This window comes from Streptomyces sp. NPDC038280 (assembly GCF_055600045.1).
Genome location: NZ_JBVJYZ010000004.1, coordinates 1 through 111,521 on the forward strand (window position 1 = coordinate 1; position 111,521 = coordinate 111,521).

General features: G+C 71.6%; 107 protein-coding genes and 3 pseudogenes (1 of these 110 running past the window's edge). 52 read left to right on the forward strand and 58 right to left on the reverse strand.

Annotated elements, in window-relative coordinates; all coding sequences use genetic code 11:
* Window positions 1-200: pseudogene (locus ACZ7J0_RS10780) on the reverse strand (hypothetical protein); the annotation flags it as partial.
* 198 nt (window positions 201-398) lie between these two features.
* On the opposite strand from ACZ7J0_RS10780, the gene ACZ7J0_RS10785 reads away from it, so the two are divergent.
* Window positions 399-812: a tyrosinase family oxidase copper chaperone gene (locus ACZ7J0_RS10785; protein ID WP_470886067.1), complete on the forward strand. Its 414-nt coding sequence runs from the start codon at window positions 399-401 to the stop codon at window positions 810-812.
* A complete protein-coding gene (locus ACZ7J0_RS10790; protein ID WP_470886068.1) occupies window positions 796-1,665 on the forward strand; it encodes a tyrosinase family protein in 870 nt (289 codons plus the stop codon). The genes ACZ7J0_RS10785 and ACZ7J0_RS10790 overlap by 17 nt, the downstream gene beginning before the upstream one ends.
* 57 nt (window positions 1,666-1,722) lie before the next feature.
* Here the strand turns inward: ACZ7J0_RS10790 and ACZ7J0_RS10795 are convergent, their stop codons facing one another.
* The 5 genes from ACZ7J0_RS10795 to ACZ7J0_RS10815 form a co-directional block, all read right to left on the reverse strand.
* Window positions 1,723-1,992, reverse strand: coding sequence for a chaplin (locus ACZ7J0_RS10795; protein ID WP_470886070.1), 270 nt, complete (start codon window positions 1,990-1,992; stop codon window positions 1,723-1,725).
* Between the two features lie 287 nt (window positions 1,993-2,279).
* Window positions 2,280-2,735, reverse strand: coding sequence for a hypothetical protein (locus ACZ7J0_RS10800; protein WP_470886072.1), 456 nt, complete (start codon window positions 2,733-2,735; stop codon window positions 2,280-2,282).
* Window positions 2,736-3,016: 281 nt separating this feature from the next.
* Window positions 3,017-3,277 (reverse strand): hypothetical protein, encoded by a 261-nt coding sequence (locus ACZ7J0_RS10805; RefSeq protein WP_470886074.1) that lies wholly within the window; start codon window positions 3,275-3,277, stop codon window positions 3,017-3,019.
* Window positions 3,278-3,523: 246 nt separating this feature from the next.
* Window positions 3,524-4,120 carry a hypothetical protein gene (locus ACZ7J0_RS10810; protein ID WP_470886076.1) on the reverse strand — a complete coding sequence of 199 codons (597 nt, stop codon included), beginning with the start codon at window positions 4,118-4,120 and terminating at the stop codon, window positions 3,524-3,526.
* A gap of 262 nt (window positions 4,121-4,382) precedes the next feature.
* Entirely contained in the window at window positions 4,383-4,625 is a 243-nt protein-coding gene (locus ACZ7J0_RS10815; RefSeq protein ID WP_470886078.1) for a chaplin, read from the reverse strand.
* 337 nt (window positions 4,626-4,962) lie between these two features.
* Here ACZ7J0_RS10815 and ACZ7J0_RS10820 point away from each other — a divergent pair, with 337 nt between their 5' ends.
* The 9 genes from ACZ7J0_RS10820 to ACZ7J0_RS10860 are packed head-to-tail and all read left to right on the forward strand — an operon-like array spanning window position 4,963 to window position 15,349.
* A complete protein-coding gene (locus tag ACZ7J0_RS10820) occupies window positions 4,963-6,063 on the forward strand; it encodes a DUF3344 domain-containing protein (RefSeq protein WP_470886080.1) in 1,101 nt (366 codons plus the stop codon).
* On the forward strand, window positions 5,972-7,228 hold the full coding sequence (locus tag ACZ7J0_RS10825; RefSeq protein ID WP_470886082.1) for a glycosyltransferase: 1,257 nt from the start codon (window positions 5,972-5,974) through the stop codon (window positions 7,226-7,228). The genes ACZ7J0_RS10820 and ACZ7J0_RS10825 overlap by 92 nt, the downstream gene beginning before the upstream one ends.
* Window positions 7,225-8,676 (forward strand): sugar transferase, encoded by a 1,452-nt coding sequence (locus tag ACZ7J0_RS10830; protein ID WP_470886084.1) that lies wholly within the window; start codon window positions 7,225-7,227, stop codon window positions 8,674-8,676. Before ACZ7J0_RS10825 ends, ACZ7J0_RS10830 begins: the two co-directional genes overlap by 4 nt.
* A gap of 2 nt (window positions 8,677-8,678) precedes the next feature.
* A complete protein-coding gene (locus ACZ7J0_RS10835) occupies window positions 8,679-10,016 on the forward strand; it encodes an O-antigen ligase family protein (RefSeq protein WP_470886086.1) in 1,338 nt (445 codons plus the stop codon).
* Entirely contained in the window at window positions 10,009-11,742 is a 1,734-nt protein-coding gene (murJ, locus tag ACZ7J0_RS10840) for a murein biosynthesis integral membrane protein MurJ (protein ID WP_470886088.1), read from the forward strand. The genes ACZ7J0_RS10835 and murJ overlap by 8 nt, the downstream gene beginning before the upstream one ends.
* Window positions 11,711-12,430: a polysaccharide deacetylase family protein gene (locus tag ACZ7J0_RS10845; RefSeq protein ID WP_470886090.1), complete on the forward strand. Its 720-nt coding sequence runs from the start codon at window positions 11,711-11,713 to the stop codon at window positions 12,428-12,430. The genes murJ and ACZ7J0_RS10845 overlap by 32 nt, the downstream gene beginning before the upstream one ends.
* On the forward strand, window positions 12,427-13,578 hold the full coding sequence (locus ACZ7J0_RS10850) for a glycosyltransferase (RefSeq protein WP_470886092.1): 1,152 nt from the start codon (window positions 12,427-12,429) through the stop codon (window positions 13,576-13,578). The genes ACZ7J0_RS10845 and ACZ7J0_RS10850 overlap by 4 nt, the downstream gene beginning before the upstream one ends.
* Window positions 13,575-14,231, forward strand: a complete 657-nt coding sequence (locus ACZ7J0_RS10855; protein WP_470886093.1) for a YveK family protein — start codon at window positions 13,575-13,577, stop codon at window positions 14,229-14,231. The genes ACZ7J0_RS10850 and ACZ7J0_RS10855 overlap by 4 nt, the downstream gene beginning before the upstream one ends.
* Before the next feature lie 2 nt (window positions 14,232-14,233).
* Window positions 14,234-15,349: a GNAT family N-acetyltransferase gene (locus tag ACZ7J0_RS10860; RefSeq protein WP_470886095.1), complete on the forward strand. Its 1,116-nt coding sequence runs from the start codon at window positions 14,234-14,236 to the stop codon at window positions 15,347-15,349.
* Between the two features lie 33 nt (window positions 15,350-15,382).
* Here the strand turns inward: ACZ7J0_RS10860 and ACZ7J0_RS10865 are convergent, their stop codons facing one another.
* The 3 genes from ACZ7J0_RS10865 to ACZ7J0_RS10875 form a co-directional block, all read right to left on the reverse strand.
* A complete protein-coding gene (locus ACZ7J0_RS10865; RefSeq protein WP_470886097.1) occupies window positions 15,383-16,648 on the reverse strand; it encodes a glycoside hydrolase family 26 protein in 1,266 nt (421 codons plus the stop codon).
* A gap of 206 nt (window positions 16,649-16,854) precedes the next feature.
* Window positions 16,855-17,091, reverse strand: coding sequence for a chaplin (locus ACZ7J0_RS10870; protein ID WP_470886099.1), 237 nt, complete (start codon window positions 17,089-17,091; stop codon window positions 16,855-16,857).
* Window positions 17,092-17,276: 185 nt separating this feature from the next.
* On the reverse strand, window positions 17,277-19,313 hold the full coding sequence (locus ACZ7J0_RS10875) for a thioredoxin domain-containing protein (RefSeq protein ID WP_470886101.1): 2,037 nt from the start codon (window positions 19,311-19,313) through the stop codon (window positions 17,277-17,279).
* A 124-nt stretch (window positions 19,314-19,437) separates the two neighbouring features.
* Between ACZ7J0_RS10875 and ACZ7J0_RS10880 the strand changes: the two genes are divergently transcribed.
* The gene (locus ACZ7J0_RS10880; RefSeq protein ID WP_470886103.1) at window positions 19,438-22,653 is read left to right on the forward strand and encodes a tetratricopeptide repeat protein; all 3,216 of its coding nucleotides are present in this window, start codon (window positions 19,438-19,440) and stop codon (window positions 22,651-22,653) included.
* Between the two features lie 24 nt (window positions 22,654-22,677).
* Here the strand turns inward: ACZ7J0_RS10880 and ACZ7J0_RS10885 are convergent, their stop codons facing one another.
* The 3 genes from ACZ7J0_RS10885 to mca form a co-directional block, all read right to left on the reverse strand.
* Window positions 22,678-23,259, reverse strand: coding sequence for a TetR/AcrR family transcriptional regulator (locus ACZ7J0_RS10885; protein ID WP_470886105.1), 582 nt, complete (start codon window positions 23,257-23,259; stop codon window positions 22,678-22,680).
* Window positions 23,260-23,390: 131 nt separating this feature from the next.
* A complete protein-coding gene (locus ACZ7J0_RS10890; RefSeq protein WP_470886107.1) occupies window positions 23,391-23,627 on the reverse strand; it encodes a hypothetical protein in 237 nt (78 codons plus the stop codon).
* Entirely contained in the window at window positions 23,620-24,501 is an 882-nt protein-coding gene (gene mca / locus ACZ7J0_RS10895) for a mycothiol conjugate amidase Mca (protein ID WP_470886108.1), read from the reverse strand. Before mca ends, ACZ7J0_RS10890 begins: the two co-directional genes overlap by 8 nt.
* A 96-nt stretch (window positions 24,502-24,597) precedes the next feature.
* On the opposite strand from mca, the gene ACZ7J0_RS10900 reads away from it, so the two are divergent.
* The 4 genes from ACZ7J0_RS10900 to ACZ7J0_RS10915 all read left to right on the forward strand — a co-directional run bounded on the left by ACZ7J0_RS10900 (window position 24,598) and on the right by ACZ7J0_RS10915 (window position 30,467).
* Window positions 24,598-24,999 (forward strand): DUF4307 domain-containing protein, encoded by a 402-nt coding sequence (locus ACZ7J0_RS10900; protein ID WP_470886110.1) that lies wholly within the window; start codon window positions 24,598-24,600, stop codon window positions 24,997-24,999.
* A gap of 166 nt (window positions 25,000-25,165) precedes the next feature.
* Window positions 25,166-25,663: a transcription elongation factor GreA gene (gene greA / locus ACZ7J0_RS10905; RefSeq protein WP_470886112.1), complete on the forward strand. Its 498-nt coding sequence runs from the start codon at window positions 25,166-25,168 to the stop codon at window positions 25,661-25,663.
* A 116-nt stretch (window positions 25,664-25,779) separates the two neighbouring features.
* Window positions 25,780-28,155 (forward strand): protein kinase domain-containing protein, encoded by a 2,376-nt coding sequence (locus ACZ7J0_RS10910; RefSeq protein WP_470886114.1) that lies wholly within the window; start codon window positions 25,780-25,782, stop codon window positions 28,153-28,155.
* Window positions 28,156-28,175: 20 nt separating this feature from the next.
* A complete protein-coding gene (locus ACZ7J0_RS10915) occupies window positions 28,176-30,467 on the forward strand; it encodes a protein kinase domain-containing protein (RefSeq protein WP_470886115.1) in 2,292 nt (763 codons plus the stop codon).
* Window positions 30,468-30,548: 81 nt separating this feature from the next.
* Here the strand turns inward: ACZ7J0_RS10915 and ACZ7J0_RS10920 are convergent, their stop codons facing one another.
* The 3 genes from ACZ7J0_RS10920 to ilvA all read right to left on the reverse strand — a co-directional run bounded on the left by ACZ7J0_RS10920 (window position 30,549) and on the right by ilvA (window position 33,911).
* On the reverse strand, window positions 30,549-31,400 hold the full coding sequence (locus ACZ7J0_RS10920) for an ABC transporter permease (protein ID WP_468708008.1): 852 nt from the start codon (window positions 31,398-31,400) through the stop codon (window positions 30,549-30,551).
* Window positions 31,397-32,434: an ATP-binding cassette domain-containing protein gene (locus ACZ7J0_RS10925; RefSeq protein WP_470886117.1), complete on the reverse strand. Its 1,038-nt coding sequence runs from the start codon at window positions 32,432-32,434 to the stop codon at window positions 31,397-31,399. The genes ACZ7J0_RS10920 and ACZ7J0_RS10925 overlap by 4 nt, the downstream gene beginning before the upstream one ends.
* A 247-nt stretch (window positions 32,435-32,681) precedes the next feature.
* Window positions 32,682-33,911 carry a threonine ammonia-lyase gene (gene ilvA / locus ACZ7J0_RS10930; protein WP_470886119.1) on the reverse strand — a complete coding sequence of 410 codons (1,230 nt, stop codon included), beginning with the start codon at window positions 33,909-33,911 and terminating at the stop codon, window positions 32,682-32,684.
* A gap of 146 nt (window positions 33,912-34,057) precedes the next feature.
* On the opposite strand from ilvA, the gene ACZ7J0_RS10935 reads away from it, so the two are divergent.
* The 4 genes from ACZ7J0_RS10935 to ACZ7J0_RS10950 all read left to right on the forward strand — a co-directional run bounded on the left by ACZ7J0_RS10935 (window position 34,058) and on the right by ACZ7J0_RS10950 (window position 35,627).
* Window positions 34,058-34,570 (forward strand): MarR family winged helix-turn-helix transcriptional regulator, encoded by a 513-nt coding sequence (locus tag ACZ7J0_RS10935; protein WP_468708011.1) that lies wholly within the window; start codon window positions 34,058-34,060, stop codon window positions 34,568-34,570.
* Window positions 34,571-34,638: 68 nt separating this feature from the next.
* Window positions 34,639-35,115 carry a sigma factor-like helix-turn-helix DNA-binding protein gene (locus tag ACZ7J0_RS10940; protein ID WP_470886121.1) on the forward strand — a complete coding sequence of 159 codons (477 nt, stop codon included), beginning with the start codon at window positions 34,639-34,641 and terminating at the stop codon, window positions 35,113-35,115.
* The gene (locus ACZ7J0_RS10945) at window positions 35,112-35,360 is read left to right on the forward strand and encodes a hypothetical protein (protein ID WP_470886123.1); all 249 of its coding nucleotides are present in this window, start codon (window positions 35,112-35,114) and stop codon (window positions 35,358-35,360) included. The genes ACZ7J0_RS10940 and ACZ7J0_RS10945 overlap by 4 nt, the downstream gene beginning before the upstream one ends.
* Window positions 35,361-35,435: 75 nt before the next feature.
* Entirely contained in the window at window positions 35,436-35,627 is a 192-nt protein-coding gene (locus tag ACZ7J0_RS10950) for a DUF1059 domain-containing protein (protein ID WP_470886124.1), read from the forward strand.
* A 62-nt stretch (window positions 35,628-35,689) separates the two neighbouring features.
* On the opposite strand, the gene ACZ7J0_RS10955 is transcribed toward ACZ7J0_RS10950, so the two are convergent.
* Entirely contained in the window at window positions 35,690-36,844 is a 1,155-nt protein-coding gene (locus ACZ7J0_RS10955; RefSeq protein WP_470886126.1) for a cystathionine gamma-synthase, read from the reverse strand.
* Between the two features lie 59 nt (window positions 36,845-36,903).
* Here ACZ7J0_RS10955 and ACZ7J0_RS10960 point away from each other — a divergent pair, with 59 nt between their 5' ends.
* The 4 genes from ACZ7J0_RS10960 (at window position 36,904) to ACZ7J0_RS10975 (ending at window position 41,418) form a co-directional block, all read left to right on the forward strand.
* Window positions 36,904-38,004 (forward strand): hypothetical protein, encoded by a 1,101-nt coding sequence (locus ACZ7J0_RS10960; protein WP_470886128.1) that lies wholly within the window; start codon window positions 36,904-36,906, stop codon window positions 38,002-38,004.
* A 38-nt stretch (window positions 38,005-38,042) separates the two neighbouring features.
* Window positions 38,043-38,204, forward strand: a complete 162-nt coding sequence (locus ACZ7J0_RS10965; RefSeq protein ID WP_470886130.1) for a hypothetical protein — start codon at window positions 38,043-38,045, stop codon at window positions 38,202-38,204.
* Between the two features lie 79 nt (window positions 38,205-38,283).
* Window positions 38,284-38,946, forward strand: a complete 663-nt coding sequence (msrA, locus tag ACZ7J0_RS10970; protein ID WP_470886132.1) for a peptide-methionine (S)-S-oxide reductase MsrA — start codon at window positions 38,284-38,286, stop codon at window positions 38,944-38,946.
* A gap of 201 nt (window positions 38,947-39,147) precedes the next feature.
* Window positions 39,148-41,418, forward strand: a complete 2,271-nt coding sequence (locus ACZ7J0_RS10975; RefSeq protein WP_470886134.1) for an FhaA domain-containing protein — start codon at window positions 39,148-39,150, stop codon at window positions 41,416-41,418.
* A gap of 34 nt (window positions 41,419-41,452) precedes the next feature.
* Here the strand turns inward: ACZ7J0_RS10975 and ACZ7J0_RS10980 are convergent, their stop codons facing one another.
* The 5 genes from ACZ7J0_RS10980 to ACZ7J0_RS11000 form a co-directional block, all read right to left on the reverse strand.
* On the reverse strand, window positions 41,453-42,181 hold the full coding sequence (locus tag ACZ7J0_RS10980) for an Imm52 family immunity protein (protein WP_470886135.1): 729 nt from the start codon (window positions 42,179-42,181) through the stop codon (window positions 41,453-41,455).
* A gap of 79 nt (window positions 42,182-42,260) precedes the next feature.
* Window positions 42,261-44,633: a Tox-REase-5 domain-containing protein gene (locus tag ACZ7J0_RS10985; RefSeq protein ID WP_470886137.1), complete on the reverse strand. Its 2,373-nt coding sequence runs from the start codon at window positions 44,631-44,633 to the stop codon at window positions 42,261-42,263.
* Window positions 44,634-44,799: 166 nt separating this feature from the next.
* Complete coding sequence (locus ACZ7J0_RS10990; RefSeq protein WP_470886139.1) at window positions 44,800-45,159, reverse strand: DUF1330 domain-containing protein; 360 nt, start codon at window positions 45,157-45,159, stop codon at window positions 44,800-44,802.
* Between the two features lie 304 nt (window positions 45,160-45,463).
* Window positions 45,464-46,729: a L,D-transpeptidase gene (locus ACZ7J0_RS10995; protein WP_470886140.1), complete on the reverse strand. Its 1,266-nt coding sequence runs from the start codon at window positions 46,727-46,729 to the stop codon at window positions 45,464-45,466.
* 280 nt (window positions 46,730-47,009) lie between these two features.
* On the reverse strand, window positions 47,010-47,369 hold the full coding sequence (locus tag ACZ7J0_RS11000; RefSeq protein WP_470886142.1) for a hypothetical protein: 360 nt from the start codon (window positions 47,367-47,369) through the stop codon (window positions 47,010-47,012).
* A 109-nt stretch (window positions 47,370-47,478) separates the two neighbouring features.
* On the opposite strand from ACZ7J0_RS11000, the gene ACZ7J0_RS11005 reads away from it, so the two are divergent.
* Window positions 47,479-47,745 (forward strand): LAETG motif-containing sortase-dependent surface protein, encoded by a 267-nt coding sequence (locus ACZ7J0_RS11005; protein WP_470886144.1) that lies wholly within the window; start codon window positions 47,479-47,481, stop codon window positions 47,743-47,745.
* A gap of 140 nt (window positions 47,746-47,885) precedes the next feature.
* Here ACZ7J0_RS11005 and hutH read toward each other — a convergent pair whose 3' ends face one another.
* From hutH to ACZ7J0_RS11030, 5 genes are all read right to left on the reverse strand, one after another.
* On the reverse strand, window positions 47,886-49,427 hold the full coding sequence (hutH, locus tag ACZ7J0_RS11010; RefSeq protein WP_470886743.1) for a histidine ammonia-lyase: 1,542 nt from the start codon (window positions 49,425-49,427) through the stop codon (window positions 47,886-47,888).
* Between the two features lie 81 nt (window positions 49,428-49,508).
* Window positions 49,509-50,654, reverse strand: coding sequence for a GGDEF domain-containing protein (locus ACZ7J0_RS11015; protein ID WP_470886146.1), 1,146 nt, complete (start codon window positions 50,652-50,654; stop codon window positions 49,509-49,511).
* Between the two features lie 48 nt (window positions 50,655-50,702).
* Entirely contained in the window at window positions 50,703-51,497 is a 795-nt protein-coding gene (locus tag ACZ7J0_RS11020; RefSeq protein WP_470886148.1) for an enoyl-CoA hydratase/isomerase family protein, read from the reverse strand.
* A gap of 40 nt (window positions 51,498-51,537) precedes the next feature.
* Window positions 51,538-52,677, reverse strand: coding sequence for an adenylate/guanylate cyclase domain-containing protein (locus ACZ7J0_RS11025; RefSeq protein WP_470886150.1), 1,140 nt, complete (start codon window positions 52,675-52,677; stop codon window positions 51,538-51,540).
* 85 nt (window positions 52,678-52,762) lie between these two features.
* The gene (locus tag ACZ7J0_RS11030) at window positions 52,763-53,626 is read right to left on the reverse strand and encodes a biotin--[acetyl-CoA-carboxylase] ligase (protein WP_470886152.1); all 864 of its coding nucleotides are present in this window, start codon (window positions 53,624-53,626) and stop codon (window positions 52,763-52,765) included.
* Between the two features lie 110 nt (window positions 53,627-53,736).
* Here ACZ7J0_RS11030 and ACZ7J0_RS11035 point away from each other — a divergent pair, with 110 nt between their 5' ends.
* Entirely contained in the window at window positions 53,737-55,338 is a 1,602-nt protein-coding gene (locus tag ACZ7J0_RS11035; protein ID WP_470886154.1) for an acyl-CoA carboxylase subunit beta, read from the forward strand.
* A 9-nt stretch (window positions 55,339-55,347) separates the two neighbouring features.
* Window positions 55,348-55,554 carry an acyl-CoA carboxylase epsilon subunit gene (locus ACZ7J0_RS11040; RefSeq protein ID WP_468708052.1) on the forward strand — a complete coding sequence of 69 codons (207 nt, stop codon included), beginning with the start codon at window positions 55,348-55,350 and terminating at the stop codon, window positions 55,552-55,554.
* A gap of 69 nt (window positions 55,555-55,623) precedes the next feature.
* Here ACZ7J0_RS11040 and ACZ7J0_RS11045 read toward each other — a convergent pair whose 3' ends face one another.
* Entirely contained in the window at window positions 55,624-56,973 is a 1,350-nt protein-coding gene (locus ACZ7J0_RS11045; protein WP_470886745.1) for an MFS transporter, read from the reverse strand.
* Window positions 56,974-57,141: 168 nt separating this feature from the next.
* Here ACZ7J0_RS11045 and ACZ7J0_RS11050 point away from each other — a divergent pair, with 168 nt between their 5' ends.
* From ACZ7J0_RS11050 to ACZ7J0_RS11060, 3 genes are all read left to right on the forward strand, one after another.
* Window positions 57,142-57,768, forward strand: a complete 627-nt coding sequence (locus tag ACZ7J0_RS11050) for a TetR/AcrR family transcriptional regulator (protein ID WP_470886156.1) — start codon at window positions 57,142-57,144, stop codon at window positions 57,766-57,768.
* A 75-nt stretch (window positions 57,769-57,843) separates the two neighbouring features.
* A complete protein-coding gene (gene mmpB / locus ACZ7J0_RS11055; RefSeq protein ID WP_468708055.1) occupies window positions 57,844-57,972 on the forward strand; it encodes a morphogenic membrane protein MmpB in 129 nt (42 codons plus the stop codon).
* Window positions 57,973-58,146: 174 nt separating this feature from the next.
* Window positions 58,147-58,752, forward strand: coding sequence for a nucleoside triphosphate pyrophosphatase (locus ACZ7J0_RS11060; protein WP_470886158.1), 606 nt, complete (start codon window positions 58,147-58,149; stop codon window positions 58,750-58,752).
* Window positions 58,753-58,763: 11 nt separating this feature from the next.
* Here the strand turns inward: ACZ7J0_RS11060 and ACZ7J0_RS11065 are convergent, their stop codons facing one another.
* Window positions 58,764-59,222, reverse strand: a complete 459-nt coding sequence (locus tag ACZ7J0_RS11065) for a hypothetical protein (protein ID WP_470886160.1) — start codon at window positions 59,220-59,222, stop codon at window positions 58,764-58,766.
* 443 nt (window positions 59,223-59,665) lie between these two features.
* Between ACZ7J0_RS11065 and ACZ7J0_RS11070 the strand changes: the two genes are divergently transcribed.
* The gene (locus ACZ7J0_RS11070; protein WP_470886162.1) at window positions 59,666-61,420 is read left to right on the forward strand and encodes an acetyl/propionyl/methylcrotonyl-CoA carboxylase subunit alpha; all 1,755 of its coding nucleotides are present in this window, start codon (window positions 59,666-59,668) and stop codon (window positions 61,418-61,420) included.
* A gap of 118 nt (window positions 61,421-61,538) precedes the next feature.
* Window positions 61,539-62,114: a TetR/AcrR family transcriptional regulator gene (locus ACZ7J0_RS11075; RefSeq protein ID WP_470886164.1), complete on the forward strand. Its 576-nt coding sequence runs from the start codon at window positions 61,539-61,541 to the stop codon at window positions 62,112-62,114.
* Between the two features lie 172 nt (window positions 62,115-62,286).
* Here the strand turns inward: ACZ7J0_RS11075 and ACZ7J0_RS11080 are convergent, their stop codons facing one another.
* The gene (locus ACZ7J0_RS11080) at window positions 62,287-63,198 is read right to left on the reverse strand and encodes a DeoR/GlpR family DNA-binding transcription regulator (protein WP_469122446.1); all 912 of its coding nucleotides are present in this window, start codon (window positions 63,196-63,198) and stop codon (window positions 62,287-62,289) included.
* 182 nt (window positions 63,199-63,380) lie between these two features.
* Complete coding sequence (locus ACZ7J0_RS11085; protein WP_468708664.1) at window positions 63,381-64,820, reverse strand: NAD(P)H-quinone dehydrogenase; 1,440 nt, start codon at window positions 64,818-64,820, stop codon at window positions 63,381-63,383.
* Between the two features lie 160 nt (window positions 64,821-64,980).
* Here ACZ7J0_RS11085 and ACZ7J0_RS11090 point away from each other — a divergent pair, with 160 nt between their 5' ends.
* The 4 genes from ACZ7J0_RS11090 (at window position 64,981) to ACZ7J0_RS11105 (ending at window position 69,964) form a co-directional block, all read left to right on the forward strand.
* Window positions 64,981-65,418 (forward strand): gamma-glutamylcyclotransferase family protein, encoded by a 438-nt coding sequence (locus ACZ7J0_RS11090; RefSeq protein ID WP_468708064.1) that lies wholly within the window; start codon window positions 64,981-64,983, stop codon window positions 65,416-65,418.
* Window positions 65,419-65,756: 338 nt separating this feature from the next.
* On the forward strand, window positions 65,757-66,581 hold the full coding sequence (locus ACZ7J0_RS11095) for a purine-nucleoside phosphorylase (RefSeq protein ID WP_468708066.1): 825 nt from the start codon (window positions 65,757-65,759) through the stop codon (window positions 66,579-66,581).
* 335 nt (window positions 66,582-66,916) lie between these two features.
* Complete coding sequence (locus ACZ7J0_RS11100) at window positions 66,917-68,566, forward strand: phospho-sugar mutase (protein WP_470886167.1); 1,650 nt, start codon at window positions 66,917-66,919, stop codon at window positions 68,564-68,566.
* A gap of 213 nt (window positions 68,567-68,779) precedes the next feature.
* Window positions 68,780-69,964, forward strand: a complete 1,185-nt coding sequence (locus ACZ7J0_RS11105) for a glycosyltransferase 87 family protein (RefSeq protein ID WP_470886169.1) — start codon at window positions 68,780-68,782, stop codon at window positions 69,962-69,964.
* 46 nt (window positions 69,965-70,010) lie between these two features.
* On the opposite strand, the gene ACZ7J0_RS11110 is transcribed toward ACZ7J0_RS11105, so the two are convergent.
* The 3 genes from ACZ7J0_RS11110 to ACZ7J0_RS11120 all read right to left on the reverse strand — a co-directional run bounded on the left by ACZ7J0_RS11110 (window position 70,011) and on the right by ACZ7J0_RS11120 (window position 72,725).
* Window positions 70,011-70,661 (reverse strand): PH domain-containing protein, encoded by a 651-nt coding sequence (locus ACZ7J0_RS11110; RefSeq protein WP_470886171.1) that lies wholly within the window; start codon window positions 70,659-70,661, stop codon window positions 70,011-70,013.
* A 15-nt stretch (window positions 70,662-70,676) separates the two neighbouring features.
* A complete protein-coding gene (locus ACZ7J0_RS11115; protein ID WP_470886173.1) occupies window positions 70,677-71,291 on the reverse strand; it encodes a class F sortase in 615 nt (204 codons plus the stop codon).
* Between the two features lie 165 nt (window positions 71,292-71,456).
* Entirely contained in the window at window positions 71,457-72,725 is a 1,269-nt protein-coding gene (locus ACZ7J0_RS11120) for a hypothetical protein (RefSeq protein ID WP_470886174.1), read from the reverse strand.
* Window positions 72,726-72,975: 250 nt separating this feature from the next.
* Here ACZ7J0_RS11120 and deoC point away from each other — a divergent pair, with 250 nt between their 5' ends.
* The 3 genes from deoC to ACZ7J0_RS11135 are packed head-to-tail and all read left to right on the forward strand — an operon-like array spanning window position 72,976 to window position 76,285.
* Entirely contained in the window at window positions 72,976-73,950 is a 975-nt protein-coding gene (deoC, locus tag ACZ7J0_RS11125; RefSeq protein WP_470886176.1) for a deoxyribose-phosphate aldolase, read from the forward strand.
* 12 nt (window positions 73,951-73,962) lie between these two features.
* Window positions 73,963-75,408 carry an aldehyde dehydrogenase family protein gene (locus tag ACZ7J0_RS11130; RefSeq protein WP_470886177.1) on the forward strand — a complete coding sequence of 482 codons (1,446 nt, stop codon included), beginning with the start codon at window positions 73,963-73,965 and terminating at the stop codon, window positions 75,406-75,408.
* Window positions 75,401-76,285 carry an aldehyde dehydrogenase family protein gene (locus tag ACZ7J0_RS11135; protein ID WP_470886179.1) on the forward strand — a complete coding sequence of 295 codons (885 nt, stop codon included), beginning with the start codon at window positions 75,401-75,403 and terminating at the stop codon, window positions 76,283-76,285. The genes ACZ7J0_RS11130 and ACZ7J0_RS11135 overlap by 8 nt, the downstream gene beginning before the upstream one ends.
* Before the next feature lie 76 nt (window positions 76,286-76,361).
* Here ACZ7J0_RS11135 and ACZ7J0_RS11140 read toward each other — a convergent pair whose 3' ends face one another.
* Window positions 76,362-76,733 carry a hypothetical protein gene (locus ACZ7J0_RS11140; RefSeq protein ID WP_470886181.1) on the reverse strand — a complete coding sequence of 124 codons (372 nt, stop codon included), beginning with the start codon at window positions 76,731-76,733 and terminating at the stop codon, window positions 76,362-76,364.
* A 52-nt stretch (window positions 76,734-76,785) separates the two neighbouring features.
* On the opposite strand from ACZ7J0_RS11140, the gene ACZ7J0_RS11145 reads away from it, so the two are divergent.
* Complete coding sequence (locus ACZ7J0_RS11145; RefSeq protein WP_470886183.1) at window positions 76,786-77,490, forward strand: uridine kinase; 705 nt, start codon at window positions 76,786-76,788, stop codon at window positions 77,488-77,490.
* Window positions 77,491-77,662: 172 nt separating this feature from the next.
* Here ACZ7J0_RS11145 and ACZ7J0_RS11150 read toward each other — a convergent pair whose 3' ends face one another.
* Together ACZ7J0_RS11150 and ACZ7J0_RS11155 are read right to left on the reverse strand one after the other, a co-directional pair.
* Complete coding sequence (locus ACZ7J0_RS11150; RefSeq protein WP_470886184.1) at window positions 77,663-78,136, reverse strand: cupin domain-containing protein; 474 nt, start codon at window positions 78,134-78,136, stop codon at window positions 77,663-77,665.
* A 290-nt stretch (window positions 78,137-78,426) separates the two neighbouring features.
* Window positions 78,427-79,173, reverse strand: a complete 747-nt coding sequence (locus ACZ7J0_RS11155) for a SigE family RNA polymerase sigma factor (RefSeq protein ID WP_470886185.1) — start codon at window positions 79,171-79,173, stop codon at window positions 78,427-78,429.
* A gap of 171 nt (window positions 79,174-79,344) precedes the next feature.
* Here ACZ7J0_RS11155 and afsQ1 point away from each other — a divergent pair, with 171 nt between their 5' ends.
* The 5 genes from afsQ1 (at window position 79,345) to ACZ7J0_RS11180 (ending at window position 83,262) form a co-directional block, all read left to right on the forward strand.
* On the forward strand, window positions 79,345-80,022 hold the full coding sequence (gene afsQ1, locus ACZ7J0_RS11160) for a two-component system response regulator AfsQ1 (protein ID WP_468708088.1): 678 nt from the start codon (window positions 79,345-79,347) through the stop codon (window positions 80,020-80,022).
* A 46-nt stretch (window positions 80,023-80,068) separates the two neighbouring features.
* Window positions 80,069-81,601 carry an ATP-binding protein gene (locus ACZ7J0_RS11165; protein ID WP_470886186.1) on the forward strand — a complete coding sequence of 511 codons (1,533 nt, stop codon included), beginning with the start codon at window positions 80,069-80,071 and terminating at the stop codon, window positions 81,599-81,601.
* Window positions 81,598-82,227, forward strand: a complete 630-nt coding sequence (locus tag ACZ7J0_RS11170) for a hypothetical protein (protein ID WP_470886187.1) — start codon at window positions 81,598-81,600, stop codon at window positions 82,225-82,227. Before ACZ7J0_RS11165 ends, ACZ7J0_RS11170 begins: the two co-directional genes overlap by 4 nt.
* A gap of 173 nt (window positions 82,228-82,400) precedes the next feature.
* Window positions 82,401-82,970, forward strand: a complete 570-nt coding sequence (locus ACZ7J0_RS11175; RefSeq protein ID WP_470886188.1) for a VanZ family protein — start codon at window positions 82,401-82,403, stop codon at window positions 82,968-82,970.
* Between the two features lie 91 nt (window positions 82,971-83,061).
* Window positions 83,062-83,262 (forward strand): PspC domain-containing protein, encoded by a 201-nt coding sequence (locus ACZ7J0_RS11180; RefSeq protein WP_468708095.1) that lies wholly within the window; start codon window positions 83,062-83,064, stop codon window positions 83,260-83,262.
* 30 nt (window positions 83,263-83,292) lie between these two features.
* On the opposite strand, the gene ACZ7J0_RS11185 is transcribed toward ACZ7J0_RS11180, so the two are convergent.
* The 3 genes from ACZ7J0_RS11185 to ACZ7J0_RS11195 all read right to left on the reverse strand — a co-directional run bounded on the left by ACZ7J0_RS11185 (window position 83,293) and on the right by ACZ7J0_RS11195 (window position 85,756).
* On the reverse strand, window positions 83,293-84,006 hold the full coding sequence (locus ACZ7J0_RS11185) for a hypothetical protein (RefSeq protein WP_470886189.1): 714 nt from the start codon (window positions 84,004-84,006) through the stop codon (window positions 83,293-83,295).
* An 82-nt stretch (window positions 84,007-84,088) separates the two neighbouring features.
* Window positions 84,089-84,472, reverse strand: a complete 384-nt coding sequence (locus ACZ7J0_RS11190) for a hypothetical protein (RefSeq protein ID WP_470886190.1) — start codon at window positions 84,470-84,472, stop codon at window positions 84,089-84,091.
* Window positions 84,473-84,601: 129 nt separating this feature from the next.
* On the reverse strand, window positions 84,602-85,756 hold the full coding sequence (locus ACZ7J0_RS11195; protein WP_470886192.1) for an adenosine deaminase: 1,155 nt from the start codon (window positions 85,754-85,756) through the stop codon (window positions 84,602-84,604).
* A 115-nt stretch (window positions 85,757-85,871) separates the two neighbouring features.
* Here ACZ7J0_RS11195 and ACZ7J0_RS11200 point away from each other — a divergent pair, with 115 nt between their 5' ends.
* Complete coding sequence (locus ACZ7J0_RS11200; RefSeq protein WP_470886193.1) at window positions 85,872-86,651, forward strand: alpha/beta hydrolase; 780 nt, start codon at window positions 85,872-85,874, stop codon at window positions 86,649-86,651.
* Window positions 86,652-86,687: 36 nt separating this feature from the next.
* Here ACZ7J0_RS11200 and ACZ7J0_RS11205 read toward each other — a convergent pair whose 3' ends face one another.
* Window positions 86,688-87,641 (reverse strand): LysR family transcriptional regulator, encoded by a 954-nt coding sequence (locus ACZ7J0_RS11205; RefSeq protein WP_470886194.1) that lies wholly within the window; start codon window positions 87,639-87,641, stop codon window positions 86,688-86,690.
* A gap of 62 nt (window positions 87,642-87,703) precedes the next feature.
* Here ACZ7J0_RS11205 and ACZ7J0_RS11210 point away from each other — a divergent pair, with 62 nt between their 5' ends.
* Together ACZ7J0_RS11210 and ACZ7J0_RS11215 are read left to right on the forward strand one after the other, a co-directional pair.
* Complete coding sequence (locus ACZ7J0_RS11210) at window positions 87,704-88,981, forward strand: MFS transporter (RefSeq protein ID WP_470886195.1); 1,278 nt, start codon at window positions 87,704-87,706, stop codon at window positions 88,979-88,981.
* A 129-nt stretch (window positions 88,982-89,110) separates the two neighbouring features.
* Window positions 89,111-90,088, forward strand: a complete 978-nt coding sequence (locus tag ACZ7J0_RS11215; RefSeq protein ID WP_470886196.1) for a sigma-70 family RNA polymerase sigma factor — start codon at window positions 89,111-89,113, stop codon at window positions 90,086-90,088.
* A gap of 2 nt (window positions 90,089-90,090) precedes the next feature.
* Here the strand turns inward: ACZ7J0_RS11215 and ACZ7J0_RS11220 are convergent, their stop codons facing one another.
* The 10 genes and pseudogenes from ACZ7J0_RS11220 to ACZ7J0_RS11265 form a co-directional block, all read right to left on the reverse strand.
* The gene (locus ACZ7J0_RS11220) at window positions 90,091-90,372 is read right to left on the reverse strand and encodes an STAS domain-containing protein (RefSeq protein WP_470886197.1); all 282 of its coding nucleotides are present in this window, start codon (window positions 90,370-90,372) and stop codon (window positions 90,091-90,093) included.
* Window positions 90,373-90,615: 243 nt separating this feature from the next.
* Window positions 90,616-91,893 (reverse strand): thymidine phosphorylase, encoded by a 1,278-nt coding sequence (locus ACZ7J0_RS11225; protein ID WP_468708111.1) that lies wholly within the window; start codon window positions 91,891-91,893, stop codon window positions 90,616-90,618.
* Window positions 91,894-91,983: 90 nt separating this feature from the next.
* On the reverse strand, window positions 91,984-92,376 hold the full coding sequence (locus tag ACZ7J0_RS11230; protein ID WP_470886198.1) for a cytidine deaminase: 393 nt from the start codon (window positions 92,374-92,376) through the stop codon (window positions 91,984-91,986).
* Entirely contained in the window at window positions 92,373-93,662 is a 1,290-nt protein-coding gene (locus ACZ7J0_RS11235; RefSeq protein ID WP_470886199.1) for an ABC transporter permease, read from the reverse strand. Before ACZ7J0_RS11235 ends, ACZ7J0_RS11230 begins: the two co-directional genes overlap by 4 nt.
* Window positions 93,659-94,771, reverse strand: coding sequence for an ABC transporter permease (locus tag ACZ7J0_RS11240; protein ID WP_468708116.1), 1,113 nt, complete (start codon window positions 94,769-94,771; stop codon window positions 93,659-93,661). The genes ACZ7J0_RS11235 and ACZ7J0_RS11240 overlap by 4 nt, the downstream gene beginning before the upstream one ends.
* On the reverse strand, window positions 94,768-96,339 hold the full coding sequence (locus ACZ7J0_RS11245) for an ABC transporter ATP-binding protein (RefSeq protein ID WP_470886748.1): 1,572 nt from the start codon (window positions 96,337-96,339) through the stop codon (window positions 94,768-94,770). Before ACZ7J0_RS11245 ends, ACZ7J0_RS11240 begins: the two co-directional genes overlap by 4 nt.
* A 179-nt stretch (window positions 96,340-96,518) precedes the next feature.
* Window positions 96,519-97,559: a BMP family lipoprotein gene (locus ACZ7J0_RS11250; RefSeq protein ID WP_470886200.1), complete on the reverse strand. Its 1,041-nt coding sequence runs from the start codon at window positions 97,557-97,559 to the stop codon at window positions 96,519-96,521.
* A 280-nt stretch (window positions 97,560-97,839) separates the two neighbouring features.
* Complete coding sequence (locus ACZ7J0_RS11255) at window positions 97,840-99,072, reverse strand: amidohydrolase (protein ID WP_470886201.1); 1,233 nt, start codon at window positions 99,070-99,072, stop codon at window positions 97,840-97,842.
* Window positions 99,073-99,211: 139 nt separating this feature from the next.
* On the reverse strand, window positions 99,212-100,312 hold the full coding sequence (locus tag ACZ7J0_RS11260) for a hypothetical protein (RefSeq protein ID WP_470886202.1): 1,101 nt from the start codon (window positions 100,310-100,312) through the stop codon (window positions 99,212-99,214).
* Window positions 100,309-100,470, reverse strand: a pseudogene (locus ACZ7J0_RS11265) (N-acetylneuraminate synthase family protein); the annotation flags it as partial. The gene ACZ7J0_RS11260 and the pseudogene ACZ7J0_RS11265, both read right to left, overlap by 4 nt.
* On the opposite strand from ACZ7J0_RS11265, the pseudogene ACZ7J0_RS11270 reads away from it, so the two are divergent.
* Window positions 100,462-101,343: pseudogene (locus ACZ7J0_RS11270) on the forward strand (polysialyltransferase family glycosyltransferase); the annotation flags it as partial. The pseudogenes ACZ7J0_RS11265 and ACZ7J0_RS11270 sit on opposite strands and share 9 nt — an antisense overlap.
* 183 nt (window positions 101,344-101,526) lie before the next feature.
* A complete protein-coding gene (locus ACZ7J0_RS11275; protein WP_470886203.1) occupies window positions 101,527-101,961 on the forward strand; it encodes a VOC family protein in 435 nt (144 codons plus the stop codon).
* Window positions 101,962-102,024: 63 nt separating this feature from the next.
* Here the strand turns inward: ACZ7J0_RS11275 and ACZ7J0_RS11280 are convergent, their stop codons facing one another.
* Window positions 102,025-102,699 carry a TetR/AcrR family transcriptional regulator C-terminal domain-containing protein gene (locus ACZ7J0_RS11280; protein ID WP_470886204.1) on the reverse strand — a complete coding sequence of 225 codons (675 nt, stop codon included), beginning with the start codon at window positions 102,697-102,699 and terminating at the stop codon, window positions 102,025-102,027.
* A 76-nt stretch (window positions 102,700-102,775) separates the two neighbouring features.
* Between ACZ7J0_RS11280 and ACZ7J0_RS11285 the strand changes: the two genes are divergently transcribed.
* Complete coding sequence (locus tag ACZ7J0_RS11285; RefSeq protein ID WP_470886750.1) at window positions 102,776-104,176, forward strand: FAD-dependent monooxygenase; 1,401 nt, start codon at window positions 102,776-102,778, stop codon at window positions 104,174-104,176.
* On the opposite strand, the gene ACZ7J0_RS11290 is transcribed toward ACZ7J0_RS11285, so the two are convergent.
* From ACZ7J0_RS11290 to ACZ7J0_RS11300, 3 genes are all read right to left on the reverse strand, one after another.
* Window positions 104,166-104,978, reverse strand: a complete 813-nt coding sequence (locus ACZ7J0_RS11290) for a MerR family transcriptional regulator (protein ID WP_470886205.1) — start codon at window positions 104,976-104,978, stop codon at window positions 104,166-104,168. The two genes, ACZ7J0_RS11285 and ACZ7J0_RS11290, sit on opposite strands and share 11 nt — an antisense overlap.
* Window positions 104,979-105,014: 36 nt before the next feature.
* Window positions 105,015-105,668 carry a leucine efflux protein LeuE gene (gene leuE, locus ACZ7J0_RS11295; protein ID WP_470886206.1) on the reverse strand — a complete coding sequence of 218 codons (654 nt, stop codon included), beginning with the start codon at window positions 105,666-105,668 and terminating at the stop codon, window positions 105,015-105,017.
* Between the two features lie 65 nt (window positions 105,669-105,733).
* The gene (locus ACZ7J0_RS11300) at window positions 105,734-107,314 is read right to left on the reverse strand and encodes an acyl-CoA mutase large subunit family protein (protein ID WP_470886207.1); all 1,581 of its coding nucleotides are present in this window, start codon (window positions 107,312-107,314) and stop codon (window positions 105,734-105,736) included.
* Window positions 107,315-107,565: 251 nt separating this feature from the next.
* Here ACZ7J0_RS11300 and ACZ7J0_RS11305 point away from each other — a divergent pair, with 251 nt between their 5' ends.
* Complete coding sequence (locus tag ACZ7J0_RS11305; RefSeq protein ID WP_470886209.1) at window positions 107,566-108,405, forward strand: L,D-transpeptidase family protein; 840 nt, start codon at window positions 107,566-107,568, stop codon at window positions 108,403-108,405.
* Between the two features lie 207 nt (window positions 108,406-108,612).
* Here the strand turns inward: ACZ7J0_RS11305 and ACZ7J0_RS11310 are convergent, their stop codons facing one another.
* The 4 genes from ACZ7J0_RS11310 to ACZ7J0_RS11325 all read right to left on the reverse strand — a co-directional run.
* The gene (locus ACZ7J0_RS11310) at window positions 108,613-109,590 is read right to left on the reverse strand and encodes a hypothetical protein (RefSeq protein ID WP_470886211.1); all 978 of its coding nucleotides are present in this window, start codon (window positions 109,588-109,590) and stop codon (window positions 108,613-108,615) included.
* A complete protein-coding gene (locus ACZ7J0_RS11315) occupies window positions 109,590-110,303 on the reverse strand; it encodes an RNA polymerase sigma factor (RefSeq protein ID WP_470886213.1) in 714 nt (237 codons plus the stop codon). The genes ACZ7J0_RS11310 and ACZ7J0_RS11315 overlap by 1 nt, the downstream gene beginning before the upstream one ends.
* A gap of 308 nt (window positions 110,304-110,611) precedes the next feature.
* Entirely contained in the window at window positions 110,612-111,232 is a 621-nt protein-coding gene (locus tag ACZ7J0_RS11320) for a hypothetical protein (protein ID WP_470886214.1), read from the reverse strand.
* 103 nt (window positions 111,233-111,335) lie between these two features.
* On the reverse strand, window positions 111,336-111,521 hold the 3' end of the coding sequence (locus ACZ7J0_RS11325) for a hypothetical protein (RefSeq protein WP_470886216.1). 378 nt of this gene lie beyond the right edge of the window; only the last 186 of its 564 coding nucleotides appear in the window; its start codon lies beyond the right edge, outside the window — the gene reads right to left on this strand; it ends in the stop codon at window positions 111,336-111,338.

The following is a 111,521-nucleotide window of genomic DNA, read 5'->3' on the forward strand; positions in this document are numbered from 1 at the left end:
CTGAACTTGTCAATGGTGATCACCCAGGCAGCCAACAGCCCGGCCGCGCCGGTGACCACCAGCAGCCACGCCAGCGCCCGGCTCGCACCCACGAGCCCGTCCCCGGCCCGGCCGTCCTCCCCCGGGGAGGGCCCGCCGCCCCTCGCGCCGGGGACCTTCGCGAAGGGAGTGTCGGCCGAACCTGCGGTGAGTGAGGTCATGGGTCCGGATGCTAACGGCCCAACAGGGGATCGCCCGCGCCGACTTCATCCGATCGGCGGACACCGTGCCGCAATGCGTCCACACCCCCTCCAGAACGCGTGTGCGTCCGCTACGAACGGCGGATCGGCTCGTTGTGCCCAGAGGGCGTTCGCCGCCCTTCGCCGACACGCCGGGCACGACCGACACGGAGGTCGCTCATGTTTTCGCGCCGGGCCGCACTGCGCACACTCTTCACCCTGGCCGCCGCCGCCTTCACGGGCGGCGCGCTCGCCCATGTCGCCACCACACACCGTCCGGAGCGGAAGCGAGCCCCCGGAGGGGAGGCGGACGCGTCCCTCGCCTTCGACGAGACGTACCGGGGCCGCCGCATCCAGGGCGGACCCGTCCCGCATCACGGCGCCGTCCATGTCCTGGTCGACGGCCGCCCGCTGCATCTGATGCGGCGAGCGGACGGCAGTTACCTCAGCGCCGTCGACCACTACGCATCCTGCCCGACGCCCCGGGCGGCCGCCCGCACGGCCGTGGACGCGCTGGGGACCGCGCTTCCGGGCCCCGCAGCCGCCCGTCACGGCGTACCGACCGGAGGGAGCCCGCGTGGCGTACACGCGTAAGAACCAGCGCGATCTCACCAGCGCGGAGCGGAAGAAGTTCGTCGCCGCCGTCCTGGAGCTCAAACGTTCGGGCGTCTACGACGAGTTCGTCCGTACCCACATCGACTTCTACGTCGCCGACGGCGACGACTCGCTGCGCGCGGCCCACATGGCCCCGACGTTCCTGCCCTGGCACCGCAAGTTCCTGCTGGACTTCGAGCGGGCGCTGCGGCGGGTCGATCCCTCGGTCACCGTGCCGTACTGGGACTGGACCCGTGACAACACCCCCGCCGCGTCCCTGTGGAGCGAGGACTTCATGGGCGGCAACGGGCGTCGCGGTGATCTGCAGGTGATGACCGGGCCGTTCGCGTACTCCCGCGGCACATGGCCGATCAACCACTCGATGACGGATGTCCGTTTCCTCACCCGGGACTTGGGCCGCCCGCGCGACCCGCTCGCCCTCCCGACAGCGGCCGACCTGCGGCAGGCGAGCAACGACCCGGTCTACGACGTGGCGCCCTGGGACTCCACCAGCGCGTCGGGGTTCCGCAACCGGCTCGAGGGCTGGGGGCGGGGCCGGGGGAACGCGAGCTGGCGCAACCACAACCGGGTCCATCGCTGGATCGGCGGCATGATGCTGGGCGGCGCCTCGGTCAACGACCCGGTGTTCTGGCTCCACCACTCCTTCGTCGACCTTCTCTGGTCCCGGTGGCAGCGCCGGCACCCGAGGTCCGGCTATCTGCCCGCGACCCCTCCCGCGCCGGGCTCCGAGCAGTACGGCCGGGTCGTCGCGCGCCATGAGCCGATGCCTCCGTGGAACGTCACTCCGGCGTCCCTCCTCGACCACAGCCGTATCTACCGGTACGCGGAATAGCGCGAAGGCCCCCCGGCCGATGGGCCGGGGGGCCGTGCACAGCGCGTGGCAGGCGGATCAGCTGCCGTAGCCACCGTCGTGGCCACCGTCGCTGATCACGCACTGGTTACCGATGGCCGGGTTCAGGAGCGCGATGATGTTCACGGTGTTACCGCTGACGCAGAGCGGGATGTGGATCGGGACCTGAACGACGTTGCCCGAGACGAGACCGCCCGACTCCACGGTCGCAGCCTGAGCTCCGGAGTCGGCGACGGCCAGGCCGGCTCCGCTGAGGGCAACGGCACCCGTGCCGGCGAGAACTGCGGCCGCCTTCGCGATACGAGACATCAATACTCCTTGGACGTGGAAAGGTGACCACAATTTCGCGGTCATCATGTTTCTTCAACGCGGCCCGGGGGGAACCGGTAACGGCCTTGCGGGGGACATTCCTCGGCGGCGCAGAAATGATGGCCCGCAAGTCCGATGAGCGGCCGCCGCTGGAAACGGCGGTGGGCCGGCGGACTCGCGGGCCGAGGCCATGCGACAAGCCTTCTGTGTAACGAGCAACGACCGTTCGGGGGACGGGGAAGAACCGTGTCTTCACTCTTCCTCGACGGCTGTGCTCGGAACGCGGATCAGACCTCCGGCGCCTGCAGGCCCAGGTTGGAATTCAGGTTTCCGGCCAGCTCGGGCGTGAGGACCGAGGACTTCGGAAGCGCCAGGTCCGGCATTCCGCCGCGCTCCGCCTGGGGGGCGGTGAGCGGCGCGGCGAACCTGGCGCCCGGGGTCGACGTGTGCAGGTCGGAGCTCGGCGAGCTGAACAGTGCCCGGCCCGGGTTGATCTCCTTGACCATGCGCGGCAGCGGAGCGTCGACCACGGTCTGGGGGAGCTCACTCGCGAACGGGATCTGCGGAAGCGCGGCGCCCGCGACACCGGCGCCCACCCCCTCCTGGAATCCGGTGGGCGCCCCCGGCGACAGCAGCGGCACACCGCTGCGCACGGTGGGAGCGTCCAGCGCGGGGGAAGCCGCCTCCAGTCCCTCCAACGGGAGGTTGACCGGTACCTGGGCGGCGGCCGCGGGAGAGGCCATGGCCGCCGAGGCGAGACACGAGACGATAATTCCCAGACCGGCTTGAGATCGCAGGTTCATTACTGCGTACGCCCTTCAAGAGCTTTTCGACGAGGCTGTCCTTGCTGTGCTTTACAACGAGCATGCCGCTGGTTAAGTCGCCAAATTCCCCCATGTGCAGCAACGCGAGTGCTCGAAAACATGTCGGCCCCCACCCTCGAAAGGGCGGAGGCCGACATGAAGAAATGACTGGTCTGCGACACGCGCGGCATCCCAGGAGCCGTAGCTCGAGCGGCCGGTGGCTAATGACCCAGCGGAACGCCGCCGAGCAGCTGGGCGGCCTTCGTCGTGGCGTTCAGCTTGTCCGTGGTCTTCGTCACCGACTGGACGGCGGAACCGTCGGCCGTGCTGGTCAGCGCGTCGGTCTTGAGCGACTTGCCGCCCACCGAGTCGAGCGCACCGTTCAGGCTGACCGGCGAGGCCGGGGCGGCGAAGGCCGGAGAGGCGACCCCCATGGCCATCACAGAACCGGCGACGACCGCGGCAACCTTCATGGGCTTCATTGAGCGAGTCCTTCCCTCATGCTCCCTCACGGAAGCAAGTCACTTACCGCACAGGCCTATTGGAGACTTCTGTACGTCCTTCTGCCTTCTGTAACGATCCCTGCGCGTGACGGAAACTCCGGGAGGAAGGATTTCTGGGCACTGCACCCGAATGATGAGAGGCAGTCGTATTTGCCGATCAAATTCAACACGCGCGGCCGTGCCGGCCCGGAGTGGGTGAGCCGGCACGGCCGCGGGGGTCCCGATCTAGGTGGTCGGCGGTGTGACCGAGGGGGTCGCCGGGGCGGCCGGGGCCGACCCGGGCAGGATGCCGTCGACGACCCCGGTGACGAGGTCGAGCAGCGAGTCGAGCGTGCCCTTCACGAGGTCCACCACTCCGAGCGGGTCGCCCTTCAGCACCCCGTCGAGCAGGGCGTCGAGGGCCTTTTCGAGTGCTGCCAGGGCGTCGTCCACCACATCCGTGGGCGCGGCCTCGGGTGCCGCGCCGGGTGCCGCCTTGGGCGGAGTGGCGGGTGTGGCGGGCAGGTGGCGCCTGACCTCCGCAAGCGCCTCCTCGATGTCCTCCTCCAGGTCCTGGGCCTCATCGGCCGGGATCCGGCCGTTCTCGGCCTTCAGCGCACGCTCCATGAGGTCGGACACCGGATCCACGGCCTCGCCGAGATCGGATAGGGAGTCCACCTTCGCGAGGAGCGAGGCCCTGTCGGGCTCGGACACCTGAGCAGCCAGGGATCTCGCCGCGAGGGGTGAATCGATGACGTCGGCGAAGGCGGGACCTGCCGCGCCGATGGTGAGGGCAACACATATCGCGGCTGCTGCGACACGGCTGGGTGCCAGGAGACGCATACAAGGATCCTTTCGGGATGCGCCGGAAACGTGTCTTCACCATCAAACGGTGCGCAACCCTCCGCAACTGGTCGTCGCGCTGGGTGATTGCGCTCATCGGGTGAAACGGGGCTCCTGACCAGGGGCGCCCGGCCGTTCCTCCGGTCGGGCACGGCTGCGCGTCCCCCCGCCGAACGGGTGCGGGGCATGAAAAAGACCGGCGCGCCGCACCCCGGTGGGGGCGGCGCGCCGGTCCTGAGGGGGCCGCGGCTGGGCCCTGACCTCAGCCCTTGATGGCGCAGCGGTTCCCGATGGCCGGGTTCAGCAGCCCGATGATGTTGACGGTGTTGCCGCTGAGGCAGATCGGGATGTGCACCGGGACCTGGACGACGTTGCCGGAGATGAGGCCACCGGACTCCACGGTCGCGCCGTGGGCTCCGGCGTCGGCGAGGGCCGCACCGGAGGCACCCACGACAGAGGCGGCAACGGTCGCGGACAGGACAGCAGCCTTCGCGATACGGGACATGGAGAGGTACTCCTCGATCGATTGATTTCTTGAGGCGGGTGCGGGAATGTGCCCGGCTCCATCAAGAACGCATGACTTATTCATCGGTTGCTCTCCCGAACGGGTGATGGGCGGGGAATGGAGCAACACGCGCGACGGAGAACGGTCCGAAGCGATAAGGAAGTTAGCCTGAGTGGGCATCTAATGCTTAGTATCGCGCCGTGTTGGGGTTATAAAGTTCCCAAACCTTGCTTCCGGTCCATCCGACCGGACATCCACCGAGCGGCTGACACTCCTCCCACTCCCCCGTCTCTTCACGGGTGTTGCCACGCCTCACTCATCAAAGCGGAGAACCTGTATGCGCAATTCAGTGGTTCTTGCTGTGCGTCGCGGTCTCTTGTGTGCGTTGTCCTGCGCGGCTCTGTCCGCCGCACTGCCCGCCGACGCCGCGCCGCGGGCGAAGGAAGCCCCTCGCGTGCCGTTCGCTCTCCGGTACCACGCGCTCCAGCACGGCGGGATCGTCCGTGCCGCCAACGCGGCCCTGAGCTGCCGCGCCACCAAGACGCTGGGCAGCGGAGCGGTGCCCTGCACCTCCGCGCGGCAGGGTGCCGCCCCGGCGACCAACGACGCCTTCGACCTGGTCCACGTGGACGTCGACAACGACCCGAACACCTTCAACTCGAGCCGCGCCGAGGTACGGATCCCCCGGGGCGCGCGGGTGAGCTACGCGCGGCTCTACTGGGGCGGCAACCTCCTCGCCGGTGACCACAGGCCCGCCGAGAACAACGGCCGCGTACTGATCGCCGAGCCGGGCGGGTCGTACCGGGAAGTCCTCGCGGACAGCACGGTCGGCCATCGGGTCGCGGAGGGCGCCGACGCCTTCCAGGCCTCGGCGGACGTCACCCGCCTGGTCCGCGGCGGCGGCCCGGGGCAGTACACGGTGGCGCAGATCAACGGCGCGACGGGCCGCTCGCCGGTCGGCGCCTGGGCCGGCTGGACGCTGGTCGTCGCGTATGAGAAGAGCGATGAGCCGTTGCGCCATCTGGCGCTGTGGGACGGTTTCGACACGGTCGGCGCGGACGCCGGTCCGCTCCGGGTCGGCCTGGGCGGCCTCGCCGTTCCGAAGGACGCGGCCGGCCTTCTCGGCATGGTCGCCTACGACGGGGACCAGGGAACCGAAGGCGATTCCCTGACCGTCGAAACGGGCCGGGGCAGCGCCGTACTCGGCGACCCCGCCAATTCCCCGGACGACGTGATGAACTCCAGCATCACCGATTTCGGAAGGGGCCCGATCGGGCGAACCCCCGGGCACAAGAACACTCTGGGGTACGACTCCGATGTCTTCGATCTGCGGGGTGCGCTGCGTCATGGGGCCGACCGGGTCAGTGTCGGCCTTACCACCCGGAAGGACACCGTCTGGCTCGGTGCTCTCTTCCTCCAGGCGGACTCACGGAACTGACGTGGGGCCCCAGGCAGAGACAATTGTTCCGGATTTCACCGTCCTCCATGTGGTGCAACCGGGTGACGGTGGAGTGGCCCGGGTGGTCGCGGATCTGGTGCGCGCGCAGGTCGCGGACGGGATGCGGGTGGCGGTGGCCTGCCCTCCCGGTACCCCGCTCGACGAGGCCGTGCGGGAGCACGGCGGCGAGGCCCACGCGTGGCGCGCCCTGCGCGACCCGGGGCCCCGGCTCGTCCGGGAGTGCCGCAGGGTCACCGAGCTGGTCGGACTCGTCCGACCCGATGTGGTCCACGCGCACAGCGCGAAGGCCGGGCTCGCCGCCCGGATGGCCGTACGCGGCCGGACGCCCACGGTGTACCAGCCGCACGCCTGGTCGTTCGAGGCCGTCGACGGTACGACGGCCACGCTGGCCAGGCGCTGGGAGCGGTGGGCCGCGCGGTGGACCGACCGGGTCGTCTGCGTCAGTGACGCGGAGCGCCGGACCGGCGAGAAGGCCGGGATCAGGGCGTCGTGGTCGGTCGTGCACAACGGTGTCGACATCGAGCGGTTCGCCGCGAACGCCGGGGACCGCGCCGTGGACGGCGCGGTCGGCGAGGAGGCGCGGCCGCCGACCGTGGTGTGCGTCGGGCGGCTCTGCCGGCAGAAGGGGCAGGACGTCCTCCTCAAGGCGTGGCCGGCGGTCCTGGCCGAGGTGCCGGACGCCCGGCTCGTGCTGGTCGGGGACGGCCCCGACGCCGAACAGCTACGGGCCCGTGCTCCTGCCTCGGTGGTCTTCGCCGGAGCCGTCGAGGACACCGCTCCCTGGTACCGCGCGGCGGACCTGGTCGTCCTCCCCTCCCGCTGGGAGGGCATGGCGCTCGCTCCGCTGGAGGCGATGGCCGGCGGACGGCCGGTGGTGCTGACCGATGTGGACGGCGCGCGGGAGAGCCTGCCGCCGGGCCACGAGGAGCGCTGCCTGGTCCCGGCCGAGGACCCGGCCGCGCTGGCGGCAGCCCTCGGCGGTCTGCTCGGCCGGCCCGAGCTCCTGTATTCCCTGGGCCGCGAGGCCCACCAGCACGTACTCAGCAGATTCGACGTGCGGCGCACCGGCGCGGCCATCGCGGATGTCTACCGCGAGGTGGCCGGCTCGCAGTGCCCCGAGCTCAGAGAGCCGATTTCCCAGTGACAACGGAAAGCACCAGTGTTCCCCCCTCGTCCGGGACCGTGCCGACAACGGAGCACGCCCCCGGCCTCACCTCCGTGGCGCCGCAGCGCAGCGCGTCCGACCGGCTGGCCCTGCCGCCGCGCCGGACCGCGCCCGCGCGGCCCCTCGCCCTTCCGCTGGTGGCGGCGGACTGCGTCGCGGTACTCGCGGCGGCCGCGCCCCTGTCCGTACCGCAGCGCGATGTCTGGCTCCTCGCCCAACTCACGCTCTGTCTCCTCGCGTTGAACGCTTCCGCGGGCCTCTACCGGCCGGGCGTCGTCATGTCCGTCCTGGACGAGCTGCCCGCGGTCGCCGCCCGGGCCGCCGCGGCCTGGTGCATGGCCGCCGCGCTCCTCGCCTCGTACGCGCCCGGCGACGCGATCGGGCTCCTCACGCTGGCGAGCGCGTACGGCATCCATCTCGCCGTCGTGTGCCTGTGCCGCGCCGCCCTGCACGCCCGCCGGCGCCACGCCGCGCGGGAGCATCCGCGCTCGGCACTGGTGATCGGCGCGCAGGCCACGGCGCAGCGGCTGGCCACCGCGCTCGCCCAGCACCCCGAGTACGGCATCCGGCCGGTCGGTGTCGTCGGCCCGCGGCACGAGGGGCCGCCCTCGTCCGGTGCGGACGTCCCGGCGCTGCCGGTGCTGACCTCCATGGAGGAGATCCACCGCGCCGTCATCCAGAACACCGTGCGCGACGCGGTGTTCCTCACGGACGACAGCGGCCTCATGACCCTCTTCCAGCACTACGGCTGCACCACGTGGCGGGCGGGCGACGCCGCGGGCGGCACGTCGATGAGCGCGCACCTGTGGGGGTACGAGTGCCGTCGCGTCGACCCGCCGCGCGTCCGCCGCGGCCACACGGCCAAGCGGCTGCTCGACATCGCCGCCGCGGCGTTCATGCTGGCCTGCGCCGCCCCCGTGCTGCTGCTGTGCGCGGTGGCGGTCCGGCTCTCGGACGGTCCCGGTGTGCTGTTCCGCCAGGAACGGGTCGGCCAGCACGGGCGGTTGTTCACGCTGCTGAAGTTCCGCACGCTGCGCCCGGCCGACGAGAGGGAGTCGGCGACGCGGTGGAGCGTCGCCGGCGACGAGCGGATGAGCGCGGTCGGCGGGTTCCTGCGGCGCAGCTCGCTCGACGAGCTGCCGCAGCTGTGGAACGTGCTGCGCGGCGACATGAGCCTGGTCGGCCCCCGGCCCGAACGGCCCTTCTTCGTCGCCAAGTTCAGCCGTCTGCACGCGGGTTACGCGGCCCGTCACCGGATGCCGGTCGGGCTGACCGGGCTGGCACAGGTCCATGGGCTGCGCGGAGACACCTCGATCGAGGACCGCTGCCGCTTCGACAACCACTACATCGACCACTGGTCACTCTGGCAGGACGTGTGCATTCTGCTGCGGACCGCCGCCTCCTTGGTCCGACCGGCGGGGAGCTGAGGATGGCGGGGGGAATCTGCGCGGTACCGGCGCGCGGCGCGCTCCGGTGGGAGCGGGTCCGTGCGGTGGGGCCACTGCTGCCGGTCCTGGCGGTCGTCGCGCTGCTGACCGTGCCGGCCGGTGACGGTTCGTCCGGCACGGGAACGGTCGCGGACGCGGCTTCGGGGGCCCTGGTCCTGGTGTGCCTGGTCAGGGTCCTGCGGGAGCGGGCACGGCCGCTGTCCCGCGCGGCGGCGGTGGTGCTGGCCCTTCCGGTGCTCGGGATCTGTCTCGCGGCGGTCACGTCGCACGATCCGGCGGCCAGCCTTCCTGGGGTCGCCCGCTACGTCCAGGTCTTCGTCCTCGTCCCGGCCGCCGTCGTGCTGACCGTCCGCGGTCGGCGGGACTTCGCCGTGATTGCCTGGTTCCTGGTCGCGCTGGCCCTGGTCCAGGGCGCGGTCGGGGTGGCGCAGTACCTGACCGGGACGGGCGCCTCGTACATGGGTGAGGACATCCGCGCGGTGGGGACCTTCGGGCCCACCGATGTGATGGGTATGGCGACGGTGGTCGCGTTCGGGATCGTCATCGCGGTCGGTGTCGGGCTGGGCGCGTCGGGGCCCTCCCGGGTGCCCGCCCTGGTGTGCGCGGGGCTGCTGCTCGTCCCGCTCGTGCTGTCGTTCAGCCGCGGTTCGTGGATCGCGACGGTTCTGGCGTGCGCGGTGCAGTTGGCGCTCTCGGGGGCGCGCCGGGCCGTGCGGGTCGCCCTCGCCGCCGGGGCCCTCGCCGTGGTGCTGGTCGGCGGCCTCGGGATCGGCTCGCAGCTGGTGAAGGAGCGAGCGGCCAGCATCACGCAGGTCACCGAGGCGCCCGACCGGTCGGTGACCGACCGGTACACGATGTGGGCGGCGGCCGGGGCGATGTGGCGGGCGGAACCCGTCACCGGTGTCGGGCTGAAGGGCTTCCCCCAGTACCGCGACAGCCACGCCTCGCTGGCACTCTCCTCGGGCAGCGACACCGCGGGAGCGGGCCGGGCCTTCGAGCGCCAGGAGCTGCTCTCCCCGCACAACATGTATCTGCTGGTGCTCAGCGAGCAGGGCCTGGTGGGGGCGGCGCTCCTGGTGGGCAGTTGGGCGGCGCTCCTGGTCGGGGCACTGCGGCGGCTTCCGGCCGCGCGCCGCGCCGGGCACGGCGCCGACTGCGCCCTGGTCGCGGTGGGACTACTGGTGTGGCAGCTGGTGGACTTCGCGTACGCGGACATCGGCGGTCCCTCGACGGTTCTCACAGCGGTCGTGCTGGGGCTCTGCGCCTGGTGGGCGCTGGCCTCGGGCGGCGAGCGGACGGCGGGGGCGGACAGTGCCTGACGTACGGGAGTCGGCGCCACGCCCGGCGGTGGTCACCGCCGGGCGGGGCGGGCGCCGCCGCGGATGGTCCCCGTCGAACGCGTTCCTCGCCCGGGCGGCGATGGTCACGGCCGCGCTGACCGCCGCGGGGGCGCTGCTGGGTCTCGTACGGGACCAGATCCTGGCGCACTACTTCGGGGCCGGGCCCGACACGGACGCGTTCCTGGTCGCCTGGACGGTCCCCGAGTTCGCGTCGACGCTGCTGATCGAGGACGCGATGGCGCTGATCCTGGTGCCCGCGTTCAGCCGGGCGCTGGCGCGCCGCGCCGAGAACCAACCACTCGATCCGGTCCACGCGTTGGTGCGTTCGACCCTCCCCCGGATCACGCTGTGGCTGGGGGCGGTCGCCGCGCTGGTGGTGGCGGGGGCGCCGTGGGTGGTGGGCGCGCTGGCCCCGGGTCTCGCGGAGCCGGGGCTCGCCGTCGACTGCACCCGGCTGACGGCGACCTGTGTGCTCAGTTTCGCGCTGGCCGGGTACTGCAGCGCGGCGCTTCGCGCGCACGGCCGGTTCCTGGGCCCGGCCGCCATCTACACCGCGTACAACGCCGCGATCATCACCACGGTCGTGCTGATGTGCCGGCAGTGGGGCGTGCGGGCGGCGGCGGCCGGAGTCGCCTTCGGCGGCCTGCTGATGCTGCTGATCCAGATTCCTTCCCTGCTCGGAGCGTTGAGGATGCGGGGCGCGGCCTTCCGGAAGGCGGCGGGCCGCCGCCAGGGGCGGCTGATCGTGCTCGGCCTCGTCGCGCCGGTCATCGTCTTCGCCGTGAGCCGGCAGGCCCAGGTGCTCGTGGAGCGCTTCCTCGCCGCCCCGCTGGCCGCCGGGGCGATCTCGCACCTGAACTACGCGCAGAAGGTCGCGCAGGTGCCGATGGTCCTCTCTCTGATGCTGTGCACGGTCTCGTTCCCTGTGGTGGCCCGCGCCGCGGCGGCCGGCGACACCGCCCTGGCCCGCCGCCGGGTCGAGCGCGACCTGCTGCTGGCCGGTGTGGTCGTCCTGACGGGCGCGGCGGTGGTGATCGCGGGTGCGCCGCAGATCGTCGCCGTGCTGTTCCAGCGGGGCGCGTTCGACAGCGCGGACACGGCGGCCACCGCCGCCGTCATGCGCCTCTACGCGCTCGGCCTGCTCGGACAGACCCTGGTCGGCGCGCTCGTACGCTGCTACTTCTCCGCCGCGCGCCCCTTGTGGTTCCCCGCCGCCGCCATGCTGACCGGTCTGGCCGCGACGGCGCTCGCCGGGGTGGCCGGGGTACGTCTGTGGGGAGCGCCCGGGATCGCCGCCGCGAACGCCCTCGGCATCACCCTGACCGCCGCGCTGCTGCTGTACGGCGTGCCGAGGCAGGGCATCGCGTTGCGGACCGGACGGGTGTGCGCCGGCCTCGCCAGGCTCGCCGCGGCAGCCGCCGGGGCCTGCGCCGCGGCCTGGTTCTGCGCGGCGCGCGTCGAGGCGCCGCTGCTCGCCGTGGGCACCGTCTGTCTGGTCGTCACCGTCGTGTTTCCGCTCCTCGCCCGGGTCTTCCGGGTGCCGGAGGTCCCGTCCCTGATCCGCTCCGCCGCACGGAGGCTCCCGCATGTCCGCCACATCCGCCGCCACGGCGCCCGCCCGCTCCCGGAGCGGGACCCGGCGCCTGCTGCCGAGGCCGCCCCTGTGGGTGGCGATGTACCACTCGATCGCCGACCCCTCGGATGACCCGTACCAGGTGACCGTCTCGCCGGTCACGTTCGCCCGGCAGCTGCACTGGCTGAGCGACCGGGGGCTGCGCGGCGTCGCCGTGCGGGAGTTGCTGGACGCCACCGCCCGGGGCAGGGCCGACAACCTGGTCGGGCTGACCTTCGACGACGGGTACGCCGACTTCCTCGGCAGCGCCGTTCCGCTGCTGCGCCGGCACGGGTTCACGGCCACCGTCTTCGTGCTGCCCGGCCGGCTCGGCGAGGTGAACGCTTGGGACGAACGCGGTCCGCGCAAGCAGCTGTTGACCCAGGAGGGGATGCGCGCCGCCGCGGCCGCCGGGATGGAGGTCGCCTCGCACGGCCTGCTGCACACCTCTCTCCCCGGTCTGGACGACCTGGGTCTGAAGCGGGAGATCGAGCAGAGCAGGGACCTGATCCACGAGATCACCGGTACCGCGCCGGAGGGCTTCTGCTATCCGTACGGCGATGTCGACGCGCGGGCCATGAACGCCGTCCGCGACGCGGGATACCGCTATGCCTGCGCGATCAACCCGAAGTCGCTCACCGGGGTGTTCGCGCTCCCGCGCGTCCACATCGGCGAGCAGGACACCTCCTGGCGGCTGCATGCCAAGCGGGGGCTGCACGCCCTGCGCCGCAGACATCCCGTGGACCTTCCGAGGCCCCGCCGCGCCCGGGTCGGCCCATGAAGGCCCTGCATGTCATCACCGGCCTCGGCATCGGTGGCGCCGAGCAGCAACTGCGACTCCTGCTGCGGCACTTGCCGACGCGAAGCAGTGTCGTCACCCTGACCAACCCCGGCCCGGTCGCCCGGGGCATCGAGGCGGACGGCGTGTCCGTCACCCATCTGGGCATGACGGGCAACCGGGACCTGGGGGTGCTGCCGAGGCTCGTCCGCCTCATCAGGGACGGCGGGTTCGACGTGGTTCACACCCACCTCTACCGGGCCTGCCTCTACGGCCGGATCGCAGCCCGCCTCGCCGGTGTCCGTACGGTCATCGCCACCGAACACTCCCTCGGCGAGGCGCAGATCGAGGGCCGGCCGCTCACCGCGGGCGCCCGCGCGCTCTATCTGACCGGGGAGCGTCTGGGGACCTCGACGGTCGCCGTCTCCCCGTCCGTGGCGAGGCGACTGGAGGAGTGGGGCGTGCGGCCCTCACGTATCCATGTCGTGCCCAACGGCATCGAGGTCCGCCGCTTCGCCTTCGACGCGGCGGCCCGGCGCGCGACGCGGCGGCGGCTCGGTCTGCCGGAGGACGCCTTCGTCGTCGGCGGGGTGGGCCGGCTCGCGGCCGGCAAGCGCTTCGACCGGTTGGTGCGGGCGGTGGCGTCACTGCCCGATGCCCGGCTGCTGCTGGTCGGCGAGGGTGACCAGCGCCTGCCCCTGCTGAAGGTGGCGCAGGAGTGCCGGGCCGCGGACCGGGTCCGTCTCACCGGCGCCTGCGAGGACCCCCCGCCCGCCGGGGGCGCCACGGACTCCCCCGACCTGCCGTCGCTGCTCGCGGCGATGGACGTCTTCGTCTCCACCTCCCCCGACGAGGCGTTCGGCCTGGCGGTCGTCGAGGCCCTGGCCGCCGGGCTGCCGGTGCTGTACGTCGCCTGCCCGGCCATCGACGACCTCCCGCCGGACGCCGCCCCGGGCGCACGCCGGATCAACGAGTCCGTCCCCGAACTGATCTCCGCCCTGCGAGGCATCCGCCGCGCCGGGCTCGCCCGGCTGCCCCAGCCCGCGGCCGCGCACCGCTACGACATCGCCCGCAGCGCACAGCAGTTGATGTCCCTGTACGAGAACGCCGTCCACGGCGCACCCCCTTATCCCGAGGTGAGTTGCTCATGAACCAGCTGCTGTCCACCGTCAGGACCTGGCGCCCGCGCCGATGGTGGGTCCTGCCGGGATCGGTCCTGCTCGGCGTGGTCGCCGGCGGCGGGTACGGGCTGCTCAAGACGCCCGAGTACGCGGCGACGAGCTACGTGGTCGTCGTGCCCGCCGAGAAGTCCGACCCCGCCGCCGCGCTCGGCTTCGCCACCGCGTACGGCCGCGTGGCCACGGACATCGCCGTCACCGGTGACGCGCAGGTGTGGGCCGGGGTCTCGGCCGCCACCCTGCGCGCCGGTGTGCAGGCCGCCACCTCCCCCGACGCCCCGATGATCTCCCTCACCGCCCGGTCGTCGCGCCCCTCCACCGCCGTCGCCATGGCCGACGGCGTGGCCCGGGCGCTGGTCGTCAACAGCGCCCATGTGCAGCCCAGTACGGGGGTCAAGGTGCTGCAGTTCTCCCGCGCCGCCGTGCCCACCCGCCCGGTGTCGCCGTCCGCGCCGCTCTCGGCGCTGGTCGGCGGCTGCGCGGGCGGGCTGCTCGGCGGCTTCGCCCTGCTCGTCCGCCCCCGGGGCAGGCGGGACCGGGAGACGCCGGAGGTGCGCGCGACGGTTCCGGGCCCGGCGGAGCAGCGGGACGTCCCGGCCGCAGCCCCTCAGCCGGAGGCGGTGTGAGGGTGGGGCACGACCGTGGGGTGACCGTCTGCCGGGACGGCGCCGAGTTCGGCCGGCTGGCCGACGAGTGGACCCGGCTCTGCGGCAGGTGCGCGACGGCCACGCCGTTCCAGAGCCATGCCTGGCTGTACTCGTGGTGGCTGTCGTACGGGAGGCCCGGCGCGCTGCGGGTCGTCCTGGTCCGCCGCGACGGGGACCTGATCGCGGCCGCGCCGCTGATGCGGGCCCCGGGCCCGCTGCCCGTTCTGACCCAACTGGGCGGCACCATCTCCGACTTCACCGATGTGCTGCTCGACGACCGGTGTCCCGACGCGGCGCCCGTGCTCGCCGAGGCGCTCGCGGACGTCGCCCGGAACGCCGTCATCGATCTGCGGGAGGTACGGCCGGGGGCCTCGGCCGAGCGGGTCCACGCCCATTGGCGCGGCCCCCGGTGGCGTCTCGCGGACTCGGTCTGTCTGGAACTGCCCGCCGTTCCGATGGACGCGCTCCTGGCACGGCTTCCGTCGCAGAAGGCCCAGCGGGCCCGGGCCAAGCTGCGCAAGCTCGACGCGCTCGGCATCGACGGGCGCGTCGTACCGGGCCCGGACGTCCCCGCCGCGCTCACCCGCCTCCTCGACCTCCACCGGCTGCAGTGGCAGGGGCGGGCCGTGACGGCGGAGCACACCAGCGAACGGTTCGCCGAGCATCTGACCAGGGCCGTACGGCCGATGGTGGAGTCCGGGCACGCGAGGGTCACGGAGTTCCGGATGGCCGGCGAGGTGGTCGCCGCGGACCTCACCCTCATGTCACCGCGGCTGGCGGGAGGCTACCTGTACGGCGCCGATCCGGTGCTCCGCGCCCGGAAGGCGGACGTGGCGACGATGCTGCTGCGCAACGGGGTGCGGGAGACCTGCGCGGACGGGCGCGCCACGCTGAGCCTGTTGCGCGGCAGCGAGCCGTACAAACAGCACTGGCGTCCCGAGGCGGTGGGCAACCGGCGGCTGCTGCTCGCCCGGGCCCGTCTCGGCCCGGTCCTGGTGGTGCGGGCGGCGTTCGCGCAGGTCCGGCGCTGGGCGGCGGACCTGCTCCGGGACCGGGCCTGGGTACGGAGGCTGCGCGGCGGAGGAGGAGGAAAGTAGCTCCTCCTCCGCCGTCGCGGACGCGTGCCGGGGTCAGGAGCGCCCCTGCTTCCACCAGTCGACACGCATGCAGACCTTTCCACCGATCCACTGCTCGACCCAGGGACCGAGGTCGACGGGCACGCACTCATCGGTGCCCGTCGGCCTGGGCTCGGGCGTCGGCGTGGGCGAGGGAGTGGGCGTCGCCTCCGGCTCCGGCGGAGTCGTCGGCTCAGGCGTGGGTTCCGGCTTGGGCTCGGGCACCGGGACCGTCGGGACGGGAACGGTCGGGACCGGAACGCTCGGGACCGGCAGCGGCTTGCGGCCGAAGAGCAGCGCACGGAACACCTTGGAGGACTTGGGGTTCTCCTCGCACTGCCAGACACCGTGCGGGCAGTAGTCGGTGATCGTGTGATAGAGCGGCTTGTGCTCGTCCATCCATTCGAGCATGCGCCGCATGTACTCCGGATTGTCACCGTTCCGGAAGAGCCCCCACTCCGGGTACGAGATCTCCTTTCCGTGCTCCTTCGCGAAATCCACGTGCTTGCGCAGCCCATAAGGCTCGCTCACATGTCCGTCGAAAGGCATTCCGGTCGGCTGGTCGTAGGAGTCCATTCCGACGATGTCGACGACGCCGTCGCCCGGATAACACTCCGTCCACGGGACGGCGTCCCTTCCCCGGCTCGGCGTGAAGTCGAAGCGGAAATTCTGCCCGGGCACGGCGCGCATGGCAGTGACGATGCGGTTCCAGTACTGCTTCCACGCCTCCGGGTCAGGAGCGCAGCGATGGCTGTACGTGATTCCGTTCATTTCCCAGCCGAGGACGATGACGGTGTCGGCCGCCTTCAGACCGACGAGCCGTTCGGCCAGCGTCCTGAAGTGGCCGTCGAACTCGCCCCGGGCGCCGCGCCGCAGCTGCCGGCGCACCTCGGAGTCCGGCAGGTGGTCCTCGTTGCGTTCCAGCATCGGAACGTTCAGCACGAAGAGACGGTCGTCCCGCGCGTTGCGCCACTGCGCCCAGCTCTCGAGGAAACGCGGGGCGCCCTCGATGTTGGACCACACATCACCGGGCAGGTAGGTGTGACCGACGCGGAGTTCCGTCCCGCCGAGCCATTTCTCCAGCTGTGCCATGCGTGTGACGCCCTGTGGGCCGTAGTCGAGATAGGCGCCGAGCGCGCCGGTCCGGGGCGGGGCGGGGTCCCGTGCCGCGGCCGGCGCGGCGGCGTGCCCGGCAGAATGCGCCACATGGGCGGAGGCGAGGAGACCCGCGGTGAACACCCCCAGCCACACACGTGTTGATCTACGAGGTCGGTAGCGCATGTCAGCTCCTTCGCGGGACGGCGAGATCCGTTGATCACACGGCCCAAAAGTATTCCTAATGAGCCGATCGGGAACTCGGCCGGAGCTTGACGTAGCCCATTGGGGGATTTCGTAACCCACTTGGGGCACAGAAAAGGCCGGCCCCGGAACAGCGATGCTGTTCCGGGGCCGGCCCCGTGCGTTGCGTCCCTGGGGGCGCGGTGGCGTCAGTCCTTGATCTTGCAGCGGTTCCCGATGGCCGGGTTCAGCAGCCCGATGATGTTGATGGAGTTGCCGCTGACGCAGATCGGCGCGTGGATCGGCACCTGAACGACGTTCCCCGACAGGATGCCATCGTTTCCGCTGGACACACCGAAGGCACCCGAGTCCGCCATGGCGGGGGCGGCGCCACCAAGGGCCATGACGAGTCCTGCAACGGCGACCGCAGCCTTCTTACACAGCATTTCGGCTGGTTCCTTTCCGCGGCGGAAGAAGTTTCACGGCTTTCGTGAACCTCGGGCCGTTTCGGCCCGCGCCTCCGCTGCACATTTCCCAACGACCATGCCAGAAAAAGGAAACCTGCCGACGCAGGACCGAGCCCATTCACTCTATTGACTTCCTTTAATTACTTCATACGGCGGCGCCGTATTCAGGAAAGAGGAACGGAGAGCTGTCGCGCCAGGACGGCGGGGTCGGTCGTCGGCGCGTCGCAGGTGAAGTGGCGGCAGACGTACGCGGCCGGCGCCCCTTCCACCAGCGGACGGTCCCTCAGCAGCGGGAACTCCTCGCCGTCCGGCTCGCCGAAGGCGACGACCGCGCCCGGCGCGGTGCCGAGCAGCGCCGTGCGGTGCAGCTCCCGCGCGGACGCGTCTCCCGGCGCGCCGACCACCGCGATCTCGCGCGGACCGTCGAGCAGCGCCTCGGCCACGGCGAGCCCCCAGCCGATGAAACGGGGCGCGCGCGGACCCAGCGCCTTGACCACGCCGAGCGCTCCCTCGGCGGCGGCGCGGTGGGCCTCGGACCCGGTGTGCGCGGCGTACGAGAGGAGCGCGCCGGCGGCCGCCGTCCACCCGGAGGGGGCGGCGCTGTCGGTGGGGTCCTGGGGGCGGCGGATCAGCGTCTCGGCGTCGTGCGCGGTGTCGTACAGCGCCCCACCCTCGGCGACGAACTGGTCCAGGACGATGTCCGTCAGGAAGCCGGCGAACTCCAGCCAGACGCCTTCGCCCGTGACCTCGGCCAGCGCGAGGAAACCCTCGGCGACATCGGCGTAGTCCTCCAGCACTCCGGCGTTCGCGCCCACCGTGCCGTCCTTCGAGGTACGGGCGAGGCGCGCGCCGGCGTCCATGTGGAGCCGTACGAGCAGATCGGCGGCCTCCGTCGCCCGCTCGACCAGGTCGGGGCGGTCGAAGTAGGCGCCGGTCTCGGCGAGCGCTGCGATGGCGAGGCCGTTCCAGGCGGCGACGATCTTGTCGTCGCGACCGGGGCGTGGGCGCCGGTCACGGGAGGCCACCAGCCGCGCCTTGATCGAAGCGATCCGTTCGGCGTCCGCGACGCCCGCGTCCTGCGGCAGCTGGAGGACCGACGCGCCCTCCTCGAAGGTGCCCTCCTCGGTCACCCCGAAGTACGGGGCGGCGTACCGGGCGTCCTCCTCGCCGAGGACCTCGGCGAGCTGCGCCGGGGTCCACACGTAGTACGCCCCCTCGACGTGCTTGCCGCTCGCGTCCTCACTGTCCGCGTCCAGGGCGGAGGCGAAGCCGCCCTCGGCGGTGCGCAGTTCGCGGACCATGAAGTCGGCGGTCTCCAGGGCGACCCGGCGGGCCAGATCGCTGCCGGTGGCCCGCCAGAGGTGGGCGTAGACGCGGCACAGCAGGGCGTTGTCGTACAGCATCTTCTCGAAGTGGGGGACGACCCATTCGCGGTCGACCGAGTAGCGGGCGAAGCCGCCGCCGAGCTGGTCGTAGATGCCGCCGCGGGCCATCGCCTCGCAGGTGTCGGCGGCCATCTGGAGCGCGCCCTCGGAGCCCGTGCGGGCGTAGTGGCGCAGCAGGAACTCCACCGTCATCGACGGCGGGAACTTGGGGGCGCCCCCGAAGCCGCCGCGCTGGGCGTCGTACTCCCTGGTCAGCCCGAGCAGCGCCTGCGCGAGGTCCTCCTCTCCCGGCACGCCCTGGCCGCCGTACGACAAGGAGCGGCCGGCCAGATCGCGGACGATGTTCCCGGCGACCTCGCCGACCTCGTCGCGGCGGTCGGCCCAGGCGGTCGAGACGCCCTCCAGGACCTGTCCGAAGGAGGGCATGCCGTGCCGGGACTCGGGCGGGAAGTACGTACCGAAGTAGAAGGGCTCGGCGTCCGGGGTCAGGAAGACCGTCATGGGCCAGCCGCCCTGCCCGGTCGCCGCCTGCACCGCCTCCATGTAGACGGCGTCCACGTCGGGGCGCTCCTCGCGGTCGACCTTCACCGCGACGTAGTGCTCGTTGACGTAGGCCGCGGTGGCGTCGTCCTCGAAGGACTCGTGGGCCATCACATGGCACCAGTGGCAGCTGCTGTACCCGACGCTGAGCAGTACCGGCACGTTGCGGCGGCGCGCCTCCTCGAACGCCTCGGCCGACCAGGGCCACCAGTCGACCGGGTTGTCGGCGTGCTGGAGGAGGTAGGGGGACGTCTCATGGGCCAGTCGGTTCGGCATGGGCCCATCCTGCCGCAGCCCCCGTTGATCCCGGTTGATCGCCTCGCTCCCTCGCGCCGACGCGCGTCACGCAGGACACTTGTCCCGCGACCGAAGCGGATTCGAAGCTCTCGTAGGGGGACATATGCGGGACGGCCACCGGGCGGAAGCCGAGCGGCTGTTGGTGCGGGCCGTGGAGGAAGAGGTGCGCCGCTCGGGTGGGCGCTCGGACTCCGCGGTACTGCTGGCGCGCGGCCGGGCCGCGCTGGACGGCATGGCGGCGAGCGCGGCCGAGGAGTACGAGGCGTATCTGCACGCCCTGGAGGAGGCGGAGGCCGGGCAGCGGTCGCTGGCCGAGCGGTTCAGCAAACAGTCGGTGGGAACACCCGTGCTGGTCACGGCCGTTGCCGCGGCCGCCGCGATCGGCGCCGATGTCGCGCTGGGCACGGCGACCGGTGTCGCGCTGGGCGCCGGGGCGGTCGTCGCGGTGGCCGGGGCCGCCGCCACCGTCGTCAAGGTGACCGCGTCGCACTGGCCGGCCGCCCACCGCAGGGCGGGGGCGCTCGCCCAGCCGGGCGGCCCCGAGCAGCTGCGGCTGCAGTGGCTGACGGCGCTGGACGTACGGGGCATCCGTCCCTTCCTCGACCAGCAGCGAATGCTGCTCGCCGCGAAGAAGCCCGCGCCGAAGGTGCCGCAGCTGCGCGGCGGCGACAAGAGCGCGGCGGCCCGCAGGCGCAATGTGCTGGAGCAGTCCTTCGGCCATCTGCCCGACTCGGGCGGGCCGTTCGCCGGTCGTCGTCAGGAGCTGGCGCAGATCGCCCAGTGGGTGCACGCGGCGCGGGCGTCGACGCGGACCAGGCCGACGGTCGTGGTGCTGCACGGGGAGCCGGGCGCCGGCCGCACCACGCTGGCGATCCGGGCAGCGCACCAGCTCCGGGACCAGTTCCGGGGCGCGTGCGTCGTCGACATGCGCGGCGGCAGTACGGGCGAGAAGCCGCTGACGACCCGGGAGGCGCTGCTGCATCTGCTGAACCGGCTGGGCGCTCCGCGCGAGCAACTGCTGTTCCGGGAGCGGTCCTCGGCCGAACAACAGGTCCGCAGGCTCGGCGAGTTGTACCACCAGCAGCTGACCGGGCTGCCCGTGACCGTGGTCCTGGACGACGCACACGACGCCTCGCAGGTGCGCACGCTCATCCCGGAGCGCTCCGACAGCCTGGTCCTGGTGACCTCGCGGGAGCCGCTCGACCTCGGGGAGGACGTACCGGCCTGGGTCCACCAGCTGCCCGTGCCGGGGCTGGACGCGGCGGGGACCGAGGAGCTGCTGCGGGCGGTCGCCCAGGAGCCGGACCAGGGCCCCTACGACTCCGAAGCGGTGGAACGGATCCGGGAGTTGTGCGGCGGCCTTCCGCTGGCGCTGCGGGCCGCCGGATCGTCGGCCGCCGGCCGGTCCACGGCCGAGTTGGCCGGTCTGCTGGAAGGACCGGGGCCCCAGCTCGAACGGGCCCTGTCGTTCCGGTACGCCACCGGCCTCGGCGAGGACGCGCGGCGGCTGCTGCGCCGGCTGGCCCTGGCCGGCCGGGCCTCCCTCGGCGCGGCGGCCGCGGCCGCGCTCCTCGGCCTGCCGGACGAGCAGGCGGCGCAGCCCCTGCTGCGCGAGTTGGCCGGGGCGGGGCTCCTGGAGCACGTGCGCGGCGAGCGCTACCGGCTGCACGACTCCGTACGGTCCTTCGCCTCGGCCCGGCTGACCGCCGAGGAGGAGGCCGGCGAGATCACCGCCGCGCAGGAGCGGCTGATCCAGAACTACGCGGAGCTGGCCGACGCGGTGATCCGGATGGTCGACGGCAAGATGTCCACGCGGGCCGGGCAGTTCGGCGGGCACGGCTTCACCTCGCTCGACGCGGCCCTGCGCTGGCTGGACGACGAGTCGAGCTTCATCACGGCCGCCCTGCGCCACGCCGAGGGCGTCGACCAGCAGACCGTACTGAACCTGCTGGGCGCGCTCTGCGACTACTGCCTGCTGCGCGGCGACCTCTACCGGCTCGGTGAGATCAACGAGCTGACCGAGGCCGTCGACCAGGGGCTGCTCGTCCGCTCGGTGCGCTGGCGCACCGGTATCGCGGCCCGTCAGCTCGGCGAGCTGGACAAGGCGCGGACGACCCTGACCTCGGTGGTCTCGCTCTACCAGGAGGCGCACCAGGACGCGGGCGCGGCGCTGGCGCTGTGCTCGCTCGGCATCACCCTGCACCACCAGGGCAATCTCACGGAGGCGGCGGCGAAGCTGCGGGAGGCGCTGGAGCTCCAGGGGCCCGACGACCTGGCCGCCGACCGGGCGTGGACGCTGCACGCGCTGGCCGCCGTCGAGCGGGACCGGGCCAATCTCGCCGAGGCACTGACCCTGCTGGACACGGCGCTGTCCCTGCACCGGGAGAACGAGTCCCTGCACGGCGAGGCGTGGGCCCACTTCCAGCGCGGCCAGGTGTGTCTGCGCATGGGCGATGTGGTGCGCGCGGAGGCGGAGCTGACCGAGGCCCTCGAGCAGTACGGCCGCACCCGCGACGGGCGCGGGGAGGCATGGGCGCTGACCCAGCTGGCCCGGGCCCGGCTGGTGGCCGGCGACCCTGCCGCGGCCGTCGAGGAGCTCACCAGCGCGCTGGGGCGGCACCGCGACAACGAGGACGCGCGCGGCGAGGCCTGGACGCTCTACTACCTCGGCCAGGCGCTGGAGGAGCACGGCGAGCGGGACGAGGCGGTACGGGAGCTGGAGCGGGCGCGCGCGATGTTCTCCCGGATGCGGGACGTGTACGGGCTGGCCTGCGCCCGGCACCACTCGGGCCGGGTCACCCGCGACCAGCGCGCCGCCCAGACCGGAAACCTCCGCAACTCCGGCTTCGCCCGCCAGCTCCTGGTCGACGCCCGCGCCGACTTCCACCGCATCGGGGTGGCCCACGGCGAGGCCTGGACCTGTCTGGAGCTCGCCGTCGTCGACGCGGGCAACAACAAGGCGCCCCAGGCCCTGGAGTTGTGCGACGAGGCGGTGGGCCTCTTCCTCTCCTACGGCGACCGGCGGGGCGCGGACTGGGCCCGCTTCCTGCGCTGCACCCTGCTGCCGTACGCCTCCCCGGGCGGTGTGGAGGTCGGCACTGTGGTGGCCGAGGAGGAACTGGCCCGTCTGCGCGAGGAGTCGCACCCGACCCGGGACGGCCAGCTGGAGGACTGCGCGGAGGCGTACGCGCTCGTCCTGGAGCGGGGTGTGCGGCTGGAGGCCGGATGGCAGGCCTGGCAGCTAGGGATGTTCCCGAACCGGCACGCGCGGGAGGTGATGGGCGTCCCGGTGGGGGCGGAGCAGGGCAGGGCGTCATGAACGGGCAGGGCGTCATGACGGGGCTCAGGACGTCGTCGTCACGATCCGTTCGACCGCGGCCGTGACGAGCTGGTCGCGCTCGGCCTCGGAGAGGACGTCCGGCAGGGTGAGCTGTTCGACGATGAGCCAGTTCAGCGCCAGGTACAGCAGCCGGACGGCGGTCGCGTCGCCGGGCAGGCCCGAGCCCTCGTGGTAGGCCACATTGGCGTCGAGGTCGGTGCGGACCCGCTCGGTCAGCACCTTCCTGAGCTCCGGGCGGCGGGTGGCCTCCAGGCGCAGTTCGAGCAGCGCCAGATAGCCGGTCCGGAAACCGCTGACACGGCCGACGAGCTCGCGCATCAGCAGCGCGTACCCCTCCCGGTCCGGCCCGCTCGCCCGCTGCCGGGCGATGGTCGCCTCGTCGGGCTGGAGCCGTTCGTAGACCCGGGCTCCCGCCTGGGTGAGCAGCTCGTCGCGGTTGGCGAAGTAGTTGGACGCCGTCCCGGTGGGGACGCCGGCCTCGGCGTCGACGGCCCGGAAGGTCAGGCCCCGGGCGCCCTCCCTGGCCAGTACCTCGATGGCGGCGTCGACGAGGGACGCCCGCCGCTCGGCGTTCCTGCGGGCCATGGGACCACTCCTGCCGTCGTGCTCGGCCTCCTACCACTACAGGCAGAGTACTACCGGCGCCCGAAGGCGTTCCGGGCATGCGCCATGGCTCCATGACGCGGGGCGTCATGGAGCCGGGTGGCGCGGTGCCGCTACTTCCGGGCGGCCGGCTCTCCGGTCTTCGTGGCCGGCGCCGACGGGTCCGGGGCCTCCTCGAAGGAGACCCTGCCCATGTGGCGGTTCATCGACTTCATCAGCAGCCAGACGCCCACCGCCATCACCGCGAAGACGACGAAACCGAGGATCCCGGGGGTCACCTTGTTCTCGTCGAGCTCCTTGGCCAGCGGGGCGAGCTGGGTCAGTGCCACGTGTGCGCTCATGTCAGGCATTGTCGCGGATGCCCGCGAAGAGGTCGCTCTCGGGGAGGGAGGTATCGACCAGGGACTTGGCGAGCTCGTACTCCTCCGTGGGCCAGACCTCCTTCTGGATCTCCATCGGCACGCGGAACCAGCCGCCGTCCGGGTCGATCTGCGTGGCGTGGGCGATCAGGGCCTTGTCCCGCGTCTCGAAGAACTCCGCGCAGGGAACGAACGTGGTCAGCGTGCGCTCGGCGCGCTGGAACTCCTTCCAGCGCTCCAGCCACTCGCCGTACGGCGACTCCATGCCGCGGTCGAGCAGCGCCTCGTGCAGCGCCAGCGTGCGCGGACGGTTGAAGCCCTGGTTGTAGTAGACCTTCAGCGGCTGCCAGGCCGGGCCGAACTCCTGCTCCGGGTACTTCTCGGCGTCCGTCGCGCCCTCGAAGGCCACCATCGTGATCTTGTGGGTCATGATGTGGTCGGGGTGCGGGTACCCGCCGTTCTCGTCGTAGGTCGTGATGACCTGCGGACGGAAGGCGCGGATCTTGCGGACGAGCTCGCCCGCCGCCTTGTCGATGTCCTCCAGGGCGAAGCAGCCCTCGGGCAGCGGGGGCAGCGGATCGCCCTCGGGGAGGCCGGAGTCGACGAAGCCGAGCCACTCCTGCTTGACGCCCAGGATCTCGCGGGCCTCGTCCATCTCCTTCCTGCGCACCTCGTGGATGTTCTCCTCGATGTACGCGTCGCCCTGGAGCTTGGGGTTGAGGATGGAGCCGCGCTCGCCTCCCGTGCAGGTGACGACCAGCACGTCCACCCCCTCGGACACATACTTGGCCATCGTGGCCGCGCCCTTGCTCGACTCGTCGTCGGGGTGGGCGTGAACGGCCATCAGTCGCAGCTGCTCAGTCAAGACTCGATCCTCAGTGATTCGTCGCGTCGGGCGGCTTCTATAGTGACGGAATCGGGGGGCGGAAAATTCCCTGCCCTTACGACGAGAGGAAAGAGCATGAGCGCGGTGCGCGAGGGGCTGCCCGAGGGCCGCTACGGCCGCTCGGCGGACGAGCGCGCCGACCGCAAACTCATGATCGCCGGCATGGTGCTCGGCGCTCTGTTCCTGGCCCTGATGGGCTGGTTCGGCTGGTATTACGTCGTCGACAACAAGATCAGCGCCGAGATGATCAAGTTCGACGTGGTCAGCGACACCGAGGTGCGGGTGCACCTGGAGGTGCGCAAGGACAAGGACGCCAAGGGTTCGTGCACCCTGCGCTCCCGGTCCGAGAGCGGCAGCGAGGTCGGCCGCAAGGACGCCCGCTTCGAGCAGTCCGCCGACCGCATCGACCAGGTGATCACGGTCCGGACGACCGCGAGGGCGACCAGCGCCGAGCTGGTGGGCTGCACCGCCGACTGAAGCGGCAGCGCGCCACCCCGCTGACCTGCGGAGACGATAATCACGGGGGTTTTGTCCTCCCCCTTTGCCCGCGGAATTGTTAGGCTCGTGGTTTCGCCCATCCAGGAAGGCACATCCTTCTGGGTAGGGCGATGCTTTGTATATCCAGTACCTACGAGGAGCACCTGTGACCCAGACCAGTGAGAACGTCACCTGGCTCACCCAGGAGGCGTACAACCAGCTCAGGGCCGAGCTGGAGTACCTGTCTGGTCCCGCGCGCACCGAGATCGCCACCAAGATCGCGGCAGCGCGCGAGGAGGGCGACCTGCGCGAGAACGGCGGGTACCACGCGGCCAAGGAGGAGCAGGGCAAGCAGGAGCTCCGCGTCCGCCAGCTGACCCAGCTCCTGGAGCACGCCAAGGTGGGCGAGGCGCCCGCGGACGACGGCGTGGTCGGACCCGGCATGGTCGTCACCATCGCCTTCGACGGCGACGAGGACGACGCCATGACCTTCCTGCTCGCCTCGCGCGAGTACGCGAGCGCCGACATCGAGACGTACTCGCCGCAGTCGCCGCTCGGCGTCGGCGTGTGCGGCAAGAAGGTCGGCGACGACGCGGAGTACGAGCTGCCGAACGGCAAGAAGGCCGCCGTGAAGATCCTCGGCGCCAAGCCCTACACCGGCTGAGCCCCTTCCTTCCGCTTCTTCCGCAAGGGCCGGACCCCCCGGGGTCCGGCCCTTGCGCATGCCCCAACTCCCCCCGGGCGCCCGTGCGATGATGCGGGCCGGTGGATCTTGAGGGGATGGGGCACGTGCTGGGACCGCTGCGCGAGGGGGCGCCACTGCAGATCGGACCGTACGAGGTCCTGGCCCGGCTCGGCGCCGGAGGCATGGGCGAGGTGTTCCTGGCCCGGGAGCCGGGCGGCTCCTTCGTCGCCGTGAAGACCGTGCGGCGCGACCTGGCGGGCGATCCCGCCTTCCGTGACCGCTTCCGCCGCGAGATCAAGGTGGCCCGGGTCGTCGACAGCGCCTACGCCGCGGCGCCCGTGGGCGGTGACCCCGACGCCGAGGTGCCGTGGCTCGCGACCGCGTACGTCCCCGGGCCCAGCCTCTCCCAGGCGGTGCGCCGGCACGGGCCCCTGCCCGTCGAGACCGTACGGGCGCTCGGCGCCGGCCTCGCCCGGGCGCTGGGCGACCTGCACACCGCGGGGGTGCTCCACAGGGACCTCAAACCCGGGAACGTCATGCTGGACGCGGCGGGCCCCCGGGTGATCGACTTCGGCATCGCCCGCGGCAACGGCGCCACGACGATGACGGCCACCGGAATGATGGTCGGCACACCCGCCTTCATGTCCCCCGAGCACGTCGCCGGGGCGCGCCGGGTCGTCGGGGCGTCGGACGTCTTCTGCCTCGGCTCCCTGCTCTGTTACGCGGTGACCGGTGAGGACCCCTTCGGGGACGGGCCGGTGGCGGCCGTCCTCTACCGGGTCTCTCGGGCCGAGGCGGACCTGGGCCGGGTGCCGGCCGAGGACGGACTGCGGGACGTCCTCGCCGCCTGCCTGAGCGTCGAGCCGGGCCGGCGGCCCACACCCGAGCGGCTGGCCACCCTGCTCGGCGGGGAGCGGGCGGTGACCTGGCCCGCCGGTGTCCAGGAGCACATCGGGGAGTACCGCGCCGAGCTGGCGCGGGTGGCGGCGGCCGGGACGCCCCTGCTGCCGGTGGCCCCCGCCCCCGCTCCGGGGGTGCACCAGCTGCCGACGATGCCGCCCGCCCCTCCGGCGGCTGCGCCTTCCGCCCCCCGGCGCGCGCGCCGGGCTCTGCTGCCCGCCGTGGTGGCCCTCGTCGTGCTGGGCGGCGCGGCGCTCGGGTACGTCCTGCTGCGGCCGGAGGACGGGAAGAAGCAGCCCCCGGCCAAGGCCGACCCGCCCGCCTCCGGACCGCTGGCGCCCGGTGTCGACGACCGGGGCCTGGCCGACTCCTCCGGAGTCGTCCCGCAGAGCGCGTCCCAGCGACCCGCGGGCTGGAAACCCTGGCGCGCGAAGCTGACGGCGCCCGCGCTCGGCTGCTCGGCCGGGACGGCCGTGCTGGTGTGCCGGACGACGGACGGGCGCTACGAAGCACTGGACACCGCGAACGGAAAGCCGCTGTGGAGCGCGGACCTCGTCGAGGACGCCCGGGACGACATGAGCTTCGTCGGCCCCACCGGCGCCGTGTTCCTCGCCGGCGCCACGGCCCGCCCCACCGTCCACGACACCGCCGTCGTCCTCGTCTCCGGGGACAGGCTGCAGGTGCGCGACGCACGCACGGGCACGGTCCGCTGGGAGAAGGAGGCCTGGGGCTCCCAGGGCCTCGCCACCCGGCCGCTCGTCGGCGACGGGGTCGTGTTCGCCGCGACGAGGACGGCGGGCGAGACGGACTCCGAACAGGTCGGCATGACCGCGTTCTCCCTCGCCGACGGCACGCCGCTGTGGACGAAGGCCCTGACCAACGCGGTGATCCCCAACTCCGACAAGCGGTCCTTCGAGCCGGTGGCCTTCGCCCGGCACCAGGTGTTCGCGCTGAGCGACGGCGGTCTCGTCGCCTACGACGCGAAGACGGGCACCCTGCGCGGCCAGGTCGAGCAGGACGCCGAGGCGTGCGCGGAGCTGAAGGTCCTCGGCGCCCTGTCGTACTGCGCGGACGTCTCCTACGACCGGGACGGGCAGGAACGGCTCCGGGTGCTCGACTCCGCCACGCTCGCGTCGAAGAAGGACCTGCCCGCGCCCGTGGAGAAGCTGCGCCCCGACGTCGTGGGCCCGAACGCGCTCATCACCTTCGACGGCGGCCTGAGGGTCCACGCCCCCCGGGACGGCCGGCGCCTCGGGCAGTACCCGGCGAAGGCCACCCCCGCCGGCCTGGAGCAGGACTGGTCCACTCCGCTGCTCGCCGGTGACCAGGTGGTGTACGCCGACTTCTCCGCGCTCTACACCGCGCGGCTCGGCAAGGACGGCACGCCCGCCGGGCTGCGGACCGTCCCCGTGCCCGGCGCACCCGGCCCGCGCGCGGGCGAGGGGTTCGACCCCGTGTTCGGCGACACCTTCGCGCGCAGGGTCCGCGCACCCGAGGTGCTGCCGATCGGCGGGATCGCCCACATCGTCTACGACAAGGGCGTCGTCGCCTCCGTAGAGCTGCCCAAGTGACGCACTGAGAGGACCCTTCCGTGCTCGAAGCCCTGCCCGCCGGGCAGCCGCCGCGTCTCGTCGGCCCGTACCGTCTCCTCGCCCGGCTCGGCGCCGGGGGCATGGGCGAGGTGCATCTGGCCTCCCGCGCGGACGCGCCGACGGCCGATCCGTACCGGATGGCCGCCGTGAAGACCGTCCGGGGGGACCTGGAGGTGGACGACGACTTCCGGGCCCGGTTCCGGCGAGAGATCACCGCGGCGCGGGCGGTGAGCAGCCCTTACGCCGCGCTGCTCGTCGACGCGGACGCGGACGCCCCGGCGCCCTGGCTGGCGACGGAGTACGTACCCGGACCCTCGCTCGCGGAGGCGGTGACCCGGACCGGACCGCTGCCCGTCGCGGCGGTACGGGCGCTGGGCACCGCGCTCGCCACCGCGCTGGACGCCGTGCACGCGGCGAAGGTGCTGCACCGGGACCTGAAGCCCGCGAACGTGCTCCTCGGGCCCGCGGGCCCCAAGCTCATCGACTTCGGTATCGCCCAGGCCTTCGAGGCGACCGCGCTGACCTCGACCGGCATGATCATGGGATCGCCGGGGTTCATGTCGCCGGAGCATCTGACGGGCAGCCGGGCCGTGGTGCCCGCGTCGGACGTGTTCTGTCTGGGCGCGGTGCTCGCCTTCGCGGCGTCGGGGCGCGGCCCCTTCCACGACGACGAGATGGCCGCGGTGATCTACCGGATCAGCCGCGCCGAGGCCGAACTGGACGGCATACCCGATGAGTTGAGACCGGTGGTGGAGCGCTGCCTGCGGCTCGACCCGGCCGGGCGGCCGTCGGCGGGACAGCTCGCGGAGCTGCTGGGGTCCGGGGTGCCCACGGCGTTCCCCTGGCCGGGCGGGGTCCTGTCGCTGCTGGCCGAGTACGGCGACGGCGCGCGGCGCGTCGGCGAGGCGGCGGCCTCGGGGGCGGGCGTGGCGGATCTGCCGACGGTGGGTCCCCGGGTGCCGTACTCGCCGACGGCGCACGGCTTCTCACCGGTGGTGGTGCCGTCCGGGACGGGACCGCGCCGCCGCGCGTGGGGACGGATCGCGGCGGGCGCCGTGGCGGTGACGGTACTCGCCGCCGGTGGTGTCGTCCTGCTCAACAGCCCTGAGAAGCAGGCCGGTTCGACGGGCGGGACGGGCGCCGGACCGGGAGCGACGTCCCCCGTCGTGGGGGACAGGCCCGCCGTCACGGAACGTGTCGTCCTGCCGTACGGCGGCGAGGGGCGCACCGGCGACTTCGGCACGGCGGGCTCCGAACGCTCCGCCCGGCCGGCCGGCTGGTCGCCCTGGTCGGTGAAGGCCGCGCCGGGCGTCGGCCCCTGCGTGCTCGGCGGCGACGTCCTGATCTGCACGGAGCCGGGGGGCGGGGCCCTCGCGCTGCGGGCGGCGGACGGCCGGCGGCTGTGGTCGAAGCCGGGACGGGGCGCCGAGCCCCGGCTCACCGCGCAGTACCCGGCCCTCCACGGCGGAACGGCGTTCGCCACGGGACCGGACGGCATCACCGCGTACCGGCCGGCCGACGGGAAGCAGGTCGGGCACATGCCCCCGCCCCAGGGCGACTGGGCGGTGAAGGGCACGGACGCCGTCGGCGGCGTCCTCTACAGCACCTATGTCAACACCCGCGACGAGCGGTCCGGGCTCGTCACGGCCGTCGCGCTCGCGGACGGCGGGAAGGAGCTGTGGAAGGCACCCCTCGACGCTCTTCCGGAGGTGCCGGTGGCGGCGGGTGGCCGGGTGTTCGTCCCGGTGGGCGGGGTGCCGTTGGCGCTGAACGCCCGTACCGGAAGGGAGACGGCGAAGGGCGCCGAGAAGGACGTCTGCTGGTCGCTCGTGGTCCACGAGCGGCGGGTGCTGTGCCGGGGCGCCGCGGCGGGCGGGATCGCCGTGCTGGACGCGGCGACGCTGAAGCCGCTGCGGACGATCGGCGCTGGGGTGTCGCCGACCGCCGCGCCGGCCGTCAGCGGCCGCGGAATCGTGGCACTGAGCGACGGCGACCAGCTCTACACATACGACCTGGAGACCGGCCGTGAGCGGTGGCGCCGCAGCGCGTCGGACGCCGGTGACCTGCTCTACTTCGCGGGTGACCGGCTGCTGTCGGGGGGCGGCACCACGGTGGTCTCGCTGCCGCTGGAGGACCCGCCGACCGATCCCCTCCGCTACCGGAGCACGCGCCTGAAGGGGCCGGAGGGCACGGACGGTTCCGAGGACGGCCCGGTGGAAACGCTGACCGCCGGAGGGGCGTTGTTCATGTCCCACTCCGGCGGTCTGGTGGTCTCCGGCTACGTGCCCTGACCGGCGTCCCTCGCGACCGGCCCCTTCACGCCGACTGCTTCACGCCGGCCCCTTCACGCGGACTGCTTCACGCCGGCTCCCTCACGCCGTCGCCGAGCGGTACTTGCGTACGGCGAGGGTCCTGAAGACCAGCAGGATCACCAGGGAGAAGAGCACCGAGGCGAGGACGGGATGCTGCATCGGCCAGGCGTCGGACTGTACGACACCCGGGTTTCCGAACAGCTCACGGCAGGCCTGGACCGTGGCGCTGAACGGGTTCCAGTCGGCGATGTGGCGGATCCACGGGGTCATGCCCGCCGTCGGCACGAACGCGTTGGAGATGAACGTGACCGGGAAGAGCCAGATCAGCCCGCCGGAGGTGGCCGCCTCGGGCGTGCGCACCGAGAGCCCGATCAGCGCTCCGATCCAGGAGAAGGCGTACCCCAGCAGAAGGAGCAGCCCGAACGCGCCGAGCACCTGCCCCAGGTCCGTGTGCGTCCGCCAGCCGACCAGCAGTGCGACGATCGCCAGGACGACCAGCGTGAGCGCGGTCTGTACGAGATCGGCGAGCGTGCGGCCGGTGAGGACCGCGCCGCGGGCCATGGGCAGCGACCGGAACCGGTCGATGAGGCCCTTGTGCATGTCGTCGGCGATGCCGGCGCCGGCGCCCGCGGTCGCGAAGGTGACCGTCTGGGCGAAGATGCCGGCCATGAGGAACTCGCGGTACTGCTGGGGGCTCGTACTGCCGTCGACGACCATCGAGCCGCCGAAGACATAGCTGAACAGCACCACGAACATGACCGGTTGGATGAGGCCGAAGATGACCATCTCCGGGATCCTGGTCATCCGGATGAGGTTGCGTTTGGCGATGACCAGAGAGTCGCTGATCGACTGGGCCACGCCCCCGCGCGGCCTCGGCGCCGCGACCTGTGGGGTGTCCGTCACTGCGGTCACTTCCCCGCCTCCTTACGGGCCTTGGGCGCGTTCTTGCCGGTGGCGTCCTTCGTGGCCTCGCCGTTCTCCTCGTCCGCGAGTTCGGCCGCGTGGCCGGTCAGCGAGATGAAGACGTCGTCGAGGGTGGGGCGGCGCAGACCGATGTCGTCGATCTCGACGCCGACGGTGTCGAGATCGCGGATGACCTCCGCGAGGAGCTTGGCCCCGCCGGTGACGGGAACCGTGAGCTTGCGGGTGTGGTCCTCCACCGAGACCTCGCCGTGGCCGACGCCCGCGAGTCCGTAGCGCGCCAGGACGTCGCGGGCCGGCGCGATCATCTCCCTGTCGTGGACGACGACTTCGACACGCTCGCCGCCGGTCTGGGCCTTGAGCTGGTCCGAGGTGCCCCGGGCGATGACCTTGCCGTGGTCGACGACGCAGATGTCGTGGGCCAGGTGGTCGGCCTCCTCCAGGTACTGCGTGGTGAGGAGCAGGGTCGTGCCTCCCGCGACCAGTTCCTGGATGATGCCCCAGAGGGCCTGGCGGTTGCGCGGGTCGAGGCCGGTCGTCGGCTCGTCCATGAACATCACGGGCGGGGAGACGACGAGGGCCGCGGCGAGGTCGAGCCGGCGGCGCATACCGCCGGAGTACGTCTTCGCCGGGCGGTCCGCGGCGTCGGCGAGGGTGAACCTCTCCAGGAGCTCGTCGGCCCTCTTCTTCGCCGCCTTGGCGTTCATCTGGTAGAGACGGCCGACCATCTGGAGGTTCTCGCGGCCGGTCAAGTACTCGTCGACGGCGGCGAACTGGCCGGACAGGCCTATGGAGCGGCGGACTTCGTTGGGGTGCTTGAGCACGTCGATTCCGGCGACGACGGCCCGTCCGCTGTCGGGCTGGAGGAGCGTCGTGAGGACGCGCACGGTGGTCGTCTTCCCGGCGCCGTTGGGGCCGAGCAAGCCCAGGACGGTGCCCTCGGGAACATCGAGGTCCACGCCGTCCAGAGCCCTTACGTCACCGAAGGTCTTGACCAGACCTTCGGCATGGATCGCGCCTGGCATACGGGTTCTCCCAGTGGTGGCAGGTGCTGCGTTGTGATGACCCTCGGGGTGTTTTCTCCCCAAAGCTTAGGTTTGCCGGGGCCTCAACGCCCAATGATTTGTGAGCCGAGCCACACGGTAACGCGATACATCGCGACCTACAAGAGATTTCCGCGCCCGGGCGTGCGCCGACGGGCGGTTGCGCGCGGCCCCGGGCCGGCGCGGCGACCGCGCCACCCCTGCGAGTGCCGTCGCGGCCACTGAGGGCTCAGGCGATGACCGTGTAACCCGCCTCGCGCAGCGCCGCCGCGACCTCCGCGCAATGCTCGGGACCCTTGGTCTCCAGATGCAACTCGACTTCCACCTCGGTCAGTCCAAGGCGCGGGTCGGTCCGCACATGCCCCACGTCCAGGACGTTCGCGTCGGCCGCGGACAGCACCCCGAGCAGCGTCGCGAGAGCACCGGGCCGGTCCGTGAGCCTCAGCCGCAGCGACAGATAGCGGCCGGCCGCCGCCATGCCGTGGCGCAGGATGCGCTGCATCAGCAGCGGGTCCACATTGCCGCCCGACAGGACCGCGACCACCGGCCCCCGGAAGGCCTGCGGATCGCTCATCAGGGCTGCCACCGGGCTCGCGCCCGCGGGTTCGACCACCATCTTGGCCCGCTCCAGGCAGAGCAGCAGCGCGGAGGAGAGCGCGTCCTCGGAGACGGTGCGCACCTCGTCGACGAACTCCTCGACGAGGTGGAAGGGAACATCCCCGGGGCGGCCCACCTTGATGCCGTCCGCCATGGTCTGCGGGGAGGAGATCGCCACCGGATGTCCGGCCTTGAGCGAGGGGAGATAGGCGGCGGCGCCCTCCGCCTGGACGCCGATCACCTTCACATCGGGCCGCAGGGACTTCACCGCGACCCCTATACCGGCGACGAGACCGCCGCCCCCGACCCCGACGACGATCGTCCGCACCTCGGGGCACTGCTCCAGGATCTCCAGGCCGACCGTGCCCTGCCCCGCGATGATGTCGGGGTGGTCGAAGGGGTGGATGAAGACCGCGCCCGTCTCGTCCGCGTACTCCTGCGCGGCGGCCAGCGTCTCGTCGACCACATGACCGTGCAGCCGCACCTCGGCGCCGTACTCCCGGGTCGCGGCGACCTTCGGCAGCGGCGCCCCGACCGGCATGAAGACGGTCGCGCGCACGCCGAGCAGCGCCGAGGCGAGCGCGACACCCTGCGCGTGATTGCCCGCGGACGCGGCGACGACACCGGCCGCCCGCTCCTCGGGCCGAAGCCCCGCGATCCGTACGTAAGCGCCGCGCAGCTTGAACGAACCGGTGCGCTGGAGGTTCTCGCACTTGAAGTGGACGGGCGCTCCCACCAGCCGCGACAGATACCGGCTGCCCTCCATCGCCGTGATTCTCGAGACCCCCGAGAGCATCTTCTGCGCCCCCAGGACGTCATCGAGGATCAGGGGGTGCAAGGGGCCAGTCCTACGGAAGGTCATGACATCAAGTCTTGCAGCTCACCGGCCGGGCGGCCGCCCGGCCGCCGGGCATCCCACGGGTTTGCGCAGCGCCGGTACGGACCCGGGCCGCTCCGCGTACTCTGTCCCCCACCAACCGACCACCGCACGAGAGAGCCCCCACAGCCATGCCCACATCTCAGGACATGACGACTGAGCTTGACCCCGGTCTCCTCGATGCCCTCCAGCACCAGGTGGCCGTCTTCGCCCGCCGCGCGGAGCAGACGCGCCTCGGCGGCACGGGGCAGCTCCGCAACTCGATGGACCGCGCCGCGTACCTGCTCCTGAACCGGCTGGACCAGGAGGGTCCGATGGGCGTCAAGGCGCTGGCCGCCGGCATGGGGATCGACTCCTCCACCGTCACCCGCCAGGTGGCCCCGCTCGTCGACACCGGCCTGGTCAAGCGCACCTCGCACCCCGAGGACGGCCGCGCGGTCGTCCTGCAGCTGTCCCCGCGCGGCCTGGCCCGGCTCGAGGAGGTCCGCTCCTCGCGGCGCGAGCTGATGGCGCAGGTGACCGACGGGTGGACCGAGGAGGAGCGCACGTCGTTCTGCACCCTGCTCACCCGCTTCAACTCGGCGCTCTCCGCCCGGCAGTCGGGCCTGCCGCCCGCGGAACCCGAAACTCCGCCGGCGTCCTGAAACCCCACTCCGACAAGGGCACCGCCGACCTCTTGACCAGGGCCGCGTGACTGGCCTCATATGAGGACGTGCGAGAGCGGCAGGCAGCTGGAGAGCGCCACCGCGCCCGGGAGTTCGAGGCCTTCGTCGCGGGCGCGGCCGGGCGACTGCTGCATGCCGCGACCCTGCTCACCGCCGAGCGGCCCGGCCGCAACCCGCGCGCTCGCCGCCTCCTCACGGCGGCCCTCGCCCGGACCTACGCCGGCTGGGACCGGCTGCGCGGCGAGGACCCGTACGACCGCGCCCGTCAGGAGCTGGCCGCCCGCTTCGCCCGCACGGCCTGGCGCCATCACCGCGGCCAGGGCGGTGTCCTGGCCCGGCTCTCCCCCCAGGAGCGGCTCATTCTGGTGCTGCGGCTGTACGAGGGCGTGGCCGAGGAACAGACGGCTGCGCTCCTCGGACTGCCGGTGGAGCGGGTGAGGGCCATCTGCGCCCGCTCGGTCGCCGCGATGCACGGCCCGCCCCCGCAGCCCCCGGGGCGCCCCGCCCGGCCGGTGACGCCATGACGCCGAGCCGCAAGGAGGACGAGGTCCGCCGCATGCTGGACGGGCCGCATCCCGCGGTCCCCGCGGACCTGGCCGCGCGCGCAGCCGAGCGCGGGAACACCCTGCTCCACCGCCATCGGGCGCTGCGACGTGCGGGATGGCTGGTCCTCGCGTGCGCGGCGGTCGCGTTCCTGGTGTGGGCGTCGGTCACCGAGCCGTGGTCGGTGCCGCCGGCCGAGACCTCTCCCCCGCTCGAAGGCTGGTGAGTCCAGCGCTCGAAGGGCGGCGGGCGCGGCCGTAGCCTGGAGGGAGCGGCACGCCGTTCGAGCCGAGGAGCAGCCATGACCAGGAAGTACGCCGACTGCAGGGACACCCCGAGCGTCGCCAACTGCTCGCTTTACATCTCCGGCGAGGAAGAGGAAGTCGTCAAGGCCGCGGCCGAGCACATGGAGTCCGTGCACGGCCACACGGACACCGCCGAACTCCGCGAGGAGATCCGGGCGTCCCTCAAGGACGACACACTCACGGCCTGAGCGCGACGAGCGTGTGCGAGGGAGCACCCGGACCGCCGTCGGTCCCGGCCCTTGGACAGGTTCTAGCCGAGCGCCTGGCGCAGATCCGCCAGCAGGTCGTCCACGTTCTCGATACCGACCGACAGACGCACCAGGTCCGCCGGTACCTCCAGCGCCGACCCCGCGACACTGGCGTGCGTCATCCGGCCCGGGTGCTCGATCAACGACTCGACGCCGCCGAGGGACTCGCCGAGCGTGAACAGCCGCGACCGGTCGCACACGGCGACGGCCGCTTCTTCGCCGCCCGTGACCTGGAAGGAGATCATGCCGCCGAACGCCTTCATCTGCTTGGCGGCGATCTCGTGACCCGGGTGCTCCGGCAGGCCCGGGTAGAGGACCTTGGTGACCTTCGGGTGCTGGGTGAGCATCTCGGCGATCTTGCCGGCGTTCTCGCTGTGCCGGTCCATCCGGACGGCGAGCGTCTTGATGCCGCGCAGCACCAGCCAGGAGTCGAAGGGGCCGGCGACGGCGCCCATCGCGTTCTGGTGGTAGGCCAGCTCCTCGCCGAGCGTCTCGTCGGCCGCGATCAGCGCGCCGCCGACGACGTCGGAGTGGCCGCCCATGTACTTGGTCAGCGAGTGCACGACGACGTCCGCGCCCAGCGACAGCGGCTGCTGGAGATACGGGCTCGCGAACGTGTTGTCGACGACGAACGTGGCGCCGACCGTGCGCGCCACGTCCGCGATCGCCGCGATGTCGGTGATGCCGAGCAGCGGGTTCGAGGGGGTCTCGACCCAGATGACCTTCGTACGCTCGTTGGCCGCGGCGCGCACCGCCGCCGGGTCCGAGGTGTTCGCGACGGAGAAGTCCACGCCCCATCGCTGCACGACCTTGGCGAAGAGCCGGAACGTGCCGCCGTAGGCGTCGTCCGGGATGACCACGTGGTCACCCGGCGCCAGCAGCGTACGCAGCAGGCAGTCCTCGGCGGCGAGGCCCGAGGCGAAGGCGAGACCGCGCCGGCCGCCCTCCAGGGCCGCCAGGTTCTCCTCGAGCGCGGTCCGGGTCGGGTTGGCGCTGCGGCTGTACTCGTAGCCGCCACGCAGGCCGCCCACACCGTCCTGCTTGTACGTGGACACCTGGTAGATGGGCGGGACGACCGCGCCGGTCAGCGGGTCGGCGGTGTTGCCCGCGTGGATCGCGCGGGTCTCGAAGCTCTGGTGGGTGTGCTCGTCGCTCATGAACCCTGAGCGTAGTCCCGGCCACCGCTGCTCCCCGAACCGTCCGGGACAATGGCGTCATGGAGATTCTCTGGTTCCTGCTCGCGATGGCCATGCTGACGGCGGTCGTCGTTCCGTTCGTACGGCACCGGGGCGGTATCCGCCAGGTCGCACCCGGCTCGCCGGACGCCGCCGACCCGGACGCGTACGGCTTCGTACGGCAGGAAGAGCTGGACGTCCGGCTCCCCGGCCCCGACGAGGACCTCCTCGACGTCCTCGACGTGGTGCAGCGGACCCAGGACTGGCGGGCCGCCTCCCAGCTGCTCGCCGGCACGCCCAAGGAAGGCGAGGTGCGCTGGCAGCGGGTGCAGGCGTTCGCCGGCGCGGCGTCACTGGAGCTCCAGCAGCGGCCGGGAGTCGGCGGGGCGTGGCTGCGGGCCTGGCGCGCGGAGGCGCCGAAGGACGCGGGCGGCGCGGCCGTGCACGCGGAGTTCCTGGTGCAGCAGGCGTGGCGCTCCTCGTCGGCCGGCACCGACGACTTCCGGATCATCCTCGAAGAGGCCCGTACGGTCTGCGAACAGACCGCCCTCCTGGCCCCCGGCGACCCGGTCCCGTACATCGTCGAGCTGGCGGTGGCGCGCGGCCTCGGCTACGCCCCCGACCGGTTCGACCAGGTGTGGGCGAAGGTCATCGACCGCGCCCCCCAGCACATGGGCGCCCATCTCGCGGCCCTGCACTACTGGTGCGAGAAGTGGCACGGCTCCCGCGAGGAGGCGGACCACTTCGCGACGACCGCCGCGGCCCGCGCCCCGGAGGGCTCCCTGCTGGCGGCGCTGCCGCTGTTCGCGGTGTACGAGCACCTGCCCGAGGTGAATCTGGTGCAGGGCTTCTACCGCAGCACGGTGGTGACCAAGGCGATGGAGGGCGCGCTGTACGCGGCCCGGTCGGCCCGGGCCGACGACCCGATGCTCGCGCACGTACGCCATCTGCTGGTCCTCTTCCTGGTCCGCGCGGAGCGCTGGGCCGAGGCGATGGAGCAACTGGTCCATGTCGACGGCCACATCGGCGCCCTGCCGTGGACGCTGGACGGCGACCCGGCGGCGGAGTACACGGTGTACCGGAACCTGGCCGTGGCGGGATACGAGGCGAACGGCGGGAACCCGGCGACGCTGCCGGGCTAGCGCGGGCCCGTAACCGCGGTACCGGCGCCACCCCCGAGGTGTCCGACCTGGTCGACGCGCTGACCGCCGACGTGGCGGCTGCCGACCCCGCACACCCCCGGCTGCGCGAGGTCCGGCTGCTGCCCCCCTGGAAGTACTTCGACGGCCCGGCCGCGGCCTATGTGGCGGCCCGCGACAAGGCGGTGGCCAAGGCGGGCTGACGCCTTCAGTGGGCAGGAATGCGGGGGTCGGTCCGTACGTTGTGCCGTACGGACCCACTCCCCGAGGAGGAGCCCCCGCATGTTCCTGTCCCGCACCCCCGTGCTCCCCACCCCGGACCAGGCCCTGAAGGGCCGTCCCGACCCCGAATTCCAGGTCCCGTCCCGCCACACGGTCCTCGGCAACCCGCTCCTGGGTCCGTACCCGGAGGGTCTGGAGATCGCGGACTTCGGCCTCGGCTGCTTCTGGGGCGCCGAGCGCACGTTCTGGCGGACCGAGGGCGTCTGGACGACGCTCGTCGGCTACCAGGGCGGCTACACCGTGAACCCGGCGTACGAAGAGGTCTGCTCGGGCCTGACCGGCCACACCGAGGCCGTCAGGGTCGTCTTCGACCCGAAGGCCGTCTCGTACGAGAGGCTCCTGAAGCTCTTCTGGGAGTCGCACGACCCGACGCAGGGCTTCCGCCAGGGCAACGACGTGGGCACCCAGTACCGCTCGGCGCTCTACACCCACTCCCCCGAGCAGGCGGCGGCCGCGGCGGCGTCCCGCGAGGCGTACCAGAAGGTCCTGACGGGCTCCGGCCACGGCACGATCACGACGGAGATCCTCCCGGCCGAGGGCCGTGCGTTCTATCCGGCGGAGCCGTACCACCAGCAGTATTTGGACAAGAACCCCGGGGGCTACTGCGGCATCGGCGGCACGGGCGTCTCGTGCCCGATCGGCGTGGCGCCGGCGGCGGACTGATCGCGAAGAGCATCACGCAGGGCATCACCGAGGGGCGGTTCCGCTACGGAACCGCCCCTTCGCCGTCTGCCGCCGCAGCCAATCCGGTGAATTGTGGCGACACACCGCAACCTTCCACTACGTACGGCTATAGATGCACTATTCGCCATACCTTCGCCCCATCCGTCTGCATCGCGGACAGATAGCGCCCCGGAGGCTGTAGTGGGAACGCTGGGCAAGCTCGAACAGCGATTCGAAACTCTGGTTAACGGCACCTTCGCGAAAGTGTTCAGATCCGCGGTCCAGCCGCTGGAGTTCGTCGGCGCCCTCCGACGTGAGTGCGACGTGAACGCCCGAATATGGAGCCGGGACTGCACCATCGCACCCAACGGCTTCGTCGTCGAACTCAGTCCGGCCGACCATGAGCTGCACAGCGCGTGCCTGGTCATGCTCGGCGAGGACTTGGTCGAGAAGGTGCGCCAGTACGCCGTCGAACAGCGCTACTCGTTCGTCGGTCCGCTGAAAGTCCAATTGCAGCGGTCGGAGAAGCTGAAGGCCGGTCAGTACCGCGTACGCAGCCGACTGGAAGTACCGCCCGAGGTCCAGCAGGCCCTGCAGGCCGGCCGGCGCCACCGTGTCACTTCCGCGTCGCCGGCCCGGCCGGTCGTCGGAAGGGCCGGGGTCCGACAGGCGCCGGCGCACGTCCTGCGCGGAGAGAAAATGGTCCTGGGCGCGGAGGACTTCCTATCGATCGGCCTTTCCTTCGACGAGAACGGCAGGTTGGTCCGCTCGGTCCCTCCGATTTCTCTCAGCGCGCAGGCGAAACCCCTCCCCCTCATCGAGCCCCTGCCGCATCGCGCGGGCATCGCCGTCCTGCCGGGTCGCGACATACGCGCCCTTCCCGTCGGCGGAAGGCGCGGACGGCCGGCCCTCGGCCCCACCGACGGTCAGGCACACCCCATCCATGGGGGTACCGGCCGCCAGGAAACCGCAAGGCCGCCCGATCCGCAGGCCCAGAGCCTCCCCGCGGACCAGTACGGACGTCACGCCGACCCTCTGCCCGAGGAACCCTCCCCCTCACTCCCGAAAGGACACCTCGTGAAGAAGAACCGCAACAAGCGCGCTGGAGGGCCCGCACCCGCAAGGCGCAGGACCTTCGCCAACGAGCCCGGCTTCAAGCCGGACCGGCGCGTCCCTGACAGGAGCGAGGCAAGGAGCGAAACCAGGGCCGAGGTCACGACGGAGGTCATGGCGGAGGTCAACACGCCGAAGGAGCCCCTGACCGACACACGGGCGGCCGCGGAGTCCGTACTCCGGGACGACATGGCGGAGAACCACGCACCGGCGCCCCCGAGGAACGGGCTCGGCACAGAGCCCCTCGCCTCTCCCTACCTCAGGGGCACGCAGCTGTCGGGTTTCGCCGGTGGACCGCCGCCGCACGCCCGCCCGCCGGCGCACCACGGCGCTGGAGCCCGTCCGGCTTCTGAGTGGGGCGGCCGCGGCGGAGGCCTCGGCCAGAGCGCGGCCGCCGAACTCTCCTCCGAACGCCTGCTGCGCCACCGGCCGAAGGAGCGCCGAAGCCTCAGCTGGTTGCGTGTGGGCGGAAGGACCGCCGAACGGGAGCGTCTGGAGAAGCTGGCCATCCTGCGCACGCCCGTGATCGAGTGCCACAAGATCGCCGTCATCAGCCTCAAGGGCGGAGTCGGCAAGACGACCACCACGACAGCCCTGGGCGCGACCCTCGCCGTTGAGCGCCAGGACCGGGTGGTGGCGATCGACGCCAATCCGGACGCGGGCACCCTCAGCCGCCGCGTGCACCGGGAGACCAGTGCGACCATCCGCGACCTGGTGGCCGACATCCCGAACATCACCAACTACATGGCCGTACGACGCTTCACGTCCCAGTCCCCGAGCGGCCTCGAGATCCTTGCCAACGAGGTGGACCCGACCCTGTCGACAGCGTTCAACGACGAGGACTACCGACAGGTCGTCGGCTGCCTCGGACAGCACTACCCGATCATCCTGACCGACTCCGGCACCGGGCTGCTTCACAGCGCGATGCGGGGCATTCTCGACTTCGCCGACCAGCTGATCGTCGTCACCACGCCCAGCGTGGACGGCGCGACAAGTGCCAGCACCACCCTGGACTGGCTCAACGCCCACGACTACGAGGACCTCGTCGACCGGAGCATCACCGTCGTGTCCGAGGCGCGCAGGGCAAGCAAGCTGGTGAAGGTGAGCGAGGTTCTGGACCACTTCCGTGCCCGCTGCCGGGGCGTGGTGGTGATTCCGTTCGACGAGCACCTCGCAGCGGGTTCGGAGATCGACCTGACGCAGATGAAGGAAAGGACCCGCGAGGCCTACTTCGAGCTGGCGACGCTGGTGGCGGCGGACTTCCCCCGCACCCAGCCGGACGCCGCGAACTGGGCCGCCGCGCATGCCCACTCGGGATACACCGCGGCCAGCCTGTTCGCCGCGCCCGCCTGGGGCTGATCGACGGAAATCGTCACGGCTCCGTTCCCCATCGTCAGAACGTGGACCGGTCAAACGGCACACCAAGCGGTTCCAGAGCCCCGGCCGCCCGCAGTTCCGTATTGACCTCGATGATCGTCTCGTTGGTCGGTGACTCCACCCCACCCCGCGTGAGGTCGATGACCAGCCCACCTGCCGCGGTCCGGGTGTATGTCCCCGGCAGCCCGGCGGGCGCCAATTCCGCGCGCCGGGCGGAGAGATAGACCGCCCGGCCGCAACGGGGATCGGAGTTCTTCAGGTCGAAGTGGCCGGACACAGCCCGGTACTGGGACCGGCTGTACACCTGCCCGGCGTCGACTTCCCACGCATCGGCGATGACATGCAAGATCTCGGGAGCCCGCCGAATCACTTCCGCGTCTTCGTCCACCGTGCGGGAGCGAAATGTGATCGAGATCGAATTGGTGATGTACGGAGACGAGCCGCCCGCATGGATTGCCGAGGTCACGTTCGGCATTCCGTAATTCTGTGCCCACAGAGACGTCGTATAACCGACCACGTCCAAGTCCGGCCCAGTGTTTTTTCGCTCGATGTAATCGGTCAGCGCAGGAACCGACGGCAGGAGCAGAGGATCGGAGGGGCGACCTTCATCCGCCTCGCGCCAATCATGGAACGTCACTCCATCAACACGGTTGAGCCCCTCGAGCGTGGCAAACCATCGTTCGGCGATGGACTGCACACCCTCTTCCCGCGTACCCCAAAGACCGTTGACACCAACATCAAGCACGAGGCTCTCCTCAGGCTTCGGCGCCGGCTTCTCAGCGCCCTTGTTCAGCGATCAGCACGCTGCGTTCAGCACTCCGGGATCAGCCCTTGACATCCCCCGGAGTGTTGATCACCTTAACGTCGATACCCCTGTCTTCGAACAGGAGCCTCGCCGCCTCGGCGACGTCCGGGTCGGAGAGGTGCCATTCGACCGGCTTCCCCCGCGCCGCGTCCACTTGCCGAGTAGCCTGATCCGCCCACCGGTCTGCGATCTTGTTCTGAAGCAGCCCGGTCTCGGCGTTGTAGAAGTTCTCGCCTCTGTACCCGTACTTTGCCTCCAGGTAAGTGCCCCTCGCGGAGTCCCATCCGTCGAAGTCCACGTCCTTACCCTTGAGCTTGTCGAGCGGGACCTTGTATTCCTTCCCACGTCCCACCTTGGAGATCTGCTCCTGGTAGCGCGCACCCATTTCCGTCGGGTAGTTCCACACGCCGGGCTTTACCTTCGCCCACGCCCCGTCACCCTTGTCCTTGAGACCGGCCCGCGGGTTCTTGAGATCCTTGTACCACGCTGGCTTCGGGGTCTTCTTGGCCCGTTCGAACTCCTTTTTCCGCTTCGCGGCGGCGGCAGCCTTCTTTGCCTCGTCGGCTTGCTTCTGTGCCTCTTCGGCAGCCGCCTTCTTCTCGGGGTCTACCTCGTCGCACGTCTTCTCCAGCAGCACGACAGGAACCGACGTACGCACCGCGGCCACGACACCCGTGCCGGCACCCGGGACGCCCAGGCTCGCGCTGCCACCGCCGTACGGAACGCGTGAACCGGCGCTGCCGGCGACCGTGCAACCGGCCAGCCCTGCCTCGTCCGCGGCATCGTCCGCGTGCTCCTGTGCCTCCTTGGCGGCCTTCTCGGCGCCCTCGACGTCGCCGGCCTTGGCTGCCTTCTTCGCCTTGGCGGCGGCTTCCGAGGCCTTCTGGGCCACCTCACCCAGCCTGCCGAGCTTCCCAAGCTTGCCGAGTTTTCCGAGCTTGCCGACCAGCTTGGCTTCGCCGTACCCGGGGATAAAGAGCGACCCGATGTTCCAGAGACCGGTGCCGATCGCTTGACCCTCGTTGCCCTCCTTCCACATGTCACGGACTTCATCGCCGATGAACATGTCGTCCACGACCTTCAGACCGGTGGAGCCGGACGCCGTGGTCCAGTCCCATGCCGCCCCGAAGTAGTCGCCCTTGGACCACTTGTCGGACGCGCCCTTGGAGTCCTCGACCCACTTGTCGCCGAGGCCCTTGCCGTAGTCCTTCAGCCCGTTCCATGCCTTGACGGGGTGCCTGATCGTGTCGAACGTCCCAGTGACGTCGCCCCAAAAACCGTCGGCAGCCAGCCCCTTGAAGAAGCCACCCGTCTGATGTCCGGCGCAGGAGAGGAACGCGCCGAAGCCGGAGGTGCAGCTCTCGTCGTCCTTCTCGTCCTGAGCCTGATCGCCGCCGTCTGTCCCCTCGGTGGCGTCCACGTCGTCGCCGCCTTCGTCAACCTGGATGGCTGTGGTACCGCCGTCAGAGCCACTGGACCCGCTACCCCCACCGGAGCCAGAGGTCCCTCCAGACCCACTGGCTGCTCCGGAACCCTCGGACCCGGTGGACCCGCCGGACCCAGTCGACCCCCCGGACCCGACGGAGCCAGTGGAACCGCCGGACGCGGTCGAGCCTCCCGAGTCCGACCCGGCCGAACCCGATCCCTCGGCGTCCGACCCACCGGAATCCGTACCGCCATCGCTGGAGTCCGTCCCGCCGGTGTCGCCACCGTCCTGAGCCACCACGTCGTCGCCACCCGGTGCGGGGCACGCGCTTCCGGTCAGCTCGCAGAGCGCGCTCCGGATCCCACCGGTCAGTTGCCCCCCGATCCCAGTCGCCATCAGACCACCGATGATGGCCACGACGACCAGCACCAGACCCAGGTACTCCAACGCGGTCTGGCCCCCGTCCCGGCGCCACGTGATCATGCGCGCGATACTGAACGGCCGGTGCTCCACCCTCTGTTCGGGCCCCAGTTCGAACCAGTCACGCGAACTGGGCCGGAACAGCAGTACCGCCACGGCGACGGGCAATACCAGCTGCGTCACCCCCTGTCCGCTGCCGGAGCCCAGAGTCGCGAAGGCGCCGAGGAGCAGCCACAGATGTACGGCCAGGAGTCCGCGCCAGACGCGGATGCCGCCCGTCCGTACATACAGAGACAGGACGAACCCGATGACGCCCGGCAACGCCGCGTACAGCAACAGTCCGAGCAGCTCGCCATCGACAGCGTCGAGCGATGAGGCGAGGGTCAGTACGCCGACGTATCCCACAACGGTGAACACGAAGAGCGCCCGAACGAGGAACAGCACCGCTTGCAGAGCCCTTGGAAGCGACCTCCTGCCTGGCGGGGCGGGTACGGCGCCGTCACCGCCGCCGCCGGCCGCACCCGCGAAGCCCCCTATGCCAGACACGACAAGTCCCCCACCCAGTCGGCGTGCAGCGACAGTTCAGCCACTCCACTCATCCGACCACGAGGCCACCGCTGGGGCATGGGCCCCAGGGCCCACTACCGGCCCAAAAAGTTCAACGCCGCGCCCGCCCGGTTCCGTACCCCCAACTCGCCCTGCCCACCCGGCGCTACCGGCTCAGGCGCCGCCGGGCGTCCCGTAGTGCGGTGGCCGTGGACGCCGGGTCGTAGGCCGGCGGGACCCCGTCGATCAGCAGCACGTCGCCGCCCATGTGCCGGGTGCGCAGCGGTATCAGCTTCCGGTAGGCCTCGGAGTCGTACCAGCCGCGCGCCCGGTCCATCGAGGGGAAGCCGATGATCACCAGCGCTCCGGGCCACTCGCCCTCACGGACCTCGCGCTCGGGGGCGCCGTGGACCAGGAAGCGTCCGCCGAAGGGGTCGAGGGTCTTCTGGATGCGCTCCATGTAGAGGAAGACCTCCTCGTCCAGCTCGGCGGCCGGGTGCAGATTCCCGATGGCGTAGGCGCTCATGAAGTCCTCCTCGTACAGGCGCTGTTCGGACGTCTCGATGCTGCCGGGGAGCGGGGAGGGCGTCGATTACCCGCCGGGTAATCCCGTGGTGCGGGCGGGGGCCGGGCCGCCGAGGTGGTCGGATCGTCGAGGCGCGGAGGCCGTGCTCGGCGCAGGGTCGCTGCGGCCGCCGGCGCACCGGGGCGTGGACGAGGCGGCGGCCGTACGGTGACACGCGGCGGCGGCCCCCTCGATCACCGAGGGGGCCGCCGCCGCGTGTGTCAGATCAGTGCCGGACCGCCGAGGCCCCAGGCCTCAGAGGGCCTCAGACCGCGGAACCGGCCTTCCACTGCGCCCAGTCCAGGTTCCAGCCGTTGAGGCCGTTGTCCGGCTTGATCGTGGCGTCCTTGGAGTTCTTGACGATCACGACGTCGCCGACGATCGAGTTGTCGAACAGCCAGGCGGCCATCTGCTTCGGGTCGCCGGCGCCCTTGACGTCGTTCAGGCCCACGCAGCCGTGGCTGGTGTTGGCGCTGCCGAAGATCGAGTCCGGGCCCCAGTAGTTGCCGTGGATGAACGTGCCGGAGGTGGACAGCCGCATGGCGTGCGGGACGTCCTTGATGTCGTACTCGCCCTTGCCGTCGTCGTCCGTGAAGCCGACGGTGGCGCCGTTCATCCGGGTCTCCTTGAACTTCTCGGAGATCACCATCTGACCGTTGTAGGTCGGGTTGTCCGGGGAGCCGGCGGAGATCGGGATGGTCTTGACCGTCTTGCCGTCCTGGGTGACCGTCATGGTCTTGGTGGCGACGTCGACGGTGGAGACCTGGTTGCGGCCGATCTTGAAGGTGACCGTCTTCTGCTGGACGCCGAAGACGCCCTTGGCGCCCTCGACGCCGTCCAGGTTCAGCTTCAGCGTGACCGTGGAGCCCTCGACCCAGTACTGGTCGGGGCGGAAGTCGAGGCGCTGCTGGCCGAACCAGTGGCCGACGACCTCCTGACCGCTGCTGGAGGTGACCGAGATCGCGGACTGCACGGCCTTCTTGTCGGTGATCACCTTGTTGAAGTTGATCGAGACCGGCATGCCGACGCCGACGGTGGAGCCGTCCTCGGGGGTGTAGTTCCCGATGAAGCTGTTGGCCTTGGAGACGGTGGCGAAGGAGGAGTTCTCGTGGGCCTCGCGGCCCTCGGTGTCCTTCGCGGTGGCGGCGATCTTGTAGCTGGTGGCCCGGTCGAGCTGCTCGCTCGGCTTCCAGCTGGTGCCGTCGGCGGCCATCTCGCCCTTGACGGGCTTGCCCTCGGCGTCGGTCAGGGTCACCTGGGTGAGCGTGCCCTCGGTGACGGTGACCTTGACATCGTTGTTGATGCCCGTGTTGTCGGCGCCGTTCTTCGGCGTGATGACTATTCGGGCCTTCGAGGTCTCCTGCGCGGCGGCCTTGTCTATCTGCGCCTGCGACTTCTTCGAGCCTTCGGCGCTGCTGCCGCCCTTGTCGCCGTCACTACAGGCCGAGAGCACCAGCACTCCGCCGAGCAGTGCGGACGCGACCGTGAGGGCCCTGCGCCGCTTGCTGTCCGTCATCACACGCTTCTCCATGATCGCCGATTCCCTGCCAACTCTTCCTACAACACCCATAACAACCCGAGTGGTTCCTCATGTGTCCCGGATGTGGGGAACAACACTGACCGACGCACCACCGGAAGCGGTGGTTCCCGGTGTAAGGGACCGGCCACGCACGGTGGCCGCAAAGGGGCGGGCCCCGGGACCCCGCCGACGAAGACGGTGGCGTCCCGGGGCCCCGGCGCAGGTCAGCGCGGTGCGCTAGGGCCGCCCGAGGCCGCCGCCGGTTTCGCGGCCGCCGCCGTCGGCGCTGTCGTCATCGGGCGTCACCGTCGTCGTCGGTGTCGAGGGTGTCGTCCGTCTCACCATCTTCCTCGTCCAGGTCCCACTCCTGGGCATCGGGGTCGTACTCGATCTGCTCGCTGCTCCACGACGCCTGGACGAGCTCGACGCCGGGCACCTCGCTGACGAGGTCGAAGGGCTCCACGAGATAGGCGAGGGCCTCCGCCTCGTCCTCGCGCACGGCGGACCGGGCGTGCGCCCGCTCGTCCTCCGGCATGTACTCGTCGTCGCCGATGCGGCCGAGGGCGGCTTCGGTGAGTGCCTCGGTGTCGTCGATCTCCAGTACCACTTCCACCCGAAGTCGCACATAACGTGATGTCTCAGAAGTGCTCATACGACGGAGCGTAGTTCTCGCTCCGGTCGCGACTTTCCTGCGACCCGCTGTGTTCATTAGCATCGGCGGACACGCCAATTCCCGGTTGCCGCAAAGGGGATCGAATTCTGTGTCCGCACGCCGACCGCTGCTGACCGCCACCGCCGCCGGAACGCTGCTCTGCGCGCTGTGGTTCGTCCCCTCGGCCAACGCCACGGACGAGGACCAGCGTGAGCGACAGCCGCGAACGGTGGCCGAGGCGCAGGTGGAGGGCCTGAGACTGGCCGAGACCGGAAGCGTGAGCACGACTCCGTACCTGATCGGCGGGACGGCGTTCCTGGGCGTCGGGGCCGGATTCGTGACGCTGGCGATGCGACGGGCCGGACGACAGAGCTGAGAGCCGTACGCGAAAGGGCCGCCCGCGTGTCGCGGGCGGCCCTTTCAGTGTGTGAGCGCGTTCGTGTGTGAGCGCGTTCCGTGTGTGAGCGCGTTCCGTGTGGGGCGGGTCCGAGGCGTCGGACGCGCCTTCGAGTGGCGTCAGGCCAGCGGGCCGGTCACCGGCTCGACGGCGGCGAGCAGCTTCCCTTCCCGGACGAAGGCGTCGGCGGCCTCCAGGTCGGGGGCGAGGAAGCGGTCCGGGCCGGGCCCCTGGACGCCGGCCGCGCGCAGCGCCGCGATGGCGGCCTTGGTGGCCGGCGCGGGGGTCAGCCCCCGGCGCAGCTCGACGGCGCGGGTGGCGGCGTACAGCTCCACGGCGATGATCCGGTTGAGGTTGCCGATCGTCGTGCGCAGCTTGCGCGCGGCGGACCAGCCCATGGAGACGTGGTCCTCCTGCATCGCCGAGGACGGGATGGAGTCGGCGGAGGCCGGGACGGCGAGCCGCTTCATCTCGCTGACCAGCGCGGCCTGGGTGTACTGGGCGATCATCAGGCCCGAGTCGACGCCGGCGTCGTCCGCGAGGAAGGGCGGCAGGCCGTGGCTGCGGTTCTTGTCGAGCAGCCGGTCGGTGCGGCGCTCGGCGATGGAGCCGAGGTCGGCGGCGGCGATGGCCAGGAAGTCGAGGACGTACGCGACCGGGGCGCCGTGGAAGTTGCCGTTGGACTCGACGCGGCCGTCGGGCAGCACGACGGGGTTGTCGACGGCGGAGGCCAGCTCACGGTCGGCCACGAGGCGGGCGTGGGCCATGGTGTCGCGGCCGGCGCCGGCGACCTGCGGGGCGCAGCGCACGGAGTACGCGTCCTGGACGCGCGGGGCCTCTTCCTCCTGGAAGTGGCCGGTGAGACCGGAGCCCTCCAGCACGGCGAGCATGTTGGCGGCGGAGGCGCCCTGGCCGGGGTGGGGGCGGATGGCGTGCAGCTCGGGCCGCAGGACCTTCTCGGTGCCGAGGAGCGCCTCCAGGGTGAGGGCGGCGGTGATGTCGGCGGACTTGTAGAGCTTCTCCAGGTCGGCCAGCGCCATGATCAGCATGCCGAGCATGCCGTCGGTGCCGTTGAGGAGGGCGAGGCCCTCCTTCTCGCGCAGCTCGACGGGTGCGATGCCGTGCTCGGCGAGGAGCTCGCCGGCGGGGCGCACGGTGCCGTCGGGGCCCTCCGCGTCGCCCTCGCCCATCAGGGTCAGCGCGCAGTGGCTGAGCGGCGCGAGGTCGCCGGAGCAGCCGAGGGAGCCGTACTCGTGCACGACGGGGGTGATCCCGGCGTTGAGGACGTCGGCCATGGTCTGCGCGACGGCGGTGCGGACACCGGTGTGGCCGGACGCCACGGTCTTCAGCCGCAGGAACATCAGCGCGCGCACGACCTCGCGCTCGACGCGCGGCCCCATGCCGGCGGCGTGCGAGCGGACGATGTTGCGCTGGAGCTGGGCACGCAGCTCATGGCTGATGTGCCGGGAGGCGAGCGCCCCGAAGCCGGTCGAGACGCCGTACACCGGCTCGGGCTTGGCGGCGAGGGCGTCGACGATGGCCCGGGAGGCGGCGAGGGCGTCGAGGGCCTCCTGCGAGAGCTCGATCCGGGCGCCGTGGCGGGCGACGGCGATGACGTCCTGTGCGGTGGTGCCGGACGTCCCGAGCACGACTGTGTGCATATCCATATTCAGCAGCGTACGGACTGAATCCCAACGTGTCACTAGTGCTCCGCGCCACGGACCCTTACGACCGCCCGCCGCTCACACCTCCGGGGGCGGCGGCGCGTCACGGAAGGTGCGCCGGCGGTCCCGGTGGGGCGGGGAGTCCGCCAGGCGGATGACCGCGCCGTCACGGCCCGCCACGACCGGCTTCGCGGAGCGGGCCGCCTTCGCGCGGTACTGGGCCGCGTCCGCGAGGCGGAACAGACGGCGGGCCGAGTGGACCGGGCCGATGGGGTCGCCCGTGGAGGCGATCCCGCACGCCACACCCTCCCCGTGCTCCAACTCGCCTGCCCTGACACACAGTTCGTCCGCGACCCGGACCACCTCGTCGGACGACGGGCCCACCGACAGCAGACAGAACTCGTCCCCGCCGAGCCGGGCCGACAGCGCGCCCGGAAGCATCGCGCCGCACCGGGAGAGCACCGAACCGAACCGTTCGAGCAGCCGGTCGCCGACCGCGTGGCCGAGGGTGTCGTTGACCCGCTTCAGGCCGTTCAGGTCGCACACGACGAGGCTGACGACCGAGCCGTCGGCCCGGTAGCGCTCGATCGCCTCGTCGAGGCGGGTGTCGACGGCCCGCCGGTTCGCGAGCCCCGTCAGCGGATCGGTGAAGGCCAGCCTGCGGACCTCCTCCAGCCGCTCGGCCTGCGCGATCCCGGCCGCGACCACCGACGCCAGGACGGTGACGAAGTCCGCGTCCTTCCGGTCGAAGACCGGTTCGCCCGCCCGCCGGGCCACATACAGCTCGCCCCACGCCCGCCCGTGCAGCACGATCGGCGCGACGACGCAGCAGCCGCGGCCCCGGCGGCGCAGGGCCGCGACACGGTGGTGGCTGTAACCGTTCTCCCCGGCGGTGACATCGCCGTCCGCCGTCTCCACCCACGCGTCGGGCTCACCGCCGCCCGCCCACTGCTCGTGCAGAAACTCGGTGATCTCGGGAAACTGGTGCACGGGATAGGTCTCGGAGTCCGGAAACTCCTCCTCCCCCGGCGCGCGTTCGCCCGCGTTGACCAGCACCCTGAGCCGGCCCAGCTGCCGCTCCCACACCGAGAGCGCCGCGAAGCTGCCGCCCAGCGCGTCCCGGACCCCGAGCGCCGCGGCCCGCCAGAACTCTCGCGGGGTGTGCGCCGCCGCCGTCGCCTGCGCCAGCGCCACCACGGCCCTCAGCCGGACATCCTCTCCCATTCCCTTAGCTTAGGGAGCTTTTGTCCGTTTTTACTCCTCAGCCCCTTCTCACTCGCCGGGCCACTGCGGCTTCCGCTTCTCGTTGAACGCCGCCACGCCCTCGGCGCGGTCCCCGGAGAACGCCACCGAACGCCAGGCCGCGTCCTCGACCTCCAGGCCGGCCCGCAGGTCGAGCCCGTGCCCCAGCCGCATGGCGCGCTTGGCCGCCCGCAGCCCCACCGGAGAGTTCGCCGCCATCCGGTCGGCCAGTTCGAGGGCCGCCGTCCGGGCGTCCTCGGCCAGCTGGTCCACCAGACCCAACTCCCGTGCCTCGGCCGCCTCGACCCGGCGCGCGGTGAAGACCAGTTCGGCCGCCCGGGCCGCACCGACCCGGCGCGGCAGCAGCTGCGTACCGCCGCCGCCCGGGATGACACCCACCGAGACCTCGGGGAGTCCGACGACCGCCGTGGCGTCGGCCACGATCACGTCGCAGGAGAGCGCCAGCTCGAAGCCGCCGCCGAGAGCGAAGCCGTGGACGGCCGCGACGGTCGGCATCGGCAGCTCCAGAACGCCGGTGTACGCGGCGCGCGCGGTCGGCCGCTGGCGTACCAACTCAGCGTCGGAGAAGGAATTGCGCTCCTTGAGGTCCGCGCCGACGCAGAAGGCGCGCTCGCTCGACGAGGTGAGCACCGTGACCCGTACCGAAGAGTCCGCGGCGAGCGCGTCGCACGCCGTCCCGATCGACCGGGCCATCTCGGAGGAGACGGCGTTCATCGCCTTGGGCCGGTCGAGCACCAGCTCCGCGACATGGCCCTCCCCATGACGCCGGACGACGACGAATTCTCCGTACCGCTGCTCCGACATGACTCATGCCCTCCCGGTGAACGAGCTCGGTTAACGAGCGTTATCCGGGGATCTTAGGCTCCCGCCGCTTCAGCAGCCAGGGTTCCACGACACCCAGACCGCGCACCGGCCGCTGCCACATCGGCTGGAGCGCGAAGCGGTACGACGGAGGCTCCTCGCCCTCCTTCTCCGCGCGCGCCGCCTCCTCCGCGACCTGCGCCTCCGACACCGGCGCCTCGCCCGTACGGGACAGCTCCTCAGCCAGCGCCCCGTCCACCAGGACCGCGTCCTTGGGCGCTATCGAGGTGAGCCGGCTCGCCAGGTTCACCGTGGTGCCGAAGACATCGCCCATCCGGGTCGTGACCGTGCCGAAGGCGATGCCGACCCGCAGGGCCGGCATCGTCTCGTCGTGGGAGAGCGTCTCGATGAGCCGCAGCGCGATCTCCGCCGCCGTGCCCGCGTCGTCCGCCGCGTAGAGGACCTCGTCACCGAGGGTCTTGATGAGCCGGCCGCCGTGCGCGGCGACCAGGTCCGCGCAGGTGGTCTCGAACGCCTCGACCAGCTCGCCCAGTTCCTCCTCCTCCAGGCGGCGGGTGAGCCGGGTGAAGCCGACGAGGTCGGCGAAGCCGACGGCGAGACGCCGGTCGACCATCTCCTCGTCGTCGGCGGCCTGGACGACCCGGCCGGTCGCGGCGGCGAGCTGACGCCGCCACACGTAGACGAGGAACTCCTCCAGCTCGGGCAGGAGCAGCTCGACCAGCGGGTAGGTGACCTCGGTGCGGGTCATGCCCGGCTCCGGAGGCTCGGTCAGACCCTCCAGGAAGGAGTCGATCTGCCATTCCGCCAGCCGGGCGGTGGTCTGTCCGGTGGACCGCGCCACCTGCACCGCCATCGGCTCGCTCAGCAGCCCCGCCTCGACGAGGCCGGCGAGCCGCCGCAGGGCGAGCACGTCCGCCTCGGTGAGCGCCTTGGCCTGACCGATGTCGGCGAAGCCCATGGCCCGCCAGAAGCGCGAGGCCAGGTCCATGGAGACGCCGGCGGTGCGGGCGGCCTGGAACGGCGTGTAGCGGCGGTCGGCGCCGAGGATGAGCTGCTCCAGGCGGATCGCCAAGGGGTCGTCGCTCGGCTCGGCCGTGTGGTCGACAACATGGTGGGGGGTGGGGTGCTCGGACCCGCCCGAATTCGTGTCGTCGACGGTCACCGGCCGCCTCCTGCCCGTTCCCTGCGCACTGCCCTGCCGATCTGTCGCTGGATCGCGGTCCACGATACGGCAGGTGTGCCGTAGCTCACGTCCCCGCGCCCTCCTCCGTCCGCAGATGGACGATGTCGCCGGCGCCGACGGCCTCCGTGCCGCCGCCCTCGGTCGCCACGACCAGACGTCCGTCCCCGTCGAGGGCGACCGCCTCGCCGACGAGGGTCCGCTCGCCCGGCAGCTCGGCCCGAACGGCGCGGCCCAGGGTCGCGCAGCCGGCCGCGTACGCCTCCTGGAGCCCGGAGGCCTCGGGGTCGCCGTCGACCGCGTTCCACGCCTCGTACCAGTGCTCGAGCGAGCGCAGGACGGCCCGCAGCAGGGTGTCGCGATCGGTGGAGACCGCGTTCGCGAGGGCCAGGGAGCCCGCGCCGGGGACGGGGAGTTCGTCCTCCCGAAGGGTGACGTTGATGCCGATGCCGACGACGACGGAGTCCGCGCCGACCCGCTCGGCGAGGATGCCGCCGGCCTTGCGTTCCTCGCCGCCGACATTCACCAGCAGGTCGTTCGGCCACTTGAGGGAGAGGTCGGCGCCGGCGGCCTTCGCGAGGCCGGTCGCGGCGGCGACTCCGGTGAGCAGCGGGAGCCATCCCCAGCGGTCGCCCGGAGCGTCGGGCTTCAGCAGGACGGAGACGAAGAGGCCCGAGCGCGCGGGCGCCGTCCAGCTGCGGTCGAGCCGGCCGCGCCCCTCGGTCTGCTCCTCGGCGACGAGGACGGCCCCGGGGCGCAGCTCCGGGGCGCGGGTGGCGAGGTCGGAATTGGTGGAGCCGGTCGAGGTCACGACGTCGAGGGAGCTCCACAGACCGTCCGGCCGCACCAGCGCGTGGCGCAGCGCGGAGGCGTTCAACGGGGGCCTGTCGAGGTCGGACCAGCGGCTCTCGGGCGCATTCTGTGGCGTCATGCAAGCCAGCCTAGGTGTGGCAAACACCGCACTGCCGAACCGTATCCACGCCGATACGCTACGGGTCAGTAGCCAACGAACCCCGTGACCAGGCAGGGAGCCGCATCCCGATGTCCGAGCCGGCAATGCCCCAAGAGATCGACATTCACACGACCGCGGGCAAGATCGCGGATTTGCAGCGCCGTATTCACGAGGCGACGCACGCCGGCTCCGAGCGTGCCGTCGAGAAGCAGCACGCGAAGGGCAAGCTGACCGCGCGCGAGCGGATCGAGCTGCTCCTCGACGAGGGGTCGTTCGTCGAGCTCGACGAGTTCGCCCGGCACCGGTCGACCAACTTCGGCCTGGAGAAGAACCGCCCGTACGGAGACGGTGTCGTCACCGGCTACGGCACGGTGGACGGCCGCCCGGTCGCCGTTTTCTCGCAGGATTTCACGGTCTTCGGCGGTGCGCTGGGCGAGGTCTACGGCCAGAAGATCATCAAGGTGATGGACTTCGCGCTGAAGACGGGCTGCCCGGTCGTCGGGATCAACGACTCCGGCGGCGCGCGCATCCAGGAGGGCGTCATGGCCCTCGGCATGTACGGCGAGATCTTCCGCCGCAACACCCACGCGTCGGGTGTCATCCCGCAGATCTCGCTGGTCGTAGGGCCGTGCGCGGGTGGCGCGGTCTACTCCCCGGCGATCACCGACTTCACGGTGATGGTCGACCAGACCTCGCACATGTTCATCACCGGACCCGATGTCATCAAGACGGTGACGGGCGAGGACGTCGGCTTCGAGGAGCTGGGCGGCGCCCGGACGCACAACACCACCTCGGGTGTGGCGCATCACATGTCGGGTGACGAGAAGGACGCCATCGAGTACGTCAAGTCCCTTCTCTCCTACCTGCCGTCGAACAACCTCTCCGAGCCGCCGGCCTTCCCGGAGGAGGCGGACACCTCGGTCAGCGACGAGGACCGCGAGCTGGACACGCTGATCCCCGACTCCGCGAACCAGCCGTACGACATGCACACGGTCATCGAGCATGTGCTCGACGAGGGTGAATTCCTGGAGACCCAGGCGCTGTTCGCCCCGAACATCGTCACCGGCTTCGGCCGGGTCGAGGGCTTCCCGGTGGGCATCGTCGCCAACCAGCCGATGCAGTTCGCCGGCTGTCTGGACATCAACGCGTCCGAGAAGGCGGCGCGTTTCGTCCGCACCTGCGACGCCTTCAACGTCCCGGTGCTGACCTTCGTGGACGTGCCCGGGTTCCTGCCCGGTGTCGACCAGGAGTACGGCGGCATCATCCGGCGCGGCGCCAAGCTGATCTACGCGTACGCCGAGGCCACGGTCCCGCTCATCACGGTGATCACCCGCAAGGCGTTCGGCGGCGCGTACGACGTCATGGGCTCCAAGCACCTGGGCGCCGACCTGAACCTGGCGTGGCCGACCGCGCAGATCGCGGTGATGGGCGCGCAGGGCGCGGTGAACATCCTGCACCGCCGGACCATCGCGGAGGCGGGTGGCCCCGAGGAGACCGAGGCGACCAGGGCGCGGCTGATCCAGGAGTACGAGGACACCCTCCTCAACCCCTACACGGCCGCCGAACGCGGCTACGTCGACGCGGTGATCCTGCCGTCCGACACGCGCGCGCAGGTCGTGAAGGGCCTGCGTCAGCTGCGTACGAAGCGGGAAAGTCTGCCCCCGAAGAAGCACGGCAACATTCCCCTCTAAGGAGCCGTAGTGATCAAGGTCGTACGAGGAAATCCGACGCCGGAGGAGCTGGCCGCCGCACTGGCGGTGGTTCAGGCGCGGGCAGCGGCGTCCGCGTCGGCGGGGGCCGGCGCGCCGCCGGTGCCCGAGGAGTGGTCGGCTCCGGACCGGATCGCGCGCAGCACGCGGCCCCGGCCGGGACCGAGGTCGTGGGCGCGTTCCTACTGGCCCGTGTAGCGACGTGAGGAAGCCGGGCCCCGTGTGCGGGGGGCCCGGCTTCTTTCGCGCCTTCTCCTCCTCGCCTCGCTATCGGCGGGGCCGGAGGAAGTAGCCGGCGAGCAGCGCCCCGGCCAGGACCAGGCCGGCGTTGACGAGGACGGCGAGACCGATGCCGTCGAGCACAGCGCCGGAGGTGACGACGACGGCGCTCATGATCGGCGTGCCCATGGTGATGCCGATCTGCTGCGTCATGGTGGCCAGTCCGGTGGCCATGCCCTGCTCGGAGTCGGGCAGCCCCGAGGTCGCGGTGACCATGAAGCCGACGATGGCGAGCATGTTGCCGATGCCTCCGGCGAAGGTGGCGCCCAGCAGCAGCCACAGCCAGCCGCGATCGTCGCCCAGGGCGTAGAGGGAGACCGTGGCGACGGCCTGGAGGAGGCCTCCTGCGACGAGCGCGGCGCGGCTTCCGTACCGGCCGATGACCCGGGCCGCGTAGACCCCGCCCAGGATGGTGCCCGCTCCGAGGACGCCGAAGGAGAGCCCGGCGGCGAGCGGCGAGAAGCCGAGGACCTGCTGGAGGTAGAGCGTCATCAGGAAGACCAGCGAGGTCTCGGTCACGAAGGCGATCAGCCCGGCGAGGTTGCCCCAGACGACGGTGCGGCGCTTGAGGATGCGTACGGGGACCAGGGGCGAGGCGGCCCGCCGCTCGACGTACCAGAAGGCGGCCAGCAGCGCCGCGCCGACGGCGAGGGCGGCAAGGGCCACCGGGTCGCCCCAGCCGTGCTCGCCGGCCGCGGTGAGGCCGTAGACGAGGGCGAGGAGCCCGCCGGTGACGGCGACGGCACCGGGGATGTCGAGCCGGGGCCGCTCGGCGGGCCGGTGCTCCTTGATGACGGCGGGTGCCACGACGACGACGGCGAGGGCGACCGGCACGTTGATGAAGAAGGCCCACCGCCAGGAGAGCAGATCGGTGAGGACGCCGCCGAGGATGGCGCCGGTGGTGAAGCCGGCCGACATCAGCGCGCCGTTGAGCCCCAGCGCCTTGTCCCGCAGTGGGCCCTCGGGGAAGGAGGAGGTGAGAAGGGAGAGCCCGGCGGGGGTGACGGCGGCGGTGGCGAGGCCCTGGGCGACGCGGGCGATCATCAGCATCTCCGGGCCGGTGGCGAGTCCGCCGACGAGGGAGGAGATCCCGAGGAGCGCCATCCCTCCGAGGAAGAGCCTGCGGCGACCGACGATGTCGGCGATCCGGCCGAAGAGGAGGGTGAAGCCCGCGGCGGCGAGGGCGAAGGCGGTGGCGATCCACTGCAGGTTCGCGAGGGAGAAGCCGAGGCCCCGGCCGATCACCGGCAGCGCCACGTTCAGGATCGAGAAGTCGACGGCCAGCATGAACTGGGCCACGAGCAGCACCACGAGGACCAGCCGCATGCGCCCGTCCATGCGGGAGGTGTCCGCCCTTTCCTGTCGCCCTCCTCGTACGCCGGTGCCCCTGTCGGTGTCGACGACCGTCATGACCCCACCCCACTCTCCGCCCTAATGGGCTTCGCGTTCCGTTAAGATGAGAGGACCGTAGCAGAGTCCGAGCCGTAAATGGAACAGGAGTCCCGTTTGAACGCCGAACCGTTGACCCCGCCCGGCACCGTGCGCCCCGGCGGACGGACCGCCAAGGTCCGTGCCGCTGTCCTCGAAGCCACCCAGGAAGCCCTCGCCGCGCAGGGCTTCCACGCCCTGAACATGGATCAGATCGCGGCGGACGCGGGCGTCGGCAAGACGACCGTCTACCGGCGGTGGGGCTCCTCCGTGGGCCTGATCGCGGATCTCCTGCGGGACATGGCCGACCAGTCGCTGCCGTCCTCCGACACGGGCAGCCTCGAAGGCGACCTGACCGCCAACGCCGGACTCGTACTGAAGACGCTCACCGACCCCCGGATGTCGGCCGTCTTCCGCGCCGTCATCGCGGCCGCCGCCTGCGACGAGGCGTGCGCCACCGCGCTGAACGGCTTCTACGCGACCCGCCTCGCCGAGTGGGCCCCGGCCGTCACCCGAGGAATCGCCCGCGGCGAGGTCCCGGCCGGCACCGACCCGCTCGAGGTCCTGCGCGCCGTCTCCGCGCCCCTCTACTACCGCTTCATGATCAGCCGCGAGCCCCTGACGGAGGCGGACGCCCGGCGCGCCACGGCGGCCGCCCTGACGGCGGCCACGGCGGGTGTCCTCTCCACGGACACCACGCCGTAATTAGTCCGTTGGCACCCCGGTGCCTGAGTACGAGTACTCAGGCGCCGGGCCCGGGCCGCCAGCAGGATCGGGAGCATGCTCTGGTCCGACCCGAAGAACGAACCGCCCAAAGAGATGCGGGACATGCAGGCGATGCTGCGCCGCGCGGGAATCCTGCTGGCCCTGGCGATGGTGGTCGCGATGTTCGTGGCGGGCATGCGCTGAGCCCGGGCCCAGCCGGGCACGGACCCCGCCCCCGCCCGTGCGCTGAACCGCGGCCTGGAGCAGCGGCGTTCATGGCGGCCATGCGCTGAAGCCGGGCCCGGAGCCGGCACGGACCCCGCCCCCCGCCCCCACCGCGATTCCCCCGGCCGGGCGGCGCTCGTTACCCTGCCTCACATGACTGCCGCCGCACGCCGCCTCGTCCTCGCCTCCGCCTCCCCGGCCCGGCTGAACCTGCTCAGGCAGGCCGGCCTCGCCCCCGAGGTGATCGTCAGCGGGGTCGACGAGGACGCGCTCACCGCGCCCACTCCCGCGGAGCTCGCGCTCGTGCTCGCCCAGGCCAAGGCCGAGGCCGTCGCCGCACGGCCCGAGGCGGCCGGGGCGCTGCTCATCGGCTGCGACTCCGTACTCGAACTCGACGGCGAGGCACTCGGCAAGCCGGCCGACGCCGAGGAGGCCACCGCCCGCTGGAAGGCGATGCGGGGCCGTGAGGGCGTCCTGCAGACCGGCCACTGCGTGATCGACACGGCCACCGGCCGGCGGGCCTCCGCCACCGCCTCCACCACGGTCCGTTTCGGCGAGCCGACCGACGCGGAGATCGCCGCCTACGTGGCCAGCGGCGAACCCCTCCATGTGGCCGGCGCCTTCACCCTGGACGGACGCTCGGCGCCCTTCGTGGACGGCATCGACGGCGACCCGGGCAATGTGATCGGCCTTTCGCTTCCGCTCCTGCGCCGCCTGCTCGCCGAGGTGGAGATCTCGATCACCGACCTCTGGCACTGAGCGGCGCTCGCCTACGCCGGAGCCGCGACCTGGTCCCCGGGTCCGGTGCCGGACCCCGTCTCGTCGGTGCCCCGCGTCCCGTAGGCCACCAGCGTCAGCACGATCAGCCCCAGCACCACCATCATGTACACGAAGACGGTCCAGCCCAGCAGACCCACGGCGACGGCGCCCAGCACCCCGTGGACGACCGCGCACCCGATCAGCAGGATGCGGACGGGCCGGGCCGGGGCGCGGTCGCGCAGACCGGTGGAGAAGACCGCCAGGGCGCACAGGGCGAGGAAGAGGCCCGAGACGATGCCCATCACCCAGGTACCGGTCACCATCGCGTCGGGGTCCAGACCGTCCAGCGACATCGTCTGCGCGTCCACGAACCGCGCCATGATCCCGTTGATCGCCACGATGCCCCCCGCTTCCAGGAGCAGCACGAACGCCGTGACGAGTGCTATCGGTCTGCGGGCCACGTGGGCCACCCCCTGAAACCTGCGTTACCTGCAGTACGGACGACGACCCGCAGGCTACTAACGGGTAAACCTTCGGACAAGGGTCCGGACCGGCCTGATCCACCGGCAAAGAATCATTGAGCCATTCGTAGGGACTCCACAAAGAAACACCGCCGCCCGCTGACCGGCCCAACAGAGACCTTGGCCACACCGCAGAGTTACTGTGCAGTCAACGAACCCTGCGTACCGTGGTGCCACAAGGGATTTCGCAAGCCGAGCGAGTCCTGAATCACGCTCCGTGTGGGGAAGCTCACCATTGGGGACGGGTCGTAAGGCCGTGTCGGCTGTCCCTAAACTCAGCGTGTTCTGGGAAGTCATCGGCGCGGTGACCCGTCGAGCACCCTGGCTCGGGTGGATCCGGCCGGGGGTCCGGGGGTCGATCCCCCGGAGAAAACTGCAAGGAGGGAGCCATCGTGCGCAAGGTGCTCATCGCCAACCGTGGCGAAATCGCTGTCCGTGTCGCCCGTGCCTGCCGGGATGCCGGGATCGCCAGCGTAGCCGTCTACGCCGACCCGGACCGGGACGCACTGCATGTACGCGCGGCCGACGAGGCGTTCGCCCTGGGCGGTGACACCCCGGCCGCCAGCTATCTGGACATGGCCAAGGTGCTGCAGGCCGCGAAGGACTCGGGGGCGGACGCGATCCACCCCGGATACGGGTTCCTTTCCGAGAACGCGGAGTTCGCCCAGGCCGTGCTCGACGCCGGGCTGACCTGGATCGGCCCGCCGCCGCAGGCGATCCGCGACCTCGGCGACAAGGTGGCGGCCCGTCACATCGCGCAGCGCGCCGGTGCCCCGCTCGTCGCGGGCACCCCCGACCCGGTCTCGGGCGCCGACGAGGTCGTCGCGTTCGCCCAGGAGCACGGTCTGCCGATCGCGATCAAGGCCGCCTTCGGTGGCGGTGGCCGGGGCCTGAAGGTCGCCCGGACGCTGGAAGAGGTTCCGGAGCTGTACGACTCGGCGGTCCGCGAGGCCGTCGCCGCGTTCGGCCGGGGCGAGTGCTTCGTCGAGCGGTACCTGGACAAGCCCCGCCACGTCGAGACCCAGTGCCTGGCCGACAGCCACGGCAACGTCGTCGTCGTGTCGACCCGTGACTGCTCGCTCCAGCGCCGCCACCAGAAGCTCGTGGAGGAGGCCCCCGCGCCCTTCCTGAGCGAGGAGCAGAACGCCCAGCTGTACGCCGCGTCGAAGGCCATCCTCAAGGAGGCCGGCTATGTCGGCGCCGGCACGGTGGAGTTCCTCGTCGGTGCCGACGGCACGATCTCCTTCCTGGAGGTCAACACGCGTCTCCAGGTGGAACACCCGGTCACCGAGGAGGTCACCGGTATCGACCTGGTCCGTGAGATGTTCCGGATCGCCGACGGCGAGGAGCTCGGCTACGGCGACCCGGCCGTGCGCGGGCACTCCTTCGAGTTCCGTATCAACGGCGAGGACCCGGGCCGCGGCTTCCTGCCGGCCCCCGGTACGGTCACGACCTTCGACCCGCCGTCCGGCCCCGGTGTCCGTCTGGACGCGGGTGTCGAGTCCGGCTCCGTCATCGGCCCGGCGTGGGACTCGCTCCTCGCCAAGCTCATCGTGACGGGCGCGACGCGTCAGCAGGCCCTGCAGCGCGCGGCGCGCGCCCTGGCGGAGTTCAAGGTGGAGGGCATGGCCACCGCCATCCCCTTCCACCAGGCCGTCGTCGTCGACCCGGCGTTCACCGCGGACCCCTTCCGGATCCACACCCGCTGGATCGAGACCGAGTTCGTCAACGAGATCAAGCCGTTCTCGACCGGTGTCGCCGACGCGGACGAGGACGAGAGCGGCCGCGAGACGATCGTCGTCGAGGTCGGCGGCAAGCGTCTCGAGGTCTCGCTGCCGTCCTCGCTCGGCATGACCCTCGCGCGTACGGGCCTCGCGGCCGGTGCGAAGCCGAAGCGCCGCGCGGCGAAGAAGTCGTCGGCCGCCGCTTCCGGTGACACCCTGGCGTCCCCGATGCAGGGCACGATCGTCAAGGTCGCCGTCGAGGAGGGCCAGGAGGTCAAGGAGGGCGACCTGATCGTCGTCCTCGAGGCGATGAAGATGGAGCAGCCGCTGAACGCGCACCGCTCCGGCACGGTCAAGGGACTCACGGCCGAGGTCGGCGGGTCGGTCACCTCCGGCGCGGCGATCTGCGAGATCAAGGACTGACGTCCGGCCGCGCCGGCGTCACGTACGCACAAGGGGCCCGCAGGCCGGACAGCCTGCGGGCCCCTCGGCGTAGGCACGATGGCATCCTGGAAGGAGCCGGAGGGAGGAGGCCGTGACCATGGCGGGTACGACGGGTGTGACGCGGCCCATGCGTGCCGACGCGCGCCGCAATTACGAACGGCTCGTCGACGAGGCTCGCGCGGCCTTCGCGGAACACGGCACGGACGCCTCCCTGGAGGACGTGGCGCGCCGCGCGGGCGTCGGGATCGGCACGCTGTACCGGCACTTCCCCAACCGTCACGCGCTGATGAACGCGGTCTTCCAGGAGGCCCTGACGGCCCTCCTCCAGCGCTCCCGCGACCTCGCGGCGGCCGAAGAGCCGTGCACGGCCCTGGTGGAGTGGCTGCGCGCCATCGTCACTCATGCGAGTGAGTACCGGGGCTTGGCCCGGGCGCTCATGTCGGCGTCGTACGACGAGAGTTCGGCGCTCTCGCAGTGCAGTGTGCCGATGCGCGCGGCGGGCGAGCGCCTGCTGGTGCGTGCCCAGGAGGCGGGCGCGGTCCGCGCGGACGTGTCGATCGGCGATCTGATGCAGCTGACGAACGCGATCGCTCTGGCGGCGGAACAGAACCCGGCTGACCGCGACTTGGCGGACCGACTGCTGGCCCTGACCCTGCGGGGCCTCAAGCCGTAAGACCGCAGCGGTGCCCGGGCTGAAACCGGCCGGTGCGACGCGGCTCCACGGCCCCTCCCGCTCGCGAGCCCTTGAGCGGACCCGAGCCGTCCTACTGCGGCAGGGTCGCGGGCCCGTGGCGCACGGCTGCCGCCGGCGTCTCCCCAGGGAAGCCCGGGGCACCCCCGCGACCTCAGCGGCGGCGCAGGTCCGCCACCCGTGCCCTCTCCTGGGCCGGCTCCGGGGCCAGGGACGCCGTGGCCGCACTCCTCAGCCGCTCGCCCGGGTGCCGGGCGCGCTGGCCTGGGAGGGGAACGTCCCGGCGGGGCTGGCGCCCCGGCGGGGCCGCTTCCGCGGGTCCCGGTCCCGCCACCGCGATCTGCACGCCCTGGTCGGCCAGCGCCTGCAACTCCGTGGCCGCGCGGTCGTCGTGCACCGGGGGCTCGTCCGTCACCAGCCGGGTGATCACATCCGTCGGCACCGTCTGGAACATGGTGTCGGTGCCGAGCTTGGTGTGGTCGGCCAGCACCACGACCTCCGCCGCCGCCTGCACCAGCGCCCGGTCCACGCTCGCGGAGAGCATGTTGGACGTGGACAGGCCGCGCTCCGCGGTGAGTCCGCTCCCGGAGAGGAACGCCCGCGAGACCCGAAGGCCCTGCAGGGACTGCTCGGCCCCGCTGCCCACCAGCGCGTAGTTGGAGCCGCGCAGGGTGCCGCCGGTCATGACGACCTCCACGCGGTTGGCGTGGGCCAGGGCCTGTGCCACCAGCAGGGAGTTGGTGACGACGGTCAGTCCGGGGATCCTCGCGAGCCGGCGGGCCAGCTCCTGCGTGGTCGTTCCGGCGCCGACCACGATGGCCTCGCCCTCTTCGACGAGGCTCGCGGCGAGATCGGCGATGGCCGTCTTCTCCGCCGTCGCGAGATGGGATTTCTGCGGAAAGCCGGATTCTCGCGTGAAGCCGCCCGGCAGTACCGCACCGCCGTGCCGGCGGTCGAGGAGTCCTTCTGCCTCCAGCGCCCGCACGTCCCGCCGTACGGTCACTTCGGAGGTCTGGACTACGCGGGCGAGCTCACGGAGCGACACGGCCCCGTTGGCTCGCACCATTTCGAGGATCAATTGACGACGTTCTGCAGCGAACACGAAACTGACAGTAACCCCAGCGGCCGATACTTTTCAGCAGTTTGCGCCGAATAAGCGAAGTTGTGCACGGACGGGGCCGCCAAGTGGTATGGACGGCCCCGCACGTGTCAGGACTTACCGGCTCTTCGCCGCCCCGGGCGGCCGGGTCACGCCTCGCCGGTGGCCTTGCGGGTGTGCAACTGCCGTGCGACCTCGGCGATCGAGCCCGACAGGGACGGGTACACGGTGAAGGCGTTCGCGATCTGCTCGACGGTCAGATTGTTGTCGACCGCGATCGAGATCGGGTGGATCAGCTCGCTCGCGCGCGGGGCGACGACACAGCCGCCGACGACGATCCCCGTACCCGGACGGCAGAACAGCTTCACGAAACCGTCCCGGATGCCCTGCATCTTGGCGCGCGGGTTGCGCAGCAGCGGCAGCTTGACGACGCGGGCGTCGATCTTGCCGCCGTCGACGTCGGCCTGCGTGTAGCCGACGGTGGCGATCTCCGGGTCGGTGAAGACGTTCGAGGAGACCGTCTTGAGGTTGAGCGGGGCGACCGCGTCGCCCAGGAAGTGGTACATCGCGATCCGGCCCTGCATCGCGGCGACCGAGGCCAGCGCGAAGACTCCGGTGACGTCACCGGCCGCGTACACGCCCGGCGCGGTCGTGCGGGAGACCTTGTCGGTCCAGATGTGGCCCGAGTCCTTGAGCCGGACCCCGGCCTCCTCCAGGCCCATCCCGGCCGAGTTGGGGATGGCGCCGACGGCCATCAGGCAGTGCGTGCCGGAGATGACGCGGCCGTCGGAAAGGGTGACCTCCACCCGGTCGCCGACCCGTTTGGCGGACTCGGCGCGGGAGCGGGCCATGACGTTCATGCCCCGGCGCCGGAAGACGTCCTCCAGGACGGCGGCCGCGTCCGGGTCCTCGCCGGGGAGCACCCGGTCGCGCGAGGAGACGAGCGTGACCCGCGATCCGAGGGCCTGGTAGGCGCCCGCGAACTCGGCGCCCGTCACACCGGAACCGACCACGATGAGCTCCTCGGGGAGCTCGGTGAGGTCGTAGACCTGGGTCCAGTTCAGGATCCGCTCGCCGTCCGGCTGCGCGTCGGGGATCTCGCGCGGGTGGCCGCCGGTCGCGATCAGCACGGCGTCGGCGGTGAGCGTCTCCTCCGTGCCGTCGGCGGAGCGCACGATCACCTGGCGCGAGCCGTCCATCGCCTGCCGGCCCGACAGCCGGCCGCGGCCGCGCAGGACCCGGGCGCCGGCCCGCGTGACGGAGGCGGTGATGTCGTGGGACTGGGCCAGCGCGAGGCGCTTCACCCGTCGGTTGACCTTGCCGAGATCGACGCCGACGACGCGCGCCGCCTGCTCGATGTGGGGGGTGTCATCGGCGACGATGATGCCCAGCTCCTCGTACGAGGAGTCGAAGGTGGTCATCACCTCGGCCGTCGCGATGAGGGTCTTCGAGGGTACGCAGTCGGTCAGGACGGACGCGCCGCCGAGGCCGTCGCAGTCCACGACGGTCACCTCCGCGCCGAGCTGGGCGCCCACGAGGGCAGCCTCGTATCCGCCGGGTCCGCCGCCGATGATCACGATCCGGGTCACGTGGTACGCCTCGCGCTCTCGTTCTGCCGGGGGGTGACCCCGCTGGGCTGCAGTGCGTACTCCATTGTCCCGCACGCTTCAAGCAGTCTCGCCCCCGGGGCTCCATCCGGGCTTCCTCCGCTTCGGCGCGCACGGCGTCCCCTCCCGTACCCTCGATCACATGTCGCTCTACGCCGCGTACGCCGGCAACCTCGACGCGCGGCTGATGAGCCGCCGCGCACCCCATTCACCGCTGCGCGGCACCGGGTGGCTCAACGGCTGGCGGCTGACTTTCGGCGGCGAGCAGATGGGCTGGGAGGGCGCGCTGGCCACGATCGTGGAGGCACCGCGCTCCCAGGTCTTCGTCGCGCTCTACGACATCGCGCCGATGGACGAGGACTCCATGGACCGGTGGGAGGGTGTCGGCCTCGACATCTACCGCCGGATGCGGATCCGCGTGGACACGCTGGACGGCGAGGAGCCGGCCTGGGTCTACGTCCTCAACGGCTACGAGGGCGGGCTGCCGTCCGCCCGCTACTTGGGCGAGATCGCCGACGCGGCGGACTCGGCGGGCGCGCCGCACGACTACGTGATGGAACTGCGCAAGCGCCCCTGCTAGCCGTGCGCCGCCGGACCCGCCCCCCCCCCCCGCTCACGGCCGCTGTCCGCCGGTTTTCACTCCTGTCGGCGGGTCTCGGAGGGTCTCGACGGTTCCTGCCCGGTCTCGGACGGTCTCGGACGGTCTCGGACTGTGAGATGTACCGCGCACCTCATCACGAGGCATTCGTGGGAATCGACAAGACAACGATCGCATGTCCGTCAGCATCGTCATCTACGCGCGTAGGCAATCTCGGGCTACGCTCTTGCGCGTACGAAGAACCTCCCGGGGCCGTCCCCGGGCCCCGGCCGGCCAGACCGCGTGCCGGGACGACGTCACTTCCCGAGGCGAGAGACTCAGTGAACGCATCTGCCACCCCGGACAACACCCTGGGCGACCCCCGCACCGCCGCCGACGCCGCCGCCGCGCGTCTGCGCGAGCTGACCGGCGCCGAGACCCACGACGTCGCCCTGGTGATGGGCTCCGGCTGGGCGCCGGCCGTCGACGCGCTCGGCGCTCCCGAGGCCGAGTTCCCCGTCACCGAGCTGCCCGGCTTCCCCCCGCCCGCCGTCGAGGGCCACGGCGGCAAGATCCGCTCGTACAAGATCGGCGACAAGCGCGTCCTGGTCTTCCTGGGCCGTACGCACTTCTACGAGGGCCGCGGCGTGGCCGCCGTCTCGCACGGTGTGCGCACCGCCGTCGCCGCGGGCTGCAAGACCGTCGTGCTGACCAACGGCTGCGGCGGTCTGCGCGAGGGCATGCGCCCCGGCCAGCCGGTGCTCATCAGCGACCACATCAACCTGACGGCCGCCTCGCCGATCATCGGCGCGAACTTTGTCGACCTGACCGACCTGTACTCGCCGCGGCTGCGCGCGCTGTGCAAGGAGGTCGACGAGACCCTCGAAGAGGGCGTGTACGTGCAGTTCCCCGGGCCGCACTACGAGACCCCGGCCGAGATCAACATGGTCCGTGTGCTCGGCGGCGACCTGGTCGGCATGTCCACCGTCCTCGAGGCCATCGCGGCCCGTGAGGCGGGCGCCGAGGTGCTGGGCATCTCCCTCGTCACCAACCTGGCAGCGGGCCTCTCCGGCGAGCCCCTCAACCACGAAGAGGTCCTGCAGGCCGGCCGCGACTCCGCCGCCCGCATGGGCGAGCTGCTGACCCGCGTGCTCGACCGGATCTGAGTTCCCTCCGGATCCGGGTCCTCCCCGGATCCGGACTCTCCGCCGGAGCTCCCTCGGGCGGAGCCTCCGTCGGAGCCCTCTCCCGCCCCTCGCGCCGCCGGCCCGGGCCTCACCGGTCCCGGGCCCCGTACGGCCGGGTCCCCGGTCCGGCGACCGGGGGCCCGGCCGCACCCGGTTCCGGGCCCGGGGCGGGCGGAGGCGTCCGCCCCGGCGCGTGGCGAGCCGCTCCGGGCGGCGCGGCGGGGGCAGAGTGGGCCCTTGGGCCCTGAGGCGCATCACGCCCGGCGGGGTACGCGTACCCCTGACACCCGTACGACACCAGGAGGCAGACCACCGTGCAGCAGGACCTCATCGCGCGAGCCGAGGCGTGGCTGGCCGAGGACCCGGACAGCGAGACCCGCGACGAGCTGGCGAAGCTCATCGAATCGCGGGACCTGGACGAACTGACCGTCCGGTTCGGCGGCACGCTGCAGTTCGGCACGGCCGGGCTGCGCGGCGAGCTGGGCGCCGGGCCGATGCGCATGAACCGTTCGGTCGTCATCCGGGCCGCCGCCGGACTCGCCGCGTATCTGAAGGCCAAGGGCCAGAGCGGGGGTCTGGTCGTCATCGGCTACGACGCGCGCTACAAGTCCGAGGACTTCGCCCTGGACACCGCCGCCGTGATGGTGGGCGCCGGGCTGCGCGCGGCGGTACTGCCGCGCCCGCTGCCGACGCCCGTCCTCGCGTATGCCATAAGGCACCTGGGCGCCGTCGCCGGCGTCGAGGTCACCGCCAGCCACAACCCGCCGCGCGACAACGGCTACAAGGTCTACCTCGGCGACGGCTCGCAGATCGTGCCGCCCGCCGACGCGGAGATCGCCGCCGAGATCGCGGCCGTCCGGGCCCTGGCCGACGTGCCGCGCGCGTCCAGCGGCTGGGAGACCCTCGGAGACGAGGTCCTGGAGGCCTACCTGGCGCGTACGGACGCCGTCCTGACCCCCGGCTCCCCGCGCACCGCCCGCGTCGTCTACACGGCCATGCACGGCGTCGGCAAGGAGGTCCTGACGGCCGCCTTCGACCGGGCGGGGTTCCCGCCGCCCGCGCTGGTGGCCGAGCAGGCCGATCCGGACCCGGCGTTCCCGACGGTCGCCTTCCCCAACCCGGAGGAGCCGGGCGCCATGGACCTGGCGTTCGAGGCCGCCCGCGCGGTGGATCCGGACATCGTGATCGCCAACGACCCGGACGCGGACCGCTGCGCGGTGGCGGTTCCCGACGACGGCGTCGAGGGCGGCTGGCGCATGCTCCGCGGTGACGAGGTCGGCGCGCTGCTCGCGGCGCACCTGGTGCACAAGGGCGCCCGGGGCGTGTTCGCCGAGTCGATCGTGTCGTCGTCGCTGCTGGGCCGGATCGCCGAGGCGGCCGGCGTCGGCCACGAGGAGACGCTGACCGGCTTCAAGTGGATCGCCCGCGTGGAGGGCCTGCGCTACGGCTACGAGGAGGCGCTGGGCTACTGCGTCGACCCCGAGGGCGTGCGCGACAAGGACGGCATCACGGCGGCCCTGGCGGTCGCCGAGCTGACGTCCGTGCTGAAGGAGCAGGGCCGCACCCTCACGGACCTGCTCGACGACCTCGCGGTCGCGCACGGGCTGCACGCCACCGACCAGCTGTCGGTGCGGGTGGAGGACCTGAGTGTGATCGCCGACGCCATGCGGCGCCTGCGCGAGCGGCCGCCGGTCTCGCTGGCCGGGCTCACCGTCGTGAAGGCGGAGGACCTGACCGAGGGGTCGCCTGCGCTGCCGCCGACGGACGGTCTGCGGTACTACCTCGAGGGCGAGTTCAAGGCCCGGGTGATCGTCCGCCCCAGCGGCACCGAGCCGAAGCTGAAGTGCTACCTGGAGGTCGTCATCCCGGTGAACGACGCGAGCGAGCTGACGCCGGCGCGGGCGACTGGAACGCGGGTGCTGACGGACATCAAGCGCGACCTGGCGGCCGCCGCCGGCATCTGACGGCGCGCGCCGGGGGTGTGCCCGTACGGAGTCCTTCCGTACGGGCACACCCCTTTTCCCGCTGTTCCGCGCCCTTTTCCGCTGTTCCGCGCCGGGCCGCGCTCCCGGACGGGTGAATTCCCTTGGGCGGTCGAGGCAGGTTCCGTGCCCGTCCGGGCGGCGGGGGCGAGGGTGACATCCGGTATCGCACGCCGAGCCCCTGGAGCCGCCTCAGTGCCCCCGGTCATCGTTGCCCACCCCACCGTCCCGGCCTGCCGCACCCCCTCGCCACCGCGCGGCGGCGGCGGCGTGCCGCAGCGGGTGCGCGGCGCCCTGCGGCACGCGGCGCCCGCGCTGCTCGGCCATTTCGCCGTACGCCTCCTGGGGCTGCTGGTACTGGCCCGCTGGACGCATCTGAAGGGCCACGGCCTCTGGCCGGTCCTGGCCTCGTCCTGGGACTCCAACTGGTACCTGGAGATCGCCGACCGCGGGTACACGGACGAGCTGGGCACCCGTCTCGACCACAACAACCTCGCGTTCTTCCCGCTCTACCCCGCTCTGATCAAGGCCGTCGCCGCGGTGACGCCCGGCTCGCGGGCCTCGGTGGGGCTCGTTCTCGCGGTCGTCTGCTCGCTGGCCGCCGCCTGGGGCGTCTTCGCGGTCGGCGACCGGCTGTACGGACGGCGGGCCGGGGCCGTCCTCGCCCTGCTGTGGGGCGCGATGCCGGTCGGCGTCGTCCAGTGGATGGGCTACACCGAGTCCCTGTTCACGGCCCTGGCGGCGTGGGCGCTGCACGCGGTGCTGGAGGAGCGGTGGCTCTGGGCCGGCGCCTTCGCGGTCCTGGCCGGACTGACCCGGCCGACGGGCATCGCGGTGGCGGCGGCGGTGGCGGCAGCCGGCCTCCTCGCCTGCCGCCGCGAGCGGGCCGCCCTGCTCGCGGCGGCGATCGCCCCTCTGGGCTGGCTGGGATACGTGGGGTGGGTGGCCCTGCGGCTCGGGCGCTGGGACGGCTACTTCGCCGTCCAGAGGCTCTGGCGCAACGAATGGGACGGCGGCACGCGGACCCTGGACGAACTGCGGGACCACCTGGTCTACGGCAAGGCCCCGTATCTGTTCCTGGTGGTGGTGTCCGTGGTGCTCGTGACGTCGGTCGCCCTGTACCTGCTCTGCCTGGCCGACCGCCAGCCGATGGCCCTCCTGGTCTTCACGGGCGTGCTGCTGCTGGTGGTCCTGGGCAGCGGAGGCGTGTACTTCCCCCGCGCCCGGTTCCTGCTGCCCGGCTTCCCCCTGCTGCTCCCGCTGGCCCTGGCGGTCTCCCGGGCCCGCGCCCATGTGGCGGCCCTGGTCCTGACCGCGGCGGCCCTGACATCGGCATGGCTGGGCGGCTCCATGCTCCTGGTGTGGCCGGGCCCGCCGTGAGGAACCGCGAGGGAGCATGAGGGACCCGGAAGGGCCGTGAGGGACCTCAGCCGGTCGCCAGCAGGACCAGCAGCACGACCAGTCCCGCCACCGCCGGGCCGATGACCTCGTACGCCCAGCGGATCTGGATCTCGCCCTGGGCGCCGGGGCGCGTCGCGGAGTGCTCCGCCTGGTCGCGGAGTTCGGCGACCGTGCGGTCGGCCGGCGCCATGCGGGCCGCGGTGTCGGTGACGTCCGCGTGGACGGACGTGCGCCCGTGCGGGTCGTCCTGCGCACGCTGGGCCTGCTTGCGGGCGGCGCGCTTGCGCTGGCGCAGCGAGACCGGGATGGACCAGAGCTGGTACTTCGTCCCGTCCCGGGTCAGCACCTCACTGGAGTAACCGGCGCGGACGTCGGCGACCGTGCTCCACGGCAGGACGAGCGTGCGGAACGGATTGCGCACCCGCAGCCGGTCGTCGTTGGCGAACACCGCCGGCCGGACGGTGAAGGCGACGATCAGCGGCACCGCGAGCAGCAGGACCGCGAGCGCGATCCAGGGAGTGCGCCCCTCGCCGTTGACGAGGGCGTCACCGCCGATCCAGGCGGCGATGGCGAGCAGCAGGACGCCGCCCGCGATTCCGAAGGGCGACCGGAAGACACGGTCGGCGTAGGCCGGCTCGCTCGGTTCGCTCGGCTCGGGCTGCTGGGGGCTCGTCATGGTGCCGATTCTGCCTCACGCCGTCCGAGGGGTGAGATCGGCGTACACGATGATGTTGTCGGGGCGGTGGCCGTCGACCAGATCCCCGCCGCAGGTGATCAGGCGCAGCTCGGGGCGGGTCGTGTCGCCGTAGACCTTCCGGGTGGGGAACGTCTTCTTGCCGACCTGCTCCAGCTCCCGGACCCGGAAATCGGCGGTGGTGCCGTCGGCGCGCGAGACGCTGATGACGTCACCGATTTTGATTCTGGACACGTTCTTGAGCACCGCCGGCCCCTTGGCGGTGTCGAAGTGGCCGATCAGGACGGCGGGGCCCTTCTCGCCGGGCGTGACGCCCTTGTCGTACCAGCCGATCCGGTCGGCGTCGGCGACGGAGGGGACCTCGACGGTGCCGTCGGCGGCGAGGCCGAGTTCCAGTACGGGTCCGGTGTCCACGCCCGCGGCGGGCACCCGCACCCGTACCGGCTTGGAAGCGGGCAGCGGCTGGACGGCCCGCGGCTTCGGGGGCGCCCCGACCGCCGGGGCGATGTGCGCGGGTGGGGTGGCGGGAGGGTGTTCACCGTCCGCGCCGCAGCCGGTCAGGGAGGCCGCCGCGGCGAGGGCGAGCAGCGGGGCGACGAGGCGGTGCCTCATGGGTGGCTCCTGCGAACGAGGTGGGCGGGCCGCCGCATGGGGTGCGACGGCCCGCCAGGGGTGGGGTGATGCTCCTGCTCGGGTCATGGGCAGGGGGTGCCCGGCCCAGGAGGCCGGGCAGCCTTGGTGCGGCCGGCCGGTGGGACCGGGCCGCGGCGGCGTGGGTCAGCCGCGCGCGCCCGCCGCACGGCGGCGCAGGACGACGAAGCCGAGCCCCGCCGCGGCGAGGGAGGCCGCGCCCGCGCCGGCCGCGATCAGGGTGCCGTCGCCGCCGTCCTCGCCGAGCTCGGCGCCGGCCGCGACACCGCCGCGCGGGACGACGGACGTCTGGGAGGTGCTTCCCTGGGGCGCCTTGTCGGACGGGCCCGCGGGGGTGGCCGGGGCGGTACCGGTGCCCGTGCCGATGAAGACCGGAGCGCCCTGCTTCTTGCCACCGACGTGGTAGCTGCTGAAGCTGCCGTCCCGCTCGATGACGACCACCGTCTTCTCCTCGTCGTAGTGGAAGACGCTGCGGGCGCCGTCGACGTAGAAGAAGCCGCTGCCCTTGCCGTTCTCGATCCGCTGGAGACCGAACCGGCCGTTCTTCTTGGCCAGTTCGAGAACCGTGCCGTTGGCCAGCTTGTACCGTCCCGGCTTGCCGCCCGGGACGGAGTTGCCGGTCCAGTGCAGCGTGTTGCCGTGCGGGTAGAGCACCAGGAAGCTGCCGTTGTTCTGGGCGGCCACCGGTCGGGAGGCGGCGTCGAGGACACCGATGGAGCGGCCGTTCAGGAAGGACTCGGCGCGGTGGTGGTAGTCGTTGAACTTGTAGATCTTGACGACAGTGCCGTCGGAGAGCTTCTCGGTGCGTACGAGGGTGCCCTTGCCGTCGACCAGCTCCTTGCTGGTGACGCTGCCGTCGGCGTGCAGGACGAACTCGATGCCCTTGACCGTGGCGCGGCCCTCCTTGCCGCCGCCCGCGAACAGCCGGCTCAGCTCGTGCGAGCCGTTCTCCGTGATGGTGGCGACGTAGCGGCCCGGCTCCCGGGTGTAGACGCGGACGAACAGGCCCTTGCCGAAGCTCCGGTTGAGGATGATCTCGCCCTGGGGCAGCCCGTCGACGGTCCGGACGCTGATGATGGACCCGTCCGGGAAGAATTCCACGCCCACCCGGAGGAACTGGCCCTGAACCGTGTGCTTCGCGCTGGTCAGGCTGCCGAGCGGCTGCTTGCCCAGGAAGAACTCGGCGACGAACGCACCCTTGCCGGTCTTGTAGACCTCGGCGGTCACCCCGTCGAGGAGCTCGTCGGTGCGGACGTGCTCGCGCTCCGGGGTGGGCGCGGCGACGGCCGGCGCCGTGCCGTCCGCGGCGAAGGCGGATCCGGCGGTGAGGGCCGGGGTGATCGCGACGCCGGCGAGGACGGCGGTGGCGATGGCGGTGCGAAGGGCGGTGCGCATAACGACTCCTGTGAATCAGGCGGTTGGATGAGGAGAGCCGCATGCCGCCTGCTCGTTCGGAGTGGGGCCGTGTGAGGTGGGGCGGGGCTGCAAGAAAAAATTTAATGATCTTGCGTACAGGAGTGATCCGTTCCGTGTCACAGGCGTGTGACAGGACTCACCTCACCCGTGTCCACCTGCGGCTTCGCCCCCTCGGAAAGCGGAGGGCTGTACAGGTCGCTACGCGCGTAGATATGCTCGACTGGTGACCATGCCCACTGCATCCTCCCCCACGGCCTTCGGCGTGGGAGGTACTCCACTCGCCGACGTGACCGCGTCCGACAGCACGCTGCGTCGCTTCCTCCACGGGCTGCCCGGCGTCGACGCCGTCGGCCTGGAGGCTCGCGCCGCGGCGCTCGGCACGCGCTCGATCAAGACCACGGCCAAGGCGTACGCCATCGATCTGGCCATTTCCATGATCGACCTGACGACGCTCGAAGGCGCGGACACCCCCGGCAAGGTCCGGGCCCTCGCCGCCAAGGCCGTCCACCCCGACCCGACCGACCGTACGACCCCGAAGACCGCCGCGGTCTGCGTCTACCCGGACATGGTGGCCACCGCCAAGGCCGCCCTGAACGGCGCGGACGTGAAGGTCGCCTCCGTCGCCACCGCCTTCCCGGCCGGCCGCGCCGCGCTCCCCGTGAAGCTCGCGGACGTCCGTGACGCCGTTGCCGCGGGCGCCGACGAGATCGACATGGTGATCGACCGCGGGGCCTTCCTCGCCGGGCGGTACCTGGAGACCTTCGAGCTCATCGCGGCCGTGAAGGCCGAGTGCGGCTCCGCACGCCTCAAGGTGATCTTCGAGACCGGTGAGCTGTCGACGTACGACAACATCCGCCGCGCCTCCTGGATCGGCATGATGGCCGGAGCCGATTTCATCAAGACCTCGACCGGCAAGGTCGCGGTCAACGCCACCCCGGCCAACACGCTGCTGATGCTGGAGGCGGTGCGCGACTTCCGCGCGCAGACCGGTGTCCAGGTGGGCGTGAAGCCCGCGGGCGGCATCCGCACCACCAAGGACGCCATCAAGTTCCTGGTGCTGGTCAACGAGACCGCGGGCGAGGACTGGCTGGACAACCACTGGTTCCGCTTCGGTGCCTCCTCGCTGCTGAACGACCTGCTCATGCAGCGCCAGAAGCTGGCGACCGGCCGCTACTCCGGCCCCGACTACGTGACGGTGGACTGAGACCCCATGACCATGGACAAGCAGACTTCTGCATTCGAGTACGCACCGGCGCCCGAGTCCCGCTCCGTCGTCGACATCGCCCCGTCGTACGGCCTGTTCATCGACGGCGAGTTCACCGAGGCCGCCGACGGCAGGGTCTTCAAGACCGTCTCGCCGTCCACCGAGGAGGTTCTCTCGGAGATCGCCCAGGCGGGCGCCGAGGACGTGGACCGTGCGGTGAAGGCGGCCCGCAAGGCCTTCGAGAAGTGGTCGGCGCTGCCCGGCTCCGAGCGCGCCAAGTACCTGTTCCGCATCGCCCGGATCATCCAGGAGCGGAGCCGTGAGCTGGCCGTCCTGGAGACGCTGGACAACGGCAAGCCGATCAAGGAGACCCGCGACGCGGATCTGCCCCTGGTCGCCGCGCACTTCTTCTACTACGCGGGCTGGGCCGACAAGCTCGACCACGCCGGATACGGCCCGAACCCGGCGCCGCTCGGCGTCGCCGGGCAGGTCATTCCGTGGAACTTCCCGCTGCTCATGCTGGCGTGGAAGATCGCTCCGGCGCTCGCGACCGGCAACACGGTCGTCCTCAAGCCGGCCGAGACGACCCCGCTCTCCGCGCTGTTCTTCGCCGACATCTGCCGCCAGGCGGGTCTGCCGAGGGGTGTCGTCAACATCCTTCCCGGCTACGGGGACACGGGCGCCGCGCTCGTCGAGCACCCGGACGTCAACAAGGTCGCCTTCACCGGCTCGACCGCCGTCGGCAAGGCCATCGCGCGCCAGGTCGCGGGCACCTCCAAGAAGGTCACCCTGGAGCTGGGCGGCAAGGGCGCGAACATCGTCTTCGACGACGCCCCCATCGACCAGGCCGTCGAGGGCATCGTCGGCGGCATCTTCTTCAACCAGGGCCAGGTCTGCTGCGCGGGCTCGCGTCTGCTGGTCCAGGAGTCGATCGCCGACGAGCTGCTCGACTCCCTCAAGCGCCGCCTGTCGACGCTGCGCCTGGGCGACCCGCTGGACAAGAACACCGACATCGGCGCGATCAACTCGGCCGAGCAGCTGGCCCGTATCACCACGCTGGCCGACCAGGGCGAGGCGGAGGGCGCCGAGCGCTGGTCCCCCCCGTGCGAACTCCCGCCCACCGGTTACTGGTTCGCGCCCACGCTGTTCACCAATGTCACGCAGGCGCACACCATCGCCCGCGACGAGATCTTCGGCCCGGTGCTCTCGGTGCTGACGTTCCGTACGCCCGACGAGGCGGTGGCCAAGGCCAACAACAGCCAGTACGGCCTGTCCGCCGGCATCTGGACGGAGAAGGGCTCCCGCATCCTCGCGGTCGCCAACAAGCTCCGCGCGGGCGTGGTGTGGGCCAACACGTTCAACAAGTTCGACCCGACCTCGCCCTTCGGCGGCTACAAGGAGTCGGGCTTCGGCCGCGAGGGCGGTCGCCACGGCCTGGAGGCGTACCTCGATGTCTGATCGGCTCAGTGTCCTCAAGACCTACAAGCTGTACGTCGGGGGCAAGTTCCCCCGCTCCGAAAGCGGCCGGGTGTACGAAGTGACCGACTCCAAGGGCAAGTGGCTCGCCAACGCGCCGCTCTCCTCCCGCAAGGACGCGCGTGACGCGGTCGTCGCGGCCCGCAAGGCCTTCGGCGGCTGGTCGGGCGCGACGGCGTACAACCGGGGCCAGATCCTCTACCGCGTCGCCGAGATGCTGGAGGGCCGCAAGAGCCAGTTCGTGCACGAGGTGGCGCACGCCGAGGGCCTGTCCAAGTCCAAGGCGGCCGAGGTCGTCGAGGCGGCCGTCGACCGCTGGGTCTGGTACGCGGGCTGGACGGACAAGATCGGCCAGATCGTGGGCGGGGCCAACCCGGTCGCGGGGCCGTACTTCAACCTCTCCACCCCGGAGCCGACCGGTGTCGTCACCGTCCTCGCCCCGCAGGAGTCGTCGTTCCTGGGCCTGGTCTCGGTGATCGCGCCGGTGATCGCGACGGGCAACACGGCGGTCGTGATCGCGTCCGAGAAGGCCCCGCTCCCGGCACTGTCGCTGGGCGAGGTGCTGGCCACGTCCGACCTGCCGGGCGGTGTGGTCAACGTCCTCTCGGGCCGTACGGCCGAGATCGCGGCCCCGCTGGCCGCGCACCAGGACGTCAACGCGATCGACCTGACGGGTGCGGACGAGTCGCTGGCGAAGGAGCTGGAGATCGCCGCGGCGGACAACCTGAAGCGCGTACTGCGTCCACAGGCTGTGGATTTCACGGAGCCCCCCGGCACCCACCGCCTGACGGCGTTCCTGGAGACCAAGACGGTCTGGCACCCGACGGGTTCCCTGGGCGCGTCCGGCTCCGCGTACTGATCAGGGCGTGAGCCCCCGAAGAGGGCCCCGCGGGCGCACTGCCCCCGGGGCCCTCCGCGCTGTGGCGGCGATCCCCCTAGCCCGGCAGGAGTTCCGTGGCGCCCCCGGCGACCGGCAGGTCCTCCACCGCTCCCCCGCTGGTCACCGGCTCCGTCACCGGCGCGGTGCTCAGCGGCTTGGAGTCGGCGGCCTGGGCGCCGACCTCGTTGTCGAGCGGGTCCGCACCGGTGTGCGCCGGCGGGTCCACGTGGAGACTCGTCACCGGGTCGCTCGTGTGTCCCACGGCGCCGGTGAGCGCCTGACCGGGGCCCGCCGGACCGGCGAGGGGCGAAGGCGCGGCCTGGGCCCCGCCCGCGCCCATGCCGAGGACCGCGCCGGCCGCCGTCGTGGCGAGACCGGCCCGGAGCAGCGCGAGGTGCTGGTCCTTGATGAATGCGTGCCGAGCCATCGACGTCCTATCGTTGGGTAATCGTGCGCGCACCGAGGGTAGTTGTGGTGTGATGCTGGCTACCAACGACGTCGCGGAGGGGTCCCCCGCACGGGTCGATGGTTCACACTGGTGTCCCGTGAGTTCCCAACCCCTCCCGACCCGCGTCGTGCTGCTCGCGGGCCCCTCCGGCTCAGGTAAATCGTCGCTCGCCGCCCGCGCAGGGCTGCCCGTGCTGCGACTCGACGACTTCTACAAGGAGGCCGGCGACCCGACGCTCCCGCTCGTCGCGGGGAGCACGGACATCGACTGGGACTCCCCGCGTTCCTGGGACGCCGACGCGGCGGTCGCCGCCATCGTCGAGCTGTGCCGTACGGGCCGGACCGAAGTGCCTGTGTACGACATCGCCACCAGCGCCCGCGTGGACCGTGAAGCGCTCGACATCGCGCGCACGCCCCTCTTCATCGCCGAGGGCATCTTCGCGGCGGACATCGTCGGGCGCTGCCAGGAGCTCGGAGTCCTCGCGGACGCCCTGTGTCTGCGCGGCCGCCCCTCGACGACCTTCCGCCGCCGACTGCTGCGGGACCTCAGGGAGGGCCGCAAGTCCGTGCCGTTCCTGCTGCGCCGGGGCTGGCGCCTGATGCGCGCCGAACGCGCCATCGTCACCCGCCAGACCGCGCTCGGCGCGTACCCCTGCGCCAAGGACGAGGCCCTGGGCCGCCTGGCGGCCGCGGCCGCGGGCCGCCGGCGGATGCCCGCGGCGCACGAGCCCGTCTAGGGAGTGTCCGGAAAGTATGGCCGTCCGCCCGAAGGGCGGGGCGCGCGGCGTCCGGTGCGTGCGATCGCAAGGCGCCGGGATGCCCTCGTAGCGGAGCTACTCGGGCATGTCGGCAACGCGGCGAGCGTGCGTGCAGGGCGTCGCACGCCAGGCAAGACTTTCCGGACACGACCTAAGCGTCAGGCATCGGCTGCATCTGAATTCCGTGCCGCTTACCGATCTCAATCAGGCGATCAAGGTCCGGCAGCGTGTCCGACGGGGGCGGTAGCTCCCGGCTCGCGGCGGGTTCGCCCGCCTCGGCGAAGAATTTTTCGATGCCGCCCGGCGTGTAGGTGACCAGGATCCGCGCCGTGCTGGTGGGCTCGAACCGCTCCAATGTGCCTTCAGGGATATGGAAGAAGGACCCGGGAACGCCTTCGAACGTCTCCCCTCCGATGTGATAGCGCAGCGTCCCCTCGATGACGTAGACGCTCTCGGTCCCCGAGTGGGTGTGGGGCGGTGGGCCGCTACCCACCGGAACGGTCATCTCCATGACGGTCATCGCACCGTTGGTCTCGTCGCTGGAAGCCTTGACCTCGTAGAGACCGTTCAGCATCCAGAACGCCTGCCCGTCGCCGCTGTGGCGCACGTGGGCGCTGTTCGCCATGGGACCGTTCCTTTCCCTGGGTAGACCTTCCCATGTGTTCCCACCGCCGGAGTCAGCCGAAGGCCGCCGTTCGGGTGGACGCACCTGAGTCGCAGGGTCCGCATGATCGGCCGGACACAACCTGGGAAGGGTCCGCCCCTCGCCGCACACGCGGCGGGGCACACGGAACAGCGGGGCTGAACAGGTCCCCCCGGCCTGTCCAGCCCCGCTGCGTTTCCCCCGTGGGTCCGGCGTACGCCCCCGTACGACCCCGTGCTCCCCCGTGTTTCCCCCGTGTTTCCCCCGTTGCCTCAGGCCACCAGCTCGCCGAAGGACTCCTCCTCGTCACGGCCGAAGCTGAGGACCTCGTCCTCCCGCAGCCGGCGGAGCGACCGCCAGATGCTGGACTTCACCGTGCCGACACTGATGTCCAGGATCTCCGCGATCTCCGGATCCGTACGGCCCTCGTAGTAGCGCAGGACCAGCATGGTGCGCTGCAGTTCGGGAAGGCGGGCCAGCGCCTGCCAGAGCACCGCGCGCAGCTCGGTGCCGCGCATCGCGTCGGTGTCGCCCACCGTCTCCGGCAGCTCCTCCGTCGGGTACTCGTTGAGCTTGCGCCGCCGCCACGCGCTGATGTGCAGGTTCGTCATCGTCCGGCGGAGATAGCCCCCCACCGCGGCCTTGTCGCTGATCCGGTCCCAGGCGCGGTACGTGGAGAACAGCGCGCTCTGGAGCAGGTCCTCGGCCTCGAAACGGTCACCGGTCAGGTGGTAGGCGGTGGCGTACAGGGAGGCGCGTCGTTCCTGGACGTAGGCGGTGAACTCCGCTTCCGACCGGCTCTTCGCCTCCGGTGAGGGGGATCCCAGTCCGTCCCCCCGGGCCTCCCCGTACGCCGCTCCCCCGTCAGTCACGGCCACCATGTAGGGCGCCTTGTGCTGACGCCCGGCGCTGCGAACGCACCCCCGCCCGTTCACCGCGCCGGACTTCTCCGTGCTCCTGGTGACGTCGTGGAGACGCGTGACAACTGCGCTTGAGGTGGTGCTGTGCAGTGCGTTCATCTCGCGCCCCCCGTCGGTTGGAGTCTGCTCGGTTCCTTGTGCCAATGAGCTTGCCCCCGGCAGTTCATAGCGGTGTCCGTCGACTGTCACAGGCCTGTCACAGGCGGAGGAACCGGGCAGGAGCGCTCCCGCGGTCGAATTCCGGCTCCCCCATGGGCCAGAATGGCGTCCGTGCCTTTCCTGTTGCTGATCGAGGACGACGACGCCATCCGCACGGCCCTCGAACTCTCCCTGTCACGCCAGGGCCACCGAGTGGCCACCGCGGCGACGGGCGAGGACGGCCTGAAGCTGCTGCGCGAGCAGCGGCCGGACCTGATCGTGCTGGACGTGATGCTCCCCGGCATCGACGGCTTCGAGGTGTGCCGTCGTATCCGGCGCACCGACCAGCTGCCGATCATCCTGCTCACCGCGCGCAACGACGACATCGACGTGGTCGTCGGACTCGAGTCCGGCGCGGACGACTATGTCGTGAAGCCCGTGCAGGGGCGGGTGCTCGACGCGCGGATCAGGGCCGTACTGCGCCGGGGCGAGCGCGAGTCCACGGACTCGGCGACGTTCGGCTCGCTGGTCATCGACCGGTCGGCGATGACGGTGACCAAGAACGGCGAGGACCTCCAGCTCACGCCGACCGAGCTGCGGCTGCTCCTCGAACTGAGCCGCCGGCCCGGACAGGCACTGTCCCGCCAGCAGTTGCTGCGGCTGGTGTGGGAGCACGACTACCTGGGCGACTCGCGTCTGGTGGACGCGTGCGTACAGCGGCTGCGGGCGAAGGTGGAGGACGTCCCGTCCTCCCCGACCCTCATCCGTACGGTCAGAGGCGTCGGCTACCGGCTGGACGTCCCTTCGTGAGACGCGTGGGAGACGCGCGCGAAGAAGCGAGCAAGGAAAGAGCACAGTGAGCGGTGGCGCGAAGAAGGCGATACTCGCGGGCCTTCGGTTCACCAGCCTCCGGTTGCGGCTCGTCGTCGTCTTCGCCCTGGTGGCGCTGACCGCCGCCGTGTCCGCCTCCGGGATCGCCTACTGGCTCAACCGCGAAGCCGTGCTGACCCGCACCCAGGACTCGGCGCTCAACAACTTCCGGCAGGAGATGCAGAACCGCGCCGCGGCCCTGCCGGTGCGGCCCGCCGAGGACGATCTGCGGCGTACCGCGGAGCAGATGGCGAGCGGCGCCGGGTACAGCGTGCTGCTGCTCGGCGAGCGGGACGCCGGGAAGCCGATCATCGGCGCCTCGGACCCGGACGTCTTCACGCTGAAGGACGTGCCCGAGTCGCTCCGGGAGGCGGTCAACACCGAGCGGCCCCTCACCGAGGGCAACAGGTACGCGTACCACCTCTTCTGGCTGCGTACCCAGCGCGGCAGGACGCCTTATCTGGTCGGCGGCACGCGGATCATCAACGGCGGGCCGACGGGCTACATGTTCAAGTCCCTGGAGCAGGAGCGGCAGGACCTGAACTCGCTCGCCTGGTCGCTGGGGATCGCCACCGGGCTCGCCCTGCTCGGCTCGGCGCTGCTGGCGCAGGCCGCGGCCACGACCGTACTGAGGCCGGTGCACCGGCTCGGTGAGGCGGCGCGGCGGCTCGGCGAGGGGAAGCTGGACACCCGGCTGCGGGTCTCCGGCACCGATGAACTGGCCGACCTGTCACGGACGTTCAACAGCGCCGCCGAGTCGCTGCAGAAGAAGGTCGCGGACATGAGCGCGCGGGAGGAGTCCAGCCGCCGCTTCGTCGCCGACATGTCGCACGAGCTGCGCACCCCGCTCACCGCTCTGACGGCCGTCACCGAGGTGCTGGAGGACGAGCAGGACAGCCTCGACCCGATGATCGCGCCGGCCGTCGCCCTGGTGGTGAGCGAGACCCGGAGGCTGAACGACCTGGTGGAGAACCTGATGGAGGTGACCCGCTTCGACGCGGGCACCGCCCGGCTGGTCCTCGACGACGTGGACGTGGCCGACCAGGTGACGGCGTGCATCGACGCACGCGCCTGGCTGGACGCGGTGGAGCTGGACGCGGAGCGCGGGCTCGTCGTGCGTCTGGACCCGCGCCGCCTCGACGTGATCCTCGCGAACCTGATCGGCAACGCGCTGAAGCACGGTGGATCGCCGGTGCGGGTGGCCGTGCGGATGGAGGACGACGAGCTGGTCATCGAGGTGCGTGACCACGGGCCGGGCATCCCCGAGGACGTCCTGCCGCATGTCTTCGACCGGTTCTACAAGGCGAGCGCGTCGCGGCCGCGTTCCGAGGGCTCCGGCCTGGGGCTGTCGATCGCCATGGAGAACGCGTTGATCCACGGCGGTTCCATCAGCGCGGCGAACTCGCCGGACGGCGACGGCGCGGTGTTCGTACTGAGGCTGCCGAGGGACGCGTCCGGGATCGAGCCCGGGCTCCAGACCCGCAGCAGCCAGGGGGAAGAGGAGGGGGACGAGCAGTGAGCGCCCGTCACCGTGGGGCCGTCGTACTGGCCGGGGTGGCGGCGTTCGCCGCCGTCGCGTCCGGCTGCGGGATCAGGACCACGTCCGTACCGGTCGACGCGGGCGCCGCCCCCTCACGGGTGCCGTGCAGCGTCGCGGGCAAGCGTGCCGCCACCGCGCAGCCGAGGACCGGCGTAGCGGTGCGCGTCTATCTGGTGTGCGCCTCGCAGCTGGAGGCGGTGGAGCGGGCGACACTGCCCGAGGAGAGCGCCGACAAGACCGCCGGCCGGCGTCCGGCGTTCGCCCAGGTGCTGGTGGACGAGTTGCGCGCGGAGCCGTCGGAGGCCGAGCGGAACGCCGGTTTCACCTCGTCGGTGAAGGGGGCGCTGTCGGTGTCCGCGGGGCGCAAGCGCGATCCCGAGGGCACACTGCGGCTGTCCCGGCAGCCCGAGGACCTGCCGGCCACCGCTCTGGCCCAGATCGTCTGCACCTTCGCGGACAACGTGCTCGCGGGCAGCGACGGGACGGTGGTCCTGGGTGGACCCGGCGACTATCCGGCGCACGGCTACAAGTGCACCGAGGGAATCAAGGAGAACCCGGAGTCCGCGCTGCCGGTCGCCGCCGTGCCGTCGCCCTCCGGGTCATAGCCCCGTTCGCGCCTCGCCGTCCCGTACCCGGGCGGCGCCCCCTTCCCGTGCCCTTCCCACGAGGGGCTTCACAGCGGCTTCCCCGCGGCTTCCCGGGGGCTTCGGACGGGTGTCGGACGGGCTTCACGCGAGGGAACGGAACCGATCCCGCCGCCCGTCGCGTCTTGGGTGGCGTGCAGCGTCAAGGCTCGGCCGGCAGTGCCGTCATCCACTACCGCGTGGCGGGGGTTCTCCTCCTCCTCGCGCATCTGCTGCTCGTGGGCTGGCTCACGCTGCGCCCACTGGACGTCGCCTGGGTGACGGCGCCGAATCTGGAACCGCTCGCCGGCATCAAGGCGGACGTCGCGCTGGGGCCCACCCGGGCCGCCCGGCGCCTGGGTGAAGGGGTGCTGCTGCTCGCCCCGCTCGGTGTCCTGCTGCCCCTGGCGGGCGGCCGTCTCGATGTGTCGCCGTGGGCCTCTCTGGCCCGTACGGTCGCCGCGGGCGCGCTGGTGTCCCTGGGGATCGAGCTGCTGCAGACGGGCGTGCCGGGGCAGGTCGTCGACATCGACTCGCTCCTGCTGAACACCGCCGGGGTGGCCCTCGCGCACCTCGCCGTCGTCCCGGCGGGCCGGGCGCGACTGCGCCGCCGCCGTCGGCGCTCCTCCCCACGGACCAGGCGCGGTCGGGGGGCGGCCCTGCTGCGGGAGGACACGTCTCAGGGGCCGACCCCGACGATTCCCAGGGTCGGGATCGCCCCGTAGAGCGACGCTTCGTCCCCCTGGCCAGGGCGAGTATGGAGTCATCGGGAGCCCGATGGAGCGGCTCCCACGAAGGACTCTCGAGGAGACCACCATGGCCGCGATCGCTCGCCCCCGTGACGGACGCATGATCGGCGGAGTGTGCGCAGCGCTGGCGAGGCGCTTCGGCACCTCGGCGACCACGATGCGCGTGATTTTCGTGGCCTCGTGCCTGCTGCCCGGGCCGCAGTTCCTGCTGTACCTGGCGCTCTGGATCCTGCTGCCCTCCGAGAAGACCGCTTCCACCGCGTGGTAGCCCCAGCTGCCCCTCGGGGGCAGGTCCGGGTCAGTCGGCGCGCATCCGGGAGACCTTCTCCAGCTGCTTGTCGATGACCTCGGCGGGGACACGCGGGTCGGTGCGGTCCGCGATGTCGAGCGCCATGAAGCGGGCCACGGTCGATCCCGAGCGGATCACGACCATGTGGATCGGCGCCTTGAATCCCTTGGTGGCCCCGGTAGTGGTCCAGCTGACGATCTCGTCGCCGGCCGCGGACTGGGAGACGGCGCGCACGTCGGAGTACCGGCCGCTCTGGCCCTGGAGGGTCGCCGTGAAGCCCGAGCGGCACGCGGCGACGGCGGCGCGGAGGTCGGCGAGGAGCCGGCGGGCGTGATGGGGCGCGTAGGAACTGAGTGAGGCGGAGATCGCGAGCCCGAGGCGCTTCTGGGAGCCCAGACCCCTGTTGACCGTGTCGCGGGCGTCGGGGCTCGGCCGGTCGCCCATGACATCGGCGAGCGCCTGGCAGCGGGGGGTGTCGGCGGTGGGCCGTCCGGCCGGCGCGGCCGGGTTCTTCTGGGTGGACACCTGGTAGCCGGGCAGGTCCCCGGTGATGAGCGCGGCCGACTTCAGCGGGGAATCGCCGCTCTTCGCGGGGGGCTTGGCGGTGTACCAGTCACCCCGGGGCTTTTCCTGCGCACTGGTGCAGGCGCTCGCGAGAAGCAGGGCCGGGACGACGCAGGCCCTGATGATTGGCGCGGACAGTCCGACTGACTTCGCGTTCATGGACGGATCGTGACGGATCGTGGCACGGACCCCAAGGGGCACACGCCCTGTAAGGGTGTGTGCCCCACGGATGGCCGGTGTGTCAGCCGCCGAGCGGAACGCCGTTGAGCGGCAGGCCGCCGAGGAGCCCGGCGGCCTGGGTGAGGCCGGAGAGCTGGCCGACGGCCTCAGCGGACGGAAGGACGTTGGTCGCCTGCTGGCCGACGAGGGGCAGCGCCGTCTGACCGACGAGGGGCAGCGCCGTGCGGGTGCCGTTGGCGATGGCCTTCTGACCGTTCTCGACCGACTCGGCCGTGCCCCCCGGAAGGTTGGAGAGGACCTCCGCGACCGGGAGCTTTCCCGTCACGGTCTCGAGGGCGGAGGAGGCGTCGGGAAGGGACGCGGCGGACGCCGAACCGGCGGCGGCAGCGGCGAAGGCGGCACCGAGGGCGGCGGCACCGAGCGTCTTGGCGGCAGACTGCTTCATCGAGATTCGTCCTTGAGGGAATTCGGGGAATGATGAGCGACTCTGCAAGCTAGCCAGTGGATCTACCCGTCCGCAAACACCTGAAAGCGACCGGGAATCGTGTCTCCCGGCCGCTTCCAGAGGCGTCGATCAGCTCACATCGGTGACAGAACCGCTGGTCGTGGCGGTCTGACGGAACAGCCATTCGGATTTCAACTCGGCGTAACCGGGCTTGATCACGTCATTGATCATTGCGAGGCGTTCGTCGAAAGGAATGAACGCTGATTTCATCGCATTGACTGTGAACCACTGCATGTCGTCGAGTGTGTAGTCGAACGTCTCGGTCAGCAGCTCGAATTCACGGCTCATGCTCGTGCCGCTCATCAACCGGTTGTCGGTGTTGACAGTGGCGCGGAAGTGCAGACGCCGCAGCAGCCCGATGGGGTGTTCGGCGTACGAGGCGGCGGCCCCGGTCTGCAGGTTCGAGGTGGGGCAGAGCTCCAGCGGGATGCGCTTGTCGCGTACGTACGCGGCGAGCCGGCCGAGGGTCACCGTGCCGTCCTCGGCCACGTCGATGTCGTCGATGATGCGGACGCCGTGGCCGAGGCGGTCGGCGCCGCACCACTGGAGGGCCTGCCAGATGGACGGCAGGCCGAAGGCTTCGCCCGCGTGAATCGTGAAGTGGTTGTTCTCGCGCTTGAGGTACTCGAAGGCGTCGAGGTGACGGGTGGGCGGGTAACCCGCCTCCGCGCCCGCGATGTCGAAGCCGACGACGCCCGAGTCGCGGTAGCGGTTGGCGAGTTCGGCGATCTCCAGGGCGCGGGCGGCATGCCGCATCGCGGTGAGGAGTGCCCCGACGCGGATGCGGTGGCCGTTCTTCCTGGCCCGCCGCTCTCCGGCCCGGAAGCCCTCGTTGACCGCCTCGACGACTTCTTCGAGGGTGAGGCCGCGCTCCAGGTGCTGCTCGGGGGCGTAGCGCACCTCCGCGTACACGACGCCGTCCTCGGCGAGGTCCTCGGCGCACTCGGCGGCGACGCGGACGAGGGCCTCGCGGGTCTGCATGACGGCGCAGGTGTGCGCGAAGGTCTCCAGATAGCGTTCCAGCGAGCCGGAGTCGGCGGCCTCGCGGAACCAGATGCCGAGCTTGTCGGGCTCGGTCTCGGGCAATCCGTCGTAGCCGGTCTCGCGGGCGAGCTCGATGATGGTGCCGGGACGCAGTCCGCCGTCGAGGTGGTCGTGGAGCAACACCTTCGGGGCGCGGCGGATCTGGTCCGCGGTGGGGACGTTGAGGGTCTGGCTCGTCATTTCGGCACTCTAGCCCCTACGCGCGTAGAGAGAGCCTCCTCGCACCGCTTGTCGATACGTAACAGTGACCGCGCGGACGGGTGGCGTACACCTCGGCTTCTGAGACTGTTCTGCCATGGCGCACTACGCACTCGTGGGCACGACCGGTACGCGAAACCCCCGGCTGGGGCGGGCCATCAGGGCGACGGGCACGGCGGCGGCGGAGGTCGGAGGGGTGGTGCTGCTGCTGCCGGACGGCGAGGCGGTGTCCCCACGCGGCGCGTCGGCGCTGGCGCACGCGGCGGCGCTGCCGCTGGCCCGCCGGCTGGTGCGGGCGGGCGCGGCGGAGGGTCTGGTGGCGCATGTGGTGCGCTACCGGGGACGCGGCTGGAACGGTACGGACGCGCAGCTCGCGGCGGACGCCTCATGGGCGGCGTCGGAGGTCGTACGGCGCTACGGCGACGTCCCCGTCTGTCTGGCCGGGCACGGCATGGGCGCCCGCGCGGCGCTGCGGTCGGCGGGGCACACGGCGGTCAACTCGGTGCTGGCCATGGCTCCCTGGCTGCCTGAGGACGATGTGGCGGCCGAGCCGGAGCCGGTGCGGCAGCTCGTCGGGCGGCGCGTGATGGTCGTGCACGGCACGAACGACGCGCGGACGGACCCGGAGTTGTCCTTCCGGCTGGCCGAGCGGGCCAAGAAGGCCAACCGCGACACCTGCCGCTTCGAGGTCCACTCGGACGGCCACGCGCTGCGCCAGCACCACACGGAGGTCCTGTCGCTGGCGGCGGACTTCGTCCTGGGCTCGCTCTTCACCCGCCCGTACGCCCGCCCCGTCGCGGACGCGCTGGCGGCGCCGCCGCCGCTGGGGCTGCGGATGCCGCTGGCGGCCGGGTTCGGGCGGTCCCTGCGGTCGTAGGCGGCAGCGGGCGTGGGGCCGGGGAGCCGGTCGGCGTCACTCCGGGAGGAGGCTGCCCCGCTTGGACAGCAGGAACTTCTTGAAGGCGGCGACCGGCGGGGTGTCCGGGTGGCCGTCCAGCCAGGCCACGCCGATCTCGCGGACGGCGCGCGGCGCGGTGACCGTCAGTTCGACGACTCCGGGGCGCGGGACGGCGGGCGGCGGGAGCAGGGCCACGCCGAGCCCGGCCGCGACGAGTCCCCGGAGTGTCTCCGCCTCCTCGCCCTCGAAGGCGACGCGCGGTGTGAACCCCGCCTCCGCGCAGAGGTCGTCGGTGATGCGGCGCAGTCCGTAACCCGGCTCCAGGGTGACGAAGGTTTCGTCCGCGGCCTCGGCGAGGCGGATGCGCTTGCGCGTGGCGAGGCGGTGGTCGTCGGGGACCACCAGCCGCAGGCGCTGCTCGTCGATGCGGCGGGCGACCAGGTCGGGCGCGTCGGGGACCGGGGAGGTCAGGCAGAGGTCCAGGTCGCCGGCGCGCAGGCGCTCGATCATCGCCTCGCCGTAGTTCTGCACGAGCGTGAAGCGGACCCTGGGGTGGTCGACCCGGAACGCCCGGATGAGGCCGGGCACGGTCTCGGAGCCCATGGTGTGCAGAAAGCCGAAGGCGACCCGGCCGGCGGTCGGATCCGCGTCGGCCCGCACCGAGTCGGCGGCCTTCTCGACCTCGCCCAGGGCCCGCTCCACGGAGGCGAGGAAGGTGCGCCCGGCCGGGGTGAGCGAGACCGTCCGGCCCCTGCGGGCGAACAGCGCGACTCCCAGGTCCTGTTCGAGCCTGACCATCGCGCGCGACAGGGTGGACTGGGGCACACCCATCTCCTGGGCGGCGCGCGTCACGTGCTCGTGGCGGGCGACGCCGGCGAAGTACGCGAGACGCGGCGCGAGCAGCAGCCCCATGTCTTCTTCGTTACTGTTCGGTGACAGCCACTTCTGTGACCTGTACTCATGCGCCATGGGAACGATTAAAGCCGTTCCGTGCATTGGACGCATCAGAACCGCGTGCCTACCTTCGACGTATGCCTTCTGCCAGTACCAAGGCGTCCACCACCACAGCAGTGGACGCCGACCTGCGTCTTTCTCCCGGCCGTCCCGGCTACCGCCGGATGAGCTTCGCGCTCTTCGCCGCCGGGGTCGCCACCTTCGCCCTCCTCTACTCCACCCAGGCCCTGCTGCCCGCCGTCTCCGCCGGCTTCGGCGCGAGCGCGTCCGCGGCCAGCTGGACCGTCTCCGCCGCGACCGGTGCGCTCGCGCTGTGCGTGCTGCCGATGAGCGCCCTGTCGGAGCGTTTCGGGCGGCGCGCGGTGATGACCGGCTCGCTCGCCGTCGCCGTCGTCGTCGGCCTTCTGGTCCCGTTCGCGCCGAGCCTGGAGTGGCTGGTGGCGCTGCGCGCCGTCCAGGGTGCGGCGCTGGCCGGGCTTCCCGCCTCCGCGATGGCGTACCTCGCCGAGGAAGTACGGCCGAAGGCGCTGATCGCCGCGATCGGTCTGTTCGTGGCGGGCAACAGCATCGGCGGGATGAGCGGCCGGATCGTCACCGGCTGGGTGGCGCAGCTGTGGGGCTGGCGGGCAGCGCTGGGTGCGGTGGGGCTGATGGCTCTGGTGTGCGCGGTGGTGTTCCGGATGATGCTGCCGAAGGCGCGCCACTTCCGTCCCGGCTCGCTGAACCCCCGGGCACTGGCCAAGACCGTGCGGACCCACCTCGCGGACCCGCTGCTGCTGCGGCTCTACATGATCGGCGCGCTGTTCATGACCGTGTTCGGCGCGGTGTACACGGTGATCGGTTACCGCCTCGTGGAGGCGCCCTTCTCGCTCCCGCAGGGTGTGGTCGGCTCGATCTTCCTGGTCTATCTCGTCGGTACGGTCTCTTCCGCCGCGGCGGGCAAGCTGGTCGGCCGCCTCGGCCGGCGCGGGGCGCTGTACCTGGCCGTGGGAACGACGACGGCGGGCCTGCTGCTGTCGCTCGCGGACGACCTCGCCGCCGTACTCCTCGGCCTGGTCCTGATCACGGCGGGCTTCTTCGCGGGTCACGCGGTCGCCTCCTCGTCCGTGAGCCGTACGGCGAAGACGGGCCGGGCGCAGGCCTCGGCTCTCTACCAGTCCGCGTACTACCTGGGCAGCAGCGCGGGCGGCACGCTCGGTGCGATCGCCTTCCACAGCGGCGGGTGGGCCGGCACGGTCCTCCTCGGCCTGGTCGCGGTCCTCGGCGTCGTCTCGGTCACGCTGTACGGCTCCCACGCGGCGCGGGTGCGGGAGCGGGGGGAACGCCGGCTGTTCCTGGCGACGGCCCAGCGCTGACACCGGCGACGTGGTCGCGGGCGCCGGATCGGCCTGAGCGACCGCGTTCCGTCGGCCGATGTCAGTCCCCTGCTGTAGCTTCCCAAGGGTCGGTGACGACATGGCACTTGGGCGACAGAGGTGGACCCGATGAGCGATCCGGCAGTACCGCAGGACCTTGATTCCTCGCTGGAGAAGTACCGCACCGAGCTGACCGGCTACTGCTACCGGATGCTCGGCTCCGCGTTCGAGGCCGAGGACGCGGTGCAGGACACGATGGTGCGGGCCTGGCGCAGCTACGACAAGTTCGAGGGGCGTTCGTCGTTGCGCTCGTGGCTCTACCGGATCGCGACCAACGTCTGTCTGGACTCGCTGAACGCCGGGAACAGGCGGGCCCGCCCCATGGACCTGACGGCGGCCACGCCGGTCGCCCAGGCGCAGCTCAACTCCCGGCCGGAGATCACCTGGCTGGAGCCGGTGCCGGACGGGCGGGTGCTGCCGTCGGTGACGGACCCGGCGGAGACGGCCGTCGCCCGGGAGTCGATCCGGCTGGCGTTCGTCGCGGCGCTCCAGCATCTGCCGCCCAAGCAGCGGGCCGTGCTGATCCTGCGGGAAGTGCTGGCGTGGAAGGCCTCCGAGGTCGCCGAGCTGCTCGACACGTCGGTCGCCTCGGTGAACAGCGCGCTGCAGCGTGCGCGCGCCACGCTCGCCGAGTCGGAGCCGGCCGCGTCGGACACCGCCGACCCGCTGGACGAGGAGCAGCGCCGGCTTCTGGAGCGCTATGTCGCGGCCTTCGAGGGGTACGACATGAAGGCGCTGACCGCGCTGCTCCACGAGGACGCGACGATGTCCATGCCGCCCTACGACCTGTGGCTGCGGGGCCACGACGACATCGTGGGCTGGATGCTGGGCGTGGGCGACGTCTGCCGCGGCTCGCGGCTGGTCCCGACGGTCGCCAACGGCAGCCCGGCGTTCGCGCACTACCACCCCGACCCCCAGGGCGGCTTCAGCCCGTGGGCGCTCATCGTCCTGGAGATGGCGGACGGGAAGATCGACGGGATGTCGTTCTTCCTGGACACCAAGCGGTGGTTCCCGCTCTTCGATCTGCCCGATTCGCTGGAGGCCTGACGTCACAGCGGGCCGGACAGGCCTGTCAGGTTCAGCAGCAGCCGCAGCTCCCGTCCGGCGTTCCGGTACCGAAGATCGTGACCGAGCCGCCGGGCGGTGAGCCGCAGACGGGCCAGCGCGTCGACGGTGGCCAGATCGGCGTGAGTGAGCGCGCCGAGGTCGCACACCACCTCGGTGGCGTCGATGCCGTTCAGCCGTGCGCCCAGGTCGGCGCAGAGCCTCGGCACATCGGCGCGCGTGATCCGGCCGGAGACGTAGAGAACGATCGGTTGCGTGGCATCCACACCAGGAAGACCCGCGCGAGCGCCGGAACTCATCGGAGGGGGCGCGGCGGCGGGTCTTCGCAGGGGCGGGGGCGCCGCCGGTCGAGGGGAACGCGCTGGTGTCGAGGGTCAGGTCGAACGGCTCGGGCAGCCGGGTGTCGCGCTCATGGCGGTCTCCTCTGTCGGTGCGTCACCGACTCCGGCATGCCGAACGGGACCGGTGGGGTCCACCGGTCCCGTTCGTCCGAGGGAGGGAGCCGCAGGTCAGGCGATGCGGTCCAGCACGATCGGGTTCGGGGTGAACGCCGTGCCCGACGGGGAGACGTCGTAGGCCGACTCCAGGGACTTCAGGGCGTACGCGAACTTCTCCGGGGTGTCCGTGTGCAGGGTCAGCAGCGGCTGGCCGGCGGTGACCGTGTCGCCCGGCTTGGCGTGGAGCTCGACGCCCGCACCCGCCTGGACCGGGTCCTCCTTGCGCGCGCGGCCCGCGCCGAGGCGCCAGGCGGCGATGCCGACGTCGTAGGCGTCGAGGCGGGTGAGGACGCCCGAGGAAGGGGCCGTCACGACGTGCTGCTCGCGGGCGACGGGGAGCGTCGCGTCCGGGTCGCCTCCCTGGGCCGCGATCATGCGGCGCCAGACGTCCATCGCGGAGCCGTCGGCGAGGGCCTTGGCCGGGTCGGCGTCCTTGATGCCGGCCGCGTCGAGCATCTCGCGGGCGAGGGCCAGGGTGAGTTCGACGACGTCGGAGGGGCCGCCGCCGGCCAGGACCTCGACGGACTCGCGGACTTCGAGCGCGTTGCCGGCGGTGAGGCCGAGAGGGGTGGACATGTCGGTGAGCAGGGCGACGGTCCTGACCCCGCTGTCCGTGCCGAGCGCGACCATGGTGGAGGCCAGTTCGCGGGCGTCCTCGATGGTCTTCATGAAGGCACCGGTGCCGACCTTGACGTCCAGGACCAGCGAGCCCGTACCCTCGGCGATCTTCTTCGACATGATCGAGGAGGCGATGAGCGGGATGGCCTCCACGGTGCCGGTGACGTCGCGCAGCGCGTACAGCTTCTTGTCCGCGGGGGCGAGACCGTCGCCGGCCGCGCAGATGACCGCACCGGTGGTGTCCAGGACGGAGAGCATCTCCTCGTTGGACAGCAGCGCGCGCCAGCCGGGGATGGACTCCAGCTTGTCGAGCGTGCCGCCGGTGTGGCCGAGGCCGCGGCCGGACAGCTGCGGGACCGCCGCGCCGCAGGCGGCGACCAGGGGCGCCAGCGGCAGGGTGATCTTGTCGCCGACGCCGCCGGTGGAGTGCTTGTCCGAGGTGGGGCGGGAGAGCGAGGAGAAGTCCATGCGCTCGCCGGAGGCGATCATCGCGGCCGTCCAGCGGGCGATCTCGTCACGGTTCATGCCGTTCAGCAGGATCGCCATGGCCAGCGCCGACATCTGCTCGTCGGCGACCTCGCCGCGGGTGTACGCGTCGATGACCCAGTCGATCTGCTCGGGGCTCAGCTCGCCGCGGTCCCGCTTGGTGCGGATGACGGAGATGACGTCCATGGCTTTCCTCCAGAGTGGCCAAAGGTGGCTCTACGCGCATAGAGAAGGGTAGGGGAACGGCCCTTCCCGAGAGGGGAAGGGCCGTCGCGGTTACTTCAGGTGCTGCGGCCCGAAGGCCTGGGGCAGCATCTCGGAGAGCGGCAGGATCCCCAGCGGGGTGTCCACCAGAAGATCCGGCCCACCGAACTCGAACAGCAGCTGGCGGCACCGGCCGCACGGCACGAGGACCTCGCCCAGACCGTCCACGCACGCGAAGTGCGTCAGCCGGCCACCGCCGGTGGCCTGGAGTTGGGAGACGAGGCCGCACTCCGCGCACAGCCCGACGCCGTACGAGGCGTTCTCGACGTTGCAGCCGGTGACGGTACGGCCGTCGTCGACCAGAGCGGCGGCACCGACCGGGTAGCCCGAGTAGGGGGCGTACGCGTGGGACATCGCCTCGCGGGCGGCCGCCCGCAGCTCGGCCCAGTCCGCGTCGGAGGTCACTTGCCCTGGCCCTTCCGGTAGCGCATGCCGTCCGCCTTGGGCATCCGCAGCCGCTGCGCCGAGAGCGACAGCACGAGCAGGGTGACCACGTACGGGGTGGCGCTGACGAACTCGGTGGGCACGGTGTCCGTAGCGAGGTACCAGATCAGCACGCCCACGGCGATGACCGCGCTGACCCCGGCCACGATCCAGCTCTTGCGGTACGCCTTCCAGACCGCGAGGACCACGAGGACCGCCGCCAGCAGCAGAAGCAGCGCGTGCACGGACTGGCCGCCGCTGCGCAGCTGGAGGGCGTCGGCGAAGCCGAACAGGCCCGCGCCCATGGCCAGACCGCCCGGACGCCAGTTGCCGAAGATCATCGCGGCGAGGCCGATGTAGCCGCGTCCGCCGGTCTGGCCCTCGTTGTAGATGTGCGAGGTGACCAGCGACAGGAAGGCGCCGCCGAGGCCCGCCATGGCGCCCGAGACGATCACGGCGATGTACTTGTACGTGTAGACGTTGACGCCCAGCGACTCGGCGGCGATCGGGTTCTCGCCGCAGGAGCGCAGCCGCAGACCGAACGACGTCTTCCACAGCACCCAGTACGTGCCGATGACCAGCAGCACCGCGGCGATGGTCAGCAGCGAGAGGTTGGTGACCAGGCCGCCGAGGATGCCGGCGATGTCCGAGACGAAGAACCAGTGGTGCGCCTCGATCGAGTGCAGCCAGTCGGAGACGCCGGGGACGGTCACCGAGGTGATGTCCTCGGCCGGCGGGGACTGCTTGGGGCTGCCGCCCTTGGCCGCCGCCTCGCCCGAGTTGAACCACAGCTTGGCGAAGTAGGTCGTAACACCGAGCGCCAGGATGTTGATCGCGATGCCGGAGATGATGTGGTCGACACCGAAGGTGACGGTCGCGACGGCGTGCAGCAGACCGCCGAACATGCCCCCGAGGACGCCGGCGAGCACGCCGAGCCAGGGGTTGGTCTGCCAGCCGGCCCAGGCGCCGAAGAAGGTGCCCAGGATCATCATGCCCTCGAGGCCGATGTTGACCACGCCCGCGCGCTCGGACCACAGACCGCCCAGACCGGCGAGGCCGATCGGCACGGCCAGCGAGAGGGCCGCGCTGATCTGGCCGGCCCCGGTGAGGTCCTCGGCGCCGGTGATGGCCCGCGCCGCGGAGAGCGCGAGCAGGGATCCCGCGACGATCAGCAGGATGACCGGCAGGGAGAGGCGGGTGCGGCCGCCCTTGCCGCCGGCCACCTTGGGGGCCGCGGGCGGCGGGGTGGAAGTCGCCGTGGCGGTCACGCCGACACCTCCGTCTTGTCGTTGGTACGGGCCTGGGCGGCGAGCTTCTCGCCGACCTGCCGCTGCTGGCGCTTGAGGCCGTAGCGGCGGACGACTTCGTAGGCGATGACGACGCAGAGCACGATCACGCCCTGGATGACGCCGACGATCTCCTTGTCGTAGCCCTCGAATTCGAGCTTTCCGCTGCCCCGCTCCAGGAAGCCCCAGAGGATGGCGCCGAGCGCGATGCCGATGGGGTGGTTGCGGCCGAGCAGGGCGATGGCGATACCGGTGAAGCCGATGCCGACGGGGAAGTCACCGCTGTACTCGTACGAGTCGTTGAGCAGCGTCGGCATACCGATCAGGCCGGCCATGGCGCCGGAGATCAGCATGGAGGTGACGACCATCTTCTTGACGTTCACGCCACTGGCCTCGGCGGCCGAGTCGGACTGGCCGACCGTGCGCAGGTCGAAGCCGAAGCGGGTGCGGGACAGGACGAACCAGTACCCCACGCCGGCGACGACGGCGATGACCAGGAAGCCCCAGATGGGGTCCGGCGTCGTCGGGAAGTCGAAGAAGCGGGAGGACTCAGGGAGCGGGGTCGTCGACACCTTCGTACCGGCCTCGTCCAGGTGACCGAGACGGCCGGGCTGGAGGAGATAGCCGATGATGGCCGTCGCGATCATGTTGAGCATGATCGTGGAGACGACCTCGCTGACACCACGGGTGACCTTGAGGGTGCCCGCGATGCCCGCCCACATCGCTCCGACGATCATCGCGGTGATGATGATCAGCGGAATCTGCACGATGCCGGGCAGTGTGAGCGCGCCTCCGAGCGCCGCGGCGAAGAACGCCGCGAGCCGGTACTGACCGTCGACGCCGATGTTGAACAGGTTCATGCGGAAGCCGATGGCCACCGCCAGACCGGCCAGGTAGTACGTCGTCGCCTTGTTGATGATGTAGACCTGGCTGTCCGACTTCAGGCCGTAGTCGAACATGATGCCGAACGCGTTGAACGGCTCCTTGCCGGTGGCCACCAGCACGAGGGCGGTGACCAGGAACGCGGCGACCACCGCGAGCAGCGGTGCCGCGATCCCGAGGAGCAGCCGCTCCTTGTCGATCTTCTTCATCGGGCCTCGTCCTCCGGGGCTTCCGCGTCGTGCTCGAGGTGGCCGCTGACGGCGCCGGTCATGGCCGAGCCCAGCTCCTCGGGGGTGATGGTGGCCGGGTCGGCGTCCGCGACCAGCCGGCCGCGGTACATCACCCGCAGGGTGTCCGACAGGCCGATCAGCTCGTCGAGGTCGGCGGAGATCAGCAGAACCGCCAGGCCTTCGCGGCGCGCGGCCCGGATCTGGTCCCAGATCTGCGCCTGGGCGCCGACGTCCACACCACGGGTGGGGTGCGCGGCGATCAACAGCTTGGGGTCGTGGCTCATCTCGCGGCCGACGATCAGCTTCTGCTGGTTGCCGCCGGAGAGGGAGGCCGCGGTGACGTCGATACCGGGGGTGCGGACGTCGTACTCGCGCACGATCCGCTGGGTGTCGGCGCGGGCGGCCTTGATGTCGAGAACGGCGCCCTTGGAGTTGGGCTTTTCGGTCACATGGCCGAGGATGCGGTTCTCCCACAGCGGCGCCTCGAGCAGCAGGCCGTGGCGGTGCCGGTCCTCGGGGATGCAGCCCATGCCGTCCTCGCGGCGCTTGCGCGTCGGGACGTGGGTGATGTCGTCGCCGTCCAGGGTGATCACACCGCCGTCGAGCCGCCGCATGCCCATGATGGCGTCGACGAGCTCGGACTGGCCGTTGCCCTCGACACCGGCGATGCCCAGGACCTCGCCCTTGTGGATGGTGAAGCCGATCCCGTCGAGCACCGAGCGGACGACCCCGTCGGGGTCGACGGCGCTGAGCGTCAGTCCGTCGACCGTCAGCATCGGCACCTCGGTGACCGTGGACTCGCGCGTCTCGGGCGAGGGCAGCTCACTGCCGACCATCAGCTCGGCGAGCTGCTTGGGCGTGGTGCTCTTCGGGTCGGCGGTACCGACCGTCGTGCCGCGTCGGATGACGGTGATGTCGTCGGCGACGGACAGCACCTCGCCCAGCTTGTGCGAGATGAAGATGACGGTGAGGCCCTCGGCCTTGAGCTCGCGCAGGTTGTCGAAGAGCGCGTCGACCTCCTGCGGGACGAGCACCGCGGTCGGCTCGTCGAGGATCAGGGTGCGGGCGCCGCGGTAGAGGACCTTGAGGATCTCCACGCGCTGACGGTCGGCGACACCGAGGTCCTCGACGAGGACGTTCGGGCGGATGCCGAGGCCGTACGCGTCCGAGATCTCCTTGATCCGGGCGCGGGCGCGGTCGCCGATGCCGTGCAGCTTCTCGGAACCGAGGACCACGTTCTCGAGGACGGTGAGGTTGTCCGCGAGCATGAAGTGCTGGTGGACCATGCCGATGCCGCGGGCGATGGCGTCGCCCGGGTTCGAGAACGAGACCTGCTCGCCGTCCACCGCGATGGTGCCCTCGTCCGGCCTCTGCATGCCGTACAGGATCTTCATCAAGGTGGACTTGCCCGCGCCGTTCTCGCCGACGAGGGCGTGGACGGTGCCGCGGCGCACGGTGATGTCGATGTCGTGGTTGGCGACGACACCGGGGAATCGCTTGGTGATGCCGCGGAGTTCGACGGCTTGGGTACTGCTGGAGGCTTTGATGGCGCACTCTCCTAGGCAGGGAGCGGAGGAGCAGAGGCGGTGTGGTGGCGAAAACTACCGCGTCGGTGGAACGCTACGCGCGTAGCGTCTGCGAAAAAGTACAACTGTCCGCGGGCGGACGTGAGTCGGGGCCCGGAGAGTCGGCCGAAGCCGCTCTCCGGGCCCCGTCACATGGCGGGTCAGGTCGTCGTCTTCACCTTGATGGTGCCGTCGACGATCTTCTTCTTGGCCTCGTCGAGCTTGGCCTGGACGTCCTTGAGGTGGTCACCCGTGGTGGTGAGGGAGACACCGTTCTCGGCGAGCGAGTAGGAGTGCGTGCCGGTCAGCGGCTTGCCGTCCTTGACGGACTTGACCAGCTCGTAGACGCCGGTGTCGACGTTCTTGACCACGGAGGTCAGGATCGAGGAGGCGTACTTGGACAGGGCCGGGTCCTTGGCCTGGTCCGAGTCGACGCCGATCGCCCAGGAGCCGGGCTTGGCGGCCACGGCCTCGATCGCGCCGGCGCCGGAGCCGCCCGCGGCGGCGAAGATCACGTCGATGCCCTTGTCGAGCATGCCCTTGGCGGCGGCCTTGCCCTTGTCCGGGGCACCGAAGCCGGAGAGGTCCGTACCGGTGGTCAGGTACTGGATCTGGACCGTGGCCTTCGGGTTCGTGTCCTTGACGCCCTGCTCGTAGCCGGCGGCGAACTTCTTGATCAGCGGAAGGTCCACACCGCCGATGAAGCCGACCTTGCCGTCCTTCGACTTCAGCGCCGCGGCGACACCCGCGAGGTAGGAGCCCTGCTCCTCGGTGAAGACGATCGAGTCGACGTTCTTGTTCGGGGAGACCGAGTCGATCAGACCGAAGGTGGTCTTGGGGTACTTCGCCGAGACCTTGTCGAGCGCGTCCTTGTACGCGAAGCCGACACCGATCACGGGGTTGTAGCCGCCCTCGGCGAGCGAGGCGAGGCGCTGCTCGCGGTCGGCCGGGGTCTCACCGTTCTTCGCGGTGAGCTCCTTGGCCTCGGCGCCGAACTCGGCCTTGGCCTTGTCCAGGCCACGGGCGGCGGAGTCGTTGAAGGAGTTGTCGCCACGGCCGCCGACGTCGTAGGCCATGCCGATCTTGAGCTTGCCCTTGTCGGAGCCCGTGTCCTCCGTGGAGGACTCGCCGCACGCGGTGGCGGTGACAGCGAGGGCCGCAGTCGCGATGGACGCGGCAACGATCTTGGATACCCGGCGCAAGAGGAGGGTCCCTTCGAGACTGACCGAAAGCGCCTCTTCCGGCGCTGGTTTCGCGGCGATCGTAACGCGCGTAGATGTCAGTTAAGGACCCGTTCATGAGTCGTTATCGGATCGTCGCGAACAGGCCGTGTCGGGGCGGTCCGGCGAAGCCCTTGCGATGCCGGGCCGCCGCCTCCGGAAAGCCTGCCACGGGCGGCGCGCCCGCGTCGTATCACCGGACGGCGTGTCCGCCGCGCGCCGCTCGCGGAAGTCGACTCTCGGCCAGTTCCGCGGCCCCTGATCAGACCCTGTCGAGCAGCGCTGCGGCGGTGAAGAGCTCGACCCCCACCTGGATCGCCCGTTCATCGGCGTCGAAATCACCGCAATGGAGGTCCCGCCTGGCGGTGTCGCCCGGCCTGCGGACGCCGAGGCGTGCCATCGCGCCCGGGACGTGCTCCAGGTACCAGGAGAAGTCCTCGCCTCCGAGGCTCTGCTCGGTGTCCTCGATCGCATACGGTCCGCGGCGCAGCGTCATCGCGTCCCGCAGCAGCTCGGTGACGGCCGGATCGTTGACGACCGGCGGGACGCCCCGGATGTAGTTGATCTGCGACTTGGCCCGGTGCAGGGTCGCGACCTCGTCGATCGCGGCGTGCACCAGATCCGGCGCCTCCCGCCAGCCCGCGAGGTCGAGGCAGCGGACGGTGCCGGAGAGCTCGGCGTGCTGGGGGATGACATTGCACGCGTGGCCCGCCTCGATACGGCCCCAGGTGACGGCGAGGCCCGAGCGGGCGTCGACGCGGCGGGACAGCAGGGCGGGGACCTCGGTGGCGACCTTGGCGGCGGCCGTGACCAGGTCGGTGGTCAGATGCGGCCGGGCGCTGTGACCGCCGGGGCCGTCCAGCGTCACTTCGAGGCGGTCGCAGGCGGAGGTGATGGGCCCGGCCCGCAGTCCGATCCGGCCGGCGTCGACCCGGGGGTCGCAGTGCACCGCGATGATCCGGCCGACCCCGTCCAGTACGCCCGACTCGATGGCGTCGGGCGCCCCGCCGGGCAGCACCTCCTCGGCGGGCTGGAAGATCAGCCGCACGGCGTGGGGCAGCAGGCCCTGCCGGTCGAGCGCGGCCAGGACCAGGCCCGCGCCGAGGACCGTGGTGGTGTGCACGTCGTGGCCGCAGGCGTGGGCGCGGTCGGGCACGGTGGAGCGGTACGGGACGTCGGCCTTGGTGTCCGGGATGGGCAGCGCGTCGATGTCGGCGCGGATCGCCAGCATGGGCCGCTCCCGGTCCCACGTCCCGATGTCGCAGACGAGGCCGGTGCCGGTGTCGAGGACCCTCGGGACGAGGCCCGCGGCCTCGAGCCGGGTCTTCAGCGCGGCGGTGGTGCGGAACTCCTGGTTTCCGAGCTCCGGGTGCATGTGCAAGTCCCGGCGGAAGGCGATCAGTTCGGCGCGCAGGGGTTCGGCCAGTGCGCCGGGCAGGGGCGCGTCACCGGCGGGCAGGTCGGCTTCGGACTCGCGGGACTTCAACTGGTTCACCTTTTGAAGAGTAGGCCCCCCGGGGGTGCAACTGCCCGTCGATCAACAAAAGTTCAGTCCGATAGGGGAAGGAAAGGGCACGCTGTCACGCATGCCCGTCCTCCGGGGTGGGTATGCTCGCCCGAATCGGGACCCCGGCTCAGGCCGGCGCCGCCAGGCGGTGCACCTCCCCGGCCGCCGTGCCCGTGACGCCCTCCAGGAAGCCCCTGGCGCGCGGTGAGGCCGTCTGTCTCAGCCACTCGGGGGCGATCTCGCACACCGCGATGCGCACACCCGTGCCCGCCAGGGCCAGCGGCAGCGTGTGCACGACGGTGGAGGGGAAGCTGAGGACCGTGCGGCCGATGGGGCCCCGGCGGGCGATCAGCTCCAGCGGGAGATCCGGGCGGACGATCTCCAGGCCGGTCTCGACGGCGATCCGGCGGAGCTTCTGGACGCTTTCCCGGCGGTGCGCGAAGTAGCGGGTGGCGCCCTGGGTCCCGGCCAGGGAGGCGACGGCCTCGGCGTACTGGTCCGGGTCGACCACGCCCGTCTCGACGAGTGAGGTGCCCACGAGGTCCGCGCCCCGGGTGATCCGGGGCGGACCGAAGCGGGAGCGGGTCCAGTGGAAGTGGTTCGGCAGGACGGTGGTGCCCGGGGGCGGCTCGACGGGGAGCGCCGTGAAGATCTCGACGGTGCGGTGGCGGCCGGGGGCCAGACGACGGCGGGCGAGCGCCCCGACCGGGGCGAGGGCCAGGTCGCGCGGGCCCCGGCTGCCGCGCCGGTGCCAGCGCACGAGCCGCTCGCCGCCGACGAGCTGGGCCGCGAACTCCATGGTGGCGGTGCCGTCGTCCACGACGGTGAGCCGGGGCGCGCGGACGAGGGCGAGAAGCAGCTGGACGTAGCGCGAGAACGGGTCGCCGATGATGACGCGGTCCGCCCGGTTCAGCCGCGGAACGAGCTCGCGCAGGGTGCGCACGACGTCCCCGGCCCCGCCCCTCGCCTCCTGCCAGCGCACCTTGACGCCCTCGTCCCTGGCCAGATCGGCCATCCGACGGAGCTGGCCGCGGGACATCGGGTCGGTCGGCGGCAGGACCACGACGGTGAGGTCGCCCGCACGGCCCGCGCGCCTCGGGGCAGGCGCGGGGGCATCGCGGTGGGCGGGTGCCTGGGCCGGGATGACGGGGAGCACGGGGGCGTGGGCCCACTCGAGGACGTTCAGGAGCTGGACCGGGCTCTCGACGAACGCCAGCTGTCCGGTCATGCCGCCACGAGGCCCTGGACCCGGCGGAGCTTCCTCATCGGGCCGAGCTCGGAGTCGTACACCTTCTTGATGCCGTCGCCGAGGGCCGTCTCGATGGTGCGGATGTCGCGGACCAGCCGCTGGAGGCCGCCGGGCTCGACGGACGCCGCCTGGTCGGAGCGCGGGTGCGGCGGGTCCTCCACCTGGACCTGGTGCCCGGGCTCACACCGCTGCTGCTGGCCGAGTTCGGGGCGGCCCCCCGTCTCGTACCGACCGACGCCTTCACCAAGGCCGTCGCCGAACTGGCCGAGGAGGAGCCGGAGTCGGAGCGGGACGCGCCGGTGCTCCTGCTCGGGCAGTACCTGTCCGCGCTCGGCATCCTCTCCGCCGCCGAGGAGGAGGCGCTGCACGTACGGATGGTGCGCGGCGCGGTCGTCCTCGGGCACAGCCGGCTCCTCTTCAAGCCGCACCCGAGCGCGCCCGCCTCCTGGTCCCGGACGCTGGAACGGGAGGCGGAGGCGCTCGGCGCCGAACTGACCGTCCTGGAACGGCCGGTACTCGCCGAGGTCCTGTACCGGCGGCTGCGGCCGGCGCTCGTCGTGGGCTGCTTCTCGACGGCGCTGATGACGGCCAGCACGTTCTACGGGATCCCGGTCGCGCGGATCGGCACGCGGTCGCTGCTGGAGCGGCTGGTGCCGTACCAGAACAGCAACCGGATCCCGGCGACGATCGTGGACGCCCTGCTGCCGGACCTCGACGACCCGAGGGCCGTGACGGACTGGGCGCCGCCGTCGCCCGACCATGTCGCCGGGGAGCTGGCGGGGCTCGTCGCGGCGGTCGGCTTCGCGATGCAGCCGCAGATCAGGGCGGATCTGCGGGGGGCGGCGGAACGCTATCTGACGACGCGTGCGGACCCGCGCCTGTGGCGCTACTTCACACGCCGCCGGCTGACGGTCCTGGGCCTTCCGGGGGGACTGCCGGTCCCGCGGCACGCGGTGGTGCGCAGGATGGCCCGTCGGGCCAGGCGGCTGAAGAGGGCGGCGCTGGGATGACGTCGGCCGCCGGACGCGGGCGGGACGGCGCGGAACGGCGGGATCGCCCGGACAGGCGGCGCGGCGTGTCGCGGTAGGGCGTTGCCCGGTGACTCGGGGAGCCCGGCGGGATCGCCCGGACAGGCGGCGCGGCGCGGCCGAATCCGCCGCGCCGGGAGCGAGGGGGCTCAGTAGGGTCGGGCCATGGCATACACCTTCCAGGTAACGGTTGACTCGTCCGACCCGCACACGCTCGCCGACTGGTGGGCCGACGCCCTCGGCTGGGAAGTGGAGCCGAGCGACGAGGAGTTCATCCGCCGGATGGTCGAGGAGGGTCACGCGAGCGAGGACGACACCACCACCCACCACGGCACGCTCGTCTGGAAGGTCGGCGCCGGGATCCGTCACCCGGAGGGCCTGGAGCGGGCGCCGCGCGTCCTCTTCCAGCGCGTGCCGGAGCCCAAGACGGTGAAGAACCGTGTCCACCTGGACGTGCGTACCGGTGACGACGACGCCCGGGCCGTGGTCGAGCGGCTCCTCGCGAAGGGCGCCACGTTTCTCCACGAGGGCCGGCAGGGCCCCTTCGCCTGGACCACACTCGCCGACCCGGAGGGCAACGAACTCTGCGTGTCGCGATAGGGCGGCCGGGGGCGCGGAGCTCCATGCGGAGGCGCGCCGGGTCCGCGGCCGCGCCCGGCGGCGCTACCGTCCGGGCCCGCCTCCACCGCCCCGCAGGTATCGGGCCGACGCACCCGCCACGATCAGCTGGAGGCCCTCCTCGAACTGCCGGTCGTAGTCGGTGAAGATCTCCCCGCCCGCCGCGGCCGCCAGCGGGTAGTCGGCGAGCCTGGCGGCGCGCTCGTCGACGTCGAAGCCCTCCCGGCGCTCGTCCGGCATGGGCACGACGCCCTGTTCCTCACTGACGAAACCCATGGTGAACGCGTACGCCGTGCCGCCGGTCCGGATGGCCTCGGCCAGGGTGAAGCCCGCGTCGGTCATGGTGCGCAGATGGCCCTCGAGCGCGGGGGCGTGATCGGTGCCCGTGAAGCGGGCGCCCGCGTACACCTTCGCGCCGTCCCGGTGACGGAGCAGCTCCGCGCGCAGCGTGCGGCAGAACGCGACGAGCTGCTGCTGCCAGCCGCCGGGCGGGTCGGCCCGCAGGGGCGTTGCGCTCATGCGGCGGTTCATCTCCGTCGCCATCTCGTCGAGCAGCTCCTGCTTGTTCTTGAAGTGCCAGTAGAGCGCGGGCGCCTTGACGTCCAGCTCCTTGGCGATGGCGCGCAGGGTGAGCCCGTCGAGCCCCACCTCGTTCAGCAGGCGCAGCGCCGTCGCCGTCACCTTCGTCCGGTCCAGCTTGTCCGCTCGTTCTCTCACCACCTTGACAACTTAACAGTGTTAAGGCCAAGGTCTGAACATGGCACTTAACAGCGTTAAGGAAATGAGCGTGAGCGACATGCCCGCAGCCGTCGACGTGTTGATCGTCGGCGCGGGCCCCACCGGACTCGTCCTCGCCGCCGACCTGGCCCGGCGCGGCGTGCGCGCCCTCGTCGTCGAGAAGGCCGAGGGACTCTTCCCGGGCTCGCGCGGCAAGGGACTCCAGCCGCGCACCCTGGAGGTGTTCGACGACCTCGGGGTCGTCGACCGGGTGCTCGCGGCGGGCGGCTTCGCGCCCATCGGCATGGTGTGGGACAACGGTCGGCGCCAGGGCGAGCACGACATGCTCCGCGGCGGCGAGGCCTCTGAATCGGAGCCGTACGGCCGGGCCTGGCTGATCCCGCAGTGGCGGACCCAGGAGATCCTCTTCGACCGCCTCACCGAGCTGGGCGGCCACGTCGCGTTCGGCGCCGCCCTGACCGGCCTCACCCAGGACGCGGACGGCGTCACGGCCGAGCTCTCCACCGGCGCTTCCGTGCGCGCCGCCTACGCGGTCGCCGCCGACGGCGGCCGTTCCACCGTCCGCTCCGTGCTCGGCATCGCCATGCACGGCGAGACGGTCGACCCGGCGCCGATGATCGTGGCGGACGTACGGCTCCGCCCCGAGGCGCTCGACCGCGACCACTGGCACATCTTCCCCGGCGCTTCCGGCACGTCCGGTTACGCGGCCCTGTGCCCGCTGCCCGGCACCGACGACTTCCAGCTGGTCGCCCAGACCACCGAGCGGGACGTACGGGCGGTGGTGGCCGCGCGGACCCATCTGGAGGCCGCCGACGTCACCGAGGTCCGCTGGTCCTCGGAGTTCCGGCCGCGCGCCGCCATGGCCGAGCGCTTCCGCGCGGGCCGCGTCTTCCTCGCGGGCGACGCCGCCCATGTCCACTCCCCGGCCGGCGGCCAGGGCCTCAACACCAGCGTGCAGGACGCCTACAACCTGGGCTGGAAGCTCGGCCAGGTGCTGCGCCACCGCGTGGACCCGGCCCTTCTCGACACGTACGAGGAGGAGCGCCTGCCGGTCGCCGCCGGGATGCTCGGCCTGTCCACACGTATCCACCGCGGCGAGGAGCAGCGGGGCGAGGCCACCCGGCAGCTCGGCCTGGGCTACCGCGGCGGCCCGCTCGCCGAGGGCGCCGCCGGCGCCCTGGAGGCCGGCGACCGGGCGCCCGACGGGCGCCTGCCGGACGGGGGCAGGCTCTTCGGCCTCTTCCGGGGGCCGCACTTCACGCTCCTGGCCGTCGGGACGGACGCGGAACTCCCGCAGATCGACCCCGAGAGGGTGCACACGCATCGCGTCGAGGCGTGTGAGGCATACGGGAAGGGGTTGTTCCTGGTCCGTCCCGACGGCTATGTCGGGTGGGCGGGCGAGGACGCCCGGGGACTCGCCGGGTACCTCACCCGCGTCACCGCGGCGGTCAGGCCGTGACGACCGGCTCCTGGAGCTCGGTGATCCACCGGCTGGTGTCGTCCGGGCACTCCAGATACAGCTCGCGGGCGTATCCGGCCGAGCGGTAGCCGTGGGTGTCGATCCAGGTGGCCAGCGTCTGGGCCGTCGGCAGGATGTCGTCCATGGGGCCCCGGTGGACCACGGTGGCCGCCCGCTCGATGCCGGGCAGCACGACGACCTCGAACTCCCCCACCGCGCCGGCCCCCACCTGGAGTCCGGCGTGGACGGTGACGCCGCCGCCGGGGGCGTCCTCGTAAGTGGCGACCCCGGGGCCGGTCGGGGTCACCCCGGCGGCCTCCAGCCGGCGGCACAACCCGTCGTAGAGCGGGCCGATCACCGGGGTGATGTCGTCCGGCCCGAAGCTCGCGGCGGTGCCGCTCAGCCGGGCCAGCCGGACGGAAGGAACGCTCTTCAGCACGACGTCGGTAGCGGACATGTGTCCCTCGCTCTCGATCGCACGGAGTCTCGCCTCGACCTGGGCCAGCCCGGCGGCGGCCGCCGCCCTCGCCGCTTCCAGCTCGGCGCGGCGCAGCCGGAGCATCCCGCGCAGCTCGTCGGCGCCGAGCTCCTCGTCGAGGATCGACCGCACCTGATCGAGCGTGAAGCCGAGGTCCTTGAGCGCGATGACGCGGTTGAGCCGGGCGAGCTGACCGGCTTCGTAGAAGCGGTAGCCACTGTGCGGGTCGACACGGGCGGGGCGCAGCAGCCCGACGGCGTCGTAGTGACGCAGCATCCGGACCGACACCCGGCCGTGTCTGGCGAAGTCTCCGATGGTGAACATGACGCTCTTACCTCACGGCCTCACACGGTGTGAGGGTCAAGCGCCCGCCAACGAGAGCTTGGCGGCGAAGCCGAGGAAGAGGGCGCCGGCGGCCGTGGTGGCCCCGGCCGAGAGCCGCCTGCGGCGCCGGAACGCGGCGGCGAGCCGCGTCCCGCCGAATATCAGCGTCGTGAGGTAGAGGAAGCTGCCGAGCTGCAGCAGGGCGCCGAGGACCAGGAAGGACAGGGCCGGATAGGCGTAGCCGGGATCCACGAACTGCACGAAGAAGGAGATCAGGAAGAGGATCGCCTTCGGGTTGAAGAGGCTGATGATCAGAGCGCGGCGGTACGGGTTCTCCCCCGCGGCGGCCGGAGCCCGCTCGGACTCCTCGGCCGGCGCCTCGCCGCGCGTGCGCCACATGCTCCAGGCGGCCCGCAGCATGCCGATCGCCATCCAGGTCAGATAGCCCGCTCCCGCGTACTTCACGATCATGAAGAGCAGCGGCGTGGTCTGGAGCAGCGAGGCCGCGCCGAGGGCGGCGAGCGTCATCAGGACCGTGTCACCGGTGAAGACCCCGGCCGCGGCCTTGTATCCGGTCCGGGTGCCCTTGCGGGCGGCGACGGACAGGACGTACAGCGAGTTCGGCCCCGGCAGAAGGATGATGAGGACGAGACCCGCGAGATAGGTCGGAAGATCGGTGACACCCAGCATGGAACGGAGTGTCGCACGGGGGTACGACACTCCGCTGTGATGTGCGACCCAGGGCCGGACAGGCCTCAGAACGCGTCGGACGGGACGTACGTGCCCCACACCTCCCGCAGCGCGTTGCACACCTCCCCGACCGTCGCCCGCGCCTTGAGCGCGTCCTTCATCGGGTACAGCACGTTGTCCGTGCCCTCCGCGGCCTTCTTGAGCTCCGCGAGGGCCGCGTCCACCGCCGCCTGGTCGCGTTCGGCGCGCAGCCTGGCGAGCCGTTCCGCCTGCTGGGCCTCGATCGCCGGGTCCACCCGCAGCGGCTCGTAGGGCTCCTCGACGTCCACGGTGTAGCGGTTGACACCGACCACCACGCGCTCGCCGCTGTCCGTCTCCTGGGCGATGCGATAGGCGGACCGCTCGATCTCGCTCTTCTGGAAGCCCCGCTCGATGGCGTTCACCGCGCCGCCGAGGTCCTCGACCTTGGTCATCAGCTCCAGCGCCGCCGCCTCCACGTCGTCCGTCATCTTCTCCACCACATACGACCCGGCGAAGGGGTCGACGGTGGCGGTGACGTCGGTCTCGTACGCCAGCACCTGCTGGGTGCGCAGGGCGAGGCGGGCGCTCTTGTCGGTCGGGAGCGCGATGGCCTCGTCGAAGGAGTTGGTGTGCAGCGACTGAGTGCCGCCGAGGACGGCCGCGAGGCCCTGGACGGCGACCCGGACCAGGTTGACCTCGGGCTGCTGGGCGGTGAGCTGCACACCGGCGGTCTGGGTGTGGAAGCGGAGCATCTGCGACTTGGGGTTCTTCGCGCCGAACTCCTCCTTCATCACACGGGCCCAGATCCTGCGGGCGGCACGGAACTTGGCGACCTCTTCGAGGATGGTGGTGCGCGCCACGAAGAAGAAGGAGAGGCGCGGCGCGAAGTCGTCGACGTCCATGCCCGCGGCGACGGCCGTACGGACGTACTCGATGCCGTCGGCGAGCGTGAACGCGATCTCCTGCGCGGGTGACGCCCCCGCTTCGGCCATGTGGTAGCCGGAGATCGAGATCGTGTTCCACTTCGGGATCTCGGCCCGGCAGTACTTGAAGATGTCGGCGATCAGCCGCAGCGAGGGCTTCGGCGGGAAGATGTACGTGCCGCGCGCGATGTACTCCTTGAGCACATCGTTCTGGATGGTGCCGGTGAGCCGGTCGGCGGGGACGCCCTGCTCCTCGCCGACGAGTTGGTAGAGGAGCAGCAGCAGAGCGGCCGGGGCGTTGATCGTCATCGAGGTGGAGACCTTGTCCAGCGGGATGCCGCCGAACAGGACGCGCATGTCGTCGAGCGAGTCGATGGCCACACCGACCTTGCCGACCTCACCGGAGGCGATCGCCGCGTCCGAGTCGTGCCCCATCTGCGTGGGCAGGTCGAAGGCGACGGACAGGCCCATGGTGCCGTTGGCGATGAGCTGCTTGTAGCGGGCGTTGGACTCGACGGCGGTGCCGAATCCGGCGTACTGCCGCATGGTCCAGGGCCGGCCCGTGTACATCGAGGGGTAGACACCGCGGGTGAAGGGGTACGAGCCCGGCTCGCCCAGCTTCCGGTCGGGGTCCCACCCGTCCAGGGCTTCCGGTCCGTAGACCGGTTCGATGGGCAGTCCCGATTCCGACTCGCGCGACATGTCTGCGCCTCCCGATAGAACCTACTCGCTGGTAACGACCCTCGCGACGGACTGTAGCGGCGGGCGTGCGACGGGTGGAGAGCCGCGCGCTGGGACCTTGCTCACAGGCTTCCGGAAGGGTGTAATCAGCCGGCCACCGCCCAGCATGCGCCGCACGGCGCAACCAAGCACGCGCGGGAAGCATCCATACGTGTACACAGTCGTCCCGGGGGGCAATCATGCGCCGTAATTCCGTCATATTCAGAGCCGCCATGGCAGCCGCCGCGATCGCGCTGGCCACCGGCTGCAAGGCCCAGGCCGCGGGCTCTGCCGAGCTGCCGTCCGCGGCTCCCTCGTCCGCCGCGCCGTCGACCTCCGAGCCGTCGTCGGCCGCCCCGTCCTCCTCTGCCCCGTCGACCGACGACAAGCCCTCCGGCTCCGCCTCCCCGTCGGCGTCGCCGACCGAGGAGAAGCCGAAGGCGAAGGTGCTGATGGCGGAGGGGACGGAGAACGAGCAGGTCCGCGAGTTGCAGGCCCGGCTGCGCCAGCTCGGCTACTTCCACCGCAGCCCCACTGCCTTCTACGGCTCGATGACCTCCTCGGCGGTGTCCGCCTTCCAGAAGAAGCGCGAGCTGCCCTCCACCGGCTCGGTGGACGAGGTGACGTGGCAGCGGCTGCTCGGGATGACCCACAAGCCGACCGCCGACGAGCTCAAGCCGCCGACCACCCACAAGCTGGACACGCCCGACCCGCGCTGCATGACCGGTCGCGTGCTGTGCATCAGCAAGGAGAGCCGGACGCTGGCCTGGATGATCGACGGCAAGGTCGTCTCGTCGATGGACGTCCGCTTCGGCTCGGAGAACACCCCGACCCGCGAGGGCACGTTCCAGGTCAACTCCAAGAGCCGTAACCACGTCTCGACGATCTACCACACGCCCATGCCGTACGCGATGTTCTTCAGCGGCGGCCAGGCGGTGCACTACTCCTCGGACTTCGCCGCCCGCGGCTACGCCGGGGCTTCGCACGGCTGCGTCAACGTCCGGGACAGGGGCAGGATCTCGGCCCTCTTCGACCAGGTGAAGGTCGGCGACAAGGTCGTCGTCCACTGGTGAGGGGCTGAAGGAGAAGGGGCGCGGGCGGGACCGGGGGAACGTGTCCCGCCCGCGCCATGTGCGCTGAGCCGAAGGTACGGGGGGAACCCCGGCTCTGCGCGGCCGATGACCAGTCGGCTCACTCAGTACTGCGTCACGGGGCGAAAAAACGTCACACCGTGCGCGGAAAAGAGTGAACACGCAGGTCAGAGGGCATGAGGGTAAGCCTCAGAAGACCTGAACCGTCGAGGGCGACGGCGTGACGGCCGGCACGCGGGGGTCGATCGGGATCTGCGGCTCGGCGGGGGCCTGCGGCAGGACCGGCTTCCAGGAGACGGCGGGGACGGCTCCGCCGTCGCCGGCCCCGCCGTCACCGTCGTCCTTGCCGCCGCGGCCGTCGTCCTTGCCGCCACCGTCCTTGCCGTCGCCCGAGCCCTCCGTGTCGCCGAGCACGGCGTCGCAGAAGCGCTGGAGCGTCTCGCCACGTGCCGCGGTCTTCAGCCAGCGGCGGCGGTCGCCGTCGAGGCGCCCCGCGCGGAAGTCCTTGCAGGCCGCCTTCGTCTTCTTGCGCAGCTCGCCGCCGGCGTCCGGGGTTCGCGGAGTGCTCTCGGTTCCCGGCTTCGTCGGATCTCCGGTGGCGGGGCCGCCGGTCGTCCTCCCGGCCGAAGGCGACGGCGACTGGGCCGTGATGCCCGGCGGGAGGGGCGTACGCGAGTGAGGACCACCGGTCGGAGCCGGGGATTCCAGCGGCCCGGGCGTGGCCTCGGCCGATATCGAGGAGGCGGGCAGCGGCTCTCGGTCGTCGCCGAACGTCGGCAGCACGCCCGTGCCCGCGGCGACGGCGACCCCGCCGACCGCGATCCCGGCGAGCGAGGCGGCAAGGCCCCAGCGCAGCGGGCGGCCCCAGCGGACCCGCCGGTGCGGCGCGGTCAGACGGACGGCTCCCAGGTCCGGGCGCTCCTCGCCCGCCTCCCAGGTCCCGGCCCCGCGCTCGGCCGCCGCCTTCCGGAACGCCGCCAGCGCGGCCTCCTCACCGGGGAGTCCGTCCGTGTCGGGGGGAAGGGGAGCGGGGCGCGCGGAATCCAGCACCTCGGCCAGCCGTTCGGCCTGGCCCCTGGCGGAAACGTCAACGGGGTCGACGGACTCGCCACGCAGCAGTCGCTCTGCCGCCTTCTTGTCGAGCCACCTGTACCGCTCGTCGGCCATCACATGTCCTTCTGCGTCCGCGTACGCGAATGCGTCACACCGCCGGGGGCGGTGGCTCGCGCCCGGCGGCCGCGCTGCGTGGGTACGGCTTCGAGCGCGGCGGCCTCGGAGCCGGTCCCGGAACCACCCTCGGCGCCGCCTGCGGAGCCGCTCTCGGCTCCGCTTTCGACGACCAGCAGCTCGGCCAGCCGCTTCAGACCGCGGTGCGCCGCGGTCCGTACGGCACCGGGCCGCTTGCCCAGGGTATGGGCAGCGCTCTTGGCGTCGAGACCGACGACGACGCGCAGGACGACGGCCTCCGCCTGGTCCTGCGGAAGTTGGGCTATCAGACGCATGGTGCGGCCGGTGGCCAGGGCTTCCAGGGCCTCGTCCGCGGTGTCGGAGTCGGCCGGTTTGTCGTTCAGTTCCGTCTCGTCGCCGCCGACGGCGGGGCGCCTGCCCCGCATGCGTATGTGATCGAGCGCGCGATTGCGGGCGATCCGGGCGGCCCAGCCGCGGAAGCGGTCGGCGTCGCCGTCGAACCGGTCGAGGTCCCGCGCTATCTGGAGCCAGGCCTCGGAGGCCACGTCCTCGGCGTCCGCCTCACCCACCAGCGTTCGTATGTAGCCGAGCAGCCGCGGGTGCACGGCGCGGTACACAGTACGGAACGCGTTCTCGTCCCCGTCCTGCGCCGCGAGCACGGCGGCCGTCAGCTCCGCGTCGTCCCCCAGCACTCCCACAACCTGTCAGTCATCGCGGCTGGTCACCACCGCCGCGCCGCCCGGCGCGCAGCAGCACGCTACGTCCTCGCCGTGCGCCACGTCCACGTCTGTCCGGACTTTGTACAACGTGCAACATCACACTGGCACAGTGCGGTGTGACAGAAAACGCATCCACGGCGCTGAGTGGAGTACGGGGCCGTGCTGCGGCCCCGTCGGACGGCGACCGGGGCCTCTCCTGTGGGGGGTGGCGGCCCCGGTCGTCCTTCTGACGGCGACTGCGACACGGCTCGCGACCACGTGTCCCGAGCGCGCCCCGCCCGTCACACCTCCGCGTACCACCGCCACGACGTGACCCGCTCCCGCCCGGGGAGTTCCCCCCGACCGGTCGCCCAGAGCAGCGTCGCCCACGCGTCCGTGTCCGTCGGCGCGTCCGGGAAGAGCCGGGCGAGCACCAGAGCGCAGAGCCCGGCGGGCGGAGTCCACGGAACACCGAGCCCCTGCGCCATGTCATGGGTGTGGACGAGGGTTTCGACGATCCCCATCGCGGCGAATCCGGCCGGGTCCGATATGCCGAAGCTGTGGTAGGCGCGCGTCCCCTCCGGAGACGTCCGGACCATGGCGGTGAGCATGGCCCCGCACGCCTCAAGAACCCTCAGCAGCCCGGCGGTCCCCGCGGCCCGGTCGGCGAAGGTCACATTGGCCGGCCCGCCGGGGCGCCTCGGCTCCCACAGGAAGGGGACCTCGCCGTCGAGCGGCGGTGCCTCCGGGCCCAACTGGGCGGCGTACGCGAAGAGGTCGTCGGCGAGATGCTCGGCCGTCTCCCAGCACGTCCATTCCAGGGACCCGGCCCTGGCGTCCCAGTCGCCCGCCGCCGCGGGGCGCAGGGCGGTGACGCTGAGTCGGACGGCGTGCTGAACATCGTCAGCGGTGACTGTGGTCATGGCACTGAACGTACCGTCAGTAGCGTCGCGCCGACGCGGCCGCCGGGAAGCCGTGGTCGTCGGGGGCCCGGGGTGGGGTCGAAAGCTCTTCACCACGCCGGCGTCAGGCGGTCCGCGCCCTGCGCGACACCACCGCGCGCAGCACCCGGCGGCCTTCCGTCGAGAGCTCCCGGGCCCGGCGCAGACCGGTCGGGCCGTGGGCCGCGGTCTCGAGGACGGCCTGCTGGCGGCGGAGCTCACCGGCGAGCAGCGGGCCCGCGCCTTCCGTCGCGCCGGACCGGCACCGGGT

Coding starts and splice junctions, on each gene's coding strand:
- ACZ7J0_RS11015 (WP_470886146.1), bottom strand. CDS start 50,654: ATGGGAGAGGATGTCCGGCTGAGGGCCGTGGTGGCGCTGGCGCAGGCG.
- ACZ7J0_RS11090 (WP_468708064.1), top strand. CDS start 64,981: ATGTCGCTCTACGCCGCGTACGCCGGCAACCTCGACGCGCGGCTGATG.
- ACZ7J0_RS11035 (WP_470886154.1), top strand. CDS start 53,737: ATGTCCGAGCCGGCAATGCCCCAAGAGATCGACATTCACACGACCGCG.
- ACZ7J0_RS10815 (WP_470886078.1), bottom strand. CDS start 4,625: ATGTCCCGTATCGCGAAGGCTGCTGTCCTGTCCGCGACCGTTGCCGCC.
- ACZ7J0_RS11180 (WP_468708095.1), top strand. CDS start 83,062: ATGGCCGCGATCGCTCGCCCCCGTGACGGACGCATGATCGGCGGAGTG.
- ACZ7J0_RS10935 (WP_468708011.1), top strand. CDS start 34,058: ATGCCCACATCTCAGGACATGACGACTGAGCTTGACCCCGGTCTCCTC.
- ACZ7J0_RS11185 (WP_470886189.1), bottom strand. CDS start 84,006: ATGAACGCGAAGTCAGTCGGACTGTCCGCGCCAATCATCAGGGCCTGC.
- deoC (WP_470886176.1), top strand. CDS start 72,976: ATGCCCACTGCATCCTCCCCCACGGCCTTCGGCGTGGGAGGTACTCCA.
- ACZ7J0_RS11210 (WP_470886195.1), top strand. CDS start 87,704: ATGCCTTCTGCCAGTACCAAGGCGTCCACCACCACAGCAGTGGACGCC.
- ACZ7J0_RS11140 (WP_470886181.1), bottom strand. CDS start 76,733: ATGGCTCGGCACGCATTCATCAAGGACCAGCACCTCGCGCTGCTCCGG.
- ACZ7J0_RS11300 (WP_470886207.1), bottom strand. CDS start 107,314: ATGTCGCGCGAGTCGGAATCGGGACTGCCCATCGAACCGGTCTACGGA.
- ACZ7J0_RS10870 (WP_470886099.1), bottom strand. CDS start 17,091: ATGCTGTGTAAGAAGGCTGCGGTCGCCGTTGCAGGACTCGTCATGGCC.
- ACZ7J0_RS10845 (WP_470886090.1), top strand. CDS start 11,711: ATGTACCACTCGATCGCCGACCCCTCGGATGACCCGTACCAGGTGACC.
- ACZ7J0_RS10925 (WP_470886117.1), bottom strand. CDS start 32,434: ATGCCAGGCGCGATCCATGCCGAAGGTCTGGTCAAGACCTTCGGTGAC.
- ACZ7J0_RS10950 (WP_470886124.1), top strand. CDS start 35,436: ATGACCAGGAAGTACGCCGACTGCAGGGACACCCCGAGCGTCGCCAAC.
- ACZ7J0_RS10955 (WP_470886126.1), bottom strand. CDS start 36,844: ATGAGCGACGAGCACACCCACCAGAGCTTCGAGACCCGCGCGATCCAC.
- ACZ7J0_RS10910 (WP_470886114.1), top strand. CDS start 25,780: ATGGGGCACGTGCTGGGACCGCTGCGCGAGGGGGCGCCACTGCAGATC.
- ACZ7J0_RS11060 (WP_470886158.1), top strand. CDS start 58,147: ATGACTGCCGCCGCACGCCGCCTCGTCCTCGCCTCCGCCTCCCCGGCC.
- ACZ7J0_RS10785 (WP_470886067.1), top strand. CDS start 399: ATGTTTTCGCGCCGGGCCGCACTGCGCACACTCTTCACCCTGGCCGCC.
- ACZ7J0_RS10820 (WP_470886080.1), top strand. CDS start 4,963: ATGCGCAATTCAGTGGTTCTTGCTGTGCGTCGCGGTCTCTTGTGTGCG.
- msrA (WP_470886132.1), top strand. CDS start 38,284: ATGTTCCTGTCCCGCACCCCCGTGCTCCCCACCCCGGACCAGGCCCTG.
- ACZ7J0_RS11155 (WP_470886185.1), bottom strand. CDS start 79,173: ATGAACGCACTGCACAGCACCACCTCAAGCGCAGTTGTCACGCGTCTC.
- mmpB (WP_468708055.1), top strand. CDS start 57,844: ATGCTCTGGTCCGACCCGAAGAACGAACCGCCCAAAGAGATGCGGGAC.
- ACZ7J0_RS11225 (WP_468708111.1), bottom strand. CDS start 91,893: ATGGACGTCATCTCCGTCATCCGCACCAAGCGGGACCGCGGCGAGCTG.
- ACZ7J0_RS10875 (WP_470886101.1), bottom strand. CDS start 19,313: ATGCCGAACCGACTGGCCCATGAGACGTCCCCCTACCTCCTCCAGCAC.
- ACZ7J0_RS11305 (WP_470886209.1), top strand. CDS start 107,566: ATGGCAGCCGCCGCGATCGCGCTGGCCACCGGCTGCAAGGCCCAGGCC.
- ACZ7J0_RS10825 (WP_470886082.1), top strand. CDS start 5,972: ATGGGGCCGACCGGGTCAGTGTCGGCCTTACCACCCGGAAGGACACCG.
- ACZ7J0_RS11290 (WP_470886205.1), bottom strand. CDS start 104,978: ATGTTCACCATCGGAGACTTCGCCAGACACGGCCGGGTGTCGGTCCGG.
- ACZ7J0_RS11260 (WP_470886202.1), bottom strand. CDS start 100,312: ATGACCGGACAGCTGGCGTTCGTCGAGAGCCCGGTCCAGCTCCTGAAC.
- ACZ7J0_RS11285 (WP_470886750.1), top strand. CDS start 102,776: ATGCCCGCAGCCGTCGACGTGTTGATCGTCGGCGCGGGCCCCACCGGA.
- ACZ7J0_RS11190 (WP_470886190.1), bottom strand. CDS start 84,472: ATGAAGCAGTCTGCCGCCAAGACGCTCGGTGCCGCCGCCCTCGGTGCC.
- ACZ7J0_RS11120 (WP_470886174.1), bottom strand. CDS start 72,725: ATGCGCACCGCCCTTCGCACCGCCATCGCCACCGCCGTCCTCGCCGGC.
- ACZ7J0_RS11310 (WP_470886211.1), bottom strand. CDS start 109,590: ATGGCCGACGAGCGGTACAGGTGGCTCGACAAGAAGGCGGCAGAGCGA.
- ACZ7J0_RS11150 (WP_470886184.1), bottom strand. CDS start 78,136: ATGGCGAACAGCGCCCACGTGCGCCACAGCGGCGACGGGCAGGCGTTC.
- ACZ7J0_RS10990 (WP_470886139.1), bottom strand. CDS start 45,159: ATGAGCGCCTACGCCATCGGGAATCTGCACCCGGCCGCCGAGCTGGAC.
- ACZ7J0_RS11075 (WP_470886164.1), top strand. CDS start 61,539: ATGGCGGGTACGACGGGTGTGACGCGGCCCATGCGTGCCGACGCGCGC.
- ACZ7J0_RS11000 (WP_470886142.1), bottom strand. CDS start 47,369: ATGAGCACTTCTGAGACATCACGTTATGTGCGACTTCGGGTGGAAGTG.
- ACZ7J0_RS11320 (WP_470886214.1), bottom strand. CDS start 111,232: ATGACCACAGTCACCGCTGACGATGTTCAGCACGCCGTCCGACTCAGC.
- ACZ7J0_RS11135 (WP_470886179.1), top strand. CDS start 75,401: ATGTCTGATCGGCTCAGTGTCCTCAAGACCTACAAGCTGTACGTCGGG.
- ACZ7J0_RS10805 (WP_470886074.1), bottom strand. CDS start 3,277: ATGAAGCCCATGAAGGTTGCCGCGGTCGTCGCCGGTTCTGTGATGGCC.
- ACZ7J0_RS11130 (WP_470886177.1), top strand. CDS start 73,963: ATGGACAAGCAGACTTCTGCATTCGAGTACGCACCGGCGCCCGAGTCC.
- ACZ7J0_RS10900 (WP_470886110.1), top strand. CDS start 24,598: ATGAGCGCGGTGCGCGAGGGGCTGCCCGAGGGCCGCTACGGCCGCTCG.
- ACZ7J0_RS11205 (WP_470886194.1), bottom strand. CDS start 87,641: ATGGCGCATGAGTACAGGTCACAGAAGTGGCTGTCACCGAACAGTAAC.
- ACZ7J0_RS10795 (WP_470886070.1), bottom strand. CDS start 1,992: ATGTCTCGTATCGCGAAGGCGGCCGCAGTTCTCGCCGGCACGGGTGCC.
- ACZ7J0_RS11080 (WP_469122446.1), bottom strand. CDS start 63,198: ATGGTGCGAGCCAACGGGGCCGTGTCGCTCCGTGAGCTCGCCCGCGTA.
- hutH (WP_470886743.1), bottom strand. CDS start 49,427: ATGCACACAGTCGTGCTCGGGACGTCCGGCACCACCGCACAGGACGTC.
- ACZ7J0_RS11200 (WP_470886193.1), top strand. CDS start 85,872: ATGGCGCACTACGCACTCGTGGGCACGACCGGTACGCGAAACCCCCGG.
- ACZ7J0_RS10960 (WP_470886128.1), top strand. CDS start 36,904: ATGGAGATTCTCTGGTTCCTGCTCGCGATGGCCATGCTGACGGCGGTC.
- ACZ7J0_RS10885 (WP_470886105.1), bottom strand. CDS start 23,259: ATGGCCCGCAGGAACGCCGAGCGGCGGGCGTCCCTCGTCGACGCCGCC.
- ACZ7J0_RS10810 (WP_470886076.1), bottom strand. CDS start 4,120: ATGCGTCTCCTGGCACCCAGCCGTGTCGCAGCAGCCGCGATATGTGTT.
- ACZ7J0_RS11215 (WP_470886196.1), top strand. CDS start 89,111: ATGAGCGATCCGGCAGTACCGCAGGACCTTGATTCCTCGCTGGAGAAG.
- ACZ7J0_RS10865 (WP_470886097.1), bottom strand. CDS start 16,648: ATGCGCTACCGACCTCGTAGATCAACACGTGTGTGGCTGGGGGTGTTC.
- ACZ7J0_RS10995 (WP_470886140.1), bottom strand. CDS start 46,729: ATGGAGAAGCGTGTGATGACGGACAGCAAGCGGCGCAGGGCCCTCACG.
- leuE (WP_470886206.1), bottom strand. CDS start 105,668: ATGCTGGGTGTCACCGATCTTCCGACCTATCTCGCGGGTCTCGTCCTC.
- ACZ7J0_RS11240 (WP_468708116.1), bottom strand. CDS start 94,771: ATGAAGAAGATCGACAAGGAGCGGCTGCTCCTCGGGATCGCGGCACCG.
- ACZ7J0_RS10945 (WP_470886123.1), top strand. CDS start 35,112: ATGACGCCGAGCCGCAAGGAGGACGAGGTCCGCCGCATGCTGGACGGG.
- ACZ7J0_RS11275 (WP_470886203.1), top strand. CDS start 101,527: ATGGCATACACCTTCCAGGTAACGGTTGACTCGTCCGACCCGCACACG.
- ACZ7J0_RS10800 (WP_470886072.1), bottom strand. CDS start 2,735: ATGGCCTCTCCCGCGGCCGCCGCCCAGGTACCGGTCAACCTCCCGTTG.
- ACZ7J0_RS11195 (WP_470886192.1), bottom strand. CDS start 85,756: ATGACGAGCCAGACCCTCAACGTCCCCACCGCGGACCAGATCCGCCGC.
- ACZ7J0_RS11020 (WP_470886148.1), bottom strand. CDS start 51,497: ATGTCGGAGCAGCGGTACGGAGAATTCGTCGTCGTCCGGCGTCATGGG.
- ACZ7J0_RS11115 (WP_470886173.1), bottom strand. CDS start 71,291: ATGAGGCACCGCCTCGTCGCCCCGCTGCTCGCCCTCGCCGCGGCGGCC.
- ACZ7J0_RS10890 (WP_470886107.1), bottom strand. CDS start 23,627: ATGCCTGACATGAGCGCACACGTGGCACTGACCCAGCTCGCCCCGCTG.
- ACZ7J0_RS11045 (WP_470886745.1), bottom strand. CDS start 56,973: ATGGACGGGCGCATGCGGCTGGTCCTCGTGGTGCTGCTCGTGGCCCAG.
- ACZ7J0_RS11030 (WP_470886152.1), bottom strand. CDS start 53,626: ATGACGCCACAGAATGCGCCCGAGAGCCGCTGGTCCGACCTCGACAGG.
- ACZ7J0_RS10850 (WP_470886092.1), top strand. CDS start 12,427: ATGAAGGCCCTGCATGTCATCACCGGCCTCGGCATCGGTGGCGCCGAG.
- ACZ7J0_RS11145 (WP_470886183.1), top strand. CDS start 76,786: ATGCTGGCTACCAACGACGTCGCGGAGGGGTCCCCCGCACGGGTCGAT.
- ACZ7J0_RS10835 (WP_470886086.1), top strand. CDS start 8,679: ATGGCGGGGGGAATCTGCGCGGTACCGGCGCGCGGCGCGCTCCGGTGG.
- ACZ7J0_RS10855 (WP_470886093.1), top strand. CDS start 13,575: ATGAACCAGCTGCTGTCCACCGTCAGGACCTGGCGCCCGCGCCGATGG.
- ilvA (WP_470886119.1), bottom strand. CDS start 33,911: ATGACCTTCCGTAGGACTGGCCCCTTGCACCCCCTGATCCTCGATGAC.
- ACZ7J0_RS10880 (WP_470886103.1), top strand. CDS start 19,438: ATGCGGGACGGCCACCGGGCGGAAGCCGAGCGGCTGTTGGTGCGGGCC.
- ACZ7J0_RS11110 (WP_470886171.1), bottom strand. CDS start 70,661: ATGACGAGCCCCCAGCAGCCCGAGCCGAGCGAACCGAGCGAGCCGGCC.